The following is a 110,681-nucleotide window of genomic DNA, read 5'->3' as shown; positions in this document are numbered from 1 at the left end:
CGCTGTTCGGCGGGTTTGCACCGTTCATCGTCACGTGGTTGATCCATACGACGGGCGATACGCTGGCGCCGAGCTACTACGTGCTGACAGCGGCCGTGGTGAGCGGCATCTCGCTGACGATCATCGCGCTGCGCGGTAAGCAAGCCGCTCGACCCATCTGAAGAGGAGTCTGAGCATCCGTCACCACACAAAGCATTACCAATATTTAATAAACGAAGCTCGTCTCCACCATTAGCATCGCTGGCACCCGGAACGCAGGCATGGCGTTCCCTGTGTCTCGAATACAAGGAGAACTCGTGAAACCGCAACTTCAGGCCCCCTCATTCGCATTCGTCGCCGTTTCGTGGGCAGCGCTTCTTATCGGCGTTGTTTCGTTCCTGATCGGCCTATACAACGCCAACATGCAGTTGAACGAGCGCGGGTACTACTTCACGGTACTGGCTTACGGGCTGTTCTCCGCGGTGTCCGTGCAGAAGAGCGTGCGCGACCGCGCCGAAGGTATTCCGGTGACGGGGCTGTACTACGGTTTGAGCTGGTTCTCCACGCTGCTCGCTGTACTGCTGCTGTGCGTTGGTTTGTTCAACGCCACGCTGGCACTGAGCGAGAAAGGTTTCTACGGCATGGCGTTCGCGCTGGCGCTATTCGGTGCCATTGCCGTACAAAAGAACACGCGGGACACCCAGGCGGCCAAGCCGTACACCGTCGATGCAGACTTCGTGCAACTGCGTGAAGGCGACGACGCCGCACGCTAGTTCGTCCGCTTGCACCCACCATCGAATGCCCCGACAAGTTCGGGGCTTTTTTTTTGCCCAAAGCTTGATGGTGCGCTGACTGTTTATTCTTTCTTTACACCCCATGCCCGCCCTTTTTCACGGTTTTTACGGGCGAACCGATACGGTGTCACCATGTTCAACGACTTGGCGATGCCAGCCACCGCCTTCGCATCATGGGCCGATCCATGCTTCTGTCTTCGCTCGTTCCGCAGCTGCTCCCGCCCTCGCCGGCAGCCGTCTCTCGTGTGGATTCTCGCTTGGTTGCCACGCCGGCACGCCAGTACGTGTGCCTGCGCGTGACGGTGCCAAGCGATGAACCCCATGCGGTTCGCCGTCAGTTGCATGCACTGCTGGGCGACGCGCTCGGCCTGTACATCGTCCAGCACGACGCGCGCCGTCACATCATCAGCGTTGACCTGGAGCTCGTGCATGCCGATGTGGATGCCGTCATCGGCGCCCTGCTGCGCGGCCTGCCGCGCGCCACGCTCGGCCGCATCACCCCGCTCAAGCGCGGGCATGCCCACCTGCTGCACTGAGGCGCGTCATGTTCTCAGGCATCTGGATTCCGCTGGTCACGCCCTTTCACGATGGTCCCGACAGTCGGGTCGATACCGCCGCACTGCGCCGTCTGGTGCGTCACTACCAAGCGGCAGGCGTAGCAGGCTTCGTCGCGCTGGGCACCACGGGCGAAGCCGCGCTGCTCTCACAGATCGAGCGCTACACCGTGCTGGAGACGATCGCCGAGGCGTGCGACGACCGCACCCCCTACCTGATCGGCGTGGGCGCGGCCGACACGCGCGAGGTCTGTGCGCAGATCCGTCACTACGAACGCTGGAACAGCGCGGGCTATCTCGTCCCGCCGCCGTACTACGTCTGCCCGTCGCAGGCGGGCTTGCGCTGGCACTACACGCAGGTGGCGGCCAGCACGTCGCGCACGGTGGTGCTCTACAACGTGCCCAAGCGCACGGGCGTGGCCATCGCACCGCATACCGCACTGGTATTGGCAGAGCAGACCAACATCGTCGCCATCAAGGAATGCGTGGCCGACAACTTTGGCGCGCTGCAAGGCGGCCCACTGGATGTGTTGAGCGGGGATGACAGCGCGCTGCTCGACTGCCTCGCGCATGGTGGTGCCGGCGGCATCCTGGCCGGGGCGCATATCCGCCCAGAGTTATTCGTCGCGCTGGTGGAGCACCATCGCGCAGGCCGCGTCGACGAGGCCACGCGGCTGGCCCACGCACTCGCGCCGCTGGCTGCGCTGCTGTTTGCCGAGCCCAACCCTGCGCCGGTCAAGGCACTGCTGGCAGAAGCCGGACACATCGGCGAGCCGACGCGTGCGCCCATCCTGCCGGTTACGGAATCGTTGCGCCGCCGCCTGGTGGCCGCCGTGCAGGCATTGGAGAGTGTCGACGCCGACCGCGCACTGCGGCTGGCCTGATGCCTGCGCGCGAGCGCCCGCTCAGGCGCCCTTGTACCAGTGCGCATTCCACGCGCTGGTCGGCCGGCGGTATGTCACATGTCGTGCGCCGCGATGATGGCGACGCGGCGTGCTCGCGACCGGGCGGTCGCTGTCTGCGTCGTTGGTCGATTCCGTCGCGGCGACGGTGTGCGTGGTGGCTGGCGGCACCTGCGAGTAGACACGCTGCTCCATGCGATCACGTGCGGCCGCTACCGGATCAGGCTGCGTGCCTGGTTGTGCGGCCTGCGGCGTTGCGGCGCTGGCTGAGGTCGCCGCCATCGCCATGCTCATCGCGTCGCTCGCCTGCACGGCGGTGGGTGTATGCCCTGCCAGACTACGCACCCACGGCGCATGCACCATCCCCACGTAGATCGCCCCCGCCACGGCAATGAAAGCGGCCGCCACATTGGTGAATGCGCCATGGACGATGGCGCTCGAAGCGCGCACCCACCACGGCTTATGCTCGACCAGAGCCTCCGGCACGTCAGATACCTCGGTCGGGTCGACATAGGTGGCAGCCAGTTGCGGCACATCCGTGGATTCGGGTGGCTGGGTGGTAACGGAAGCAGGCAAGCGCATGGAGAGAACTCAAGATCCTGGGTCGGCAACATCGCGCGTTGCCGATCGTTATTCGGGAATGGCCGCATGACACGCACGTGACAGCATGAAACTGCCCAGCAGCCCGTTGCGGCGATCAGCCATGCATAGCAAGTTCCTTGCCGGGTGTTGTGCGCCGCGACAAACACCCGCCAACCCTTGTCGGCGCTCGCCGCTGCCCTGGGAACAGACGATTTGGCCATCCGGCGGAGTGCCCGTGTGCATGCAAGGCAGGTAGACTTTGCAAAGTTTACCGGGTGTGACACCCGAGTCTGCACATCAAGGGAGAAAGACGTGCGTTGGGATGACATGCGCGAAAGCAACAACGTTGAGGATGAACGCGCATCCTCAGGCGGTGGATTTGGTGGTGGCGGCATGCGGCTGGGTATCGGCGGCATCGCCATCGTGGCGGTGGTCGGCCTGCTGATGGGCAAGAACCCGCTGGAAATCCTGGGCATGGTGATGCAGGTGTCGCAGAATGCGCCCACCACGCAGAGTACGCAGCACGCACCGGCCCGCCCCACGGGTGAGACCGACAACGACCGCAGCAAGCAGCTGGTCTCGCACGTGCTGGGCGATACCGAAGACACGTGGTCGCAACTGTTCAAGCAGGCTGGCCGCGCCTACCAGCCGCCCAAGCTCGTGCTGTTCCGCCAGGGCATCCGCTCGGGTTGCGGCGACGCCACCTCGGCTGTCGGCCCGTTCTACTGCCCGGCTGATACCAAGGTCTACCTGGACCTCGGCTTCTTCGATGAGTTGCGCCGCAAATTTGGCGCGCCCGGCGACTTTGCCGCTGCATACGTCGTTGCGCACGAAGTCGGCCACCACGTGCAGAACCTGCTGGGCGTATCCGACAAGGTCAGCCGCGCGCAAGCGGGCAAATCGCAAAGCGTGGCCAATGGGCTGTCGGTCAAGCTGGAGCTGCAGGCCGATTGCCTGGCCGGCGTGTGGGGCCACTACGCACAGAAGCGCGGCCTGCTGGAACGCGGCGATCTGGAACAGGCACTCACCGCCGCCCACGCCATCGGCGACGACACCTTGCAGCGCAACGCCGGCCGCAGCGTCACGCCCGATGCCTTCACGCACGGCACCTCTGAGCAGCGCATGCACTGGTTCCGCCAGGGCTTTGATGGCGGCGATATCCGCCAGTGCGATACGTTCAAGGCCGGGGCGGATGCCTGATCGGCGCGCATGAAAAAAAGGGCGTGCCCGCAACAGGCACGCCCACGATCTGTACAACTGCCGACTTACACGTTGTTGTACAGAGACTGATCGATGCGCCATACCGTTCTGGTGCGGCGCCCGCTTCTTCCCCGGCTTAGTTGTACGTGTAGATCGTGCTCTTGGCGCTGTTGTCCAGCATGCGGTAGCTGAAGTTCAGCGAACGTGAGGTGCTGGTCGTGAGCGCCGGGACTTGCTGTCCACCCGGCAGACTGATGACCGCCGACGTGGCCCCCTTCGGCACTGCGGTCTGCGCGCTGTAAGTGCCGGCAGAATCGATGGTGACCGCAACGCCGCCGATTTGCTGCGCCGAAACGTTCTGCACCCAATCCACCGTCAACGACGTGAGCGGACCGCTCAGACTGCTGTTGGTCGGATCCAGCGCCGCCAGCGACTGGCTCCCGGGCGTGTTCCACAGCAGATTGACGCCCTGCGTTGCCGCGACGAGGTCCGTCAGAAGCGTCTTCTTGATACTCAGGTCCGGGCTCGCCACGTTCGTATTCGAGCCGTAGAACAGCGCGATCGTGTACTTCACTCCTTTGGTCACGGCGGTGGGGTCGATGTTGTCTCCAGACTGCGCCCAGGTAACGCCGCTGGGGTTGGCGCTCACCAGTTGAGAGGCCGCTGAACCGCTGATCCCAGTGGTCTTGGAGATCCAGAAATTCGGGCAGTTGTAGGTTGGCGTTTTGGTGGTGGACGTATTTCCGCACTGGTAGGTGGCGGGAATCGCTCCTGTCTTGTTAGCCAGGTCCATGTAGACCTGACCACTCACCACCGGCGGAATGAAGACCAGCCCCGCCTGCGGCAGCCCCGGGCCCGTCACGATCGCATAGCTCAGATTGCCCTTGCCGCTGATGACGGTGCCAGGGCCTGCCGCATTGATCAGGAACTGGACCCCGTTGCGGAAATGGCTGAAGTTTCCGGAGCTTGGGTTGAACTGCTCGACACGTCGGATCACAGTCTTGGCCGTGATGTCCACCGGCTGCTGGTTGCCCACCAGCCACCAGTTGGACGCATGCGCGCTCGATGCCCCCGCTGCAATGAAGCGCGCCACGGTGATCAGGTTGCCCGGGTTGCCGTTGGCATCGAGGTACTTGATATTCACGACCGCTTCATCCTGCCCGGACGAACTCTGCGCCGCCGGGTAGAACGCCATGATCTCCGGCACGCTGAACTGCGCGCCGGTCATGGTGCTGCTGGTCAGCAAGCTGTAGAGCCACTGCCCACCGTTGTAACCGTTGTGCAGGAACGTAACACCACCCGCGTTGCCGGTATCCGACAGGATGTTCTGGCAGGCGGCGCCCGCCGTGGTGACAGTCGCCCCGCCCTGGGTGGCGGGCACGGTGGTGTCAGTGGCCACCGCGCGCTGCGCGACGGGCTGCGCGAAACAGGTGGTCAATGCGCTCGCCATGGCCTGCACACCCTGCGTCAGGGTCGAAACATTGGCCGCCGGCGCGGGGAGCGTGGAACCACCGCCGCTGGCAGTGGCCAGCGGCACTGGCGGTGCAGTGCTGCCGACCGTCGACAGCTGCAACTGGCCGTTGCTCGGGTCTTTTGACACCTTGACGATGTCGAGCACCTGGTCAGCGGTATTTCCGCCGGAAGATGCCGTCGCCGCCGAGATGCTCGTCGCGAACGGGTCGTAGTTGGCCGGCGCGCCGATCGCACTGAGCACGGACGCCAATTGCGCGACGACGTTGGCCGTCACGGTCTTGAGCGCCGTGGCATCCACGGTCTTGGCGCTGACCACCGACAGCGGATTGCCGTCCGGTGAAAGCTGCGCAACGATGGCCGTGGTCAGCGGCGTGGCGTTGAGCGTGAGCGGCGAGCCCGCAGGCGGCGTGACGGTGGTCACGCTCACCAGCGGTGCGGTATTGCCCGTCGGGTCGGTCACCACCACGAAGAACGGTGCAGCCTCGCCCGCCTTCAACGTGCAGGTGTACGCGCCCAGCGCAGTGGTGGTGATGGCGGTTTCCACGCACGGCGAATTGCCGGCGCTGTCAGTCACGGCCACGTTGGCGTTGGGCAACGCGCTGCCGGTGGCGGCCGTACCGGTCAACGACGCCGAGGCAGGTGTTGTGGTGTCGCCGCCGGAGCTGGCCGAACTGCTGTCCGATCCACCGCAGCCTGCCACCAAAAGTGCCGCTGCCAATGCTGCCGCCGTCAAGGCAACAGTGCCCATATGCCGGCCGCGGCCGGTGCTATTCGTTTGCATGAGACCCCCGTACGTTGGTTCTACCGATTTCCCGTGGATTGAACCGGGTGCGCTCTGACGGCGCATGCCGGATGCCGTGGTGGCCGTCCTTGCCACTGCGACACGTCGGTCATCGTAGAAACGCTAGCCGGACAGCGCATCCCCAAATTTGGGGATGGTGCAAACCGACTGCGGGGGAATTCCGCGCCTGGAGGTCAGCGCCCGCCGGCGCAATCCAGCAGCGCACCGGTCACGTACGACGCCGCATCGGAGAGCAGCCAGACGATGGTCTCAGCCACTTCTTCCGGCTTGCCCGGGCGGCCAATGGGGGTGGCAGAACCCAGCCGCTGTGCGCGGTCAGGCTGTCCGCCCGAGGCGTGGATCTCGGTTTCGATCAGGCCGGGGCGCACCGCGTTCACGCGCACGCCGTCGCGCGCCAGCTCGCGCGCCAGGCCCAGCGTCATGGTGTCGACCGCGCCCTTGGATGCCGCGTAGTCCACGTATTCATGCGGCGAGCCCAACCGCGACGCGGCCGACGATACATTCACCAGCGAGCCGCCCACTCCGCCGCGCGATGTGCTCATCCGCCGCGCGGCCTCGCGCGCCACCAGAAAGGCACCCAGCACATTGGTCTCGAACATCGTGCGCAAGCGATGTGTGGTCATGTCGGCCACGTCCTGCGCCTCGGCCACGATGCCGGCGTTGTTGACCACACCGTGCAGCGGCCCGAAGCGCCCTGCGGCGGCCTCGAACAGGGCGATCACATCTTCATCGCTCGACACATCGCCCTGCACCGCCAGTGCATGGCCGCCGGCCTGCTCGATCAGGCCGACCGTCTCCTCGGCGGCGGCGCGGTTGCCGCGATATTGCAATGCAACAGACCAGCCGCGTTGCGCACACAGCACCGCCGTGGCGCGACCGATACCCCGGGCCCCTCCGGTAATGACGATGGTCTTGGACATGCCTATCTCCCGATGTGTTGTTGTGAGGTCTGTTCGCATCTGAACCGCATGCGCGCGAGAGGAAGTTGGGGTGCAGGGCCAAGCGCGGGCTGCGCGGCTTGGGTCTCCAAGCAAGCAGATCGCAACGACGCCATGTGCCCCAAATTGCCCTTGCCCTCAGGGTTGGCCCGGACAAGGCCCACGTGCATGTGGTTCAGATGTGAACAGACCTCCTGCATTGTGCCGATATGCCAACTTTTCGGCACCGAGGGACTTGTCCGAATCCGGCGAACGCATGCGACCCGACAGGGCTAGACTAGCTCCCGGACTCCCCGACCACCACCATGCACCTCGACCACGACGCCTGCTACCACGCCGTGCAATCGCGCGACCGGCGCTTTGACGGCTGGTTCTTCGTCGGCGTGACTTCCACCGGCGTATATTGCCGGCCGATCTGCGCAGTGCGCACGCCGCAGCAGAAGAACTGCCGCTTCTTCATCACGGCTGCCGCGGCCGAGCGCGCGGGCTTTCGCCCCTGCTTGCGGTGCCGGCCAGAGCTTGCACCGGGGCACAGCCTGGCCGAGATGTCGTCGAACCTCGCGCGCGCAGCCGCCCGCATGATCGACGAGGGCTTCCTGCAGGAGCACGATCTGGCCGCATTGGCCGCTGCCGTGGGCGTGACGGATCGCCACCTGCGCCGCATCTTTCGCGCGGAGTTCGACGTCTCCCCCATTGAATATGCGCAAACGCAGCGCCTGCTGCTCGCCAAGCGACTGCTGACAGATACCGCCCTGCCCGTCGGCGATGTGGCCTTTGCGGCAGGCTTTGGCAGCGTGCGGCGCCTGAACAGTGGGTTCGCCGAGCACTACGGCTTTGCGCCCACACGCCTGCGCACCCGCACCGCCGCGGCAGCCGCAGCCAACCCTGATGACGGCCCCACGCTCATGCTGGGTTATCGCCCACCGTTTGCGTGGCATGCATTGCTCGACTTCTTGCGTGCCCGTGCCATCGATGGCGTGGAAGTGGCGGATGCCGACAGCTACGCGCGCACGATCACCGTCGACTACGCCGGTGCAAGGCATATCGGCTGGCTACATGCGCGCGACGTACCGCAGCGGCATGCCATCGCGCTCACGTTTTCCGCCAGCCTCCTGCACGCCATGCCGCCCGTGCTGGCCCGCGCGCGACGGTTGTTCGATCTGGATTGCCGGCCGGACGTCGTGGACGCGCATCTTGGTGCGCTGGCAGACGACACGCCGGGCCTGCGCGTGCCGGGGGCGGTGGACGGCTTCGAGATTGCGGTGCGCGCCATCGCGGGGCAGGTGATCTCGCTGGTGCAGGCGCGGCGCATCCTGGCACGCATGACAGCCGCGCATGGCACTGCGCTAGCTCAGCCACGCGATGGTCTCTCGATGACATTTCCGTCGGCAGCCGCGCTGGCACAGGTCGATCCGCGCACGCTGTCCGCCGAAACCGGCCTGCAGGCCAGCCGCGCCGCTGCCGTGGTCGAGCTCGCCCGCGCCATCGACAGCGGCCATCTGCGATTGGAGCCACTGGTGCCGCTCGCCCCCACGCTGGCCGCACTGCAGGCGTTGCCCGGCGTCGGCGAATGGACCGCGCAGTACGTTGCCATGCGCGCGCTCGGCTGGCCCAACGCGTTTCCCCTGGGCGACTACGTGCTGCGCAAGCGCCTGGCCAACGGCGATGGCGCCCTGCCCACACGCCGCGCCATGATCGAGCGCGCCGAACCCTGGGCCCCGTGGCGCGCTTACGCCGCCATGCATCTCTGGCACCGCGACGACGCGTTCCACCCCGAGCCAGCCGACGCGCCGGTTGCCCTTGCGAGCTGACCACCATGTACCGCCACACCTTCCCCTGCCCACTCGGCGATCTGCTATTGACCGCCACCGGCACACATCTGACCGGCGCATTCTTCACCGGCCAGAAGACGATTCCCGTGAACGCTGCGCACATGGCACCGGGCGCTGACTTATCGATCATCCGTGAAGCGCAGGTCCAGTTCGAGGCGTACTTTGCCGGCAAGCTGCACGTCTTCGATCTACCGATGGCACCTGCCGGCACCCCGTTCCAGCAGGATGTCTGGCGCCTGCTGTGCAACATCGCCTTCGGCCAGCGCAGCACCTACGGCCAGATCACCGCACAGCTGGGTCTCACGCGCGAACACGCACGCGCCGTGGGCACGGCCGTGGGACGCAACCCGATCTCGATCGCCATCCCCTGCCATCGCGTGGTAGGGGCCGACGGCGCACTCACCGGGTATGCCGGTGGCCTGCCTCGCAAGGCCGCGTTGCTGCGGCTCGAGGGCCATCCCGCACAGGTGGGCGAACGGCTGCCGATGCCTGACGACAACCGCCAAGGCACGCTGGATCTGGCATCAGCATGAAACGTTGGAAGCGCGGACAATGGCGTCCGCAACGTTCCCCCACCCGGTTTCACACCCAACAACGATAACGAGACAACCTAATGCGCCGCTCCGATGTGCTGGAACTCCTGACGCTTGCTGCCCTCTGGGGCGGCTCCTTCCTGTTCATGCGTGTGGCCGCGCCGCAGTTCGGACCGGTTGCGCTGATCGCACTGCGCGTGGCCATCGCCTCGTGCTTCCTGGTGCCGGTGCTGACCTGGCGTGGGGGCCTGGGCGTGCTGCGTGCGCACTGGCCGCATCTGCTGGCGGTGGGGGTACTGAACTCGGCCATTCCATTCTGCCTGTTCGCCTATGCGGAGCTGACGCTCACGGCCGGCTTTACGTCGGTACTGAACGCAGCAGCGCCGCTGTTCGCGGCCATCGTCGCGTTTGCGTGGCTGGGCGAGCGCATCTCGTCGCTGCGCGTGCTGGGGCTGGCCATTGGCTTTGTCGGCGTGATCGTACTGGTGGGTGGGTCGTCCGCCATCGATGCCACGCAGGGCGGCGTGGCGGTGGCCGCAGCGCTATCGGCCACCGTGCTGTATGGCGTGGCCAGCACTTACACCAAGCGCTTCCTGACCGGTGTGCCTCCACTGGCGGTCGCCACCGGCAGCCAATTGGCGGCCACCATCGTGCTGGCACCGCTGGCGGTGTGGCTGTGGCCCGCGCAAACGCCCACCGGCAGCGTGTGGCTGCACGTGATTGCCCTGGGCATTGCCTGCACGGGCATCGCCTACATCCTGTTCTTCCGCCTGGTAGCCCACGTGGGGCCAACGCGCGCGGTGTCGGTCACCTTCCTGATCCCGGTGTTTGGCGTGCTGTGGGGCATCCTGTTCCTCGGTGAGCAACTCACGCTCAACATGGTGCTGGGCTGCACGGTGATCCTGCTCGGCACGTCGCTGTCGACCGGCGTGCTGGCACCGGGCAAAAAAGCGAGTACCGCCAACGAGAAGGATTCGCTTTCGCGTTCGGGCCGCTGATGCTGTTCTTTTTGTGAAATCTCGCCCGCCCAGCCGGGCGAGATCAATCTGTTTGACCGGCGGGTGCGGTAGGGTGACGTTTCCTCACTAGAGAAGACATCATCATGTCCCCCTCCCCGGAGCGCTACGCCCGCCCCTCCGTCGTCCTGCACTGGCTGATGTTCCTGCTGTTCGCGGGTGCGCTGGCCACCATCGAGTACAAGGGCACGCTGCCCAAGGGCTCTGCCGGCCGCGCGCTGTTCACTTCTATCCACATGATGCTGGGACAGGCCATCCTGCTCTTCGCGTGCGTGCGCGTCTGGGCGCGCTGGCGCTACGCCGCGCCGGCGGACATCGGTGCAACCTGGCAGATCGCCGGCGCCAAACTGGTGCATTGGGTGTTGCCATGCCCATCAGCGGCATCCTGTTCGTGCAGGCCGCCGGCAAGGACGTCGCCTTCCTCACGTGGACGCTACCCCGATTTGTGGCAGAAAACCCCGATTTGAAGTCAGCACTTAAATCAGCCCACGAATTTATTGGCAACGCGGTGTATTTCATTGTCGGCCTTCACATTGCGGGGGCGCTTTGGCACCAATTCGCGCAACGCGACAATTTGCTGACACGAATGCGATAAATCCTCGCTTTGCAATAAATACCTTGCCATTCCGACGTCATTGAAACTTATTCCATGGCGTCAGCAAAGGCTCTGCAGCTTGAATTCAAAAATTATAATAACTGAAATAAACGCTGAAAATATCGACTTTCGCGCACTCGATCTTAACGATCCGATAATCCGACTTCAGAAAACTGCATCACCGAAATCGGGTTTTCCGATTGTTGTGTAGATTTTCTTTGCTATGCTCGGGCCTCGGTCGAAGAGGGGCGTGCAAGGGAATTGCGCAATCGCATTTGCGCATCGGCAATTCCCAATGACTGGCGGATCCTCCGCTATATGGCCGACCTCGCACGCTCCAGTCAAACACGTTGGATACGCGCATGCTGGACGTCTACCTGAACAAGCATCTGATCGGTCAACTGTCGTGCGACCGCAGCGGTTGGGCGTTCGAATACGACCCGCGGTGGCGGATCTCGCCGCAAGGCTTTGACCTGAGCCCACATCTGCCGCGCACCGCAGGCAACATTGCCGATACGGCGAAAGCCCAGCCGGTGCGCCACTTCTTCGAATACCTGCTGCCCGAGTCGGCGCGCGTTGCCCCCAAGGCCGCTGCAGCCGCGCTGGAGCATCTCGCACAAGCCGCACCGCATCTGGATGGCCCGCTGGCGCTTGTACCCACCGGCTTCAAGCCGTGCAGCGGCCGCGCGGACGGCCTCTCCGAACGCGATCTCGTCCTGCAGTTCCAGCAAAGCGTTGGGCGCCCGCGCCAACCCACGCCGTTGCGAGTGGCCGAGCCGCGCGCGCACTACGGCGTGACAGCCGCGCCGAAATCCAGCGAGATCAGCCTGCCCTTCCTCGCCTCCAACGGCTTGCCGGTGTCGATGTGGCTGGGCCGCTTTGCCGCGCCGGCCAATGCCGCGCAGTCAAGCCACTTCGTGCGGCTGGACCTGGGCGAAGGCAGCAACCTGCCGTACGCCACCATCAATCACTGCTGGGCCACGCTGCTCGGCCGCAGCATCGGGCTGGAAACGCCTTTCCTCGGCCTGCGCCAGTTTCCGGAAACTGCTGCCGTCGTGCAGCGCCTGGATCGCACCCTGCGCTGCAAGAGCGACGACACCGCGCTCGTGCAGGCGCGTTACGTCGTCTCTGCCGTGCAATTGCTCGGGCTTTCACCCGAGCATCGCTTCCTGCCGATCACCGTCGAGCAGGTTGCACAATGCGCGCGCATGTGCGCTGACCCGACGGCCGCCACGGCTTCGCTGTTCCGCTGGATGGTGTTCTGCCTGCTGATCGGTGGGCGCAACGCCTCGGCCGGAACGCTGCATTTCCACATCGGTCCGGATGGCGTCCGTCTGGCTGCGCACGACCACCTGTTCTGCGCCGCCGTCTACGCCAACGAGTGGGATGCCGATGCGTTGTCGCTCGACGGCGAACGCGCGCCCGACGCACAAGCCCGCTACGACGCCATCGACCAGGATGCCCTGCTGGCACTGGCCGACCACCTCGGCTACGACGCCGCGCAGGCCCGCCGCGAACTGCTGCGCCTGATCAGCATGCTCGCACCGCAGTCGTCGTTCGTGGCGACGCACCTGTCGCAGGCACTGGGGCACTCACCCACGCGCGCGGCGGAGATCGACTTTCTCGCACGCATCCATCGTCACGTGTCGGAAACGGCGCGGCGGCTCGGTGGGAAAGCGGCGGAAATCTGAACCGGCATTGGCCCAATCGGCCAGTCGGCTATAGAACGGCGAGGCTGATCGTGCCGTAACGGGCGTACCCGTGTGCGGCCAGCGTGTCCATCGCCTCGGCCTCTGCGCGAGCGAAGGTCAACGCCAGAGCATCGGGGCTGCCGGCCCCGGCAGCAAATGCCTGATAGGCCTCGTAGGCGTCGCGCGGCGATACACCGCTGCGCTCAAGCACCCGCTGCGCGGCTTCCAATGCCGCGCGAATCGCCGTCTCGCCGGGCGGGGCATCGCGAAACGCAAGCTGTAGACAGGACGTCGGATTCATCCGCGTTTCGATCTCTGGAACGGCACACCCAACCCAGTCTAGGAAAACGCCTATCGAGTGCCAAGCGTGACGGCCGTCACAGGCGTATGGTTGTCAGCCTGTCGAGCTGGGGATACCCCGGGTGTGCACGACGGCATGCCCCTGCATAATCGAATCGATTGACAAAGCAACGACTTTGCCCACAACGACACGAGCCAATAAGGAGAAGCCCATGACCCACCGCCAGAAGCGCCTGAAGCGGACTGCCCTCGCCTGGTTGATGGCCGGCACCGTACTGCCGGCCTTTGCACAGATTCCGTTCAGCCCCGGCGGCAGCTCATCCGCACCGGCACAGGCGGCGGTTGCTGCGGGTGGCGGGATCGACGTGGCGCAGATCAAACCGGCGGTGGATGCCGCGGTCAATGCCGAATACGGCCAGCTCGACTCGCTCTACAAAGACATCCACGCGCACCCGGAACTGGCCTTCCAGGAAACGCGCACGGCCACCAAGCTGGCCGAAGAGATGCGCAAAATCGGCTTTGACGTGACGGAGCACGTCGGCAAGACCGGCGTGGTGGCGGTCTACCGCAACGGTGCGGGCCCGACGATCCTGGTGCGCACCGAACTTGACGCGCTGCCGATGGAAGAGAAAACCGGCCTGCCCTACGCCAGCCACGTGCATACGAAGTGGCGCGGCGAAGACGTGGGCGTGGCGCACAGCTGCGGGCACGACCTGCACATGGCGTCGTGGGTGGGCACGGCCAAGACGCTGGTGTCGCTCAAGGACCGCTGGCACGGCACGCTGGTGTTCGTAGCGCAGCCGGCCGAGGAAACCGTATCCGGCGCGCAGAGCATGATCGACGACGGCTTCTTCAAGCGTTTCCCGAAGCCGGACTACGCGTTTGCGCTGCATACCGGCCCCGGGCCGTACGGTTCGATCGTCTTCAACAGCGGGCCGATCACGTCCAACTCCGATGGGCTGGAGATCACCTTCAAGGGCCGCGGCGGCCACGGCTCCGCACCCGACAAGACCATTGACCCGGTGATGATGGCCGCGCGCTTCGTGGTCGATCTGCAAAGCGTGATCAGCCGTGAGAAAGACCCGCAGGAATTCGGCGTGGTCAGCATCGGCGCGATCCAGGGTGGCAGCGCGGAGAACATCATCCCCGACAGCGTGCTGCTGCGCGGGACGATCCGCTCGTACAAGCCGGCGGTGCGCCAGAAGATGCTCGACGGCATCCGCCGCACGGCCCGCGCCGTCACCGAGATGTCGGGCGCGCCGGACGCCGAGATCAAGATCACCGAGGGCGGCAAGGCCGTCAACAACGACCCGGCCGTGGTCGCGCGCACCGAGGCGATGTTCAAGACCGCCTTCGGTAACGACCGCGTGCTGCGTGTGCCGCCCATCACCGCCAGCGAAGATTTCTCGGCGTTTGTTGACGCGGGCATCCCGTCGATGTTCTTCTTCATCGGCGTGAACGAGCCGCAGACGTTCTTTGCCTCGCTCAAGCCGGGTGCCAAGCCGCTGCCGACCAATCACTCGCCGCTGTTTGCGCCAGTGCCGGAGCCGTCCATCAAGACGGGGGTGACGGCGATGTCGCTGGCGGTGCTCAATGCGCTGCAGTGGAACAAGACGGCAGGACCTTCGGCCGGACAATAATCGGCTGACGGCTGGCCCATGGGGCGCGGCGCTACGGCAGCCGCGCCTTTTTGCTTTTCTTTCCGATAGGGACACTCATGCTTAACCGCTTCATCCGCACCAGCGCATTCGTGCTGTGCGCCGCCTTGGCTGTGCCTGCCCTGGCCCAAACCACGCAAACCACCAACCGCCTGGACGAGATCATCGCCCGCGGCACGCTGCGCGTGGGCACCACGGGTGACTACAAGCCCTTCAGCTACAAGAACCCCGCCGACGGCCACTTCATCGGCCTGGACGTGGAGATGGGCGAGCAACTGGCCAAAGCGCTGGGCGTGAAGCTGGAAGTGGTGCCAACCACGTGGTCGACGCTGATGCAGGACTTTGCGGCCGACCGCTACGACGTCGCCATGAGCGGTGTATCGGTGACCCTCGATCGCCAGAAGAAGGCGTTCTACTCGATCCCATATCAGCGCGACGGCAAGACGCCGATCACGCGCTGCGAGAACCAGGCCAAGTACCAGACGCTGGCGCAGATCGACCAGCCGAACGTGCGTGCCATCGTCAACCCCGGCGGCACCAACGAGAAGTTCGCGCGCGCCAATCTGAAGCAGGCGCAGATCCGCGTGTATCCGGACAACGTGACGATCTTCAACGAGATCGTTGCCGGCCGCGCCGACCTGATGATGACCGACGCGGTGGAAACCAAGCTGCAGCAGAAGCTGCACCCGGAGCTGTGCGCCGTGCACCCGGAAGCGCCGTTCGATTTCTCGGAGAAGGCCTACCTGCTGCCGCGCGACGTGGTGTTCAAGAACTTCGTCGACCAGTGGTTGCGGCAGAGCATGGAAAGCGGTGAGTTTGCCAAGCGCTTTGATGCATGGCTGGCGTATCCGTGGAACGTGCCCGCCAAGTAGGCCCCCATCGGCCCTGGCGCGCTATGCCTCAACGGCGCGCCGGGCCGCACGCTGCATCAGCGCGATCAGGCAGAAGCCATTGAGCACGGCACCCAGCAGCCAGACCGAGCCGGACCAGAATTGTGCGGTGGCCGCATAGACAGCGGTGGCCGCCAGCGGCCCGATCATGGCGGCAACACTCGCCATGCTGGCCAAGGCGCCCTGCAGCTCGCCCTGCTCGTCTTCACTCACCTGGCGCGACAGCATCGCCTGCAGCGCGGGCATGCCGATCTCGGCCATGCACAGCAGCACCATGGTCGGATAGACCATCCAGCCCGCGCTGATCCACGCCATGGCCGCAAAGCCGGCTATGTCCATCATCACACTCAACACCACGGCGCGGCGCTCGCCCACTGCGCGCGCGATCGGCCCGGTCAGGAACGCCTGCGACAGCGCGTGCATCAGCCCGTAGGCCGCCAACGACAAGCCAGCCGCACGCGTGTCCCAGCCGAAGCGCGCTTCACCGTGGATCACCCACAGCGTCTGCGGAATCTGCCCGACGATCTCGATGATGGCCAGCACGATCAGGAACGGCAGCAGTGTGGGCACGCGCGCCACGCGCAGCAGCGACCGCACCGGCAGCAGCGTGCGCCAGGCAAACGGCGCGCGCTCGGCACGGCGCGATTCTGGCAACGCCACACACGCGATCAGGAAATTGACGCCGTTGAGCACCGCCGCCAGCAGAAACGGCGCGCGCAGCCACCAGTCTCCCAGCAGACCGCCCAGCGCGGGGCCGGCAATGAAGCCCAAGCCAAAACACGCATTCATCAGCCCGTAGCGGCGTGCGCGGTCAGCCGGCGCGGTGATGTCGGCGATATAGGCCGTCCCAACGGCGTAGTTGGCCCCGGTGATGCCAGCCACCACGCGGCCCAGGTAGAGCACCCAGGCATGCGGCGACAGCGCCATCACGAGGTAGTCGATCGCCGCGCCTGCCAATGACACCAGCAGCACCGGCCGGCGCCCGAACCGGTCGGCCAGCGCCCCGAGGATCGGCGCGAACAGGAACTGCATGGCCGCATAGGCGGCGATCAGCAGACCAAATTCAAATGCGATGTCGCCGGTGTGATCGAGCTCGCGCAGCAGGCTCGGCAGGATAGGCATGATGAGCCCGACACCCATGGCATCGAGCGCCAACGTGGAAAGAATGACGGCAAAGGCAGGCATGCGAACGCGCCGCAGGCCCAGGCGGGCGGCAGCGCATGAAGACGGAAAGTCGCGATGATGCGCCCAAGCGCGGGCGCTGTGCGGCGGCTGCGCAAGGCAAGCGCAAGCTTGCCGGCAGGGTCAGCGGTGGTTCAGTGCAGGTTGGCGGGGGCGCCGTGCTGCAGGGCGAGCGCGTCGCGCAGCAAGGCATCGGTCATATCGCGGCCCAGCAGTGCAGGATCGAAGCGCGCCGAGAAACGCGTCGAGCACGACTCCACCTGCAGCACGACCTGGCCCGGCGGCAGCAGTTCGATGTCGACATGAATGTCCTCGTCGTCTTCGGTAAAGGAATGCAGCAGGGTGAGCGCACGATAGCCGTCGGCACGCTCCACCGCGGCCTCCGTCCAGGACGGTGCCAACAGCGCGCAATCGACCAGGGTTTCGGGCTCTTCAGGGCGATACAGATGCAGGCCCATCATGGTCGATGCGGCATCGGCCACGCTCGACCATTCAGCGGCGGGAATCAGATCGCCCAGCAGGCGGACGTCGTCGACGGCAGCCTCGGTCTGCACGAAGGCAGCGCCCAGGAAGAACGCCGTCTCGTCACGAAAACCGCCTGCCACGGTGTTGCGCCACAGGCGGTGGCTGCTCTTGCTGCCCAGCGCCACCTGCGACAACACTTTGGCCGCGCGCGCGCCATCGACACCCGACCATTGCTCCACCGCGCCATGCGAGAACAGGCGATCGGCCATCACCAGGCATACGCCTTCGGGCAGCACGCGTGCCTCCAGCCATCGGGCGAGCACGTGCACGCCACCGAACGGCATCTCCGGGCGACCGACCGCATGCGCGCGCACGCGGCCGTTTTCCGGCACGTGGAACGGCATGGCAAACAGCCTCGCCTGATAAGCGACGCCGTCGATCTCGAAACGGGCGATGGAAGCAGTGGTGATGGTCATGATGGTCTTCCTTGCAGCAGGGGCGGAAAGCGTCGCCCGCACCTGCTTCAACGACCGTTCGCGTGGAATGTTTAGTGGCAGACCGCCCTACTGGGGGGAGGGGGAATCCCCAGGTCTGTAATGCAACGCAACAATCTGTCGCACCGTTGACCGGAATTTTTTCTCGGGTAGGACCGTCTGATGTTCGCATTAGGGTTATCCCGCATCGCATATTCATGTGTCATATCAATGACTTATGTGCAGATTGCGGTGCTTGAGGGGTCACAATTGTTCGTGTTTTTTGAACAAAGAGTTTAAGAGAACTGCTTTTTTACCGCTCAAGCAACGACTAAGCTTATGCCATCGCGTTACTGCACTGCAGCGAATCTGCCCTGTAGCAATGCTCACCCCCCTGTTGTGGAGTCCATCATGAAGACCAAGAACCTGCTTCTCGCCTCGCTGATCGCTATTGCCGCTGTACCCGCCTTCGCTGCCGGCGTGCAGGGCAAAGACCCGTACACCAATGGCCAAGCTGTGACCAAGGGCGACCCGTACACCGATGGCGCCCGCGTCGGCAAGGCTGACCCGTACACCGACGGTGGCCTGCGCAAGGCCGATCCGTACACCGATGGCCAACTGCGCAAGGCTGATCCGTACACGGACGGTGCCCTGGTCGGCAAGGCTGACCCGTTCACCGACGGCCAGTAAGCACGTCTGCATCACCCCTGATTCATCTCCCTCCCCGATGCCAGGCGCCCAAGCGGCGCCGGTGCCGGTTTGCTGAGGCGGCCCTTTCCGGCCGCCTTATTTTTTTGCATGCGCGCAGCGTCATCTTTGCTATGGCGCGCATACACACCAAGGCGTGTCTGCCGCACGGCCCCGTTTCACGCGGTCACACCCGGTATTACCGGGCTTTCCCCCCTCAAGCCGCGCCCGCTGCGTCCGATATGATGAATGGCAACCATTGGCACAGCAGCGTCCCCTTGCGCCCGCTGCATAGGACGTGCCCTGCCAAGGCATCCGATTGTCTGGACACCAACATGCGCAAGCGCATCGCCATTGAACACCTGCGGGTGGGAATGTATCTGGAGGAATTTGTCGGCTCGTGGCTGGACCACCCGTTCTGGCGGGCCCGCTTTCGCGTTGAAGATTCCGCCCAGTTGCAGCGCCTGCGCGCCAGCGGCATCCGAGAAGTCTGGATCGATACCGCACGCGGCACCGACGTGGCCGCCGCCAACGCGGCACCACCCGCACCACCCAGCCCGCCGTCCGCACAGCCTGACGCCGGCATCATGCCGCGCCCGATCACGTACGCCGAGGAAATGCGCCGTGCCGGACGCCTGATCAGCAAAGCGGAAGTTGCCGTCAAGTCCATGTTTGCGGACGCCCGCATGGGCCGCACAATCGAAGCACGTGACGCGCTGCCGCTGGTCGAGGCGATTTCCGGCTCGGTCGACCGCCACCCGAGCGCGCTGATCAGCCTCGCACGCCTGAAGACGAAAGACCGCTACACCTTCCTGCATTCCGTGGCGGTATGTGCGTTGATGGTGTCGCTTGGCCGCCAGCTCGGCCTGTCCGATGACGAGGTGCGCGACGCAGGCCTGGCCGGCCTGTTGCACGACATCGGCAAGATCGCCATTCCGCCCGAGGTGCTGAACAAGCCGGGCGCGCTCACCGCCGATGAATTCCGCACCGTGGTCGTCCACCCACAGGCCGGGCACGACATCCTGGTGGGCGACACCAACATGCGCGACATCGCGCTGGACGTCTGCCTGCACCACCACGAACGCATGGACGGCACGGGCTATCCGCACAAGCTGGCCGGCGAAGGCATCTCGCTGTTTGCGCGCATGGGCGCCATCTGCGATGTGTACGACGCAGTCACCTCCGACCGCCCCTACAAGAAAGCGTGGGAAGCCGCTTATGCGATCCAGCGCATGGTCGAATGGCGCGGCAACCATTTCGATCCGATGGTGTTCAATGCCTTCGTCAAGAGCGTGGGCATCTATCCGGTGGGCTCGCTGGTGCGGCTGCGCTCGGGGCGGCTGGCCGTGGTCATGCAACACATGCCGGACGCGTTGCTCACGCCCACGGTCAAGGTATTCTTCTCCATATCGTCGGGCACGCGGATTGCACCCGAACTCATCGACCTGGCGCACACCGGCGACCAGATCGTTTCACGAGAAGAACCCAGCGACTGGGGCCTGACCGACCTCAACGAACTTTGGATACACGGCGACTGATCTGTAGCCCCCTCTTCCGGCGTTGCCTTGTGTGGCTCACGCTGGGCTGGCTGGCGTACAGCGCGTCGGCGGTTGCAGAGCAGCCGCTACGCATCGGCTCAAAGCGCTTCACCGAGTCGTACGTGCTGGGCGAAATCCTCACGCAGACCGCCGCCGCGCACGGCCCAGCCGAACACGTACCGGGCCTGGGCAACACCGCCATCGTCTTCGCGGCGCTCAAGAACGGCAGCATCGACGTCTACCCCGATTACCTTGGCACCATCGCCGCCGAGATCCTTCACTTGCCGCAGGCGCAAGCCGCCAACCCCGACCAGGCTGCGCTGCTGGCCGACGTGAACCGTGCGCTCGCCCCGATGAGCCTGGCCGCGGGCGTGCCACTTGGCTTTGAAGACACCTACGCACTCGCCATGCGCGAGGCTGATGCCGAACGCGAGCACATCCGCACCCTCGCCGATCTGGCGACGCACCCGGCGTTGCGCCTCGGCCTGTCACACGAATTTCTCGGCCGCGCCGACGGCTGGCCGGCCATCGCCGCGCGCCACGCGCTGCCGCAACATCCAACCGGTCTCGACCATGGCGTTGCCTACGACGCGCTGCGTGCCAGGCAGGTCGACGTGATCGACATCTACTCCACCGATGCCAAGATCCGCCGTGAACACCTGCGCGTGCTGGACGACACCGCACACGTCTTCCCGCGCTACGACGCTGTGCTGCTCTATCGCAGCGACGCGGCGCAGAAACACGCTGCGCAATGGCAGGCCATCACCGCGCTCACCGGCCGCATCCAGCGCGACGACATGGTGGCGATGAACGCGGCGGTCGAGCTGGAAGGCCGATCGTTCTCGCAAGTCGCGCGCCAGTTCCTCGCTGGCCAGCACAATGCGCCAGCCGCCACGCCGGCCCGTGCGTTCTTTGCACAACTGACCGACGGCCTGTGGCGATTGACGCAACGGCACCTCACACTGGTCGGCATCTCAACGGGCGTTGCGATCGTGCTCGGCGTGCCGCTGGGTCTGGCAGCCGCGCGACGTCGGATCAAGCAGCCGATCCTCGCCGTGGTGGGCGTGCTGCAGACCATTCCGTCGCTGGCGCTGCTGGCCATGCTGATCCCGATCGTCGGGTCGATCGGCGTGGTGCCGGCGCTGATCGCGCTGGCGCTGTATGCGCTGCTGCCCATCGTGCGCAACACCATCGTCGGTCTGGAGCAGGTGCCCGATGGGCTGCGCGATGCGGCACTGGCGCTTGGCTTCACGCCCGCGCAGCGCACGCGCGTGGTGGACTTGCCGCTGGCGCTGCCGGTCATCCTGGCCGGCATCAAGACGGCGGCCGTCATCAGCGTGGGCACAGCAACCATCGCGGCGTTCATCGGCGCGGGCGGTTATGGCGAGCGCATTGCCACCGGGCTTGCGCTCAACGACAGCGCAACGCTGCTCGCAGGCGCCATCCCCGCCGCTGTCCTGGCGCTGCTTGTGCAGGGTGCGTTCGAGGTTATCGAATGGTGGCTGCGCCGGCACGGTGGGGGCGGCACCCCACTCCGGTAGCCAGCGCAAGCACGGGCGTTCCATTACCATGCGCGGTAATTTCGGCTGCCCACCTCCTCGCTCATGACCACGCTTTCGCTCTCCACCGCCCTGCTCGTTGCAGCGGCCGGCGTCTATGCCGGTGCGCAGAATGCCCTTGCGGGCGGTGGATCGTTCATCACGTTTCCGGCACTGCTGCTGGCAGGGCTCAATCCGCTGGGCGCCAACATGACCTCGACGATTGCGCTGTTCCCCAGCCAGATCACCTCGTCGATTGCCGGGCGCAAGCTGGCCGGCGGCGTGGATGCCGGCGAGCATCATCTCTCGCTCAAGCAACTCATCGTCATCAGCCTGATCGGTGGGGTGCTTGGCGCGTTGCTGCTGCTGGCGACGCCGCCGTCGTTCTTCGCCAAGCTCGTGCCGTATCTCGTGTTGTTTGCCACCAGCGTGTTTGCTTGGGGCAGCTTCCGTCGCAAGCCGCTGCACGCGGCAGCCGGCATGTCGACCACGGCATTGGCGACCGCGCAGTTTGCGATTGCCATCTACGGCGGCTACTTCGGCGGTGGGATCGGGTTTCTGATGCTGGCCGCACTCACCGTGGCGGGCCAGCAGGTGCGCATGGCGGGTGCGACCAAGAACGTGCTCGCCATGACGATGAACGCGTCGGCGGTGGCGGTGTTTGCGTTCTCGCCGCAGGTGAACTGGGCAGCGGTGCTGGCGCTGGGCATTGGCGGCATCGCGGGCGGCTTTGCTGGCGCATGGCTGCTGCATCGGCTGCCGGAAAAGGTGCTGCGCGGTTTCGTCGTTGTCGTGGGCGTCATCCTCACGGTCTGGCTGTTCATGCGCGCCTGAGCGGCGCCGCTTGACGGCGTTTGTCCGACAGCGGGTTCAGCCAAACGCTACTGTTTGCAGGGCGGCCGCTTTCCTATTGTGACGTTCGGGATGCACTGGCTGCGATGGCACGTGGTGTGCGTGTCGTGGAGTCCGCCCCGTTCACGACAAGGAGAACGAGCATGCAAGCACGCAAGATGTCGAGCCTCGCCACCATCGCCCTGGCCGCCTGCGCATGGGTTGGTGTGGCACCTGCACTGGCCCAGCAGAGGGACCACAGCGCCGTCACCGGTGTCGACAGCACGATGGAAGGCCCGCGCACGCAGGAACAGCGCGCCGCCGATGCGGCCGCCAATCCCGGCTATCACAACAACGCCATGTCCGGCGCGCAGCCCAAGGCCACGCCGGGCACGCTCAAGCAAAAGGTGCATCGCGCCCATGTGAAAACCGATAAGTGGGTCGATCAGCACATCACGCACCGCAAGGGCAAGGCAAGTGCGGAATCGTCGTCGGACCACGCCTTCTGGGCACGGCGCGCCAACCAGTGCGATTCGCTGATCGGCCAGGCGCAAGAGGTCTGCCGCCAACGCCGTTCAGAAGCAGCCGGCAGCATGCAATAGCTGTGCGCAGTGCCCATGAAAAAAAGCCGACGCATCCACGTCGGCTTTTTCTTTTCCGCGACGACTAGACAATCAGACGATGCCGGTCGCGTAGAACACCGCAATCACGAAGAACACGGCCAGCGTCTTGATGATCGTCACGCAGAACACATCGCGATACGCCTCGCGGTGCGTGAGGCCCGTGACGGCCAGCAACGTGATCACGGCGCCGTTGTGCGGCAGTGTATCCATGCCACCCGAAGCCATCGATGCCACGCGGTGCAGCACCTCCATCGGAATGCCGGTCGCCTGTGCAGCCTGCACGAACTGATCGGCCATCGCCGCCAGCGCAATGCTCATGCCGCCCGATGCGGAACCGGTGATGCCGGCCAGCGTGCTCACCGTCACGGCTTCATTGACGAGCGGGTTCGGGATCGCACGCAGCCCATCGGCCAGCACCAGAAAGCCCGGCAGCGCTGCGATCACGCCGCCAAAGCCATATTCCGATGCAGTATTCATTGCTGCCAGCAGTGCACCAGACACGGCCGCCTTGCTGCCTTCGGCGAAGCGCCCCTTCACGGCGCGGAAGCCGAACACCAGCACCACGATGATGCCAATCAGCAGCGCCGCTTCCACGGCCCAGATCGCCGTCAGCTTGTCGGCTTCCACCGTCAGCGGCTTGGGCAGGCCCGGCAGCGCAACGGTCACGACCTTGCCGTACCACGTCGGAATCCAGCGCGTGAACAACAGGTTCATCACGCCCACCAGCACCAGCGGCGACAGCGCGATCAGCGGGTGCGCGAGCGTGCCGGTCTCGACCGTTTCCGGCTCGTTCACCAGCTTGGTCAGGCCGTGGTCATAGCCGTGACCATTGCGCAGCGCCACGCGGCGGCGCCACTCCAGATAGGCCATGCCCACCACGATGATGAACAGCGCGCCGATCGTACCCAGCCACGGTGCGGCCCACGAGGTGGTGTGGAAGAACGTGGTCGGGATGATGTTCTGGATCTGCGGCGTGCCCGGCAATGAATCCATCGTGAACGAGAACGCGCCCAGCGCGATCGTGCCCGGGATCAGGCGCTTGGGGATGTTGCCCTGGCGGAACATCTCCGCCGCAAACGGGTACACCGCAAACACCACCACGAACAGCGACACGCCGCCGTACGTCAGCAGCGCGCACACCAGCACGATGGACAGCATCGCGCGCTTGGCACCCACCACGCGAATGACCGATGCGACGATCGAGCGCGAAAAGCCCGACAGCTCGATCACCTTGCCGAACACAGCACCGAGCAGGAACACCGGGAAGTACAGTTTGACGAAGCCGACCATCTTCTCCATGAAGATGCCAGAGAACACCGGCGCCACGGCGGATGGATCGGTCAGAAGCACCGCGCCCAGGGCGGCCAGCGGTGCAAACAGGATGACGCTATAGCCGCGGTAGGCGGCGAACATCAGAAATGCCAGCGCAGCCAGCACGATGATGACGGACATCGACAATCTCCTCGCATTCTTCTTTTAAGAGCGAGGGATTGTATGTCGCGATGCAGCAGATTCCGTTACGCAATCACGCGTATTGAACTGGCGGCAGAACTGGCGTTAAGCCGCACCAGGCTTACGTTTTCGTCACATTGATAGACAGATCAGTGACGATGCCCCCACCCGCCGCGCCCGCCCCAGCCCCGGCCACCCCAACCGCGATGGCAGCCCCAGCATCCGCCGCCACCGATCCATACGCTGCCAAAGACCGGCGCCGGATAGTACGCCGGGCCATAGTAGTAATAGGGGTCATACGGATACGCCGGGTACGAGGCGACCGGTGCCGGTGCAACCGCAGCCGGCGCAATCGGATTGCCATAGGCGTCGTAATACGGCGCGACCACGCAGCCGCTCAGCAAGGCGGCGGCGCATATGACCAGCGCGCCCGGCAGGATGGCGCCCAGGCGGGCGCGGTGCGAAGTCGGGTCCATGATGTGCTCCGTGAGATGCATGTGCATATGCGTTCGACAATGTTTGGCCCGTTCAATTCCAAGGACTTCTGATACTCCCCAGCCAATCGTTGCCGAATCACTTACCATGGCCGCTTCGCTGCCGCGCGGGGGAGAGATCGCGGCGCGATGCCCATAACAATTGGAGGACACATCCATGCAAGCCACCGAAGCCACGACAGCGCCCACTCCGGGCGATCGTGCAACGGCCCCGGCCATCTCCGCATCCACCCGGCGCAAGGCCATCATCGCCGCCACCATCGGCAACGGCCTCGAGTGGTTCGACTTTACGGTCTACAGCTTCTTTGCGGTCATCATCGCCCGGCTGTTCTTTCCCACCGGCAACGACTTCACCTCGTTCATGCTGACGGTTGCGACCTTCGGCGTGGGGTTCTTCATGCGGCCGGTCGGGGCGGTGGTGCTCGGCGTCTATGCCGACCGCGTGGGCCGCAAGGCAGCACTGACGCTCACCATCATGCTGATGGCGATCGGCACGGCCATCATCGGGCTGGCGCCGACGTATTCGCAGATCGGCATCGGCGCGCCGATCCTGATCGTGATCGCGCGGCTCATCCAGGGCTTCTCGGCCGGCGGTGAAGTCGGCGGTGCCACGGCCTTCCTGATCGAGTATTCGCCCGACGAGCGCCGCGGCTACTTCGCCAGCTGGCAGCAGGCGAGCCAGGGCATCTCGTTCATCCTCGGCGCGGCCATGGGCGCGATCGTTACCAACGGTCTGTCGCCCGAGCAGATCGATGCCTGGGGCTGGCGCATTCCGTTCCTGTTCGGCCTGCTGATCGGCCCGGTCGGCATGTACATCCGCTCGCACCTGCATGAGCCGCCGGCATTCGAAGAACAGAAGGCCAAGGCCGAGAAGGAATCGCGCCTCGCGCCGCTGTCGCAGGTGCTGCGCGATCATCCGCGCGAAGTGCTCGGCGGCCTGGGCGTGACCATCCTGTGGACGGTCTGCACGTACACGCTGGTGTTCTACATGCCGACGTATGCCAAGCAGCAGCTCGGCCTGCCGCTGGGCGCGACGTTCCAGTCGACGGCGCTGTGCGGGGCGATCATCTTCGTGCTGTGCCCGATCATGGGCACGGTGTCTGACCGCATCGGCCGCAAGCGCATGCTGGGGACGGTGGCACTCGTCATTGCCGCCGCTGCGTATCCGCTCTTCCACTGGTTGAACGTGAACCCGACCGTGCAGACGCTGCTGCAGGTGCAGGTGATTCTGGGTGTGCTGTTGGCCGCGTTCACGGGCCCCGCGCCGGCGGTGCTGGCCGAGCAGTTCCCGACAGCGGTGCGCTCGACCGGCCTGTCCATCTCGTACAACCTGGCAGTGACGATCTTCGGCGGCTTTGCTCCGCTGATCGTGACGTGGCTGATCGCCAGCACGGGCAGCAAGCTGGCACCGTCGTACTACGTGATGGTCGCCGCCATCATCAGCGTGTTTGCGCTGTCGCTGATGCACGATCGCACAGGCAAGCCGATCGAGAAGTAAGCCACTGAAAGTATCCGACTCGGCAACGGCCGGTGGCTCAAACCACCGGCCGTTCGTCTTTGGCAGCCAGTAGCGCGGCGTTCTCCAGCACGCGCACACCCGGCGCATCCACGCGCGCTGCGGTCACCAGCGCCGCCGCCACCGATTCCGCAGGCACCGGCCTCCACGCTTTGGGCACGGCCCATCCGATTGCGTGCGACAGATTTTGTGCAATGCGTTCGCCAAACCGGAATTCGCTGCGCTTGCCGAGCAGCAGCGACGGCCGCACGATCGTGACCGACGGAAAGCCGATCGACAGAATTTCTGCTTCCACTTCGCCCTTGCAGCGATTGTAAAAAACGCCGGAACGCGCATCGGCGCCCAGCGCGCTCACCAGCAAAAAATGGTGCGCACCCGCGGCAAACGCACGCCGTGCCAGCTCCGCCGGATATTCAACATCAACACGTCGGAATGCCGCCTGTGAACCGGCCTGGCGGATGGTCGTGCCAAGCGCGCAGATGACGATGTCGGCGGCCAGTGCGGATTGCGCTTCTGGCGCGTCGAGCCGGTCAAAATCGACCAAGCGCTCGCGCAGCCTGCCGGGCATCGCCGGCCCTGCTGTCAAGGCCCCCTGGCGCCGGACCAGCGCGGTCACGCTGCCGGCCCACGTCTGCGCAACCAGGCGGTGCACTACCGCGCGGCCCACCAATCCGTTGGCGCCGGCCACCAGCACGGCTGGTCCGCGAGGCTGCTCGGCGGCATCGCCGCTGCCCGCGAAGCCTTGTGCGACAGGCGTTTGCGAACTCGACATGATGTTCTCCCTGAGGTTTGCATGAGCTGCAAACACACAGTGTACGGCGGCTTTCGCGCCGACTTTCGGCACCGGGCCTGCGCGCTTTCGGTGCATTTCGGGTGCGGACAAGGCTGTCGGAATTGCAAACAAACCCTGTCGATATCAGGTGTTTCCCGAATGTCCTGCCCGCAAACGTAGACAGGACAAGTGTCGGTTACGAGCAACGGCCCGCAAAGCCTTGCAGGGAGGGGATGTGCAACCCTTCACAACGGTGATATAAAACGGGTCGCAGTACAACGCTGTCCAACAAACCTGATGTGGGGAACTGACATGACGACCAAATCCGAACTCGTAGCCGCCATTGCAAAAGACGCAGAACTGAGCAACGCCGCCGCCGAGCGCGCGCTGAACTCCGCGCTGGAAAACATCAAGAAGACCGTCGCCAAGGGCGGCACCATCACGCTGGTTGGCTTCGGTTCGTTCTCGTCGGGCAAGCGTGCTGCACGCACTGGCCGCAACCCGCGCACCGGCGAAGCCATCAAGATCCCGGCAACCAAGACCGTGAAGTTCACGGCTGGCAAGGGCTTCAAGGATGCCGTGAACAAGAAGAAGTAAGAGTCTTCTGCCGAGCTCCACGGAGCCGGGAGACTTGCAAGGGACCCTACGGGGTCCCTTTTCTTTTGGTCGCTTTTTTGACCGAACGCAAACTCACGCAACCGGCCAGAGCGCGACCAGATAGCCGACCGAACCCACGCGTGCGACCAGCGTATCGCTGCCGGACGGCGCATCCAGCCACACCGCCGCACCTTGCGGCACGTCAACGCCATCAAGCGACAGCACGCCGTGCACGCAATAGACCAGCCATTGCATGCGTGAATGTGTGAGCGGCAACGACCGACGCTCACCAGCGGCCAGCGCGATCGCCTCGGCGTGATGCGCCCAGGCGCAGCGGCGCGTCATCACGTTGAAGTCCGACAACGGTGCATCGAGCGTGGCGTGAATGTCCACTTCACCGGGAAAGCGCGTGGGGGCCTCGCCCGGCGCAAGCGAAACGACGTTGCCATCCGCACGATGCATCGTCAGTCGCCCACCGGCAATCACCGCTAGCGAGCGATCGATACCAGCAAAATGCGAAAACGGCCCCGCAGCGTCAACCTGCGCAGTGCTGATGCGCCAGTCGAAGGTGTCGAGCGTGGCGCCTTCGGGGGCGATGGCGATTTCGGTGGTGACACCGCCGCCGTTCTTCCACGGCATGCGACGCATCGTGTCTGCAGGAATCAGCTTCATTGGCGACGCAGCAGGTGATACGCCAGGCGTGCGGCCACACGCACGGTGCGGCGGTCCTGGTCGTATTCGGGGTTGGTCTCGGCGATGTCCGCCACACGCACCTTGCCCGTCGCGCACACATGCTGCACGAGCACTTCGAGCACCGGCAGCGTGATGCCATAGGCGGCGGGCGCAGATACGCCGGGCGCGACGGCGGCAGCCAGCACGTCCATGTCGATGGTCAGGTAGACGTGATCGACATCGGCCAGCCACGCATCCAGATCGGCCATGCGCGCATCGAGGTGGCGCTCCTGCACATCGGTGTCTTCCACGTAGTGCGCGTGCAGCGCATCGGCACGATCGAACAGCGCGGGCGTGTTGGACAAGCGGCTCACGCCCAGGCAGCAATACGTCAGATCGATACCGTGCGCGGCACAGTCTTCAGCGATCTGGTCGAAGGGTGTGCCGGAGTTGCCGGGGCGGCTCGTGCGCAGATCGAAATGCGCATCAAAGTTGACGATGGCCAGACGCCCGCGCAGGCCCTGTTTCTGCCAGTGCTTGCGCAGGCCCTGGTAGGTGCCGAACGCAACCTCGTGGCCGCCACCTAGCACCACCGGACGCGCGCCGGCATCGAGCAGATCGAAGACGGCATCACCGAGCGCGGCCTGTGCACCTTCCAGATCGCCATCATCGCAAGTGACATCCCCCGCGTCAGCGAGCACCGCAAGACCGTGCGCAGGCACGTTGGCCAACGCACGACGAATCTCACGCGGAGCCTGCGCGGCACCCGCACGACCGTGGTTGCGCAGCACGCCGGCATCGCACGCAAAGCCGAGCACGGCAGGCGCACCGGAGAGCGCCGTTGCGTAGGCGGGCCGCACGACCTGGAACAGTCGCGTAACGTCGCCGCGCTCACCTGTGTCATCACGGCCCTGCCAGATGGAAGCATCGAATGTCGTCACCTCGGTCATCGTCATGAGCGCGTGAGCACGGCTTGCAGGAACGAACGCGTACGCGCTTCCTTGGGCTCACCAAAGATGACCGACGGTGGCCCAGCTTCGACGATGCCGCCGCCGTCCATCACCACCACCACGTCGGCCACTTCGCGCGCAAAGCCCATCTCGTGCGTGACGACCAGCATCGTCATGCCTTCCTTGGCGAGCAGCTTCATCACCTGCAGCACCTCCCCGACGAGTTCGGGGTCGAGCGCAGACGTCGGCTCGTCGAACAGCATGACCTTCGGCCGCATCGCCAACGCACGGGCAATCGCCACACGCTGCTTCTGGCCGCCGGAGAGGCTCGCAGGCATCGCGTCGGCCTTGTGAGCCAGGCCCACCTTCTGCAGCAGTTCGCGCGCTTCCGCTTCCGCTTCGCTCTTCGACTTGTTGCGCAGCATGCGCGGGCCGATGGTGACGTTGTGCAGCACCGAGAGATGCGGGAACAGGTTGAACGACTGGAACACCATGCCGACCTGCTGGCGCAGGTGGTTCAGGTCGCTCTCGGGCAGCATCGTGCCGTTGTCGATCAACCGTTTGCCGCAGATATCGATGGTGCCGCCTTCCGGCACTTCCAGCCCGTTGCAGCAGCGCAGGAAGGTGCTCTTGCCCGAGCCGCTGGGGCCGATCACGACCACCACCTGCGAGGCATCCACCTCGAAGTCGATGCCCTTGAGCACCGTGTGATCGCCATACGATTTGGTGAGACCGCGGATCTGGATCATGGGTACATCCAGCGCGGATTTCAGAGTTTGCGGAGTCACGTTTGCCATGTTCATTGCACCATGCCTCCCGCACGGATGTTGCGTTCAAGGCGATGCAGCAAATAGCTGGCGGCGCTTGTAAGCACCAGGTACACCAGCGCAATCGCCAGATACACCTCCAGCGAGCGGTACGACACGCTGATGATCTTCTGCCCTTCGTGCATCAGGTCGTGAATCGTAAGCAGCGAGACCAGCGCCGAGTTCTTGATCAGCGCGATGAACTCGTTGCCCAGCGGCGGGATCATCCGCACCACGGCCTGCGGCAGGATGATCGCGCGCATCGACTGTGCCGATGACATGCCGATCGAGCGCGCCGCCTCCATCTGGCCACGATCCACCGATTGGATCGCACCACGCACGATCTCCGACACATAGGCGCCCGAATACACGCCCAGCCCCAGCACACCGCACACGAAAGCCGGCAGCAGGATGTCGAACTGCGGCAGCCCAAAGAACAGCAGGAAGAGCTGCACCAGCAGCGGCGTGCCACGAATGAACGTCACGTACACCGTGCAGATGCCGTAGATGAAGCGCCGGCGCGGGTTCAGCCGCCCGATGCCGACCAGCAAACCCAGCACGCAGCCGAGCACCAGCGCGGCGGCCGTCACCTCCACGGTGACAAGCGCACCGTGGAGGATGTCCGTCCAACCGGCCCAGACAGGAGAGAAATCCAGTTCCATATGTGAATAAACCCAGGCGTGTCCAGTCGTCGTTACTTGGCAGCAGCGCCAAACCACTTCTTGAGGATCTGGTCGTACGTGCCGTCAGCCTTGATCTTCTCGAGCGCGGCGTTCAACGCCTTGGTCAACTCGGGCTGATCGCGACGCACCGCGATGCCGTATTCCTCGGTGGTCAGCGCCGGCTCGACCAGGCGCAGGCCCGGACGCATCTTCGCGTAGTACGCGGCTGCGGGACGGCCGGTGACAGCCGCGTCGGCACGGCCGATCTCAACGAGGTTGAACATCTGCTCGTTCTTCTCGACTTCCACGCGCTCGACCTTCGGGTAGTTCTCGCGCAGGTAGTTGACCGACTTGGTGCCCACCTGCACGCTCACCTTCTTGCCATTCAGGTCAGCCGGGGCCTTGACGGCCGTGTTGCCCTGCTTGACCAGCGCTACCAGGCCGCCGTGGTAGTACGGCACCGTGAAGTCCACCACCTTCTTGCGCTCCTCGGTGATGTAGATGCCCGAGATGGCCACGTCAAAGCGGCGCGAGATCAGGCCCGGCACGAGACCCTTGAAATCGATGTCGGTCCACTCGACCGGGCGGCCCATGGTGCGGGCCAGCGCTTCGATCAGGTCCACATCAAAGCCGGTGCGCTTGCCGTTTTCGACAAATTCCATCGGCGCGAAGGTGGCATCGGTGGCCACGCGCAGCGGCTCGCCAGCGGCGTGCGCAGCGGTGGCGAAGGACGCCGCAGCGGACAACGCCACGGCACAAGCCAGCATAAAACGACGGCGATTCCCCATGAGTGGTCTCCTAATGTGCATGTGGGGTGAGAAAAACAATTCGAGCGATTCGAAGATTCAGATGTCCTGCAGCCTCGCCGAGATGGACGCAGCGGCAGCCACGGTCATGTCGATCAGGCGCTGTTCCTTGCCGCGCACGCGCGTGGCGGGTGCCATCAGCGTGATGGAGCCGAGCGCGTGACCGGGCATCCGGAACACCGGCGCACTTACGCCCCAGACGCCGGGGTCGACTTCACCTTCGGACAGCGCATAACCGGCGGCGCGGATCTCAGCGAGTTCGGATTGCAATTGCGCTTGCTGGTCCGGATCGATGGCCAGCAAGTCAGCGAGGATGGCGCGCGCCGCAGCAGGCGGCATGAACGCGAGCAACGATTTGGCCGAGGCGCCGGCCAGCAGCGGCACACCGCGCCCCTTCTCGAACGAGCAGCGCAGCGATTGCTGGCTCTCGACCATCTCCAGGCACACGGCCTGGTCCTTGACGGCCACCACCAGCCCGACCGACTCGCCCGACTCGGCCACCAATTTGGCCATGCCGATACGCGCCTCCTGCACGAGGTGCGAAGCGTGATCGAAGCCGAGTGCGAGTTGCAGACTGATCGGCCCCGGCGCATAGGTGCCGGACGATTCGAGCACGAAGCCCCAGCGCTTGAGCATCGCCACCTGGCGGTACAGCGTGCTCTGCGGCAGGCCGGTCAACTCGACCAACTCACGCGCCGCGACCGGGCGACCATGGCGCGCGATGGTGGCGAGCACCATCAGCACACGGTCCGAACCGCTGGTCGCGGCGGCGGGTTGTGCTGGCGCATGTGCCAAACGCGGCTCGGTCATCGCAACAGCTCCGTGGCGTGGAATGCGACGGAGAATGCGACTGTTTTCTCAAATCATCAACGCACGATTCCCATTGAACGGGAAAAATACCCGAATTCAGTATTTACACCTAGGACGCATCGGTCACATTCCAACCCTCTTCGTCCAAGCGCGCCTCCAGGAACGCGACAACAGCGTGGGCGGATGCCTCGCTGCGGCAGGTGGTCAACGCGGCGTACAGCGGTGCGGCCAAGCCGTTGAGAAAGTCGAGCGGCGCTTCCGGACCTTCGGCAAGGTAGCGCTGCAAGGCCGAGAACGCGCCTGCCTGGCTCAGGCGCCAGTCGGCAATCGAGGCCTGCCGTACGTGGCGCGCAGCAACCTGCGTGGCCGGTGTCGGCTTTGGCGGAGCCTTGGGCTTTGGCACCGCCTTCACCGGTGCACGGCTTGAGACGTAACCGTCGGCAATCAGGCGCACAAGGTCTTCCATGTCGGGGCCGGCGCTGCTCAGTTGCGCCAGGATTTCCGCCGCCGAGCGCTCGCCGTTGATCAGCAGCAGAATCGCGCGCTGGCGGTGCGTGACATGTCCGCTGCGCGTCTGCAGCTCCTGCGTGCCGCGCTCGGTGCGCGACAGGATGTGGCTCAGGTCCATCGTTCCCCTCCCTGTTTTGTATGTGTCTGTTCGATGAAGGGGCAGTCTAGAAAAACCCGGCGCGGCGCGGACCGTTTGAACGCCGTCAGGCGTCGCATATCGACTATCACGTGCGCTGCATTGCGTTCGTGCGGGCAACCGGCTTGGCAATCGATCATCAAATTTGGATTGAAACCAGATCGATTCATACGCCCTTTATCGTCTCCGATTGGAAATCTACAGTGCAGCGCATCGCCACCCAAACGGAGTTCACCATGCTTACCCGCCCCGCCCTACTTGCTGCTATCGCACTCACGCTGTCGACCGCCGTCACAGCCACCCCCGCTACCCTTGCCGCCCAGGCCGATGCCGATCTGATCCGCGCCGACCACGTGGCGGCACCCGACACACCGCAAGCCGCCGCTGCCGTACTGGCCGCGCGCCGCTACGCCACCTTCTGGCATACCGGCGATGCGCGCTACGCCACGGCCGCACTGTCGCCCGAGTTTGTCGACCGCACGCTGCCCGCCGGTCGGGCGCAGGGCCCGCAAGGCCCGCTCGACGCGTCCGCGGCATTCCGCACGGCCGTGCCCGACATGCGCGTGCAGGTCGAAGACATGGTCGTCGCGGGGGATCGCGTTTCGGTTCACCTGCGCTTTCGCGGGCACTTCACCGGTGAATTCGGCCGCACGCACGGGCAGAATCAGCCGATCGACTTCCAGGCCTTCGACCTGTATCGGATTGCCGACGGCAAGATCGCCGAGAACTGGCACCTGGAAGACAACCAGACGCTGCTGCGGCAGATGGGGCTTCAACCGTAATCCACACGGCTTCATTAACGCGCGTTAACAGCCCTGCTCCCCGCTCCCGCTATGCTTCGCCCCAGCTTGCAAGCCGCTTAGCGGCCGCCAAAGCGATAGAAGAAACGAGCCAACGAATACACGAAAACGTCTTCAGGAGAAGCACATGGGAATGGGGTTTCAGGGCGCACTGCGCGCCTGGGCGAGCGCGCTCGCCTGCGCATCGACGATGGGCTTGATGGGTACCACGGCAGCCCACGCGCAACAGGCCAGCAATCCAGAACAGGAAATGAAGCAGGCCTGGGCCGCCGCCAAGGCCGCTGCGAAGGTCGGCCCCACGTCGATCGAACTGCGTGACCAGGCCACGCTCAAGATCGGCGCGAACGAGGTTTTTATTCCACAGCCCGCTGCCGGCCAGCTCATGCATGCCATGGGCAACAGCAACAACCCCGACATGCTCGGCCTGGTCATGCCCACCAGCGACGACGATGAGTGGATGGTCGTCGCCAAGTACGAGGCCTCCGGCTACATCAAAGACGACGACGCAAAGGACTGGAACGTCGACGACCTGTTCAAGTCGCTCAAGGAAGGCACCGCCGCCGCCAACGAAGAGCGCGAAAAGCGCGGCATCCCCGCGCTGGAAATCCAGGGCTGGGTTGAGCGCCCGCACTATGACGCCGCCACGCACCGCCTGATCTGGTCGATGGCTGCGCGCTCCAAAGGCCAGCCTGCCAACGATCCGGGCTCGGTCAACTACAACACCTACGCGCTGGGCCGCGACGGCTACATCAGCCTGAACCTGATCACCGCGAGCGATCACGTCGACGCCGACAAGCCCGCCGTGCAGAAGCTGCTGGCCGATCTCGATTTCAAGGACGGCAAGCGCTATGCCGATTTCAATTCGAAGACAGACAAGATCGCCGAGTACGGTCTGGCCGCGCTAGTGGGTGGCATTGCCGTCAAAAAGCTGGGCCTGTTTGCCGTGATTGCCGCATTCCTGGCCAAGTTCGCCAAGGTGGCGATCCTGGCCGTGGCGGGCTTTGGCGCGGTGATTGCCAAGTTCTTCAAGCGCAAGCCGAGCGCCTGATCCCGCAGGCAAACACACCATGACCAAGCTGCTGATCCTGCTGTTCTCTGGGCTGAAGTTCGGCAAGCTGCTGACCACCGGCGGCACGATGCTGCTGTCGGTGGTGGTGTATGCCTTTGCGTTTGGCTGGCGCTATGCGGTGGGCTTCGTGGTGCTGCTGTTCATCCACGAGATGGGGCACTTCATGGCTGCGCGTCAGCGTGGGCTGGCAGTGGGCGCGCCCACCTTCATCCCGTTCGTGGGCGCGTGGATCGACCTCAAAGAGCAGCCGATGGATGTCGAGACCGAGGCGTACATCGGCTTGGCAGGCCCCGTTGCGGGCACCGTTGGGGCCATGCTCTGCTATGGTCTCGCGCGCTATACCGACAGCCAATTGCTGCTGGCATTGGCCTACGCCGGTTGCTTCCTGAACCTGTTCAACCTGATCCCGATGTCGCCGTTTGACGGCGGGCGCATCACGGCGGTACTGTCGCCACGCATCTGGTTTCTGGGGGTGCCCGTGCTGGTGGCGCTGTTCATGTGGCGGCCAAGCCCGATCCTGATCCTGATCGCGGTGCTGGCCCTGCCGCAATTGATGAAGGCATGGCGCTACGATCCGGATGCCCCGGAAAACCGCGCGTACTACAGCATCTCCAACGAATCTCGTCTGACCTACACCGTGTATTACATCGGCCTGGTCGTCTTCCTGGCGATGATGAGTCACGAACTGCACGACATGCTGGGCAGCGTGCGCGCATAAAAAAACCTCCGCAAATGCGGAGGTTTTTTCTTGGTACTGCGCTTGCTCGGTTTCGCTTTAGGCGAAGTTCGCTGCGACGAAGTCCCAGTTGACCAGGGTCCAGAACGCTTCGACGTACTTCGGACGAGCGTTGCGGTAGTCGATGTAGTAAGCGTGTTCCCACACGTCGCAGGTCAGCAGCGGCTTGGCATCCGTCGTGAGCGGCGTGGCGGCGTTCGAGGTGGACACCAGGTCCAGCGAGCCGTCGGCCTTCTTCACCAGCCAAGCCCAGCCCGAACCAAACGTGCCAACGGCCGTCTTGGTGAACTCTTCCTTGAACTTGTCGAAGCTGCCCCACTTGGCGTTGATGGCGTCAGCCAGTGCGCCGGTCGGAGCGCCGCCGCCGTTCGGCTTCAGGCCGTTCCAGTAGAACGTGTGGTTCCACACCTGAGCGGCGTTGTTGAACACACCGCCCGAGGACTTCTTGACGATGTCTTCCAGGCTCAGGTTCTCGAACTCGGTACCCGGGATCAGGTTGTTCAGGTTCGTGACGTAGGTCTGGTGATGCTTGCCGTAGTGGAACTCCAGCGTTTCCTTGGAGATGGTCGGCGCCAGGGCGTCGAGTGCGTACGGCAGCGGGGGGAGCGTGTGGGCCATTGTTCTTCCCTTCTGTGGGTTCGTGGGTTGGGAGCGACGATTGTAGGAGAGTTGCAAAACCGGCGCAAACGGCGTGCCAAATAGTCGGAATACCCGCGAAACATGTGCGGAATCGCAGCAATTGCCGCTATGTGGACATGCGCTGGTCACATATCGAGCTTGGGCTGCACCTGGGCGATCTCGATGTCGACCGTGCCCTGCGCCAGCCGCGCCTCGATACGTGCCCGGGCATGCAGCGCGTTTGGATCGCGGATCGCGTGCCCCTTCGCGTCGAGCAGCACCGCGTAGCCGCGTTCCAGCGTGCGCTGAGGTGCGAGCAGCTCCAGGCCGGTGTGCTGGCGCGCCAGGCGCTCCTGCGACCGGGCCAGCGTGTCACGCATGGCGCGTGCCAGCGCGGCCTCCGCCTGTTGCAGCACAATGCGCTGGCGGGTGACATCCGGGCGGGCCGCCGTCAGGCGCATGGAGAGCAGGCGCTGCACGTGCTCGGCACGCTGCACGCGACCGGTCAGGGCAAAACGCAGGCGCCCTTCCAGATGCGACAGTTGCGTGCGGCGCTCGCGCATCTGCGCCTGCGGGCTGCGCAAGCGGCGCGCGAGCCAATCGACAGTCTGGGCGCGGCGGTCAAGCTGGCGGCGAAACTGCGCGGACAGCGCATCCCAGTCACGCCCCACGTCGCGCAGCATGCGGGCGCGGTCCGGGCTGACAAGTTCTGCGGCACCGGTGGGCGTGGGTGCGCGCACATCGGCCACGAAATCGACGATGGTCACGTCGGTTTCATGCCCGACGCCCGCCACGATGGGAATCTCCGAAGCGGCCACGGCACGTGCAACCGGCTCTTCGTTGAAGGCCCACAGGTCTTCAATGCTGCCGCCGCCTCGGCACAGGATGACGACATCGACTTCTGCCCGGGCATTGACCATATCGAGCATGGCAGCAATGCGCTCGGAGGCGCCAACACCCTGCACCGGCACCGGATAGACGATGACCGGCACATGCGGCGCGCGCCGGCGCAACGTGGTCAGCACGTCGCGCAAAGCCGCCGCCTGCAATGACGTCACCACACCAATTGCACGTGGATGCCGCGGCAGTGGTCGCTTGCGTTCCGGCTCAAACAAGCCCTGCGCTTCCAGCGCGGCTTTCAGCCGCAGGAAGGCTTCGTACAGATTGCCCAGGCCGGCACGGCGGATGCCCTCGACGCTCAGTTGCAGCTCGCCGCGCGCCTCGTACATCGTGACCAATGCGCGCACTTCGACGGCCTCGCCTTCGCGCGGGGTGAAATCGGCGTACTGGTTACGGCCCTTGAACATCACGCAGCGGATTTGCGCGCCGGCGTCCTTGAGCGAGAAATACCAGTGGCCGCTGGCCGCACGCGTGAAGTTGGAGATCTCGCCACGCACCCAGCCCAGCGGAAAGTTACGTTCAAGCAACCCGGCAATTCGCCGGTTGACCTCGCTGACGGTCAGCACGTCCTGCCCGCCCCGAGCAGGTGAGGATGGCGTCGGCGCCGCTTGGGTGGCCTGTGGTGCACTCGCGGCTGGGGCGGGAGCATCCATCCAGAAAGGTCGGCGGGAAGACGGCGGCGTGGTCATAAGTGGTCGTGGCGGCGCAATGCGATGGGGCTCCGGGGCGACTTCTACCTTGAATGAGGGAGAGATACTGCGTCAGCCGGGCTACCTGTCCACAGCATAACGCCCTTGTCAAGCTTGACAGACGTTACGTGACGCGCTCTCTGCATTTTCACGCAACCTGTTGATTCTTATGATAAATCCACTCGTGTCAAAAATTCAGCAGCGCAAGTAATTTCGTTCTGCGTCAAGCATTTAGCGCATGGCTCCCGAGGATGTTCACAAAGTTATCCACAGCAGCGCTGGAAAACCAGGATGTGACGCCTAGGCAGTGGATAAATCGGCCACCAATTCTCACGCGTTCGGGGCCCGTACCCCCATTTCTCCGTGGATAACCCCGCTGCCCATTTTTTAAGCGCAACACCGAACACCCTTTTGAATCAGTCACTTAAGGTGCTTGTCCGGGCAATGTCCACAACCCATCCACAAGACTGTCCCGTGTCGGTGTGGATTTCCCGCAGGTTTTGCGAGCGGCATTCGGCTTTTTCCCCAAATCTGCACAGAAACCCCGTCTGCACATTTTTTAAGCACAACATCGCCACCCCTTATATATCAAGCACTTAACGTGCTTGTTCGGGGAATGTCCACAACCCGTCCACAAAACTGTCCCGCAGCAGTGTGGATTACCTACCGGTTTCAGGGGGAGTCAGCCGTTTTGCGCATGGATTGCCCCCAGAAATGTCCATTGCATACTTTTTAAGCAGTGCACCGAACTCCCTTACACATCAAGCACTTAGCTTGCTTGTTCCGGCAATGTCCACAACCCGTCCACAAGACTGTCCCGCGTCGTTGTGGATTGTGCGCGCACTGAATTCTGTGACGACCCTTTGACTGCCGGAGACGCCTGTCGCTACGGTGCGCCATCGTGTTGCCGAGGCAGGTCTGACGCGCTAGAGTGGCGCCTGTTTTTGCCGCAACGGACCGCGTTCGGGGACGCGGACGGCATGAACGGCAATCAGGGGGCGTCGTCAACGCACCTCGAATCACATCCTTCCACAACGACAAAACGGGTTGTCCAGTGTTTTCCATCATTCAAGCCGCCGGCTGGCCGATTTGGCCGCTGTTGATTGCTTCGGTGCTCGCCCTCGCGCTCATCATCGAACGCTTCGTCGCCTTGCAGCGCAAGAAGATCATTCCGTCCAAGGTGTATGACGAGGCGCTGGCCGTCGCGCATCAACGCAAGGCCACACCGGAAGTGGTGAATACGCTGGAGCAGGGTTCGCCGCTGGGCCGCCTGCTGGCTGCTGCACTACGCCATGTGGTGCTGCACCCCAACACCACGCGCGACGCCGCCAAGGAAGTGGTGGAAGAAGCCGGCCAGAACGTCGCCCATCGCCTGGAGCGCTATCTGAACGCGCTCGGCACGATCGCCTCGGTGGCACCGCTGATGGGCCTGTTCGGCACCGTGGTCGGCATGATCGAAATCTTCGGCAGCCAGACCGCTGCGGGCACCAACCCGCAAACCCTGGCGCACGGTATCTCCGTCGCCCTGTACAACACGGCGTTGGGCCTGGTCGTAGCCATCCCGACGCTGATCTTCTGGCGCTACTTCCGTGGCGTGGTCGACAACTACGTGGCCGAGCTGGAACACCTGTCGACCATGTACCTCGACGCGATCCTGCCGCCGCGGCGCGGCTGATCCGGGCAACGCATTCCTGAGAACGCCATGCGCTTCCGCCCGCGCCACGCCCGCGAAGAGCCGGAGATCAACCTGATCCCGCTGATCGACGTGTTGCTCGTGATCCTCATCTTCCTGATGATCACGACCACGTATTCCCGCTACACCGAACTGAAGGTCAACCTGCCGACCGCCGACGCCGAGAAGGCGACCGAGCGCCCGGGCCAGATCGTCGTGTCCGTCACTGCCAACGGCGTTTACTCCGTCGATAAGCAGGTGCTCGACACGCGCGACGTGACCAGCCTGGCCGATGCCCTGCACACAGCGGCGGACAAGGCCGGCGGCCGCGAGCCCATCGTCGTCGTCAATGCCGATGCGCAGGCCGCGCACCAGGCTGTGGTGAACGTGATGGAAGCCGCCCGCGTGGCTGGCCTCTCGCACCTGACCTTCGCGACACAAACCGGCAACGCCGCCCACTAAACCGACACCCCACCTCCACCGCCTGCGCATGCCCGTCGCCCAGCACCGCCTCGCCAGCTTCGTCACCCGCCAATGGCAGCAACGGGGCTGGTTTGCGTGGCTGATGCGACCGTTGTCGTGGCTATTCGGGGCCATCAGCGCGCTGCGCCGGCTGCTGTTCCGCTGGGGTTGGCTGCGCTCGGTGCGCCTGCCAATGCCGGTGGTGGTGATCGGCAACGTCACCGTGGGTGGTGCGGGCAAGACGCCCGCCGTGATTGCGCTGGCATCTGCGCTTGCGGATGCCGGTCTGCGCCCGGGTATCGTCTCGCGCGGCTACGGCGTCGAACTCAAGCACCCGCGTCCGGTGCGCGAGCATTCCCGCGCAGAAGACGTCGGCGACGAGCCATTGCTCATCGCCCGCGCCACCGATCTGCCGGTGTGGGTCTTCCCCGACCGCGTGCTGTGCGCGCAAACCCTGCTGGCCTCGCACCCAGGCTGCAACGTCATCGTTTGCGATGACGGCCTGCAGCACTATCGCCTGCGCCGCGACATCGAGATCATCGTGTTCGACACGCGCATGGGCGGCAACGGCTTCCTGCTGCCCGCCGGCCCCCTGCGCGAACCGATGACGCGCAAGCGTGACGCCACGCTCATCAACGACCCGAACTACCGCGCCACACCTGACCGCCCGAACATCTTCGGCATGCACCTCGCGCTGCAGGACGCCTACAACCTGGCCGACCCGGCGCTGCGCCGCCCGCTCGCCCAGTTCGCGCGCGTGGAGGGCGAGCAACTGCTGGCCGCCGCCGGCATCGGCAACCCCGAGCGCTTCTTCGCCTCGCTGCGCGCCGAGGGCCTCAAGCCCAGCACCCTGCCGCTGCCCGACCACTATGACTTCGCGAGCAACCCGTTCGCCGACAGCCACGCCGAGGTGATCCTGATCACCGAAAAGGATGCCGTAAAATGCGGCCATCTCGACGATCCGCGCATCTGGGTGGTGCCAACCACACCGGTGGTCGACGCGGCGCTGGTCGAACAAGTCTGCCAGCGCGTGCGCGCCCTGGCCGATCGCGCAACCGCCAAAGCCGGCGCAAAATAACGTCATCCGCCTCATCTGCCTGACTGGCGCGCCACCTTGCTCTGTATGGCCGCCCCGGAGCCTCTACCGCCATGGACAATCGCCTGCTGGAAATCCTCGTCTGCCCGCTGTGCAAGGGTACGCTGCAACACGACCGCGCCAACAATGAACTGATCTGCCACGTCGACAAGCTGGCCTACCCGATCCGCGACGGCATCCCCGTCATGCTGGCTGACGAGGCCCGCCAGACCGTGGAAGGCACGCCGGTCGATCCGGCCTGACGCGAAGGCCACCCGCCATGTCGCACGCACCGTTCATCGCCGTCATTCCCGCGCGGCTGGCTTCCACGCGATTGCCCAACAAGCCGCTGGCCGACATCGGCGGCAAGCCGATGGTGGTGCGCGTGGCTGAGCGTGCGCACCAGTCGTCGGCCGCGCGCGTGGTGGTCGCCACCGATGCGGCGTCCGTGGCCGACGCCTGCATGCAGCATCACGTGGAAGCCGTACTCACGCGCGCCGATCACGCCTCCGGCACCGACCGCCTGGCCGAAGTGGCCACTGTGCTGGGCCTGCCTGACGACGCCATCGTCGTCAACGTGCAAGGCGATGAACCGCTGATCGCCCCGACGCTGATCGACAACGTGGCCGCCCACCTGCGCGACCACCCGGACTGCGCCATCGCCACCGCCGCGCACCCGATCCACGACGCGGCTGACGTGTTCAACCCGAACATCGTCAAGGTCGTGCTGGACGCTGCCGAGCGCGCGCTGCTGTTCTCGCGCGCGCCGCTGCCCTGGGCGCGTGACACCTGGACGCCCACCGTGCTCGCGCAACCCGCCGCCGAGCGCCCGCTGCCCGCCATGCCGGTGCTGCGCCATATCGGCATCTACGCCTATCGCGCCGGCTTCCTGCGCCGCTTCCCGCAACTGGCCGCCGCACCGCTCGAACAAACCGAGCAGCTCGAGCAGTTGCGCGCCATGTGGCACGGCGAGCGCATCGCCGTGCTCACCACCGACGACGCCCCTGCCGCCGGTGTCGACACGCCGGAAGACCTCGCCCGCGTGCGCGCCGCCTGGAGCGAATTGCTAGCCCAGGATGGCCCCTGAAGCATAGATTTCGCGGAACTTGCAGCCACCACGCCGAAACCCCGGCGCTGGCGTGGCATAATCGCGAGGACGACAAGTCGCATGCTGGCGCCCACGCAAGGCACCGCAGCGACAACAGGGAGACAAATCGAGCCCTCGGTGCCGCCGTCCGGCGGGTACCGGATCCCCAGTGTCCCGGTAAGGCTGGCGTCAACTTCGCCAGCTAGGCTGCCTGTTTGCGTCGACAAGGCACGCATTAAGGCGTTTTGGGAATCCGCCCTCTCGGACCGATTCCCAACGCGCTTCACGCTGCCAGAGAGCGCGACAAGATTCGAAAACTTGAGGAACTCGTCACCATGCGGTTGATTCTGTTGGGCGCGCCCGGCGCCGGCAAAGGTACGCAAGCAAAATTCATCTGCGAGAAGTTCGGTATTCCGCAGATCTCCACCGGCGACATGCTGCGCGCCGCCGTCAAGGCCGGCACCCCGCTGGGTATCGAAGCCAAGAAGGTCATGGATGCCGGCGGCCTGGTGTCGGACGACATCATCATCGGCCTGGTGAAGGACCGCCTGCAGCAGCCTGACTGCAAGAACGGCTACCTGTTCGACGGCTTCCCGCGCACCATCCCGCAAGCCGAAGCGATGAAGGACGCCGCCGTGGCGATCGACTATGTGCTGGAAATCGACGTGCCGTTCGACGCCATCATCGAGCGCATGAGCGGCCGTCGCGTACACGTGGCCTCGGGCCGCACGTACCACGTCAAATACAACCCGCCCAAGACGGAAGGCGTGGACGACGAAACCGGCGAGCCCCTCATCCAGCGCGACGACGACAAGGAAGAGACCGTGCGCAAGCGCCTGGACGTGTATGAAAATCAGACGCGTCCGCTGGTGGATTACTACTCGCAGTGGGCTACCAACGGCAACGACACCGCCAAGGTAGCGCCGCCGAAGTACCGCAAGATCAGCGGCGTCGGCAATGTGGATGAAATTACCGCGCGCGCGTTCGGTGCACTGCAGGACTGACCGTACCCCACCGACCCGCCCATAAAGACGGCGCCTCATGAACGAGGCGCCGTTTTTTTTGCGCGATCGCCGGCCGCTTCGCGCTACCATATGACGCTTAAGTTGACGCGAACGTAAACGTCAAGTAACGCACAGACCACACACAAGGAGACACGGCATGGAGATTCGCGACCAGGTATTCATCGTCACCGGCGGCGCGTCGGGACTGGGCGCCGGCACGGCACGCACGCTGGCAGAGGCCGGCGGCAAGGTGGTGATTGCGGACCTGAACGAGGCGGCCGGCACGGCGCTGGCACAGGAGTTGGGCGGACGCTTCGTGCGCTGCGATGTCGCATCGGAAGCCGACGGGCAAGCCGTGGTCGACGCCGCCACGTCGCTCGGTACGCTGCGTGGGCTGGTGAACTGCGCAGGCATCGCCACGGCTTCGCGCACGGTGGGCAAGACGGGGCCGCATCCGCTGGACCAGTTCGCGCGCGTGATCAACATCAACCTGATCGGCACATTCAACATGATCCGCCTGGCCGCGACGGCCATGGCCGGCAACACGCCCAACGCGGGCGGCGAGCGCGGTGTGATCATCAACACGGCGTCGGTGGCGGCGTTTGATGGGCAGATCGGCCAGGCGGCCTATGCGGCGTCCAAGGGCGGCGTGGTCGCGATGACGCTGGCGATCGCGCGTGACCTGTCGCGCGACGGCATCCGCGTGATGACGATTGCACCGGGCATCTTTGAGACGCCGATGCTGCTGGGCATGCCACCCGAGGTGCAGGATGCGCTGGGCAAGATGGTGCCGTTCCCGCCGCGCCTCGGTAAGCCGGCGGAGTATGCGCAGCTCGCGCGCGCCATCGTCGAGAACCCGATGCTCAATGGCGAGACCATCCGCCTGGATGGTGCCATCCGCATGCAACCGAAATAAGCAGCGCGCTCAGGCGGCCATTAGGCGGTAGGCAGCGCCATCCGGCGAATCATCTGCCAGGCCGCCTCGGCCGCCGGCGAGAGCGACCTGTCATGCCGGCGCGCCAGCACAATGGCGCGCGTCTCCTTCGGTGCGAGCGGCACCGACACCAGCGGTGACGACGACGGCAAAGGCAACGACAGCGACGGCACCACGCCTGCGCCGATGCCCGCCTCCACCATGCCGAACACGGCACTGCTGTGGCCCATCTCCTGGGCCACGTCAGGGTGAACGCCGTGGCGCAAGAAGATCCGGTCGATCAGCGGGCGGCTGCCCGAAGCATGATCGAGCAAGACCACCGCCGTGCGATGCAGATCTTTCCAGCGCACGCTGCTGCGCTGAGCGAACGGATGATCCTTGCGGCAGACCAGACAGAACGGGTCGATCAGCAATGGTTCCGTCCATAGGCCCTCGGTATCGAGCGGCTCCACCACCACACCAAAATCCGCCCCACCCGTGCGGATCAACTGCAGCGTGTCGACCTGCACCGAGTCCCGCACGATCATGCGGATGTCCGGGTAGCGCGCCGCGCATTCGGCCACGTACACCGGCATCAAACGCGTCGATACCGTCGGGCTGGATGCCACCACCACGCGCCCGCGCCGCTGCTCACTCACCTGGCGCGCCTGATGCAGCGTGTCATCCAGATCAGCAATGAGGCGATCCAGCGCGGTGGCCAGTGAGCGTCCCACCTCCGTCAGCACCACTTCGCGCGTGGTGCGGTCGAGCAGCTTCAGGCCCAACTCGCCTTCCAGCTCCGAGATCGAGCGGCTGACGGCCGGCTGCGTCAGGCCAATGGTGTCGCCCGCGCGACTGAAGCTATGCGCACGCGCCACCGCCAGGAAGACGCGCAACTGACGCAGGGTCACATTCATGCCGACACCGTATGAATTGATTCGATCAATGCATTTGTATTCTAGATGCGGATGTTGTGCAATAGCGCCTATCCCGCTATCCGACCGGCGCCATCACCTAGTAGTGATGGCGTATACATATGAAGATTCCGCTGTTACCTCGCATTGATGGGTTCATCCAGGCCATGTTGGTCATGGTGGCGCTGGCCCTGCTCTTCCCTTCGCTGGGCGCCAGCGACGGCCCCCTGCACCTCGATATCGTCACCGTGCTAGGCGTCTCGTTGATTTTCTTTCTGCACGGCGCGGCGCTCTCGCGCGAGAAGATCGTGGAAGGTGCGCGTAACTGGCGCCTGCATCTGTTCGTGCAGGGCTGCACGTTCATCCTGTTCCCGCTGATTGGTGCGGTCATCCTGGTGGTTTGCAAACCGTTTATTCCGGCGCAGCTGCTGCTGGGCGTGTTCTATTTGTGCGCGCTGCCGTCCACAGTGTCGTCGTCCGTGGCGATGACGGCCATCGCCAAGGGCAACGTGCCCGCCGCGATCTTCAACGCCACGATTTCGGGCTTGATCGGCATGATGGTCACGCCGCTGCTGATGAGCTTCGTGATCCAGGCGTCAGGCGCGGAGTTGTCTGTGGGCAAGGCGATGCTGGGCGTTGCCGAGCAATTGCTGCTGCCGTTCGTGCTGGGTCAGTTGGCGCGCCCGGTCATCGGCGGCCTCATGACCAAGTACAAGAGCGTCATCAACAAGGTCGACCGTGCGGTGATCTTGCTGATTGTCTTCAACTCGTTTGCCGATTCGACGCATGCGGGCGTGTGGTCGAAGTATCCGTGGGAGACCATCGTGGCCGTGGCGGCCATGAGCGGCGCACTGCTGTTCGTCGTGCTGGGTGCAACGACGTGGCTCTCGCGGCGCGCGGGCTTTGGTTTGGCCGACGAAATCACTGCGGTGTTCTGCGGCTCGAAGAAGAGCCTGTCGAGCGGCGTGCCCATGGCGAAGATTCTGTTTGCCGGCAACCCCGCACTGGGCCTGATCGTGCTGCCCATCATGATCTACCACCAGTTGCAGTTGATCGTGTGCTCGGCGCTGGCGCGCAAGTATGCGGATCGCGTGGCGCACGCCGAGGCGGGCGCAGGTACACCGGCCAGCCGTCCGGCATAGTCAACGCAGGGCCGTCAAACCCGCCAGTTCAGATTCCGGCCAGTGGTAGGTGTGCACCCAGGCATGCCCGCCATCGGCCGTCTCCAGCCAATCACGGCTGACCGGCACACCGCCCAGGGCTTCGTAGAAGCCGATTGCGGCGGTGTTCGCCTCGTACACCAGCAGATGCAGTTGCATCACACCTTGGGCCGCGGCCCAGCGTGCGGCCTCTCCCATCAGACGCTTGCCGAGGCCGTGGCCGCGTGCGGCAGGCAGTAGGTGGAGATTGTCGACGAGCACGCCCCACGGCGTGTCGTCATGCAGGAGTGCACAGAGAAAGCCGATGGTCTGACCGTCGAGATCAGCGCACCAGACGTGCTGGCCGGCCGCCGGCGCTGTCATGCGCGCCCGCCATTTCTCCTGCATGTCACCCAGTGCTACACCATCGAGGTAGGTATCCGAGAGGATGCCCAGCCCGCGATACGCACTTTGCCAGCTCCGCGTGTGGAGGCTGGCGATGGTGTCCGCATCGGCCGCACCGCCTTCGCGCAACATGACCGTCGCCATCAGACGCCCGGGTTGTGCGACAGCGGCGGGTTCTTGGCAAAGTACGCGCGGATGCCGCGCAGAATCGCCTCGGCCAGTTGATTCTGATGGCCCAGATCGTTGAGCTTCGCCTCTTCTTCCGGGTTGGAGATGAAGGCCGTCTCGACCAGAATCGACGGAATATCCGGCGCCTTGAGCACCGCAAAGCCGGCCTGCTCGACGGCCCCTTTGTGCAGGCGGTTGATGCCACCGATCTGCTCCAGCACAGCCTTGCCGACCTTCATGCTGTCGCTGATCTGCGCGGTGGTCGACAGGTCCAGCAGCACGCGCGTAACCTGCGCGTCCTTCGAGCCCAGGTTGGCGCCGCCGATCATGTCTGCGGCGTTCTCCTTGTTGGCCAGCCATTTGGCCTGCGCGCTGGAGGCTCCGCGGTCGGACAACGCGAACACCGACGCCCCGCGCGCCTCTGGCGTCACGAAGGCATCGGCGTGGATGGAGACGAACAGATCGGCCTGCACACGGCGCGCCTTCTGCACGCGCACGCCCAGCGGCACGAAGTAATCGGAATCGCGCGTCATCATGGCGCGCATGTTGGGCTGGGCGTCGATCTTGGCCTTGAGCATGCGGGCGATCGACAGCACCACGTCTTTCTCATGCGTGCCCGCGCCACCCGTAGCACCGGGGTCTTCGCCGCCGTGCCCTGGATCAATGGCGACCGTCAGCAGCCGGCGCATGCGCGGGCCGCCGGACGGTGCACGCGGCGGCACAGGTTGGTCGGGCACGATGTCCAGCGGCGGCGACTGCGGTGCATTCGCCAACGTCGAAGGCGGATTCGCGGGTTTGGTGGGCGGCGTCTTGATCGGCGGCGTACGGCTGGCGATGGTCGGTCGCGTGTCATTGGCCGGCGGCACAGCCAGCGTGGTGCTGGAGCCGCTGCTCTCGCGGCGGGCCAATGCGGCGATCGGATCATCGTCATCCGCCGGGGAGGATGGCGCCGGCATTGGCGAGCCCCCCGAGGCGGCAAAGCGCTCCTGCTTCCCCTCGGTCGCCTGCACGAGCTGCATCAGCGGATCGGGCGGATTGGTCGGGTACAGGTCGAACACCAGCCGATTGCGGTAGCCGGCAATCGGCAGCAGCGTAAAGACCTGCGGGTTGACGCTCTCCTTCAGGTCAAACACCAGGCGCACCACGCTGGGCCGGTTCTGGCCCACACGCACCTGGCGGATGTACGGATCGTTCGGCGTGATCTTGGCAACCAGTTCGCGCAGGGTCGGGTTCAGGTCCAACCCCTCGACGTCGACCATCAGGCGGTCCGGATCCTTGATGAGCTGGTGCGTGGCCTTGAGCGCGACATCGGATTCGATGGTCACGCGCGTGTAGTCCTCCGCCGGCCATACGCGCACCGCGACGATGTTGGCGCCGCGTGCGATTTGCGTGCCGGCCAGACTGAGGATGACGGTGCCCGCACCGGCCTTGGCCATGCGCGTAAGCCATTGCCTGCGGGCCTGGCTCGGCAGGGTGGGGTCATCCGGTTGATCGGTCGGCAGATGCTTGATCAGCATGGGCTAGGAAGGCAACGACTGTAGGAGTTGGAGGCCCGTCTGTGTGCGAACACTCAGATGAGCCAGGCGCGGTGCATGTTCAACGCCGTCATCGTAGGTTTCGTGCACAACGTCGACGGCCAAAGCGATATGAAGGTCGGGCGTGCCGAGCAGCGCCTGCGCTTTCTCGGGCCATTCGACCAGGCACAGCGCGGGCTCGGCAAAGCAGTCGCGAAAACCTGCGTCGGTCCATTCTTCCGGATCAGCAAAGCGGTACAGGTCGAAGTGATAGACCTTCTGCGTGCCGGTGGTTCCCGCCACGTCGTATGGCTCGACCAACGTATAGGTGGGGCTGCGCACGCGCCCGGTATGGCCCAGGCCGCGCAGGATGGCCCGCGACAGCGTGGTCTTGCCCGCGCCCAGATCGCCCGAGAGCTGCACCTGCACGGGCCGCGGACCCAGCGCCAGCACGGCCTGGGCGAGCGCCGCCCCAAAGGCCGACGTGGCTGCCTCATCGGCGAGCGGCACGGTGCGCTCGGCAAGCGGTACGTTCAGACCAGTGGGCATGGCAGGCGGATGAAAGCAGGAAGCACAGTAGGCATTGCGTACAATTTAGGCATGTCCGCCACCCCCACGCCAGCGCCCACAGCGGCGCTCGAAACGAACTTCGATGCGCGCCTGCCTGCCAATGCGGCAGATGTTGCTGTGCTTGTCGCGCAGATTCGCGCCTGGGGCGCCGAGCTCGGCTTCGATGCCATCCGCATCGCCAGCGTCGACCTCTCGCACGCTGAAGAAGGGCTCCAGACGTGGCTTGCGCAGGGGTTTCACGGTGACATGGATTATATGGCGAACCATGGATTGCTCCGCGCACGTCCCGCCGAACTTGTTGCCGGAACGGTACGCGCCATCGTCGCGCGCATGCCGTATCTGCCACATGACGCCAATGCGCGTACGGACCAACAAACGGCCGGCAGCGACTGGCGCACCATCGAATGGGACCGCATGCGCCGGCCCGAAGACGCCACCATCTCGCTCTACGCGCGCGGCCGGGACTATCACAAGGTGCTGCGCCAGCGGCTGCAGAAGCTGGCCGAGAAGATTGCCGGCGCGGTCGGGCCTTATGGCTTTCGCGTGTTCACGGATTCGGCGCCGGTGCTGGAAGTGGCGCTGGCCAGCAACGGCGGCCTGGGCTGGCGCGGCAAGCACACGCTGCTGCTCGATCGCGACGCGGGCTCGATGTTCTTCCTCGGCGAGATCCTGATCGACCTGCCGCTGCCCATCGACCCGCCAGTCGAGCCGCATTGCGGCAACTGCACGCGCTGCATCGACGTCTGCCCCACGCAGGCGATTGTCGCTCCGTACACGGTGGACGCACGCCGTTGCATCTCGTACCTGACCATCGAGCACAAAGGCAGCATCCCCGTTGAACTGCGCGAGGCGATGGGCAACCGCGTGTACGGCTGCGACGACTGCCAACTCATCTGCCCGTGGAACAAGTTTGCGGTGCCGGCCAACCTGCCCGATTTCGACGTACGCAATGGATTGGACACCGCCACGCTGGTCGACCTGTTCCAGTGGACAGAGGCGGAATTCAACCAACGCCTCGAAGGCAGCCCGATCCGGCGCATCGGGCATGAGCGCTGGCTGCGCAACATTGCGGTTGCGCTGGGCAATGCGCTGCGCGGGCCGTTGCCGGAGACGTCGCGTGCGCAGTTGCGGGCTACGTTGCACGCGCGAGCCGATCACGCCTCAGAAATCGTGCGTGAGCACGTCGCTTGGGCACTGGCGGCCTGACAGCAATTCAATACCCGGCGCTTTAATTCCCTATTGGAATCAGGGGAAGATATTGTTTTAAAAACCAGACAATACGCGCCTAACACAAATGAAAGACCCCGTGGTTAACGCCAAGTGAAATGAAGCCTTATTCCTGGCGGAACGCAAACGCTTGCGCATCAGGGCAGACACCAATGGTTTTGAAATAGAAATTTGCAAAAATAGAGCCTTACAAAAAACCGCGTGTTTTCGATGTTCTCCGCCTTGCTTTCCCTCCGCCGCGCACTAGGTTTTGCAGTGCGTGCCCGCGCATCCAGCCACTCGCACATCATTCGGCACACATGGCGCCACGGCATCGCAGGTGCTGCGCTGCTGGCCGCATACACGCTACCGGCCTGGGCGACGGTGGACATTGAGGGCGTGCACTTTGACGATGCCGCACGCCTGGCTGGCCGCGAGTTGCCGCTCAACGGTACGGGACTGCGCTCGGTGTTCGTCATCAAGGGTTATGTGGCGGGTCTGTATCTGCCAGAGCGCGCCAAGAACGCGGCGCTGATCCTCGCCATGAAGGGGCCGAAGCGGCTGCAGATCCACCCGCTGCGCGATGTGGGGGCCGACACCTTCATCCGTGCACTGAATGACGGCATCCACCACAACCAGACCGAGATTCAGCTGCAGCGGCTGTCCGATCGCCTGACGCAGCTGGAAGACGCCATGCGTCAGATCGGCTCCACCCGTCGTGGCGACACCATCAACTTCGACTACACACCCGACGCGGGCACCACGGTCAGCATCAACGGCGTAGCACGCGGCAAGCCCATCCCCGGCGAAGATTTCTACCAGGCCGTGCTCAGCATCTTCATCGGCAACAACCCGGTCGACCGGGATCTGAAAAGCGGGCTGCTCGGCAGCTGACGATCCGCTTTCCCAGCCGCAGGCCGCGATGGCATGCATTGCGGCGCGCACCCGGCATTAAGCGACGTGCTAGATTCCCGGGATCGCTTTTCCGCGCTGGACTCCGTCATGCCCTCCCCTTTCGATGCCGTTCTCGAAGCGCCCTTCGGCAAGCTGGGTGTGCGCGTGGCCGACGGCGCTCTGCGTGAACTCTCCTATCTGCCGGAGAGCTCACCCACCGTTGCCTCCAATGACGCGCTGATCACCAAGCTCGCCCGCCAGCTCGACGCGTACTACAGCAACCCCAACGCCGGCTTCGATGTCCCGCTCGCGCCCGCCGGCACGGACTTCCAGCACCGTGTGTGGAATGCCATCCGCGCGATCCCGTGCGGCAGCGTCATCACCTACGGCACCATCGCCAAGCAGATCGGCAGCGTGCCGCGTGCGGTGGGCCAGGCATGCGGCGACAACTGGTTTCCTATCCTCATCCCATGCCACCGCGTGGTGAGCGCGTCGGGCATCGGCGGGTTCTCGCACCACACGGATGGCTACCTGCTGAACATCAAGCACTGGCTGCTGCGCCACGAAGGCGTGATGCTGATATGAGAAAAGCTGCACCGAAAGACACCGAAGCCCCTGCCCTGCCCCCGCAGAGCGCCGACGCCATCCAACGCTTCTGCGACGCGCTGTGGCTGGAAGATGGCCTCGCGCGCAACACGCTGGATGCATACCGGCGCGACCTGACGCTCTATGCGCACTGGCTGGCCGAGCGCGGCAAATCCATCGCCGAAACCGAAGACGGCGACCTGGCCGACTACTTTGCGGCACGTCATGCTGAAAGCCGCGCCTCCACCGCCAACCGGCGTCGCACCGTGTTCAAGCGCTTCTTTGTGTGGGCCATGCGTGAGCACGTGGTCAGCACCGATCCGTCGCGCCTGCTGCCCACGGCCAAGCAGCCGCCGCGCTATCCGAAGACGCTGTCCGAAGCGCAGGTCGAGGCACTCATCAACGCACCCGACGTCGACGTGCCGCTGGGCCTGCGCGACCGCGCGATGATCGAGTTGATGTACGCCAGCGGCCTGCGCGTATCGGAAATCGTCGCGCTGAAGACGGTGGAAGTCGGCCTGAACGAAGGCGTGGTGCGCGTGATCGGCGGCAAGGGTGGCAAGGACCGGCTGGTGCCGTTCGGTGCCGAAGCCGGCGACTGGCTGCGACGCTATCTCCGTGAGGGCCGCACAGCACTGCTGGGCGAGCGCACCACCGATGCGCTGTTCGTCACCACGCGCGGTGAGGGCATGACGCGCCAAGCGTTCTGGCACCTGATCAAGCGTTATGCGTTGCGTGCAGACATTCATGCGCCGCTCTCCCCGCACACGCTGCGCCACGCGTTCGCCACGCACCTGCTCAACCACGGCGCGGATTTGCGCGTGGTGCAGATGCTGCTTGGCCACGCCGATATTTCCACCACGCAGATCTACACCCACGTCGCGCGCGAGCGGCTGCGCACGCTGCATGCGCAGCACCATCCTCGCGGATAGCGTTTCCACTCCCCATGAGCAAGTCCAAACACGTTTCCGAGACGCCTGCCACGCAATTCCTCAAGGCGCACGGCGTCGCCTTTACTGAGCACACCTACGACTACGTCGACAAGGGTGGCACGACCGAATCGTCACGCCAGCTCGGCGTGGATGAACACCACGTCGTCAAAACGCTGGTGATGGAAGACGAGCACGCCAAACCGCTGATTGTGCTGATGCACGGCGATTGCTCGGTCTCCACCAAGAACCTCGCGCGCCAGACTGGCCGCAAGAGCGTGCAGCCGTGCAAGCCCGAAGTGGCGCAGCGACACAGCGGCTACCTGGTCGGCGGCACCTCGCCGTTTGGTGTGCGCAAGGCGATGCCGGTGTACGTGGAAGCCTCCGTGCTGGAACTGGAGCGTATCTACATCAACGGCGGACGGCGCGGCTTTCTGGTGAGCCTGGCACCCGGCGTGCTGACCACGGTGTTGAACGCGCAAGCCGTCAACTGTGCAAACCCCGATTGAAACGAACGGGGCCGCTGGTGCACGCTACGCGCCACGCTACAATCCCGCAGCCCGATTTCACTGAACATCTATGTCTCCAGTCGTCGCAACCGTCTTTTTTGGCGTAGCCGCCTACCTGATCGGCTCGATCTCGTTTGCCGTGGTGGTCAGCCGCGCCATGGGTCTGGCGGACCCGCGCACCTACGGCTCGGGCAACCCGGGCGCCACCAACGTGCTGCGCTCGGGCAACAAGAAGGCCGCGATCCTGACGTTGCTGGGCGACGCCGCCAAGGGCTGGCTGGCGGTGTGGCTGGCCCAATTGCTGGCGCCGCGCTTTGGAGTAGATGAGACCGGCATCGCGCTGGTGGTGATCGCCGTGTTCCTCGGCCACCTGTATCCGGTGTTCCATCGCTTTGCCGGCGGCAAGGGCGTGGCCACCGCAGCGGGCATCCTCCTCGCGCTGAACGTCTGGCTGGGTCTGGCAACGCTGGCCACCTGGATCATCATCGCCGTGTTCTTCCGCTACTCGTCGCTGGCGGCGCTGGTGTCGGCGGTGTTTGCGCCGTTCTTCTACGTGCTGATGTTCGGCTTCGACTGGGTTGCCGGTGCCGTCGCGCTGATGGCGGTGCTGCTGATTGCACGCCACCGCGCCAATATCGCCAAGCTGCTCGCCGGCAAGGAAAGCCGCATCGGCGAGAAGAAGAAAGCCGCCTAGTTCCGCAACTCGGCACGCACGGAATGTGCGCGCCGATGTTCCCCCGGCGGCCGCCCCGTGTGCCGCCGGATCAACCGCCGGAAGGCGGACATGTCCTGATAGCCGCACTGTTCGGCAATCGCCGTCAGGCTCAACGTGCTGACTTCCAGCAAGTGACACGCGCGCTCCACGCGCAGCCGATGTAGCAATTGCAGCGGCGACATCCCCACCGTCTTCGTGAAATGCCGCAGCAGCGTCCGCTCGCTGGTTGAGGCGGCGGCAGCGAGTTTCCCCAGATCGAACGGCTCATGCAGATGCTGCTGCAGGTATCGCCGCGCGCGCAGCACGACACTGTCGCGAATGGCCGGTTTGCTGCGCAGCCAGATGCCGATGGCCTCCCCGCGCGAGGGGTGGTCGAGCACCGTATTGCCCAGCGTGCGGGCGAGCCGCGCATCAGTTAGCCGCCCAACCACGCGGTGCATGAGCGCCACCCCATGCTCCATCGCCCGCGCGGTGATCACGTTGCCGCTGCTGACGATGGCCTGCGCCGGCGCCACCTTCAGGTGCGGAAAATTACCCTGCACCCAACCGGCAATCAGCCACGTCACCGTCAGCCGCTGACCAGGGGCCAATACGTCGGCCAACATCGCCACGCCGGTGAAGGATGACGCCACCAGCCGCCTCGCTTCCAGATAGCGCTGGATGGTGGCGCGCTCCAGCTCCAACAAGGCCAGGCGCTGCTCCATCGTGCCGATGTGGTCAAAGTGCAGCGGCGGGACGATCAGCGCGTCGCCCAATTCAGTTTCGTCTTCCGGCAGTGCATCGCAGCGGCAGGCGAGTGTTTCGGCCGCTGCCTGCCAGCGCCCCGGATCACGCGCAACGAACCGCCAGCCAAACACGGGAGCGATGGCGGCATCAGCCCGCTTACCCGCTTGCATGGAAGCGAGTGCATTGGCGACACCCAGCGTGTCGGCAGCGGTTGCCAGCGTGGAAAAGCCGGCGTCGGGAAAGATCAGCAGGTCGATATTCGGCATGCCGGAGTATAGGCACAAGCTGCGATTTCCGTGGCGGTATTGACCCTAACTCTGGCGGGAATACCTCTTTCAGATCGGACCCGTCCGATTGACGATGCGACGGTGGCTGCGCACAGACGCAGCCGCCCATAACTACCCCAACATCAGGAGTACACGCATGACGCAGGGATTCGCACTGCGCAGCACGCTCGCCGTGGCCACGCTCGCGGCATTGGCTGGCTGCGCAAGCACCGACGGGGGCTGGACTACACCCTCGGACACCGGCCTCTCAGCCGAGATCAGCCGCACCCGCTTCGGCATTCCGCACATCCGCGCCAACGACTACGCCAGCCTTGGCTATGGCATGGCCTACGCCTACGCGCAGGACAACGTCTGCCTGCTGGCCGACCAGGTCGTCACCGTCAACGGCGAGCGCTCGAAGACCTTCGGGCCGGAAGGCACCGTCACCGTATCGTTCAAGCCGATCCCGAACACGCAATCCGATGCGTTCTTCAAGGGCGCCTTCGACGAGGCCGGCCTGCGTGCAGGCTACGCGCAGATGTCGCCGGAAGCGCGTGAACTGCTGCGCGGCTACATCGCCGGCTACAACCGCTATCTGAAGGACACGCCGGCGGCTGACCGCCCCGCTGCGTGCCGCAACGCCGCCTGGGTGCGTCCGCTCACGCTGGCCGACATGATGCTGATGGGCGAAGAAAAAGCCATCCAGGCCAGCGCGGGCGCCATGCTGCAGAGCATCGTTGCCGCGCAGCCGCCGGGCGGTACGCCCGTGTCGACCGTCCCACCGCATGCCGTCGATACCGCCGCGCTCGACCGCGACCTGCAACTGCGCGACATGCCGATCGGCTCGAACGGCTGGGCCTTCGGCAAGGCCGCCACCGACAACGGCCGTGGCGTGCTGCTCGGCAACCCGCACTTTCCGTGGACGACCACCAACCGCTTCTACCAAGTCCACCTGACCGTGCCGGGCAAGCTGGACGTGATGGGCGCATCGATTGCCGCCTTCCCCGTCGTCAGCATCGGCTTCAACAAGGACGTGGCGTGGACGCACACCGTTTCCACTGGCCGCCGCTTCACGGTGTACGAGCTGAAACTGGCCGAAGGCGACCCGACCACCTACCTGATCGACGGCACCCCACACAAGATGACCACGCGCACCGTGGCGTTTGACGTGAAGCTGCCGGACGGCCGCATCGAGCGCCGCACGCACACCTTCTACAACACGGTGTATGGCCCTGTGCTATCGATGCCCGCGGGCGGCATGCCGTGGACCACGCAGAAGGCGTACACGCTGCGCGACGCCAACCGCAACAACACACGCTCGATCGACACGTGGCTGCATATCGCACAGGCCAAGGACGTGGCGGGGATCCGCCAGGCGATCGGCAACCTCGGCATCCCTTGGGTCAACACGATTGCCACCGATCGCAACGGTCGTGCGATGTTTGCCGACGTATCGACCACGCCGGATGTTTCGGCCGAAGCGCTCAAGCGTTGTGCGCCTTCACCGCTGGCCGACAAGCTGTTCCACGGCGTGGGGCTCGTGCTACTCGACGGCTCGCGCAGTGCGTGCGACTGGCAGGTCGACCCGGCATCGCCGGTGCCCGGTCTGGTGGCGCCCGCACGCATGCCGGTGCTGGAACGCGATGACTACGTCGCCAACAGCAACGACAGCTCGTGGTTGAGCAACCCCGCGCAGAAGATGACCGGCTTCTCGCCGGTGATGGGTTCGATCGACGTGCCGCAGCGCCTGCGCACCCGCATCGGCCTGATCGAAATCGAGCGCCGCCTAAACGGCACCGACGGGCTGCCCGGCAACCGCATCAGCCTGCCGAACCTGCAGGCGATGATCTTCCGCGATGCCAACCTCGCCGGCCATCTCGTGCGCGACGATCTGCTGACCGCGTGCAAGGCCACGCCCAACCCCGCCGACCTTGACGCCGAGGTGCGCGACGGCTGCGCCGCCCTTGCGCAATGGAACCTCACCAGCAACGCCGACGCCCGCGCCGCCCACCTGTTCCGCGAGTTCTGGATGCGTGCCAAGGACATCCCGCATGTCTACGCCGTCGACTTCGACCCGGCTGACCCGATCCACACGCCGCGCAGCCTGCGCATGAGCGATGCCACCGTGCGCACCGCCGTGTTCAAGGCGCTCAAGGATGCCGTGGGCGCCGTCCGCACCGCTGGCTTTGCGTTGGATGCACCGCTGGGCACCGTGCAGGTGACACACGCGCCGGGCGGCGACATCGCCCTGCACGGCGGCGAAGAGTACGAAGGCGTGCTCAACAAACTGCAAAGCACACCGATCGGGCCGAAGGGGTTGCAGGTGTATTTCGGCACCAGCTACATCCAGACCGTCACGTTCGACGACCAGGGCCCGGTGGCCGATGCCCTGCTGACCTACGGTGAGTCGAGCGATCCGGCCTCGCCGCATGCGTTTGACCAGATGCGTGAGTTCTCGGCCAAGCGCTGGAACCGGTTGCCGTTCTCGGAAACCGCCATCGCGGCCGATCCGGCGCTGAAGGTGACGAAGCTGTCGCAGTGATGAGGTAAGGGGTCGTCCCCGCGCAACGCGGGGACGCGTCTTTTTGCCGCGCACCGAGAAGATTGCCCCCAGGCTGAACAACTCTTGGCAGTTGTTCACAGAAGGCTCGGCGAATTTCCGGTATCCACCCGATTGGCCCGCGTTGATCGCGGGCCATTTCTTTTGGTGAATTCGGCATACAACAACCCCACTCAGAGACACACCAGCCATGGCCACTCGCATTGAACACGACCTGCTCGGCGACCGCGACATTCCCAACGACACCTACTACGGCGTCCACACGCTGCGCGCGCTGGAGAACTTTCCGATTACCGGCACGCCCATTTCGGTCTATCCGCAACTGATCAATGCGCTGGCCAGCGTGAAGGCCGCCGCCGCGCTCGCCAATCACGAGCTCGGTTTGCTGGACAAAACACGTGCGGACGCCATCGTCGCAGCGTGCAAGCAAGTGCAGGCCGGCGTCGCGCACGAGCACTTTGTCGTCGACGTCATCCAGGGCGGCGCCGGCACCTCCACCAACATGAACGCCAACGAGGTCATCGCCAACCTCGCGCTCGAACAGCTCGGCCATGCACGTGGCGCGTATGAGCACCTGCACCCGAACGAGCACGTGAACATGAGCCAAAGCACCAACGACGTGTACCCGACGGCGCTGCATATCGCCACGCACGATCTCGTGTTGCAGTTGGTGGAAGCCATGAGCGTGTTGCGCGCAGCGTTCGAGCGCAAGGCCAACGAATTCCGCAGCGTGCTGAAGATGGGCCGCACGCAACTGCAAGACGCCGTGCCGATGACGCTGGGCCAGGAGTTCGGCAGCTACGCAGTCGGCCTGGCCGAAGACCAGACGCGGCTGCTGGAAGCGCTGTCGACCATCCGTGAGATCAACCTGGGCGCCACAGCCATCGGCACCGGCATCAACACGCACCCCGATTACGCAGAAGCCGCGCGCAAGCACCTGGCGCAGATCACCGGCATCCCGCTGATCACCGCGCAGGACCTGGTGGCAGCCACCCCGGATGTCGGCGCCTTCATGCACATCTCGGGCGTGCTCAAGCGCATGGCGGCCAAGCTGTCCAAAACGTGCAACGACTTGCGCCTGCTCTCCAGCGGCCCGCGCGCCGGCATGGGCGAGATCAACCTGCCCGCCATGCAGGCCGGCTCCAGCATCATGCCGGGCAAGGTGAATCCGGTGATTCCGGAAGTGGTCAACCAGATCGCCTACGAGGTGATCGGCAACGACGTCACCATCACCTTTGCCGCCGAGGCCGGGCAGCTTCAGCTCAACGCGTTTGAGCCCGTCATCGCGCATAGCCTGTTCAAGAGCCTTGTGCACCTGCGCAATGGCTGCCTGACGCTGGCCGACAAGTGCGTCAACGGCATTACCGCCAACGTCGATCATCTGCGCGACAACGTCGAGCGCTCGATCGGCATCGTTACCGCGCTGAACCCGCACATCGGCTACACCAACGCCACGGCCATCGCGCAGGAAGCGTTGGTGAGCGGCGCCAGCGTGTATCAGCTCGTGCTGGACAAGCGCCTGCTCAGCCAGGAAGCGCTGGACGAGATCCTGCAGCCGGAGATGTTGACGCAGCCGCGCGCGGTCGCGGCGGGCTGATCGTCGCGACCAGACACGGGCGCCTGCCCGCGCACGCGGCATCACCCGCGTGCTCTGCGGCGCTTCCGAGCGCCGCCCCGCCAACCCTCATCACCGCACCTCCGACCTCCGGGCGCACACCTTTGAGGTGCGGGCCCGGACCTCGCCACCTCCGCCGTTGCTGCTTTTTGTTCAACGTCGGACCTCTCCGCCTCCGCGCGCGCACCTTTTGGGTCCGGCGTTGGACCTCCGCACCTCCGGCGTCGGACCTCAAAGGTCCACGCCCGCACCTTTTAGGTGCGACGCCGGACCTCTTCACCTCCACCATCGCGCCTTTGAGGTCCGCCACCGGAGATTGGACGTGCGCGCATCATCAGGCTTCGCTTGCAGCGGTGGCATTTCACCCGACTGCCCTGCCGCAAACAGCAGCATGCGGAAACAAAAAAACGCCCCGAACATTCGGGGCGTTTTGTTGGGAGCGGCTCGGCTCAGTCGCGGAAGTTGTTGAAATCCAGCGGCGTGTCGCTCACGTCCTTGCGCAGCATGGCGATCACGCTTTGCAGGTCGTCACGCTTGGCGCCCGTCACGCGCACCGCGTCGCCCTGGATGCTGGCCTGGACCTTGATCTTGCTGTCCTTGATCGTCTTGACGATCTTCTTGGCCAGGTCGCCCGACACGCCCTTCTTGATCTTGACGACCTGCTTCATCTTGTCGCCGCCGATCTTCTGCTTGTCCTGGTAGTCCAGGAAGCGCACGTCGACGTTGCGCTTGGCGAGCTTGTTCATCAGCACGTCGTTGACTTGGCCGATCTTGAAATCGTCATCGGCAAACAGCGTCAGCTCCTGCTCCTTGTGCTCGACGCGCGAGTCCGACCCCTTGAAGTCGAATCGCGTCGAAATCTCTTTGTTGGCCTGTTCCACGGCGTTCTTCACTTCCACCATGTTGGCTTCGCACACCACGTCAAACGACGGCATCGTGTTCTCCTTGCAGACTTGAATCGGGTTGCTGCGCCCCCTCCAGCGGGGTCGCCGTGCGCCGTGGCTCTTATAATTTCTGCTTATTCAACAGAATTTGCGCCATGGCGTTGCTCGACTCGCATTATCCCCTAGGCCGGCACAATACGTTCCGTTTTGAGGCCACTGCCCGCTATGTCGCACACGTGCGTACGCCGGAGGACATCCCCGCCGCGCTGGCCGACCCGCGCGTACGAGATCAACCCGGCCTGCCCGTGCTGGTGCTGGGCGGCGGCAGCAACGTCGTGCTGACGCGTGATTTTGACGGCCTGGTGTTGCTGATGGAGATTCCAGGCATCACCACTGGCCGGGCAATGATCGATGGCCGCGAAGTCCATACTGTCACCGCCGGCGGCGGCGAATCCTGGCACGGCCTGGTCGCGCATACCGTCGCCCATGGCTTGCCTGGGCTGGAAAACCTCGCGCTGATCCCCGGCACCGTCGGCGCGGCGCCCATCCAGAACATCGGCGCCTACGGCGTCGAGATCAAAGACCGCTTCCACTCCCTGCGCGCCTACGACCGCCACGCCGGCGAGTTCGTCACGCTGGATGCCGCAGACTGCGCCTTCGGTTACCGCGACAGCCTCTTCAAGCGCGCCGGCGCCGAGCGCTACATCATCACCGAGGTGACGTTCGCGCTGCCCGTCGACTGGCAGCCCGACACGCACTACGCAGAACTCGCCCGCGAGCTGGCCGCGCAGAGCATCTCCAATCCGACGGCGCAGAACATCTTCGATGCGGTGGTCACCATCCGCCGCCGCAAGCTGCCTGACCCCGCCGAAATTGGCAACGCAGGCAGCTTCTTCAAGAACCCTATCGTCGATGCCGCCACGCGCGATGCGCTGGTGGAGCGCTTCCCGAATCTGGTCGGCTATGTGCAGCCGGACGGCACGTACAAGCTCGCCGCCGGCTGGCTGATTGACCAGTGCGGTTTCAAGGGCCGTCAGAGTGGCGCGGTAGGCGTATATGAGAAGCAGGCGCTGGTGCTGGTGCACCGGGGCGGCGGCAGCGCCGTCCAATTGATGACGCTGGCCCGCGAGATCCAGGACACCGTCTACGCGCGCTTTGGCGTACGCATCGAGCCGGAACCCGTCGTCCTCTAAATTTCTTCGCCGCGCAGGTATTCCTTCTGGATGTCAACGGTACCTTTCTTGCCGACATCGTCGAAATGCTTGCGCAGCCACGCTTTGCCCTCGTGCCGGCCGCGCTCCTTGAGCATGGTCAGGAAGCTCCAGTCCGTCACCAGCTTGGTCGATGACGACAGGTCGCCCAGCGGTTTGTCGGCGCGGATGGCGTGCAGGTAAATGTATTTCAGGCGATCGCGGAATTCGGGCTTGAGCCAATCCTCCGCAATCAGCTTCTGCACGAAGGCAATAGCACGCATCTCGCGCAGCAGTGACGCATTGAAGGTGATCTCGTTCAACCGCTCCATCACCTCGTGCGGCTGGTCGGGCACCTCCTTGCGCACGATCGGGTTCACGTGCACGAGCAGGATGTCCTGCGTCTTGGTCTCGTAGAAGAACGGGAACAGCACCGGATTGCCCATGTAGCCGCCGTCCCAGTAGTGGTGGCGGTGGATCTCGATGGCCGGGTACAAGTACGGCAGGCAGGCGGAGGCCAGAACGACCTCGGTATCGATCTCCGGCGTGTTGAAGACGCGCACGTTGCCCGTGTTGACGTCGGTCGCCGCCAGGAACAGCTTGGTGTCTGGGCAGGCGCGCAGGCGTTCAAAGTCGACATGGTTGGCGAGCAGGTCGCGCAGCGGGTTGTAGTGGGCGCCCTGGGCGGTGGCACTGATCCAGTTGTCCCAGAGCCGCATCCAGTCGGTCACGGGCCAGCTGTCGGGAAACAGCGGCTTGCCGGAAAACAGCGTCTTGGCGTTTTCGCCCATGGCGGAGAGCGGCGAGCCGGCCGTCGATACCGCCAGCCAGAACGCATGCAGCTTCTCGCGTGCCCGCTCGGGGCCGCCTTCGAGCAAACCATCGAGCACCACCACCGCGTTCATCGAACCGGCACTGGTGCCGCTCAGGCCTTCGAACGACAGTCGCCCGTCTTCAAGCAGCGCATCAAGCACGCCCCAGGTGAACGCCCCGTGCGCGCCGCCGCCCTGCAGCGCGAGGTTGATGTGCTTGCCGTGCGGCTTCTGCATGCTTTTTCCCCCAGATTCAGGCGCCCCTCTGGCGCTGGCCGGATCATGCCCTAAAATGGCGGATTCGACCCTAGACCACCGCTTTTTGCGTTCCGCCTTTACTCCATGACCACCGAAACCTTTGACGGCGTCCGCCTGACCACCAAGGCCAATGTGTACTTTGACGGAAAGTGCGTCAGCCACAGCTTTACCCTGCCCGACGGCACCAAGAAGTCCGTGGGCGTGGTGCTGCCGGCCACGCTGACCTTCGGCACGGCCGCCGCCGAGATCATGGAATGCGTGGGCGGCTCCTGCGAATACAAGCTCGACGGCACCGACGAATGGAAGACCTCCGGCGCTGGCGAAAGCTTCCACGTTCCCGCGAACTCCAAGTTCGACATTCGCGTGACCGAGGCGTACCACTACATCTGCCACTACGCGTAAGCCCTGAAGGGCTAGCATCCAGCGGCACGAGCGATCATTTGAAGAGAAAGACTATGGAAACCATCCTGCAACACGTTCCCGTCGGCCAGAAGGTCGGCATTGCCTTCTCCGGCGGTCTGGACACCAGCGCGGCCCTGCGTTGGATGAAGAACAAGGGCGCGCTGCCCTATGCCTACACCGCCAATCTCGGCCAGCCCGACGAGGAAGACTACGATGCCATCCCGCGCAAGGCGATGGAGTACGGTGCAGAAAAGGCCCGCCTGATCGACTGCCGCCCGCAGCTGGCCAATGAAGGCATCGCCGCCATCCAGGCCGGCGCCTTCCACATCAGCACAGGCGGCATCACCTACTTCAACACCACGCCGCTGGGCCGCGCCGTGACCGGCACCATGCTGGTCGCCGCCATGAAGGAAGACGACGTCAACATCTGGGGCGACGGCTCGACCTTCAAGGGCAACGACATTGAGCGCTTCTACCGCTACGGCCTGCTGACCAACCCGGCGCTGAAGATCTACAAGCCCTGGCTGGACCAGACCTTCATCGACGAACTCGGCGGCCGCGCAGAAATGTCCGCCTTCATGACGAAGGAAGGCTTCGGCTACAAGATGAGCGCCGAAAAGGCCTACTCGACCGACAGCAACATGCTGGGCGCCACACACGAGGCCAAGGACCTGGAGCACCTGAACAGCGGCATCCGCATCGTCAACCCGATCATGGGCGTGGCGTTCTGGAAGCCGGAAGTCGAGGTCAAGGCCGAAGAAGTGTCGATTACGTTCGACGAAGGCCGCCCGGTCGCCGTCAATGGCAAGGAAATTGCCGACCCGGTGGAAATGTTCCTGGAGCTCAACCGCATCGGCGGGCGCCACGGCCTGGGCATGAGCGATCAGATCGAAAACCGCATCATCGAAGCCAAGAGCCGCGGCATCTACGAAGCCCCGGGCATGGCGCTACTGCACATCGCCTACGAGCGCCTGGTCACCGGCATCCACAACGAAGACACCATCGAGCAGTACCGCATCAACGGCCTGCGCCTGGGCCGTCTGCTGTACCAGGGCCGCTGGTTCGACCCGCAAGCCATCATGCTGCGTGAAACCGCCCAGCGCTGGGTGGCCCGCGCCGTCACCGGCACCGTCACGCTGGAACTGCGCCGCGGCAACGACTACTCGATCCTGAACACCGAGTCGCCTAACTTGACCTACGCACCCGAGCGTCTGTCGATGGAAAAGGTGGAAGACGCGCCGTTCAGCCCGGCCGACCGTATCGGTCAACTGACCATGCGCAACCTGGACCTGATGGACACGCGCGACAAGCTGTCGATCTACTCGAAGGCGGGTCTGCTGTCGCTGGGTACCAGCAACGCACTGCCCCAGCTCGACGGCGGCAAGAAGTAACCGCTAGTCGCTGCAATGAAAAAGGCCGCTCCGATTCACGTCGGAGCGGCCTTTTTCTATGGCTTCAGCGTCTGTGTTCAGTACCGGCCGCAGAGCAGGTATTCCATCAGCGCCTTCTGCACGTGCAGGCGGTTTTCCGCTTCGTCCCACACGACGCTCTGCTTGCCGTCGATGACGGCCGCTTCGACTTCCTCACCGCGATGCGCCGGCAGGCAGTGCATGAACAGCGCATCGGGTTGCGCGCGCTGCATCATCGCCTCGGTGACCATCCAGTCGCCGAATGCCTTCTTGCGCGCTTCGTTCTCGGCTTCGTAGCCCATGCTGGTCCACACGTCGGTGGTCACCAGATGGGCGCCGTCGCAGGCCTCAAGCGGGCTTTCGAACACGTGTACGAACGGCAGACTGGAATTCGACACCATCGCCGGATCGAGCTGGTAGCCCTTCGGCGCGGAAAAATGGAAGCGGAAGCAGAGGATCTCAGCTGCCTGAATCCACGTGTAGGCCATGTTGTTGGCATCGCCCACCCAGGTGATGGTCTTGCCCTTGATCGGGCCACGCTGCTCGATGAAGGTGAAGATATCGGCCAGCACCTGGCACGGGTGGTATTCGTTGGTCAGCCCGTTGATGACCGGCACGCGCGAATGCGCGGCAAAACGCTCGATGATCTCCTGCCCGAAGGTGCGGATCATGATGATGTCGGTCATGCGGGAGATGACCTGCGCCGCGTCTTCAATCGGCTCACCGCGCCCCAGCTGGGAATCGCGCGTGTTCAGGAAGACCGCGTGGCCGCCGAGCTGGTGAATGCCGGCTTCGAACGACAGGCGCGTTCGCGTGGAATTCTTCTCGAAGATCATGGCCAGCGTGCGGTCGTGCAGCGGGTGCCACGTCTCGTAGTTCTTGAACTTGGCCTTGAGGATCTTGGAACGGTCCAGCAGGTACTCGTACTCTTCCAGCGAAAAGTCCTTGAACTGCAGGTAGTGCTTGATCGAGCTTGGTGGGTTCATAAAACAACGAAGGCGGCCCGCAGATGACGCACCGGAAGATCCCGTGGCACGTCGCCCTAGCCGCCTTGTCTGTTGAAGATTCAGCCCATCATACGGGATCGCCGTCAGTTTGGCGAGTTCGGGCCGGGCGGCCCGCGCTACCATAAAGGCACCGGTGAAAGGCCGATGAAAGTCTTATATAAGATATAATACTGGCTGCCTCGGATGCCTCGATCGTCCGCAAACCGGCACGACAAGCCGGTTCGTCTGGTTCATGAATCGGCAACCGAGCAAGCGCATCATCCGCACCACAAGTGCACCCCGTTCGAACGTTGCGGCACCCGCGCGATCGAAGCCGTTTGCAAATCTCCACAAGCCCCACGCAGTCCATGGCAGCCTACCCTCGCCAATTCTTTATCCAGGGCGTCACCCGTGACGGAAAAACCTTCCGCCCGAGCGACTGGGCCGATCGGCTGTGCGGCGTGATGGCGCAGTTCCGCCCCGCCGGTGACACTGGGGACCCTCGCCTGACCTACTCCCCTTATGTGCGCCCCGTCATGTCGGGCGGCATCAAGAGCGTCTTTGTCGACGAGCGCCTGCGCGAGATCGAGCCCAAGGCGCTCGACTTTGTGCTGAACTTCGCGCACGACAATAATCTGCAATTGGTCGAAGCCTGCATCCTGCCCGACGAGGGCACGCCGGCATAACGCACAACCGGCACCACCACGTGCCGAGCGCTCCTTCTGCGCGCCAAAGCAAAAAGCCTGTCCGAAGACAGGCTTTTTTATCGCCGGTGCGTGACAACTGCTGTCACACCATGCCGGCTAAGCCGGCATCACCCGAACTTAGGCAGCCATTGCCTTGATGGCAGCGGACAGACGCGACTTGGCACGTGCAGCCTTGTTCTTGTGGACGATCTTCTTGTCAGCGATGCTGTCGATCGTGCTTTGAGCGGTCTTGAATGCAGCTGCAGCTGCAGCCTTGTCGCCACCAGCCACGGCCTTGCGGACGGTCTTGATAGCGGTGCGCAGACGCGAGCGCAGTGCCGAGTTGTGAGCGTTTTGAACGACGGCTTGGCGTGCGCGCTTGCGTGCTTGTGCGGTGTTTGCCATGGAAAATTCCCTGAAGAAACGATAGCAAGCGCCCCGGGAGACACGGAAGGCCGAAGCGCGCAAATTGGTGAAAGACGGCAATTATACGCAGACTTCCCCATCCAATGCAAACCGTGTTGTGAAATCGCCCGAATGACAGCAGATTGCGGCTTTTGCGGCACTTTTGAGCGCATGGCGAGGCGGTCCCTATAATACGGCCGCAATTGCGCCGTTCCGTCACGCTAGGTGCGAACCCCGCATGGCGCAGCCGGTCAGACCGCCATCGCCGTGTTTGCCTCCCGGACGGCGCCCAACCACGCATTCATCTTGAATCTCCTTAAAACCCTCGCCACGATCAGCGGCTTGACGATGCTCTCGCGCATCACCGGGCTCATCCGCGAAACGCTGATCGCCCGCGCCTTTGGTGCCTCGGTCTACACCGACGCCTTCAACGTCGCCTTCCGCATCCCCAACCTGCTGCGCCGGCTCTCTGCCGAAGGCGCGTTCTCGCAGGCGTTCGTGCCGATCCTGGGCGAATTCAAGAATCGCCAAGGCGAAGCCGAGACGCGCGCGCTGGTCGACTCGGTGGCGACAGTGATGACGTGGTTCCTGGTCATCATCTCAGCGCTGGGCGTGATCGGCGCGCCGTTGATCGTCACGGCCGTTGCGACCGGCTTCAAGGAGCACGAGAGCCAAGCCTACATCTCGGCGATCTTCATGACGCGGGTGATGTTTCCGTACATCGGGTTGGTGTCGCTGGTGGCGCTGGCTTCGGGCATTCTGAATACGTGGCGGCAGTTTGCGGTGCCCGCGTTCACGCCGGTACTGCTGAACGTGTCGTTCATCGTGGCAGCGGTGTTTGTGGCGCCGTTTCTTGAGACGCCCATCTATGCGCAGGCCTATGCGGTGATGGTGGGCGGCATCCTGCAGCTCGCCATCCAGATTCCGTCATTGCGCAAGGTGGGCATGCTGCCGCGGGTGTCGTTCAACGTGCGGGCGGCGTGGCATCACCCCGGCGTGCGGCGCGTGCTCAAGCAGATGCTGCCGGCCACGCTGTCGGTGTCGGTCGCGCAAATCAGCCTGATCATCAATACGAATATTGCTTCGCGCCTGCCGACAGGCAGCGTGTCGTGGCTGAACTATGCGGACCGGCTGATGGAATTTCCGACCGCACTGCTGGGCGTGGCGCTCGGGACGATCCTGCTGCCAAGCCTGTCGAAGGCGAGCGCGGACAACAACCGCGAAGAGTATTCATCGCTGCTCGACTGGGGCCTGCGGCTGACGGTGCTGCTGGCGGTGCCATCAGCGGTGGGGCTGTTCGTGTTTGGCGCGCCGCTCACGGCCACGCTGTTCCACTATGGCAAGTTCACCGGCATGGACGTCGAGATGACCCGCCAGGCGCTGGTGTCGTATGGCGTGGGGCTGATCGGGCTGATTGTCATCAAGATTCTGGCGCCGGGTTTCTATGCACGACAGGACATCCGCACGCCGGTGAAGATCGCGCTGGTGGTACTGGTCGCAACGCAGCTCTCCAACTACGTCTTCGTGCCGATCTTCGGGCATGCCGGGCTGGCGCTGTCGATCAGCTTTGGCGCGACGATCAACGCGGCGCTGCTGTTCTTCGGCCTGCGCCGCCGTGGCTATTACCACCCGCTGCCGGGCTGGGGGCTGTTCCTGGCGCAGGTGATGTCGGCCGTGTTGCTGCTGGCTGGCGTACTGCTGTGGCTTGCGCACAATTTCGATTGGGTAGGGCTGGGCGCCAAGCCGCTCGTGCGCATCGCGCTGCTAGGGGCAAGCTTGGTCCTGTGCGCGGTGGTCTATTTCGGTACACTGTGGCTGACTGGGTTGAAGTTCTCCACGTTCCGAAAAAAGGCCATCTGATGACCACTAAAGTCCTCGATTATTTTTCGGCCCTGGTCGCGGACGACGACAGCATTCCCCTCACCGAAACCGCCCTGTCCATCGCACAGGACGCGTATCCGGACCTGGACCTGCAAAGCGAGCTGGCCGCCATCGACGTGCTGGTCGCGCGGATCAAGAACCGCGTGGCCGATGGCACGCCGGCCATCCAGCGGCTGCGCCTGCTCAATCAGTTCTTCTATCGCGAGTTGGGCTTCGGGCCCAATGCAAACGATTACTACGACCCCGAGAACTCCTATCTGAACGCCGTGCTGCAAAGCCGGCGCGGCATCCCGATCTCATTGGCGGTACTGCTCATGGAGATCGGCCAGCAGATCGGCCTGCCGCTCAAGGGCGTGTCCTTTCCGAACCACTTTCTGGTACGCATGAGCATTCCCGCGGGCGAGGTCGTGCTCGATCCCCTGACGGGGCAGACGCTGTCGAAGGAAGAACTGCAGGATATGCTCGACCCGTACTTGGAGAAGGAAGGCATCGAAGACCCGAATACGGTGCCGCTGGGGGTGTTCCTGCAAGTGGCGACGCATCGGGAGATCATCGCGCGCCTGCTACGCAACCTGAAGGCGATCTACTTGCAGGAGTCGCGCTGGCAGCGGCTGCTGGCGGTGCAGCAGCGGCTGGTGATTCTGCTGCCCGATTCCATCGAGGAAGTGCGCGACCGGGGACTGGCCTACGCCAACCTGGAATGCTTCCGGCCCGCACTGGAAGACCTGGAAGCCTACGTGGACGCCCGGCCCGACGCGGCCGATACGGCCAAGCTCAAGGAGCGCATGCCAACGCTGCGCGCCATGAGCAAGAATCTCAATTAGGCGTTACTTCTGCGGGACAGCACCGCGACGGCGCTTGAGCAGCTTCCACAGCCCGCCTAGCGCCAACGGCACAATCGCCGCGCCCAGGCCAATCAGCACGATGGTGTTCAGGTGCTCGCGGATGATGGGCACGTTGCCGAACAGGTCACCCGCCAGCACCAGCAGACCGACCCACAGCACGGCGCCGATCATGTTGAAGAGCTGGAACTTGGCAAACGTCATCTTCGACACGCCGGCCACGAACGGCGCGAACGTGCGCACCACCGGAATGAAGCGCGCCATCACCAGCGTCTTGCCACCGTGGCGCTCGTAGAAGCCGTGCGTTTTCATCAGCGCTTGGTGATCGAGGAAGCGGATGTGACCGTCGAATACCCTGGGGCCGATCCACGAGCCAACGAAGTAGTTGACGGTATTGCCCGTGGTGGCGGCAGTCACCAGCAGCACGATCAGCAGCCAGGTATCCATCTGACCGGTCGCGCACATGGCGCCGGCAATGAAGAGCAGCGTGTCGCCAGGCAGGAACGGCAGCACCACCAGGCCAGTTTCGGCAAACACAATGGCGAACAGTAGTACGTACACCCACGCGCCGTACTGCTGAATCAACAGGCCCAACGATTTGTCGACATGCAGCACGATGTCGACCAATTGCATCACGATATCCAAACCATCCCCCTAAGCGAGCGGGGAATGATACCGGATGCGACTTAGATTTCCCCTAGCCCTTGGTGGGGGCATCCGGGGTGTGCGTCCGTACGCCACACAGGGTGTGACATTTATAATGCTGCGATGACTTCCGCCCCCGATTCCGCCACCTCCGCTCGCCGCCCCATCCGCCCCCTTCCCGACCAGCTGATCAGCCAGATCGCGGCCGGCGAGGTGGTCGAACGGCCGGCGTCCGTGGTCAAGGAACTGCTGGAAAACGCGCTGGACGCCGGCGCCACGCAGCTCCAGATCAAGCTGGAGGAAGGCGGCGTGCGGCGCATCGCCATCACCGACAACGGCGGCGGCATTCCGGCCGATGAGCTGCCCGTCGCGCTGATGCGGCATGCAACCAGCAAGATCGGCTCGCTGGAAGAGCTGGAATCGGTGGCGACGCTGGGGTTTCGCGGTGAGGCGCTGGCTTCGATTGCCTCGGTGGCGGAACTGACGCTCACCTCTCGCACCACCCATGACGCGCACGCCACGCAAATCATTGCGCAAAGCGGGCGCGTGCAGCCGGCCTCGGGTGGCATCGGCACGACGGTGGACGTGCAGCATCTGTATTTCAATACGCCGGCGCGCCGCAAATTCCTCAAGACCGAGCAGACCGAACTGGGCCACTGCATGGAAGTGATCCGCCGCACAGCGCTCGCGCGGCCCGATGTGGCCATCTCCGTGCATCACAACGGCAAGCCGCTGGAGCACTGGAACGCGACGCAAGCCGATTCGCGCACAGCCGCCGTGCTCGGTACCGAATTCGCGCGCGCACGCCTGCCCTTCGAAGAGGAAGCGGGCGAACTGCGCCTCTTTGGCTTTGCTGGCCTGCCCACCGCCTCGCGCGGCCGGGCGGACCACCAGTTCTTCTACGTCAACGGCCGCTTCGTGCGCGACCGCCTGCTCACGCACGCCGTGCGCAGCGCCTACGAAGACGTGCTGCACGGCGACCGCTTCCCCGCCTATGTGCTGTGTCTGGAGCTGCCGCCCGAAGCCGTGGACGTGAACGTGCACCCGTCCAAGATCGAGGTGCGCTTTCGTGACAGCCGAGCGGTGCACCAGTTCGTCTATCACGCGATCCAGCGCGCGCTGTCACGCCACGCGGGCGAACAGGGCGACAGCCTGCGCACCGACATTGCCGATGCGCCGGGTGCTGCTGGTGTCACGGCGGCACCCTCGCCCGCCGACAACACCACGCGCTGGATCAACCAGATGGCCGCGCGGCAGACGTCGCTCGGCATCGCTCAGCCGCGTGCGGAATACCTGTCGATGATGCGGGGTGACAGCACGCCGATGCCGTCGTCGCGCCCGGCGTGGATGGCCGACGTGCCCAGCGCCGCCACGCTGTTCGACGGCAGCACCGCAACCGCCGAGGCGCCCACTACCGCGCCTGCCGCTCCGATCGCAGAAACGGAATCCGATGACGATGCTCACCCGCTCGGCTTCGCGGTCGCCCAACTGCATGGCATCTACGTGCTGGCGCAGAACACACGTGGCATGGTGCTCGTCGACATGCACGCCGCGCACGAGCGCATCCTCTACGAACAATTGAAGACGGCGCTGGAAGCCAAGCGCGTCGAGGTGCAGCCGCTGCTGATTCCGGTCACGTTTGCCGCAAGCCCGGTGGAAATTGGCACTGCCGAGGAATTCCGCGACACGCTCACGCTGCTGGGCTTCGACATCTCCGCCGTATCGCCCACGACGCTGGCGGTGCGGTCGGTACCGACGCTGCTGCAAAAGGCCGACGCACAAGCCCTTGCCCGCGACGTGCTGCGCGACCTGCAGGCCTATGGCGGCTCGCGCGTGCTGGCCGAGCGCCAGAACGAGCTGCTGGCCACGCTGGCCTGCCACTCCGCCGTGCGCGCCAATCGCCGCCTGAACCTGGACGAGATGAACGCGCTGCTGCGCCAAATGGAAGCCACCGAGCGCGCGGACCAATGCAACCACGGTCGCCCGACGTGGATCCAGCTCACCGTGGCTGACCTGGACCGTCTGTTCCTGCGCGGTCAGTGAGTTTGTGATGACCGTGTCTTCTGTCAACGCGCCACGCGCCGTCTGCCTGCTTGGCCCCACCGCATCCGGCAAAACCGCTGCCGCACTGAAGCTCGCCGAGCGCTGGCCGGTCGAGATCATCAGCATGGATTCTGCGCTGGTGTATCGCGGCATGGACATCGGCACGGCCAAACCCAGCCCCGAAGAACAGGCCATCGCTCCGCATCACCTGATCGACATCATCGATCCGCTCGACGCCTATTCCGCCGCGCAGTTCGCCAACGATGCGAATACGCTCATCGACGCCATCCGCGCGCGTGGCAAGCTGCCGCTCATCGTTGGCGGCACGATGCTGTACTACAAGGCGCTCACGCAAGGGCTGTCCGATTTGCCCGGCGCTGACCCGGCCATCCGCGCCGAGATCGACGCCGAAGCCGCACGCGATGGCTGGCCTGCACTGCATGCGAAGCTCGCCCTGGTCGATCCGATCACCGCTGCGCGGCTGCACACGACGGATGCGCAGCGCATCCAGCGTGCATTGGAACTGTATCGGCTGACCGGCCAACCGATGTCCGCGCTGCTCGCGCGCGAGGTCGGTGCAAACGCGTTCCAGCAGCACGAAGCCGCCGCGCCGTATTTGACGATTGCACTGGAGCCGTCGGATCGCCTCGTGCTGCATGCACGCATCGCACAGCGCTTCGATGCCATGCTCGCCGGCGGCCTGCTCGACGAAGTCGAGAGTTTGCGCCGCCGCGGCGACCTCTCGCCAACACTGCCGTCCATTCGCTGCGTGGGCTATCGCCAGGCGTGGGCCTACCTGGATGGCGAGATCGACATGGCCGCCCTGCGTGAACAAGGCGTCGCCGCCACACGCCAGCTCTGCAAGCGCCAGATCACGTGGCTGCGCAGCACACCGGAGCGGCACGTGGTCGACTGCCTCGCCCCCGATTATGTCGACCAGGTCGCACGCCTGGTCCAAATCTCACTGGAATCGCAATCACCGCTATGACGACCACCGATACCGCTACCACCTTTACGCTGCGCCCTGCCACGCCGGATGATTGCGCGGCGCTCGTTCGCCTGATCACCGCACTGGCCGAGTACGAGAAGCTCACGCACCTCGTGCAGACCACGCCCGAGGCGCTCGCCACCATGCTGTTCGGCCCGCGCCCCTATTGCGAGGCGGTGATGGCGGAGGTCGAAGGTCAAGCCGTCGGCTTTGCGCTGTTCTTCCACAATTTCTCGACGTTCCTCTGCAAGCCGGGCCTGTATCTGGAGGACCTGTTTGTCGAGCCGGAACATCGTGGTCTTGGCATTGGCAAGGCACTGCTGATTCACCTCGCACGCCTGGCGCAGGAACGCGACTGCGGCCGCTTTGAATGGAGCGTGCTCGACTGGAACGCACCGTCCATCGCCTTCTATGAAGCCATGGGCGCCGACGTGCTGCCCGAGTGGCGCATCTGCCGCGCCACCGGCGACGCACTCGGCACGATGGCCGCCATCCCCATGCCTGCCGCGCTGGCAGCGTAAGGCCAGACGCTCCAGATTCGGCTCTCGAATTTGACCGCAAGCCCCGGAGTGTCACGTGCGCGCCGGGCGCCTAACCTTCGCTGCATCAATCACCACGTTGATGGAGCGAACCATGAACACCCCTACCACGCTGCACTACGCCATCGGCACCAGCACGCTCAGCCAAGTGCTGGTGGCCGCTGCCAGTGGCCGTGGCATCTGTGCTTTGCTGCTTGGCGATCAGGCGGATGCACTACGCGCGGAACTCGCCGCAGCGTTTCCCAATGCGGTACTGATGCGTGACGATGCCGCACTCAGCGCGCAGTTGGCCCAGGCCATTGCGCTGGCGGATGCACCGTCCGGCAACTTTGACGGCACCCTCGACATTGGCGGCACACCGTTCCAACGCCGGGTCTGGCAAGCGCTGTGCGACATCCCTGCGGGCAGCACCACGACCTACACTGAAATAGCGCAGCGCATCGGCCAGCCCGACGCGGTACGCGCCGTTGCCAGCGCGTGCGCCGCCAACGTGCTGGCCATCGCCATTCCATGCCATCGTGTCGTGCGTACCGACGGCGGCCTGGCTGGCTATCGCTGGGGCGTCGCGCGCAAACGCGCATTGCTCGCCATGGAGCACCACGCATGACTCGCACACACGTCGACACCATCGATTGGACCGCCGCAGAAGACGCGCTCAACGACGTCGGCAGCGCCGTACTGCCCGGTCTGCTCACGCACGACGAATGCGATGCGCTCACCGCCCTCTACCCGCGCGACACGCTCTATCGTTCGCGCGTGGTGATGGCGCGCCACGGCTTCGGCCGCGGTGAGTACAAGTACTTCGCCTACCCGCTGCCCGACCGCATCGCGCAGTTGCGCACCGCGCTGTATCCGCAACTCGCGCCCATCGCCAACCGCTGGAATCAGGCGATGGGTATCGACGTGCGTTACCCCGCTGTGCATGCCGATTTCCTGCGCCGCTGCCACGAGGCTGGCCAGTTGCGCCCGACACCGTTGATCCTGCAATACGGCCCCGGCGACTACAACTGCCTGCATCAAGACCTCTACGGCGAACACGTCTTCCCGCTGCAGGTAGCGATCCTGCTGTCCGAGCCCGGCGTCGACTTCACCGGCGGCGAATTCGTCATGACCGAGCAGCGCCCGCGCATGCAGTCGCGTCCGGAAGTCGTGCCGCTACGCAAAGGCGACGCGGTGATCTTTGCCGTGCACCACCGGCCCGTGCAGGGCACGCGCGGCGTGTATCGCGTCAACATGCGCCACGGCGTGAGCCGCCTGCATTCCGGACAGCGGCATACTGTGGGCATCATCTTCCACGATGCTCTGTGAGGCGGTGCACATGACAACCGGCGATCTCTTTGCCGATCAGGAACACGCTGACGACACACGCATCGTGCTCGGGCCAGCGTCGTTCGTACTGCGCAGCTTTGCACTGGCTGACGCGCCGGCGTTGCTCAGCGCCGTGGAGGCCATCGTGGAGCGGGCAGCGTTTCGCCACATGGTCACGCCGGGCGGTCTCGAAATGTCGGTGGCGCTCACCAACAGTGGCTCACTGGGCTGGACATCAGACCGCCGCGGCTATCGCTACACCACGCACGACCCGTTGACCAACCAGCCATGGCCACCGTTGCCCGACGTGTTCCTGCGTCTCGCACACCGTGCCGCCGCCGAAGCAGGCTTCCCCGGCTTCACGCCTGACGCGTGCCTCATCAACCGCTACGTGCCTGGCACGCGGCTGTCGCTCCATCAGGATCGCGATGAACAGGACTACGGCGCACCCATCGTTTCGGTGTCGCTCGGTATGCCCGCGATCTTCCTGTTCGGCGGGCACAAGCGCGCAGACAAGACGCAGCGCGTACCGCTCTTTCATGGTGATGTCGTCGTCTGGGGCGGGCCGGACCGCCTGCGCTATCACGGCGTTGCACCGCTCAAGGAGCACGCGCATGCGCTGCTGGGCACGCAGCGCATCAACCTCACCTTCCGCAAAGCGGGTTGACCGCATTGGCCACCACATTGACCATCGCTGCCGATCTGTCCGACGACGCTTACACGCGTGCAGCGGATTTCCTTTCGTCGCTGGACGACGACTGGGCTCGCCACGTCGCTGCAATTGGCCCGTGCCGCCACGCCGCCAAACCTGCACGCGAGCCTTACGAGGCACTCGTACGCGCCATCGCGTATCAGCAACTGCATGCCAAAGCGGGCGACGCCATCCTCGGTCGATTCCTGGCGCTCTACCCCGGCGTGGGCTTTCCCTCACCCACGCAATTGCTGGCCACCGACGAGGCGGCACAACGCAGCTGCGGTTTCTCGGCCACCAAACTGGCGACGATTCGTGGCATTGCACAAGCCGCGCTCGACGGTGTGGTGCCCACGCGCGATGCGGCACTCGCCATGTCGGACGACGCGCTGATCGAGCGGCTTGTCACGCTACGCGGCGTCGGCCGCTGGACAGTCGAGATGCTGCTGATCTATACGCTGGAGCGCTCCGACATCCTGCCCGCTGATGACTTCGGCGTGCGCGAAGGCTACCGCCGTCTGAAGTGTCTCGACACTACGCCCACCCGCAAGCAGATGGAGACCATCGGCCGTGCGTGGAGTCCGTACCGGACCATCGCCGCGTGGTACCTCTGGCGGATGCCGAACAAGTGACGCAGCCGACTCCGAGAATTTGACCGCAAGACGCGGAGTGTCCACACTGGGCTCCGCGCCTACAGTACAGGCATCGACTTATCCCCCTGGATGCCATGCAAAGGTCCGCCAAAATCGCACCAGCCATCACCGTCGAACATGACCCGCGCTGGGCCCGTGTGCTCGCGCGCGATGCCTCCGCAGACGGTGCGTTCGTCTATGCCGTGAAGACCACCGGCGTGTACTGCCTGCCGAGCAGCCCATCGCGCCTGCCGCGCCCGGAGAACGTGGAGTTCTTCGACACCGCCGCTGACGCCGAAGCCGCCGGCTACCGCCCGAGCCGCCGCGCCAGCCCCGACCAGACCACCGCGCGCGCGCAACAAGCCGCGGTGGTCGCGGCTGCCTGCCGCCGCATTGAAGCTTCGGATACACCGCCCTCGCTCGACGTGCTCGCGCAGGACGCCGGCCTCAGCACGTATCACTTCCATCGTCTGTTCAAGAGCGTGACCGGCCTGACCCCCAAGGCCTATGCGGATGCCCACCGGGCACGCAAGCTGCGCGCACAGCTGGGGCGCGGCAGCTCCGTCACCGAAGCCATCTACGACGCGGGCTTCAACGCCAGCAGCCGCTTCTACGAGGCCTCCGACCACGTGCTCGGCATGACCGCCAGCCGCTACCGCGCGGGCGGAGCACAGACCACGATCCGCTTTGCCGTGGGCGAGTGCTCGCTCGGTTCGATTCTCGTGGCACAGAGCGATAGGGGCATCTGCGCGATCCTGATGGGCGACGACCCGGACGCCCTCGTGCGCGATCTGCAGGACACCTTCCGCAAGGCCGAGTTGATTGGCGGTGATGCCGGTTTTGAGGATTTGGTCGCCAAGGTGGTGGGCTTGATTGAAGTGCCCTCCCTTGGTCTGGATCTGCCGCTGGATGTGCGCGGCACGGCGTTCCAGGAGCGGGTGTGGCAAGCGTTGCGCGAAGTACCGCCCGGCAGCACGACCAGCTATGCGGAAATTGCCGCGCGTATCGGCGCGCCCAAGGCGGTGCGCGCGGTAGCGCAGGCATGTGCGGCCAACCACATCGCCGTGGCCATTCCGTGCCATCGGGTGATCCGCCGCGACGGCAATACCTCCGGCTATCGCTGGGGTGTGGAGCGCAAGCGCGCGCTGCTAGAGCGCGAAGCGCATGCCGAAGCCCTGCCCGTGGCGTGAACACCTGGACGCTGCTGGGCGCCAATGGTCAGCCCTATGAGAGCGCCGTGCCCGGCATGCTGGGCGGGCATCGGCGGGCACGCATCTATGGCCGGCTCGATTGCCGTGCGGCCCGCCAGGCCATCGCGCGTGGCGGCTATGTCCGGCACCGGGTGTTCTTCCTGAGCGAAGCCGACGCGCGCGCCGCCGGCTATCGCCCCTGCGCGGTCTGCATGCCACAGGCGTACGCAGCGTGGAAAAGATCAATGCATTCCGGGTAAAGTCGCGGTCTTGTCTCCGAACCCACGCCCCGCGCGCCATGATCAAACCCCTGTTTCTTGCCGTGCTCGCCGCCGTTGCGCTGACGGGCTGCGGCCGTTCCGACGACGCACAGAAGTCTGCTGCGCAGGCACCGGCCCCGGCCTCTGCTCCCGTCGCAGCACCCACGAGCGCGCCTGCAGCCAGCACCCACGAGCTCAGCGAAGCCGAGCAAGCCAAGGCCGCAGACATCGCCCGCGCCGCCATCGAGAAATACAAGCTGACCAGCCTGTCGCCCGAATGCCTGACGTTCATGGCCGGACTGGAAGACGACACGCACTACAACGTCGAAGTGCTGGAAAACCACACGCCAGCTTGCGGTGGCGATCCGAACACCGCGCCGCACGTGGTCACCCTGCTGATCGACAAGAACACCGGCGCGCTGCAGAAAGACGACCCGGCAAACGGCGATTACGTGCCGCTCAAGTAAGCTCCCGTAGAACGACGCGCATAAAAAACCGCCGAATCTATCGGCGGTTTTTTGTTGGGCGCGAACTACGCGTCAGCGCATCAGACCACAATGGTCTGCGCTTCGCCAGCTTGGCGGGCGCGGATTTCGCCGATCTGGTACACCGTCTCGCCTGCGTCCTTCAGGTGGGCGATGGCCGCCGGTGCATCCGCTGCCGACACGATCACGACCATGCCGATGCCGCAGTTGAACACGCGGTGCATTTCGTCGTCGGCCACGTTGCCGGCCTTCTGCAGCCACTGGAACAGCGGCGGCAGCGTCCAGGCGCTCTTGTGCAGCACGGCGGTCAGGTTGTCTTGCAGCACGCGCGGCACGTTTTCGGTCAAACCGCCGCCGGTGATGTGCGCCATGCCCTTGACGTTCAGCTTTTCGATCAGCGACAGCAGCGGCTTCACGTAGATGCGCGTCGGCGCCATGATGGCGTCCTGCAGGCGCTGGCCGTGGAAGTCGGCATTCAGGTCCGGACGCGATACCTCGATGATCTTGCGCACCAGCGAGTAGCCGTTCGAATGCGCACCCGACGAGGCCAGGCCCAGCACCACATCGCCCTCGGCAATGGTGGTGCCGTCGATGATCTTGCGCTTTTCGACCGCGCCGACGGCAAAGCCGGCCAGGTCGTATTCGCCGTCCGGGTACATGCTCGGCATTTCAGCGGTTTCGCCGCCGATCAGCGCGCAGCCGGCCAGCTCGCAGCCCTGGGCGATGCCCTTGACCACGGTGGCAGCCGTTTCGACGTCCAGCTTGCCGCAGGCGAAGTAATCCAGGAAGAACAGCGGCTCGGCACCCTGCACCAGGATGTCGTTCACGCTCATGGCAACCAGATCCTGGCCGACCGTGTCGTGACGGTTCAGTGCAAAGGCCAGCTTGAGCTTGGTGCCCACGCCGTCGGTGCCGGACACCAGCACCGGCTCCTGGTACTTCTTGGACAGCTCGAACAGCGCGCCGAAGCCGCCGATGCCGCCCAGCACGCCTTCGCGCATGGTGCGCTTGGCAAACGGCTTGATGCGGTCGACCAGGGCGTCACCCGCCTCGATGTCGACGCCTGCGTCACGGTAGGACAGGCCTGCGGATGGGGTTTCGGAAGCGCTCATACTGACGTCTGAATAGAAAAAAACCGGTAAGGAAGGCAGGACGGCGGCGGGAAGTCACAAAAATCGGACCCGCCGGTCCAGTAAAATCGCGATTTTACCGGATGCGGCCCTCCCAATGGCCGCTTTTCCGACTCCCCACCCGCCATCGGAACCATCGCCGCCCATGAACGCCCCCGTGCTGACGCAGGAAACCAAGCGCACGCTCGTCTGGATCGTCGTGGCGATCGTCTTTTTTGCGCTGCTCAAGCTGCTGGCGCCGACGCTCACCCCCTTCCTGTTCGCGTTCATCCTGGCGTACATCCTGCACCCCGGCGTGGAATGGCTGCAACGCCACCGCGTGCCGCGCGCGCTGGGCGTGTTCCTGATGATCCTGCTGCTGACGGTGGTGGGCGTGGCGCTGACGCTGCTGGTGCTGGCCGTGCTGCAGAAGGAGATTCCGGCCATCCGCGAACAATTGCCCGGCATGCTGGCCAAGCTCAATGCAGCGGCCTCGCCCAAGCTGGCGGAGATGGGCGTGCAAGTCCGTTTCGACTTCCCTGGCCTGCGCAAACTGCTGACCGAGCAGCTCGCCTCCAGCCCGGAAGATGTGATGTCTACGGCGCTGGGCTACCTGCGCGTGTCAGGCTCCGCTGCGCTGCAAGTGCTGGCCACGGCCTTCCTCGTACCCATCGTGATGTTCTACCTGCTGATGGACTGGAACATGCTGATGCGCCGGATCGAGACGGCCGTGCCGCGCCGGTGGCTCGCCAAGACGCGCGAACTGGCCAGCGAGACCGATGGCCTGCTCTCCCAATACCTGCGCGGGCAGATCATCGTGATGCTGGTGCTGGCGGTGTACTACTCCTCGGGCCTGGCGCTGGCGGGCTTTGACGTGGCGCTGCCGGTCGGCATCTTCACGGGGCTGGCGGTGTTCATTCCCTATATTGGCTTCGGCATTGGTCTCACACTGGCCATCCTTTCTGCGCTGTTGCAGTTCGGCAACCTGTATGGGCTGCTGGCGGTGGCAGTGGTCTACGGCATCGGCCAGGTGCTGGAAGGCTTCTATCTGACGCCGCGCCTGGTGGGCGAGCGCATCGGCCTGCACCCGCTGGCCGTGATCCTCGCCTTGCTGGCTTTTGGCCAATTGTTCGGATTTTTCGGTATCCTGCTGGCCCTGCCGATCAGTGCTGTGCTATTGGTCGGTTTGCGGCAGATCCGGCAGCTCTACCTGAACAGCAGGCTCTACCGCGAATAACTTACCGGCTGCCTTACCGCCGCCTGATACCGCCACCCTAGCCTCATGGCCCAACCAGAACAGCTACCGCTCGAACTCGGCGCGCCCCCCGCTCCGACCTTCGACAACTTCGTCGCCGCTGGCAACGAAGAGGCGTTGCTGCGCCTGCGCGCCCTGGTTCCGCAGGTGGTGGACGGCACCGCCACCGACCGCCTCGTCTACCTGTGGGGCGAAGAAGGCAGCGGCCGCAGCCACCTGTTGCAGGCCATCTGCGCCCAAGCCGAGGCCGGCGGCTACGAAGTCCGCACGCTTGAGCCCGACGCGCCGGCCGAAGCCTATGACTTTGACCCGAAGGTCACGGTCTGGACCATCGACGACGCCGAGCACCTGGACGAATGGGCGCAGATTGCGGTGTTCAACCTCGTCAATGAAGTGCGCGCACAACCGCATGCCGCCATCGCCATCGCCGGGGCGGCAGCCCCCATGTCGATGCCGCTGCGTGAAGACTTGCGCACACGCCTGGGCTGGGGCCTGGTCTACTGGCTGCGCCCGCTGTCCGACGCCGACAAGGTCGAAGCCCTGCGCCAGGCTGCCCGCGAGCGCGGCATGCAACTCTCCGCCGACGTTCCTCAGTGGCTTGTGACGCATTCCTACCGCGACATGCCGAGTCTGATGGCCCTGCTGGACGCCCTCGACACCTATTCGCTCGCCCGCAAGCGCGCCGTCACCCTGCCGCTTGTGCGCGACATGCTCGCCTTAATGAAGTAAATGCGTGAAGTGAATCCAGGGGCCTGCGCGGCTGCTTGCCTAACCTTCGGGTAAAATCGCGCCCCATGAATCTGGCCCTCTTCGACCTCGATCACACCCTCATCCCCACCGACAGCGACCACGAGTGGGGACGTTTCCTCATCCGCCGCGGCGTGGTGGATGAAGCCGAATACCAGCGCAAGAACGATCAGTTCTATGCCGACTACAAAGCCGGTACGCTGGATATCCAAGCCTTCCTGCGCTTTGCCCTGGCACCGCTCGCTGCCCACTCGCGCGACACGCTGGCTCAGTGGCATGCGGAATTCATGCACGAGGTGATCCGCCCGAAGATCACACCGCAGGCCCAGGCACTGGTCTACAAGCATCTGGACGCCGGGGACCTCTGCTGCGTGGTCACAGCCACCAACAGCTTCGTCACCCGCCCGATCGCCCAGGCGTTCGGCATCGACCACCTGATCGCCACTGAACCTGCCACCGCCGACGGCTCGCCCGATGCCGCCTTCACCGGCGACGTGGCCGGCACACCGAGCTTTCGCGAGGGCAAGGTCACGCGCGTGCATGACTGGTTGGCCAACATGGGCCGCGGCTGGAGCGACTTCGAGCACAGCACTTTCTACAGCGATTCCGCCAACGACGTACCGCTGCTGGAAGAAGTGACCGACCCCGTGGCCACCAACCCGGACGACACCCTGCGTAACCTCGCAGCTTCGCGCAATTGGCGCATCATGGATCTTTTCTAAGCTGAGCGCGGCGTGATCAAGAAACTCATCAACCGCCTGCTGGGCAAGACCACCGCGGAACCCGAAACGACCACCCAGGCCGTCGAGCCAGGAACGCCTCCCGCCAAGAAGGCCCGCGCACCCAGGGCGCCCAAAGCGGCCAAGGCGCGTGGCAAATCCACCGGTGGTGTGCCGCGCCAGGCGCGCGTGTGGAATGTGGAAGAGCACGGCATCGATCCGAAGCTGCTTTCGCGCAACGCGGTCAAGGTCACCTCCACGCTGCAGGAAGCGGGCTATGACGCCTTCATCGTCGGCGGCGCCGTGCGTGACCTGCTGCTGGGCATCAAGCCGAAAGACTTTGATGTGGCCACCAACGCCACGCCCGAACAGGTGCAGGCGCTGTTCCGCCGTTCACGCATCATCGGCCGGCGCTTCCAGATCGTGCACGTGACGTTCTACGGCGGGCGCGATCAGGAAATCATTGAAGTCTCGACCTTCCGTGCGCTGGTTGACGCCGTGGAAAGCGAGCAGGTGCCAGCCGGCAAGCGCGTCAAGCGCACCGATCTGGACCACCACACCCACGCCGTCGATGCCAGCGGCCGCGTGCTGCGCGACAACGTCTGGGGCACCCAGGCCGAAGACGCCACCCGCCGCGACTTCACCGTCAACGCGATGTACTACAACCCCGCCGACGAAACCGTGCATGACTACCATCACGGCATGGAAGACATGCGCGCCCGCACGCTGCGCATGATCGGCGACCCGCTCACCCGCTACCGCGAAGACCCGGTGCGCATGCTGCGCGTGGTGCGCTTCGCGGCCAAGACCGGCTTCGACATCGACCCCGACACGCGCGCGCCGATTGCCGAGCTGGGCCCGTTGATCCACAACGTGCCGGCCGCGCGCCTGTTCGACGAGATGCTCAAGCTGCTGATGTCAGGCCACGCCTGGGCATCGCTTCAGGAGCTGCGCAAGGCAGGCCTGCACCGTGGCCTGCTGCCGCTGCTGGACGTGGCGCTGGAGCAGCCGATGGGCCAGCGCTTCGTGCAACTCGCGCTCGACAACACAGACGAGCGCGTCAAGGCCGGCAAGCCGGTCTCGCCGGGCTTCCTGTTTGCCTCGCTGCTGTGGCACCACGTGGTCGAGCACTGGAACCGTCGGCGCTCGGCCGGCGAGCCGCTGATCCCCGCGCTGCACACCGCCATGGACGAAGTGCTCGACCGCCAGACCGAGCAGCTCGCCATCCAGCGCCGCTTCACGTCCGACATGAAGGAAATCTGGAGCATGCAGCCGCGCTTTGAGAAGCGCTCGGGCCGCATGCCCTATCGCCTGCTGGAATCGCCGCGTTTCCGCGCGGGGTATGACTTCCTCGTCCTGCGCTGCGCCTCGGGCGAACTGCCGCAGGAACTCGCTGATTGGTGGACCGACTTCCAGAACGGCGACGGCGAAGCCCGCGATGCCCTCATGACCCAGGCCAAGCGCGCGCCGAGCGGCGGAGCAGGCGTCGGTGGTGCAAATAGTGGCAATTCCACGGGGCCAGCCAAGCGCCGTCGCCGCCGACGCGGTCCGGCAAAATCGGATACAGTCGAGCGCGTAAGTCCGGAAGGTTCGGAGGAAACGTGAAGACAGTGGCGTACATCGGCATCGGCGCCAACCTGGGCGACGCTCGCCAGGCTGTGAAAGACGCCGTGGTCTGCCTTGCGCAGCAGGTCGGTATCACCATCACCGGCAAATCGAGCCTGTACCGTAGCGCGCCAGTCGATGCCAGCGGCGACGACTACATCAATGCCGTGGTGCGCCTCGATACGCATTTCACGGCGGGGCAACTGCTCCGCATCTGTCACCACATTGAAGATCAGTTCGGCCGCGAGCGCCCGTTCCGCAACGCGCCACGCACACTGGACCTGGACCTGCTGCTCTACGGCGACCACGTCCTCACCTCGCCCGAACTAACCGTACCGCACCCGCGTGTAGGCCAGCGCGCCTTTACGCTGCTGCCGCTGCATGAACTGGCGCCTGGTCTCGTGATCCCGGGCATCGGTGCGGTGGCTGACCTGCTGCCCGGTGTGGCCGACCAGCGCATCGAGAAGACCACGATGTGCCAATGCATGCGCGCCAAGCAGCCCGCTGCCTAACTCTGAATTCCGCATCACCGCCTGATGGCACTTGATCATCTGCGCCGCATCGTCGTTGAAGGGCCCATTGGCGTGGGCAAGACCGCGCTGGCCCAACGCTTGGCCGACCACCTGCGTGCGGCCACGCTGTTCGAGACGCCTGCCGAAAACCCTTTCCTCGCCCGCTTCTACGCCGAGCCCGCGCGCTATGCGCTGCCGGTGCAGTTGCGCTTCCTGCTGCAGCGTGCGGAGCGGCTCGCCGCGTGGCAGGAGGCCACGCTCACGGGTGAGCGCATCGTGGCCGACAGCTTCCTGCCGCGCGATCGCCTGTTCGCTCAGCTCACGCTGCCGGCTGATGAGCTTGCGCTGTACGATGCCATGGCAAAAGCACTGGCACTGCCCCAGCAACGCATCGACCTCGTGATCTGCCTGCAGGCACGCGCCGAAGATCTGCTGCCGCGCATCGCCAAGCGCGCCGTTCCTTACGAAACGGGCATTGATGCCGACTACCTGGAACGCATCTGCGCCGCGTACGGCGAGCTGTTTCTGTATTACGATGCCGCACCGACGCTGATCGTCGACACCGCTGCCTTCGACCCCGCAGGCAACGACGACGATTTCCGCACCTTGCTTGCCCGCATCGACGCGATGCGCGGTCCCAAGGAATTCATCAAGCTCGCGACCCGGTAGCAGACCCTCACGCGGTCTGTCCTGGATGGTCGCGACGACCAACTGGATCCCAGTCCATGAGCTATCTCCAGGAATCGAATCGCAAGGCCGTCACGGTGACGTCGCTGCAGGCCATGCGTGCCGCCGGCGATCGCATCGCCATGCTGACGGCCTACGACGCCAGCTTCGCCGCCCTGATGGACCGCAACGGCGCTGACGTGCTGCTGGTGGGTGATTCGCTCGGCAACGTGATGCAGGGCCAGAAGACCACGCTGCCGGTCACGCTCGAGCACATCGTCTATCACACCGAATGCGTGTCGCGCGGCATCGATAAGGCGTTGCTGATGTCGGACCTGCCTTTCGGCACCTACGGCACGCCCGAACAAGCCTTCCACAGCGCTGTGCGCGTGATGCAGGCCGGTGCGCAGATGGTCAAGCTCGAAGGCGGTGTGTGGCTGGCGCCGACGATCAAGTTCCTGATCGAGCGCAGCATTCCGGTGTGCGCGCATATCGGCTTGACACCGCAGTCGGTGCACGCCTTCGGCGGCTTCAAGGTGCAGGGGCGTGGAGACGAGGCCGCGGCGCAGCTCAAGGCCGATGCGCTGGCCGTACAGGATGCAGGCGCACAGATGGTCCTCATGGAAGCCGTGCCCGCCGCGCTGGCCGGCGAGGTCACCCGCCTGCTGAAAGTCCCGACCATCGGTATCGGTGCGGGGCTGGAGTGTTCGGGCCAGGTACTCGTCATGCACGACATGCTGGGCGTGTTCCCTGGCCACCGGCCCAAGTTCGTACGCAACTTCATGGATGGGCAGACCACCATCGACGGTGCGGTCGCTGCCTACGTGGCTGCCGTCAAGGACGGCACCTTCCCGGGCCCGGAACACACCTTCGCCTAAGCAGCGCCTGCATGGAAATCTGGTCGGCCACCGTCGACGCGTTCGCCCTGCTCGCCAGCGGCGATGCAGCGTTGTGGACGATCGTCTGGGTATCGTTGAAGGTGGCGATTGCCGGGTTGTTGCTGGCGGCGCCACCGGGGCTGCTCATCGCCTACGCCATCGCCATGCACCGCTTTGCTGGGCGTCGCGCACTGGTGGTGCTGGCGCAGGCCTCACTGTCGTTTCCGACGGTGCTGATCGGGCTGCTGCTGTATCTGCTGCTCTCGCGCCAAGGGCCGCTCGGGGGTTTCGGGCTGCTGTTCACGCAGGGCGGGATGATCCTCGGGCAAGCGGTGCTCGGGCTGCCAGTCATCGTTGCCTTTGCGCTGACAACACTCGAACGGGCTGATCCACGCTTGACCGAAACGGCGCGCGTGCTCGGTGCCGGACGTGTGCGCCTGCTGCTGACGGTGTTTCGTGAACTCCGCTTCGGCCTGATAGCGGCCGTGGTGGCGGGTTTCGGCCGCGTGATTGCGGAGGTCGGCTCTGCGCTGATGGTCGGGGGCAACATCGAGGGCATCACGCGCACCATGACTACGGCGATTGCGTTGGAAACCAGCAAAGGCGAGTTTGCGCAGGGCATTGCGCTGGGCATCGTGCTGATCGCGCTGGCGCTGCTCGTCAACCTCGTGCTGGCGTGGCTGCAGGGCGCCGGTAGTTATCGGCGGGAAGCAACGTGAGCACGCCCTCGCAACCGATGATGGTGTTCGAACACCTGCGTTGCCAGCACGGCACGCGCATGCTGTTCGACATCCCGCGCCTGGCATTGTCAGCAGGCAATGCGATTGTCATCACGGGCGCCAATGGCGTCGGCAAGACAACGCTGCTACGCATGCTGGCGGGGCTCGCACCGGCCAATGGTGCGACGGTCGACCTGGGCCGTGGACCGCAACCGCTGTCGCCCTACCCGGCCGATCTGCGTACGCGGCTCACGTATGTGCACCAGCATCCGTATCTGTTCCGTACATCTGTGCGAGCCAATCTCGGCTATGGGCTGACCACCGGTGCGCATCGTGTACCGCGTGCCGATCTGGCGGATCGTATCGACGAGGCCATCTGCTGGGCTGGACTGCAACACGTGGTGGATGTGCCGCCCGAACGCCTGTCCGGCGGCGAGACGCAGCGCCTGGCGCTAGCCCGCGCGCGCGCGCTGCGCACAGATGTGCTGCTGCTTGATGAACCAACGTCGAACCTGGATGGCACCGCGCGCGAACAGGTCATTGCGCTGGTGGGCGAGTTGGCCGCAGAAGGCCGCGCGCTGCTGATGGTGTGCCACGACCGCGAGCTCATCAACCTACCCGGCGTGGCGCGCTGGAAACTAGAGAGCGTCGACGGCCAGGGGCGGCTCGAAATACGCGGGCACCACACCACGTAGGGCGTTGCACACGGCGACGGCCTCGGCGCGGGCAACGTCGGCGCGCGTCAGCACACGCTCCCGCAGCGGAGCGCCCAGCCAAGGCGTTGCGTCTTCCAGCAGGGCGGCTCGCATCACACCCGGCAGCACACCCGCTGACAGCGGCGGCGTCCACCACGCGCCATCCAGCTTGACCAGCACCGTGGTGCGACCGCCTTCGGCCAATGTGCCGTCCGCGTTGAAGAACACCGTATCGAATGCGCCCTCGCGCTCGGCGGCCTGCCAGGCGGCGTCGTAGTCGGCGCGCAGACTGGTCTTATGGGAAGGCAGACTGTGTGCGGCCTCGCGTGTTTGCGATGCGACCAGCAAGCGCGCCGGCGCATCCCAAGTCGCAGGCAGCGGTGACAGCGTTGCCGCCGTCACGTTCGCCGTGCCATTGGGTGCAAGCGACAAACGCATGCGGTACGCGCCCTCAGGCGCCAGCGACGCGCACACACGCGCCACCTCACCTGCCAGCGCGGCACGATCCAACGGAAACCCAAACGCCTGCGCCGAACGCCCGAGCCGCGCCAGATGCCGATCCAGCAGCGGCACGCCATCGTGCGTCGCGCGCATCGTCTCGAACAGCGACAAACCCGCATCGAGGGCAGTCACAAAACGCGCCTTCAACTGGCACTCGGCGTATTCCTCATCGGCGATGCTGTCGTGCACGATGCCCGAGCCGATACCGAGTTCGCCTTTTCGCAGGCCATCGCTGCCGGGCGCACTCAGTACCAGCGTGCGGATCGCCACCGAGAAGCATGCATCGCCCATCGCGCGGTCATCGGCAGGCGCATCGATCCAGCCGATGGCGCCGGTATAGAGCCCACGCGGCTCGGGCTCCAGTGCATCGATGATTTCCATCGTCCGCCGTTTGGGGGCGCCGGTAATCGAGCCACACGGGAACAGCGCGCGCAGGCAATCGGCGAGGCCGGTTGCAGGCGGAATCTCCGCCTCCACGGTGGAAGTCATCTGCAGCACGCTGCCGAACGGCGTCACCTCGAACAACGCCGGCACACGCACCGAGCCGGGGCGCGCGAGGCGGCCCAGATCATTGCGCAGCAGGTCGACGATCATCAGGTTTTCGGCGCGGTTCTTCTCGTCGGCGGCCAACGCGATGGCACGGGTCGCGTCAACTTCGGCGTCGCCCGTGGCAGGTGCCGTGCCCTTCATCGGCCGCGCAACGAGTTGGCCCGCATGGTGCGAGAAAAACAACTCCGGCGAGCACGATAGGATCGCCCCGCCCTCCGGCAGCCCGATGAACGCGCCGTACGGCACTGGTTGGCGCGCACGCAGGCGGCGATACAACGCAGCCGGCGCACCAAACGCCGTCATGCGCAGGCGATAGGTGTAATTGACTTCGTAGGTGTCGCCCGCCGCGATCCAGTCGTGGATGCGGTCAATGGCGTGGGTGTAGGTGGTGTGATCAACGCTGGCAGCGCAGTCGAACATGCCGGCTGCGCCCGTCGCCTCAGGCCACGCGCCGAACAGCGCGTCAACCTCGGCCGGCGACAGCACCTGCAGCGAGCGGAACAGCAGCACGCGCAGACGGCCGTCATGGCCAGGCAATGCGGAAGAAACTTCGATGAAAGTGGGCGAGCCGACCAGCGGCCCACCAAACTCGTACGGCGCGATGACCAGCGCATGCAACCCCTCGCGCCATGCAGCACGAAGATCGCCATCCAGACCATCCAGTACGCCAGCCGGCCGGAAAAACTCGCCGGCATAACCGGTGTACCAGCGCGAGCACGGTGCGCCGCCCGAGGTGGCATCGTCCAGCAGCGCGAACGGCGCGCCGGCTTGCGGCAACTGCATGACGATGTCCCCCGAATCTACTGCGGTAACGCTGTGCTTAAGACGAGAAGAAGTTCTTCACCTTATCCATCCACGTTTGCTCTTGCGGGCTGTGCCGCGAGCCGCCTTCGTGCACGGACTTGTCGAACTGCTTAAGCAGGTCCTTCTGGTGTTCGGTCAGCTTGACCGGCGTCTCGATGTTGATGTGCACATAGAGATCGCCCGCATAGCCCGAGCGCACGCCCTTGATGCCCTTACCCCGCAGGCGGAACGTCTTACCAGCCTGCGTGCCTTCCGGCACCGGAAACGCGACGCGACCGCCCAGCGTCGGCACTTCGATGTCGCCACCGATGGCTGCCGTCGCAAACGAGATCGGCATCTGGCAGTGCAGATCATCACCATCGCGTTCGAACACCGGGTGCTGCTTGATGTGGATTTCCACATACAGGTCGCCCGGGGGGCCGCCGTTGATGCCCGGCTCGCCATTGCCCGACGAGCGGATGCGCATGCCTTCGTCGATGCCGGCCGGAATCTTCACTTCCAGCGTCTTCTGGCTCTTCAGCTTGCCCTGGCCGTGGCACTTGGTACACGGCTTGGGGATGTACTTGCCGCTACCGTGGCACTTCGGGCAAGTCTGCTGCATCGTGAAGAAGCCCTGCGACACGCGCACTTGGCCGGCGCCATGGCAGGTCGGGCAGGTTTCCACGCTCGAGCCCGGCTCGGCGCCCTTGCCGTGACAGTGGTCGCACTCGTCCCAGTGCGGCACGCGGATCTGCGTGTCATAGCCGTGCGCGGCCTGCTCCAGCGTGATCTCCATGCTGTAGCGCAGATCAGCGCCGCGATACATCTGCGGGCCGCCGCCACGACGGCCACCCTGGCCCTGTGCCTGGCCGAAGATGTCGCCAAAGATGTCGCCAAAGGCTTCGGCAAAGCCGCCGCCAAAGCCAGCACCGCCCGCACCAAAGCCAGCGTTGGGATCAACACCGGCATGGCCGTACTGGTCATACGCGGCTTTCTTCTCGGGTTCGGAGAGCATCTCGTAGGCCTCTTTGGCCTCCTTGAACTTCTCTTCCGCTTCCTTGCTGTCCGGATTGCGGTCCGGGTGGTACTTCATCGCGAGCTTGCGATAGGCCTTCTTGATCTCGTCGTCGCTCGCGTTTTTGCCCACCCCGAGCACTTCGTAGTAATCACGTTTTGCCATGGTGGCTCGTCAATTCGCTTGTTCTTACTGCTTGGTCGAATAGCAAAAAAGCCGAGCGTGGTATCGGTGGCGAAATCCGCACTCCGATAACCACCGCCCGGCGAGACCTCAAGTCCGCCGCAGCGGACTCGGGGCTTACTTCTTGTCGTTCACTTCCTTGAACTCGGCGTCGACGACGTTATCGTCGTGCGGAGCACCTTGCCCAGCATGCGCGCCACCTGCCTGGGCACCAGCGGCTTGTTCAGCACCGCCCGCTTCGCCCTTGGCCTGCATGTCGGCGTAGACCTTCTCGCCCAGCTTCTGCGAGGCGGTTGCCAGCGCTTCGGTCTTGGCGTCGATCGCGGCCTTGTCAGTGCCCTTGAGGGCTTCTTCCAGTTCCTTGATCGCAGCTTCGATCTTGTCCTTCTCGCCGGCTTCCAGCTTGTCGCCGTACTCGCCCAGTGCCTTCTTGGTCGAGTGCACCAGCGCTTCACCCTGGTTACGGGAGTCGACCAGTTCGCGCAGCTTCTTGTCTTCCTCGGCGTTGGCCTCGGCGTCCTTCACCATGCGCTCGATCTCGGCTTCCGACAGGCCGGAGCTTGCCTTGATCGTGATCTTGTTTTCCTTGCCGGTCGCCTTATCCTTGGCGCCCACATGCAGGATGCCGTTGGCGTCGATGTCGAACGACACTTCAATCTGCGGCGTGCCGCGCGGTGCCGGCGGAATGCCTTCCAGGTTGAATTCGCCCAGCATCTTGTTGCCGGAAGCCATCTCGCGCTCGCCCTGGTAGACCTTGATCGTCACGGCCGGTTGGTTGTCGTCCGCGGTCGAGAAGGTCTGCGAGAACTTGGTGGGGATGGTCGTGTTCTTGCCAATCATCTTGGTCATCACGCCACCCAGCGTTTCGATGCCCAGCGACAGCGGCGTCACGTCCAGCAGCAGCACGTCGGTACGGTCACCGCCCAGCACCTGACCCTGGATGGCAGCGCCCACGGCAACGGCCTCGTCCGGGTTCACGTCCTTGCGCGCTTCCTTGCCGAAGAACTCCTTCACCTTCTCCTGCACCTTCGGCATACGGGTCATACCGCCGACCAGGATCACGTCATGGATGTCCGACACCTTCACGCCGGCATCCTTGATGGCGGTGCGGCACGGATCGATCGTACGGGCGATCAGGTCTTCGACCAGCGCTTCGAGCTTGGCGCGCGTGATCTTCAGGTTCAAGTGCTTCGGGCCCGAGGCATCCGCCGTGATGTACGGCAGGTTGATCTCGGTCTGCTGCGTGCTCGACAGCTCGATCTTGGCCTTTTCCGCAGCTTCCTTCAGGCGTTGCAGCGCGAGCACATCCTTCGACAGATCAACGCCCTGCTCTTTCTTGAACTCGCCGATGATGTAATCGATGATGCGCTGGTCGAAGTCTTCGCCGCCCAGGAACGTATCGCCGTTGGTCGACAGCACTTCGAACTGCTTCTCGCCGTCCACGTCGGCAATCTCGATGATCGAGATGTCGAACGTACCGCCGCCGAGGTCATACACGGCGATCTTGCGATCGCCCTTTTCGTTCTTGTCCAGGCCGAAGGCCAGCGCAGCCGCAGTCGGCTCGTTGATGATGCGCTTGACGTCCAGACCGGCGATGCGGCCAGCGTCCTTCGTGGCTTGGCGCTGCGAATCGTTGAAGTAGGCCGGCACCGTGATCACGGCTTCGGTCACTTCCTCGCCCAGGTAGTCCTCGGCGGTCTTCTTCATCTTGCGCAGGGTTTCCGCCGAAATTTGCGGCGGGGCCAGCTTCTGGCCGCGCACTTCCACCCAGGCGTCGCCGTTGTCGGCCTTGGTGATGGTGTACGGCATCAGGCCGATGTCCTTCTGGACTTCCTTCTCTTCAAACTTGCGGCCGATCAGGCGCTTGACTGCGTACAGCGTGTTCTTCGGGTTGGTGACGGCCTGGCGCTTGGCCGGGGCGCCGACCAGGATCTCGCCGTCTTCCATGTAGGCGATGATCGACGGGGTGGTGCGTGCGCCTTCGGCGTTTTCGATCACCTTGGGGGTGTTGCCCTCCATGATGGAGACGCAGCTGTTGGTGGTACCCAGGTCGATACCGATGATTTTGCCCATGGTCTTACTCCTCGAATTTGGTGTCAGGACTGCACTGAATACAAACTTGCATCGGATGTGGGAGTGCCGTCCGGCTTTTCAAGGCCGAATTTTGAAAAGTTGAGCATTTTGGCCGGTTTTTCTCGGGAAAGCACCCGAAAACATGCCGTCCGGGACATAAACCAAGCGTTTGCGACGCCTAAAGCGCGGCAAACGGGAGCGAAAAGGTCGCGATGGTACCCTTGGGCGCATTGCTACTCGCCGGGCGCTTCACCCCGGCCAATCGCCCCCCCCGATGCGTTTGTCTCTGCTCCGATCCGTTCTGGGCGCAGCCGTACTTGCTGCCTGCGCCGCGCCTTCCGCCAATGCTGCCGTCGCCCTGCTCCAGCCCGCGCGCCGCGTCGACGCCACCCAATCGTTCACGCTCACGCTCGTCATCTCGGGCGACGCCACCCAGCGCAGCTATACCGTGCCTGCCAGGCTCCGTGTGACGGCCACTGCCGATCTGCAGGGACCGGTTGAAGTGACGCTGGATCGACATAACGCGGGCTCGGAAACGCTCCACCTGCGCCCGGGCCAGGTCAGAACCATCACTTACAGCGGCACGCTGCCCGAGGTGCTGCGCGGCGCGGTCCGCATCGACGTGCCGGAACTGGATGCTGCCCCCGTGCTGGTGACACTCGTACGCGGCGCAGACGCTCCGCAGATTGCCGCGGAAGGCGCACCGGCCGGCGCGGCCCGCAATGCCGCCGCAGACGCTACGCGCCCAGGCGGCGCACTGGGCACCAACCCGAGCGCAATCACAAGCGGCGCCAACGCCTCCTCACCCACTACCGTGACGGTCGCCGGTGCTGGCGAAGCGCCCCGCCCGCCGGAAGAAACTGCCCGCCTGACCTTCCACGAACCGATGTTCGCGGCCCTGGGCGCGCACGAAGGCCTGAACATGAAGTTCCAGTTGAGCTTCAAGTTCCGCATCTTCCAGCCGGAGAACCCGGCGTCGACCGCGTTGCTCGACAACCTGTACTTCGGCTACACGCAGTTTTCGTTGTGGGATCTGGGCAAGGAATCGGCGCCGTTCCGCGATACGAACTACCGGCCGAGCGTGTTCTATTACCGGCCGGACACGGGCATCCAGGGCGGCGTACTTGCGCGCCTGTCGTTCGCCGGCGGTATCGAGCACGAATCGAATGGCCGTGACGGCGACGCCTCGCGCGCCATCAACACCGTGTTCGTGCGGCCGACCTTCCATTTCGGTGCTCTGACCGACTACCACTGGAAATTCGAACCCAAGCTGTACGCCTACCTCACACGCACCGGCAACACCGACATCGCGAACTACCGCGGCTTTGGAGATTTCCGCGTGTCGTACGGCGCGCCCAACGGCTGGGAGCTGGCCGCCACGCTGCGCAAGGGCACACGCAAGGGCTATGGCAGCGTGGATGCACAGCTCACCTACCCGATGAGCCGGATCTTCACCGGCACGGCCGGTTACCTGTTCATCCAGTACTTCACCGGCTACGGCGAGAGCCTGCTCGACTACAACCACAAGCTGGGCTCGCAGTTGCGCGTCGGATACAGCCTCTCGCGTTAAGCACCCGCTCGCGACGGAGCATGAGCGGGTTTTAGAGCACCTCTGCCGCGTTACAGCGTGTGCTGGCCGCTCGCCTCAGGCTGAAAGGCGACGCGCTCGATGCGCAGCGCATGCTTGGCACCATTGGGCGCGGTGTACTTGACCGACTTGCCTTCGCGCTGACCCAGCAGCGCCGCCCCCATCGGCGAGAGTACCGACAGCTTGGCCGACGCCACGTTGGCCTCTTCCGGGTACACCAGCGTCCACTCCTGCTCTGCGCCGGCGTCATCCACCACGCGCACCACCGAATTCATCGTCACCACGTTGGCAGGAATCTTGTTGCCCGGCACCACATTGGCACGGGCGATGAGGTCATCGACGAGTTCGGCCAGTGGCGAGTTGCTGCCAGCGCGGGCGGCGGCGTTTTCCAGGCGGGTGAGGTCGAGCTCGGTCAGGTAGATGACGGCTGCGGACATGGCGATCTCCTACGGAATTGTCTTGAACACTAGGTGAAGCCGCCGCCGATGGCATGACAGCCTTGGGCATTGGCAAGAAAAGCGGCGGGCGCAAACGCCGGCCAGCGGTGATACCGAACTGTAGGTGTGGGGGTGGGCCCGGCGGCGACGTGCCGCTAGGGCACTAGGACAACCGCCGGGCGGCGGCAAGGGCCGCGGTCATCGCCTGAGCGGCGCGCGGCAGGGTACGTGCCACGCGCTTCGGGCGCAGGGCACGGGAAGACGAAGCGATCAGGAAGGCCGCAGCCATCGGCATCGACGTCATGGTGGACGGTGCCTCAGACGAGCGGCTTGCCAGCCAGCTTGTTGCGCGCATTGGCAACGGCGGCAGCAAACTGCGCGTGGCCATGCCAGCCGGTCGCCCGGCCAAGCTTCTTGCCACGATGGAAGAACATGAACGCGGGAACGCCGTGCAGGCCAAAGCGCAGGCCCAGCTCCGGATGCTCGTAGACGTTGGCATGCAGCCAGTGCAGCCCGAGTTCGCGCACGGACCCCGGCTGCGCGAGCATAGCCCGCTTGGCCATCTCGCAATGAAAGCAGTCCTCGCCCCAGAAGAACACGCAGACGAGCGCATCGCCCGCAGCCGCAATGGCCGCGTCGATGGTCTCGCCATTCACCTCGCGCATGCCGAGCGCCGCAAACGCAGTCGTGTCGACCGGGATTGCGGCGCGCGCTGCGTGCGAAGTGGTGGTGTTCTGGATCATGGAAAGCGTTGGCTTACTTGGGCGCGGCCACCGTCACCAGGGCCGGGCGCAGCACGCGGTCGGCCAGGGTGTAGCCACGCTGGAGCACCGTCACCACGGTGTTGGGCTCCTGATCGGCCGGCACCATCGAAATCGCCTGGTGGCGATGCGGATCGAACTTTTCGCCCACCGGGTTCAGCTCGGTCACGCGGCCCTTTTCGAAAGCGGCATAGAGCTGCTTGAGCGTAAGTTCAATGCCCTCACGCTGCTTGGCGACGTCGCCCGACGTGTCAGCCAGTGCGGCCTGCAGGCTATCCATCACGGGCAGCAGGTACTCGGCAAAGCCTTCGATGGCGAACTTGTGTGCCTTGGCCACATCATCCTGACCGCGGCGGCGGATGTTTTCGCCTTCAGCGGTGGCGCGTGCCCAGTTTTCGTAGTTCTGGCGCGCCTTTTCCTCGGCGGCTTCCAGTTGGCGGCGCAGTTCGGTGATGTCCGCGTCGGCCACGGCTTCCGCCACGGCGGCTTCGTCACCGGCAACGGCTTGGGCGTCGGCGCTGGCACGCTGGGCCTGGCTCGAATAAGCGTTGGCAGCCTGGCCGGCAGCGGCGGATTGCGTCGGCTGGGCGGCTTGCGTGTCCGGGGTCGAGGGAGTTTCCGAAGTGTGTTTCATAGCGCTGGATAAAGGGATCGACGCACAACACGTGCCGCACGCCAATCCACTGGATTTTCACAAACAATTTCTCCCCGATATGGGGCATTTGGCGCGCCTTTCAAGGGCGCAGGGTGCACGGCAACTGTGCGCCGTGCATCACGAAATATCGCGTTACAAGTTTCATCTGACTGCAACGGCACGGCAATTGCGATGCCTCAGTTGGCCGCCTATGATGCAAGAAAAATCTGGGGGGCGCGAGCTTCTTTGAGGGTTCGTACCATGCACAACAAGCTGCCAGTATTCACCTTGCTCCTGCTGTTGACCCTGACCGCAGCGACAACGTTCATTTGCCTGTCTGGCGCCGTCACACCGCGTTATACGGAGTACGGCAGCGGCAAGGCCATCTTCAAGCACTACATCAGCAAACCGGCGCAGATGCAGCAGTTGTCGCGCGGCCTGAGTTTTTCAAGTTAGCACACACTCTCGTGTTGTGCCTCTTCAATCGCCCAGTTTATCGATGCGACGCCGATCACGCTTGGTAGGACGGCCGGCGATCTGCACAGCGGGTTCCTGATACAGCCGGCGTCTATCGGCGTTTTCCTCGCGTTTTAAGCGACTCGCATCCGTCTCGGCGTAGAGTGTTTGCGCAACCGAGGCGGGGCCGCGCAGTTCGGCCAACGCCATCACCTGCACTTCCCACTGCTGCTCATGCGCGTGCACCCGCACGCGGTCACCAATCTTCACGTCTTTGGCAGGGCGGACCGGCTGGTCGTTGATCTGCACGCGGCCGCGCTCCACGGCGTCGGTCGCTTGTGAGCGCGTCTTGAAGAAGCGCGCCGCCCACAGCCATTTGTCGATGCGGACGCGGTCTGCCGGGTCGGTGCTCACTTTCATGCGGCGGCACCCTTGCTCTGTGCACGCGTGCGGCTGGCTTCGAGCACGTGCGGATGCGTGAGCGTGAGCGGCCAGCCCTGCAGATGGGCCAGCGCAATGTCGGCAATACCGGCAATCCACGCCTCGTTGTCGTTCAGGCAGGGAATGTAGTGGAAGTCCTTGCCGCCGGCGACGCGGAAGGTGGACAGCCCTTCCATGGCGATCTCTTCCAGCGTCTCAAGGCAATCCGCCGGGAAGCCGGGGCAAAACACGTCGACGCGGTTGGTGCCAACGCGGCCGAGTTCTTCCAGCGTGGGCGCGGTGTACGGCTGCAGCCATTCAGCACGGCCAAAGCGGGACTGGAACGTGACAAGATACTGCCCCGGCTGCAGACCCAGCGCCTCGCCCAGCAGGCGGCCAGTCTTCAGGCACTCGCAGTGGTACGGATCACCCAGCTCCAGCGTCCGGCGCGGCACGCCATGGAACGACAGCAGCAGCTTGTCGCCGCGCGCAAAATCCGGTGCGCCGTGCTGCGCCCAGAACGCACCCACCTGCTGGTGCAGCGCGTTGATATAGGCCGGGTCATCATGGAAATGCTTGACCAGCCGCAGTTCCGGCTGATTGCGCATCTCGCCCAGCACACGGAAGACTTCGTCGAAGGCTGTGGCGGTAGTGGTGCCGGAATACTGCGGATACATCGGCAGCACGAGGATGCGCTCCACACCTTGCTTGCGCAGCGCCTGCATGACGGAGGGGATCGACGGATTGCCGTAGCGCATGGCGCAAGCGACCACCACATCGTGGCCTTGTGCGTTCAGCAACTGCTGCAGCGCATGCGCTTGGCGCTCGCTGTAGACGAGCAGCGGCGAGCCCGTCATGTTCGCCTCGCGCAACCAGATGCTTTCGTACTTGTGCGCCGACGCCCGCGAGCGCAGCGGCAGGATCAGCACGTTGAGGATGAACCACCACGCGGCGCGCGGAATCTCCACCACGCGCGGGTCGGACAGGAACTGGCGCAGGTAGCGGCCGACCTCGCGCGGCGAGGTGCCGTCCGGCGTGCCAAGGTTGACCAGCAGGATCGCCGTGCGATCGGGCTGGCCGTGCTGGAACAGGGGTTCGGGCAAGAAGGGCATGGGACGCGGGTTCGCGATAGACCCGGCTGATTATACGAGCGGGAGTATTGCGTGCCGCTTGCTGGGCAACGCACAACACCCGATTGGCCAAATACGCGCAACTGCGTCGGCTACACTCGCCACTCGATGACGGCAGCCTAGCGTTCAACAAACAAGAATAAGGTGAGTGATGGGAGTGACAAGAACAGTTCGACTGCTTCCACAGTCGACATACCGTACCTGTGCAGCGCTGCTGATTGCATCGCTGGTGCTGCTCGGATGTGCAAGCAATACGGCCCCGGTGTCGATGCAGTTTGCTGCGAAAACCGATGCAGCAAAATATCGCCGCGTTGCGGTACTGCCGTTTGACGGCGATGGCGGCCCGAAGGCCACCATCGACTTCGAAAGCATGCTGGCTTCGGTACGGTACGAGCAAAAACCTTACTTCACGATCGTTGATCGGTCACAACTGCTGAACGTGATCGGAGAACTCGCGCTGCAGCACAGCGGGCTGGCGGACCCTCGTACGGCCTCGAAGATCGGACGCCTCACCGGCGCTGAAGCGCTGTATAGCGGCTCGGCCATCATTTCTCCGATCGCGTATCAGTACTCCACCGAGCCCCGATCCGTCTGTCCAAAGGACAGAAAGTGCTACACAACGCAGGTTCGCTGCACGACGAAAACCGCGAGATTCGAACTGACCCCGCGACTCGTTGAAGTGGCTCGCGGCACCGTTGTCTACAGCGAAACCAAGGTAGGTTTGGCGAGTTCCTATCGGTGTGAAGATCAGGCTACCGACGACCCTGAACAGGTTCTGGTGACCAAAGCCGCAGCGAATGCCTTTCAGCAGGCCCGAGAAGATGTGGCGCCATACGAAAGGAATATCCTGGTGAAGTTCCAGAGCAGCACGGACAGCATCAACCCGCAGTCTGTCGAGATCTTCAAGGGAAGCTTGGAATTTGCGAATGCGGGAAGGTTTGATCGTGCATGCACGCAGTGGGCAGACCTTGCCCGCGCCAACCCATCCAGCTTTGCGCTTCAATACAACCTTGCCGTGTGCGATGAGGTCAGTGGCCGCCTCGATGCAGCGCTGGTGAAATACCAGCAAGTTGACGCTGCGTTGACAAAGCCGGATGCAGACGTCAATGCGGCACTCGTCCGGGTCCGCAGCGGAATCGCGGAACAGGAGAAGTTGAAGAAGAAACCCAGCGACCTGCGTGGCTCCGCTCCGCAGGCGACCCGTCGTTGAACGGTAGCGGTAGCTGAGCAATTCAATGCTGTGCCGATTTGCACAGCATTGAGCCGACCTGCCGCTATACCACCACCCCATCCTTGACCAGGCCCACGCATGGGTTGAGACCCATCGCATAGGCCAAGTCTGCGGGCCGGTCGATGCGCCACAGCGCAAAATCAGCCGTGCAGCCCGGGGCAAGCACACCGCAGGTACCAGCCAAGCCGAGTGCGGCGGCGGCGTGTCGCGTGGCGCCCGTCAGCGCCTCCAACGGCGTCAGGCGGAACAGCGTACAGGCCATGTTCATCGCCAGCAGCAACGACGACAGCGGCGAAGTGCCGGGGTTGCAGTCGGTCGAAACCGCCATCGGCACACCGGCTTCGCGCAGCGCGGCCATCGGCGGCAGGCGGGTTTCGCGCAGGCAATAGAACGCGCCCGGCAGCAGCACAGCCACGGTACCCGCCTGGGCCATGGCAGCAATGCCGGCGCCGGTCAGACATTCGAGATGGTCCGCAGACAGTCCGCCGTAGCGCGCTACCAGCGCCGCCCCGCCCTGATCGGAGAGCTGTTCCGCATGCAGCTTGACCGGCAAGCCAAGGCGCTGCGCAGCGTCGAACATGCGCGCCGTCTGCGCGGGTGAGAAGCCGATGGTTTCGCAGAACGCGTCGACGGCGTCGACGAGCCCCTCGGCGGCCAGTGCGGGCAGCACGTCGACGCAGAGGTGATCGATGTAGTCATCGGCGCGGCCAGCGAATTCGGGCGGCACGGCGTGTGCGCCAAGGAATGTCGTGCGCACACGCACCGGCAACGTCTGGCCGAAGCGGCGCGCGACGCGCAGCATGCGGCGCTCGGTTTCCAGGTTCAGGCCGTAGCCGGATTTGATCTCGACGGTGGTGACACCTTCGGCGCGCAGCGCGTTCAGGCGCGGCAAGCTAGCTTCGGCGAGCGCGTCAACGCTTGCCGCACGCGTGGCGCGCACGGTGGAGAGGATGCCGCCGCCCGCCCGCGCGATCTCTTCGTACGGCACACCGTTCAGGCGCGCCTCGAATTCATTGCTGCGGTTACCGGCGTAGACGAGATGCGTGTGGCAGTCGATCAGGCCGGGCGTGAGCCATGCGCCGCCGCCATCGTGTTCGTGCGTGGCGCGGGCGTTGGCGGGCAGGTCGGCACGTGCGCCTAGCCACGCGATGCGGCCGTCCTTAACGGCGATAGCGCCATCTCGGATTTCACCGTAGCCGTCGGCATCGGCCGCCAGCGTGGCTAGGTGGACGTTGGTCCAGAGCGCGTCCCAGTGCAGATTGGCTTGATCAGCCATGAGCGGTTCCTTGCAGGCCAATGCCATCGGCCACGCGCGCAACGAGGCGGGCCGCGACACGTGCCGTGTGGTTATCAATGTCGAGCGACGGATTGAGCTCCGCCACATCCGCCAGTCGCAGCTTGCCCGAGCTGACCACGCGATCGACGATGGGCTCGATCACGTCCATCGACACGCCGCGTGCAGACGGTGCGCTCACGCCAGGGGCGATGCCAGCCGGCAGCACGTCGAGGCACATCGTCAAGTAGACGTGATCGACTTGACTCAAGAACACCTCCACCACCTGCAGCACGTGGGCGAGCTGCATGATGTCCATCTCGTCGTCGTGCATCCAGCGCACGCCGAGCTGGCGGGCACGCGCGAACAGTGCTTCGGTGTTGGCGTAGGTGCTCACGCCCAGGCAGGCATAGTGGAACGGCCAGCCTCGCCGTGCGCAATCTTCGGCGATCTGGCGGAACGGCGTGCCGGAGCTGCCGCGCTCGCCGGCTCGCAAGTCGAAATGCGCGTCGAGGTTGAGGATGCCGATGCGCGGCGCCTGCTCCGACTTGCCCGCCAGATGCCGCGCCAAGCCACCGAACGACGCCCACGCAATCTCATGCCCACCACCGAGTGCGATGGGGAATGCGCCGCGATCAAGCAGATCGTGCAGCACGCCGGACAGTTCGCTCTGTGCAGCCTCAAGTGCATCGCCCTGACACGTCACATCGCCCGCATCGACGACCACGCGGCCGGCCCGCGCGGGCAGGTTCGCGAGCATCTTGCGGATGGCGTTCGGGCCGGCTTGCGCGCCGGTACGCCCGTGGTTGCGCGCGACACCGGCGTCGCACGCGAAACCGGTCAGCGCAACGGTATTGGCCAGCGGCGCAGCGTCATCTGCGGCATCGATGCGATGGACCGTCTGGTGCCAACGCAGGCCCAGGGGGCCCTCCTCCGCATCGACGCGGCCTTGCCAGACGTTGGGGTCGGCTTGGGCGAGCATGATCAGACGAGTGAGAGTGCACCAACGTGCGCGCGGCACGAATCGCCCAGGTCGCCGTCGAGCACGAGGCGGCGGGCCGCTTCGATGTCCGGTGCGAAGAGGCGGTCTTCACCGTAGTACGCCACGCGCGAGCGGATGCAGCCATGTGCGTTCTGCAGCGTGTCGGACGTCGCCAGCGGCTTGTGGAAATCCACGCCTTGCGCTGCCGCCAGCGCCTCGATGCCGACGATGGTGGCGGTGTTGTCCGCCATGTCCTGCAAGCGGCGGCCGGCGAAGGTTGCCATGCTGACGTGGTCTTCCTGGTTGGCGGAGGTCGGCAGGCTGTCGACGCTGGCCGGGTGGGCGAAGGTCTTGTTTTCCGACGCCAGGGCAGCGGCCGTCACGTGCGCAATCATGAAGCCCGAGTTCAGGCCCGGTTGCTCGACCAGGAACGGCGGCAGGCCCGACAACGTGGAGTCGATCAGCAGCGCAATGCGGCGTTCCGACAGTGCACCGATTTCGGCGATGGCCAGCGCCAGCATGTCGGCAGCGAACGCTACCGGTTCGGCGTGGAAGTTGCCGCCCGAGATCACTTCGCCGGCTTCGGCGTAGACCAGCGGGTTGTCGGTCACGGCGTTGGCTTCGGTGAGCAGCGTGGCGCCAGCCTGACGGATCAGATCGAAGCACGCACCCATGACTTGCGGCTGGCAACGCAGGCTGTACGGGTCTTGCACGCGCTTGTCGCCCACGAGGTGCGACTTGCGGATGGCGCTGCCGGTCAGCAGGTTGCGGTACACGGCGGCGGTGGCGATCTGCCCGGCCTGGCCGCGCACGGCGTGCACGCGCGGATCAAACGGGGCATCGCTGCCCTTGGCGGCATCCACCGACAGCGCGCCGACCACGGTGGCGGCCTGCAGCAGGCGCTCGGCCAGGAACAGGCCGTTCAATGCCAGCGCGGTCGACACTTGCGTGCCGTTGATGAGTGCCAGTCCTTCCTTGGCGGCCAGTGCGATCGGCTCGATACCGGCGGCGGCCAGCGCTGCGCGCGCCGGAGTGCGCACACCGTTGACGCGCACGTCACCCTCGCCCAGCAGGGCCAGCGTCATGTGCGCCAGCGGTGCCAGGTCGCCCGAAGCGCCCACCGAACCCTTGGACGGAATGCACGGTGTGATGCCCGCGTTCAGCAGCGCGAGCAGCGTGTCGATCACGACACGGCGCACGCCCGAGTAACCGCGTGCGAGGCTCGCGGCCTTCATCAGCAGCACGAGGCGCGCAACGCGGTCGCTCACGTCTTCACCCGTGCCGACGGCGTGCGACAGGATCAGGTTGCGTTGCAGGCGCTCCAGCTCGTGCGTGGGGATCTGCGTCTTGGCCAGCAGACCGAACCCGGTGTTGATGCCGTAAGCAGGATCACCCTTGGCGACGATGGCCTGCACGGTGGCAGCCGATGCCTCGATGGCGGCAGCGCAATCACCCGACAGCGCAACGAGCGTGGGCGCGAGCCACACGCGGCGCAGGTCAGCGAAGGTCATGGCGCCGGGTTGCAGCGTCAGGATGGAGGGCGTGGTCATGGTGTTCATGGTCAAAGCGATTGGATGTTTCATTGTCGCCCCTGCATGAAAAGGAGTACATCGCAGGGGCACATCGTCTAGTCGTATCAAAGTCCCCGCCCGCGCGGGGATGCCTGAATCAGGTCAGGGCTTAGCCGATCATCGGCAGGTTCAAACCGTTGCGCTTGGCGCACTCGACAGCGCTCTCGTAGCCGGCATCGGCATGGCGCATGACGCCCGAGCCGCAGTCGTTGACGAGCACACGGCCGAGGCGCTTGGCCGCAGCATCGGTGCCGTCCGCCACGATCACCACGCCCGAGTGCTGCGAGTAGCCCATGCCGACACCACCACCGTGGTGCAGCGACACCCAGGTCGCGCCGCCTGCGGTGTTGAGCAGCGCATTGAGCAGCGGCCAGTCCGACACGGCGTCGGTGCCGTCGCGCATCGATTCGGTTTCACGGTTCGGGCTGGCGACGGAGCCGGTGTCGAGGTGATCACGACCGATCACGATCGGAGCCTTCAGCTCGCCGTTCTTGACCATCTCGTTGAAGGCCAGGCCAGCCAGGTGACGCTCGCCCAGGCCAAGCCAACAGATACGTGCCGGCAGGCCCTGGAAGGCGATGCGGTCACGCGCCATGTCGAGCCAGCGGTGCACGTGCGTGTTGTGCGGGAAGAGCTCCTTGATCTTGGCGTCGGTCTTGTAGATGTCTTCCGGATCGCCCGACAGCGCCACCCAGCGGAACGGGCCCTTGCCCTCGCAGAACAGCGGACGGATGTAGGCCGGAACGAAGCCCGGGAAGTCGAAGGCGTTCTTCACGCCCTGGTCGAACGCGACCTGGCGGATGTTGTTGCCGTAGTCGACGGTCGGGATGCCCATGGCCTGGAAGTCGAGCATGGCCTGCACGTGCACGGCGCACGACTTGGCGGCCTCGTCGGTCAGGCGAGCGTGCTGCGACGGATCGCGTTGCGCAGCACGCCATTGCTCGACCGTCCAGCCAGCCGGCAGGTAGCCGTTGACCAGATCATGGGCCGAGGTCTGGTCGGTCACCAGATCCGGCTTCAGGCCGCCGGCGCGGGCACGCTTGACCAGCTCCGGCAAGATTTCCGCTGCATTGCCCAGCAGGCCGATGGAAACGGCCTCGCCGCGCTCGCAATGGTGGCGAATCAGGTTGAATGCATCGTCGATGTCCTTGGCCTGCTTGTCGAGGTAGCGCGTACGCAGGCGGAAGTCGATGCTCGACTGCTGGCACTCGATGTTCAGCGACACGGCACCGGCCAGCGTGGCGGCCAGCGGCTGCGCGCCGCCCATGCCACCCAGGCCAGCGGTCAGGATCCACTTGCCAGCCAGCTTGCCGTCGTAATGTTGGCGGCCGGCTTCGGCAAACGTCTCATACGTGCCTTGCACGATGCCCTGGCTGCCGATGTAGATCCAGCTGCCAGCCGTCATCTGGCCGTACATGAACAGGCCCTTGCGGTCCAGTTCGTTGAAGTGCTCCCAGTTCGCCCACTTCGGCACGAGGTTGGAGTTGGCGATCAGCACGCGCGGCGCATCCGGGTGCGTCTTGAACACGCCGACCGGCTTGCCGGATTGCACCAGCAGCGACTCATCGTCGTTCAGCTCGCGCAGCGTTTCCAGGATCTTGTCGTAGCAGGCCCAATCGCGCGCTGCACGGCCGATGCCGCCGTAGACAACCAGGTGCTTGGGGTTCTCGGCCACGTCCGGGTCGAGGTTGTTCTGCAGCATGCGGTAGGCGGCTTCGGTCAGCCAGCTCTTGCAGTGCAGCTCGGTGCCGCGCGGTGCACGGATCTCGCGCGATGCGTCGTAACGCGGGTCGTTGGTCAGGTGGGCGGCGTTGGTCGGGGCATTCATGTGAGGTCTCCTGCGAACTCCTTGGGTGTGCTGAGCATCTTATGTTGTATATACAACTTAGGCAAGAAAACTTTACAAGCTAAGAGCAAACCCTGATGATGGCTGGCATCCGCACATCACATCGGCCGCCAGACCGCACAAAAAGTCGACTCCATGTCACAAGATCAGTCCGCCAGCACCCCCGCCTTCCAGCGCATCAAGGAAGACATCCTCACGCGCATCCGCAGCGGCGAATGGCAGGAGGGCGAAATGATTCCGGGGGAAACGACGCTGGCGCAGACCTTCAGCGTCTCGCGCATGACGGTCAACCGCGCGCTGCGCGAACTGACCGCCGAGCAGATCCTCACGCGTGTGCAGGGGCTGGGGACGTTCGTCGCACAGCAGAAGTACCAGGCGACGCTGGTGGCGATCCGCAACATCGCCGAGGAAATTGCCGCACGCGGCCACCAGCACCGCGCCGAGCTGCACAAGCTCGAACGCGCACGCGCCAATGAGGCACTGGCAGCGGCATTCGGGGTGTCAACGGGGTACCTGCTATTCCACTCGTTGATCGTGCATTTCGAGAATGACCTGCCGATCCAGGCGGAAGACCGCTGGGTGAATGCCGCGCTCGCACCCGAGTACATGGAACAGGATTTCACGCAAACCACGCCGAATGCCTACCTGATGCGTGCCGCCCCGCTGCAGGGTGTGGACTACGGCATCGAGGCCCGCCTTCCCCCGCGCGAGATCGCCGAGATGCTGCACATGGATGTGCGCGAGCCGTGCCTGATGCTGCGTCGGAAGACGCTCTCCCAGGGCCAGGTCGCCTCGGTGGCGACCATGTGGCACCCGGGCGGGCGCTATCAGTTCACGGGGAGTTTCTAGGCGGCAGTTTGCGCTGCGCTGGGACTCAGCGCGGGTTCACCGGGCCAAGGCAACCCTGCCCATGCGCCGTCGAGACCAAGCAATTGGCGCACGTGCGATGCATCAAAGCCACTGCCCAGCGGATCGGCGCGAAACGCGGCCACCCACTGCCGCCGCCCGGCAATGAAGGCGTGGCCGAAGTCTTCCCAACTCGCAAAACAATCCTGTGCACGCTGCGCATTGAGCAGCAGCACCCGCCACGCCACCATCGGATCGACCCACCCCATCAGCATGGCGTTGCGCGCCAGGAACGCCATGCGCACGCAGGCAAACGCCAGCGCTGCGCGTGGGTCATCCGTGGGCTGCAGTGCATGCAGATCAGCGCGAAACCATTGGGCTTCCAGCACCCGTGAAAGATGTGCCCTCACCTCGTCATCAGATGTGGTGGGGCGCAGTTCCATCTGGTGCAACAACGGTGCGCGAAACAGCTTGCGCGTCTCTTCATTGAGCTCAGTCGTGACGGGGCTCATGAAGCCCGTCAGGCCCGTGGTTTCCAACATGGGTTGTGCCAAAGCCAGCGCCCAGTGCTTGCGCGGCGTGAAGGCGGCGCGCTTGGCTGGCCGGAAGTGCTTGACCACCCGCCACAACACATACGCCGCCAACAGAATCTTGAGCCAGGTGGGCATGGATGTACTCGCTTATCCGTGGCGTGCGCCAGCTTGCGTGGCCAGCGCTTCCGCTTCCCGTGCGGACATGTCGGGCCACGGCACGTCTTCCGTCACGAAACCCGCGTCGGGACTGTCGGGACTGGGCGATCGCATGCCCGCCCCCCGCTTGGCGCGCGCCTGGCGCGTGGCGTAGGCAACAGACGCCGCACGCGGCGGGTGCTCGGCAAGCAACGCCGGTTGGCGTGCCGCAATCAGCCACTCCACCATGGGCGTCGGCGCGCGCAGGCGCGGGAACAACTGCGGATGGTGCGCCACCAGTTGCGTCTGCGTGGCAGCATCGGTCACATCCTCAATCCGCTGCCAGCCGACAGGCGTGCGCACCAGGCCGATGGCAATGCAGTCTGCCGGCGTGTCACCACCGGGTGCCAACGCGTTGAGGCAGGCCAGCACATCGCCGACATAGCGGTCGATTGGCGGGCGGTTCTGCTTGCCCTTGACCTGCTCGACCGTCAGCGCGCCATCCGCCCCGACGATCAGGCTGATGGTGATGTGCGGTTGCCCGCCGGCATCACGAAAGCTCAGCAGGCGCAGGCGTTGATGTTCGATGGCTTCGGCATAGCGCTCGCCGTAGCCACCGGACAGTGCGCGGCGATCGGCGAACTGGCCGAGGCAATGGCGCATGACATAGCTCTCGAAGGCCATCTCGGCACGCAGCAAGGTGCTGTCATGCCGGAACTCGACAAAGCTGCCGTTGGGGGTGGTCAGCAGCGCGAGCAATGCATCGGGCTGGCTCTCGCGCCAGCCGCGTTCGATGCGCGCGGCCATCTCGGCGTGCTCGCGCTCCCATTGCGCCAGGGCCTGCGGGCAGTTGACGCGGTCGAGCTTGCCCTCCAGCGCCGTGCCCCGGCGCGAGGTCAGGAACTCCAGCAGCTTCTGCTCCAGCGCCAGCAATTGAGGTTCGACGGGGTCGATCCACACCACCGGTGCAAGCGCGGCGGCGTCGGCACCGGGGGCGGCTTTGGTAGCGGTAAAGCGTGCCGCCACCCATTCGGGCAGCGTGGCGGCGCCCAGCGCCTTGCGCGCTTCGTCCAGCGAGGCAATCGGGCGCGCCGGCTCGAAGTTGGCCACCAGGTGGCGATAGAAATGATTCAGCAGCCAGGCACGTACCGGCGCGGCATCACCGCGCGCTTCGCTGCGCGCGGCAATGCCCGCCTTCAGCCGATCGGCGTTGAGTGCGTTGCGCGGGGCGTAGCCGGTCGTCCGGGCGGTGCGACTCATTTCCAGATTTGCCACCACGACTTGCCGGTCGCGGCGCCATTGCCGCCGCGCTTGTACGAGGCCTGGCGCGTCTTCATGGCCTCGTAGTCCTGGCGGGAGGAGGCATCGTCGCGCGGGTTGCAGTCCATCGAGCGCTGGCACAGGGCAGCGGCTTCATCAAAGCGCTCCAGCACACCCATGACTTCGGCGGCCTTGGCCAATGCCCAGTAGTCGTCGCAGGCACGCACCTGCGGCTCCAGCCGGTTCCAGTAGGTCGTTGCCTCTTCCTCCAGGGCCTGCCCCATGTAGAGCAGCACGCGCAGGCGCCCGCCCAGCGCACCGGATGTCAGGGCGTCTTCCTTCTCGCCGTTCTCCTGCTGCCAGTGCACCAGTCGCTCCAGCCAGATCGAGATTTCGTGCGGTCGTTCCAGCGTCAGCAGGGCACGTGCCACGTCGCCCACGTAGTCATTCGGTTCGTGCCGGCTGTAGCCGTAGTCGGCTGAGAAATTCCAGAGCGCCTCGGCGGCATCCAACACGCCGGCATGGTCTTCCTGCTCGATACGGGAGCGCAGGATGCCGTCGTAGTGCTCAGCAAACGGGCTGGCAGCGATACCGCGTCGATGCAGTTCGACGGCGTCGTCGTACCGGCTTTCGTAGTAGCGATACTGAATCGCGAGGTTGTTGCAGAGCATCGAGTACAGGTGCGCGCACGCATCGTACGGATGCCCGGTCCCGGTCGCGAAGTAGTGCTCCATGCGAGCCTGCGCCTGCTCGTAGACCGAGCACAGCAGCTTGCGGTACAGCGTCCGCGCCTCGTCCTGCTGATTGGCCGGCAGGTCGTCAAGTTGCTCTTCGTATTCGTTGTCGATGGTCACGGCAAAGGCGTAGCCCCACAGGCCGCTGGGCACCGCCGGCGCCGGCAGCCGGAGCGTTTCCAGCAACCCCAGCGAGCGGGCGCGCGCATGGAAGAGGGAGTACGCCGTGCGGTTGTCCTCCATCTCGGTCTCATGCGTAGCGGCCAGCAGCTGGGCCGCTTCGGTGGTCGGGTCGATGCGCCCAGCCATGCCGTTGCGCACCGCCATCAGGCGCGTGGTCCACGGGTGCTTGGGGGCGCGGGCTTCGGCCAGCGCGTGGGCCGCAACCACGACCTCGGGCAACGCGTCTTCCGCATCTTTGCCAGCCAGCGCGGCAAACAGCGCGCGGTGCACGTCGGAGCGTTCGTGCAGCGCCGGGCCGCGCCCTTGCGCCAGTTGCACGAAGCGCTCGAAGGTCTCGTCCAGATGACAGGCACGCAAGATGCACAGCGCCCACCAGACCGAGGTGTCTGCCGGATCAGCCAGGCGCGCGCTCACGATGGGCGGCAGGCCTTCCCACATGCCGGTTTCCACCTGGTAGATGTGGAAGAAAGCACGCTGTCCGGCCTCGTCAAAGCGGCCGGCCTCGATCAGCCATTCGAGTTCGTATTCGATAAAGTCGTCGCTGCCGTCGGACGACAGGCTGTAGCGCGCGGCGGCACAGGCCTGCAGCGCGCCGGCCAGATCGCCTTGCTTGCACTTGGCACGCGCACCCAGGCGGGCCAGGCGAACCTCCGCCTCACGGCGGCGCGGCAGTGACCAGTCGGCGGTGAGCGCGGTCACCGGTTGCACGAAGGCGGCCAGGTGGTCCGGCACGATCTCGATCAGCGCATCGCCCAGCCGCAGCCAATCGTTTTCGTCGACGTCCTGATCCGGGGCGGCGGTCTGCAGCGCGGCGATGCTGGCTTCGGCCGCGGCGCGTGCCTCGGCAGGCTGCTCGCTCCGGGAATACGCCCAGGCCCGGCGGCGGTGATGGTCGGCCGTATCCCACGCGCGGAACGCTGCCCGGTCTGGAATGGCCTGATCGATGGCCTCACGCAGTTCGATGGTCGACAGCGCGACCGCAAACGCGGCGTATTCGAGTTGATCGAACACGCGCAATTGGCGATACGCATCGGCGTCCAGATCGGGCCGCTCGCGGACGATGGTGTGCATCTCGGCCAGCGCCTGCAGGGCGGCCGCTTCGTCGCGCAGGTAGCTGGCCATTTGCAGGCGGTACAACGCGAGCTGCATCTGCACGCCGGTCTGGGCGTCTGCGGGCGCGGCGGCCAGTACGGCGGCACCATCGCCGTCGACCACCGCGCGCGCCGCAGGCGTATCGCCCGCACGCATCCACAGCGTGTGCAGGCGGTCGATCGCGTCGAGCGTGTCAGCCCGCAAGGGCTTGGCGCGCAGGCGCGCCAGCAGGTCGGCCGCTTCGCTGGAATCGCTTTCTTCCAGGTCGGCTTCCAGGCGGTCGAGCAGTTGTTCAAGTTGCGCGCCACTCAGGGCATCGCGATCGGGCGTCATCTCGTCTTCTCCGGAGGGAACGCCGCGCAGCTTAGCGCCCACCCGGGTGAGACTCAATTAAGGTTTGGTAACACCGCCCGTGCCGAAACGACGCGCAAGCAAGACGTCAGGCACGCCCCTTCCAGGGCACCGCGCGCGCTTCGATGGCGCGCATGGCCAGATCGAACGCCCAGGCAATCGCGCCGATCAGCACGATGCCCATCACCACCAGATCGGTACGCAGAAAGCTCGACGCATTGAGCACCATCTGCCCGAGGCCGACCGTGGCTGCCACCATCTCTGCAGCCACCAGCGTGGTCCAGCCGAAGCCGATGGCGATACGCAAGCCGGTGAGGATTTCCGGCAGTGCCGCCGGCAGGATCACGTGCCGCACGACCTGCGTGAAACTCGCACCCAGCGCATAGGCGGCGTTGATCTGCTCGCGCGTGGCGCTGCGCACGCCGGCGCGCGCGGCCATCGCAATCGGTGCAAAGCACGCGAGGTAGATGACGACGATCTTGGCGCGCTCATCAATACCCAGCCAGATGACCACGAGCGGCAGATACGCCAGCGGCGGCAGCGGGCGGTAGAACTCAATGGGTGGATCGAGCAGCCCGCGAGCAGTGCGCGATACGCCCATCGCCAGGCCGATCGGCACGGCGGTGACAGCCGCCAACGCAAATGCGCCGAACACGCGCAATGCGCTCCAGCCCAGATGGGCGGCCAGCGGCTGACCGCCCTGAATATCACCACGCCAGGCATCGAGGAAGGCGTGGCCGACAGCCTGCGGCGACGGCAAAAACAACGGTGGCACCCAATGGAAGGTCGTGGCCGCCCACCACAGCAGCAGCAACACACCCACCGAAAGCAGGCTCAACCCCAGCGCGCTACCCTCGCCTGGCAATCGGTAGCCGCGCAGCTTGCGTGGCGGCTGAACGGAAGGCGCCGCCGTTTCAACGGGAACGCCTTTGAAGACTGCCGTTTCGATCGCGCTCATGCGGCCAACTCCTCGGGTGCGCGGTGGATCAGCGCCAGCACACGCTCACGCCACGCAATGAATTCCGGCGACGACTTCACGGCCCGTGCATCTGCGCCCGCCAGCGCCTGTCGCGAGAACGGCAAATCGAATGTCTGCACGATCCGCCCCGGCGATGGCGACATCACCACCAGCCGTGTCGCCAGGAACAGTGCCTCTTCCACGTCGTGTGTGATGAAGAACACGGTGGTGCCCGTGCGTTGCCACACATCCAGCACCAGCGTCTGCATAGTCTCGCGCGTGAAGGCGTCGAGCGCACCCATCGGCTCGTCCATCAACAGCACGCGCGGCTCGGTCGCCAGCGCACGGGCAATGCCGACGCGCTGCTGCATGCCGCCTGACAGGGCGTACACGGGCGAGGTGGCATGTGCCTCCAGACCGACCAATCGCAGCAGTTCAAGCGCCCGTGCGTGGCGCGTCTTGCGGTCCAGGCCGCGCAGCTTCAAGCCGAGTGCCACGTTGTCGCGCACGTTCAGCCACGGCATCAAGCCATAGCGCTGAAACACCACGCCACGCTCGGCACTGGGACCTTCCACCTCGCGCCCATCGAGCAGGATGCGCCCCGCCGTTGGCGCGACAAAACCCGCCAGGCAGTTCAGCAGCGTGGTCTTGCCGCAACCCGAGGCGCCGAGCGCAACCACAAACTCGCCCGGCTCGATTGCCAAATCGACACCGCC

114 protein-coding genes (2 of these 114 only partly in view) are annotated in these 110,681 nt (G+C 64.9%); 68 read left to right on the top strand and 46 right to left on the bottom strand.

Annotation, left to right across the window (positions count from 1 at the left end; translation table 11 throughout):
• The 4 genes from ACS13N_RS01825 to dapA form a co-directional block, all read left to right on the top strand.
• Positions 1–161, top strand: the end of a protein-coding gene (locus tag ACS13N_RS01825; protein WP_438930086.1) for an MFS transporter. It extends 1,156 nt beyond the left edge of the window; only the last 161 of its 1,317 coding nucleotides appear in the window; the start codon falls outside the window, past its left edge; its stop codon occupies positions 159–161.
• A gap of 99 nt (positions 162–260) precedes the next feature.
• A complete protein-coding gene (yiaA, locus tag ACS13N_RS01820) occupies positions 261–752 on the top strand; it encodes an inner membrane protein YiaA (protein ID WP_438930085.1) in 492 nt (163 codons plus the stop codon).
• Between the two features lie 278 nt (positions 753–1,030).
• The gene (locus tag ACS13N_RS01815) at positions 1,031–1,309 is read left to right on the top strand and encodes a hypothetical protein (RefSeq protein ID WP_438930084.1); all 279 of its coding nucleotides are present in this window, start codon (positions 1,031–1,033) and stop codon (positions 1,307–1,309) included.
• An 8-nt stretch (positions 1,310–1,317) separates the two neighbouring features.
• Complete coding sequence (dapA, locus tag ACS13N_RS01810; RefSeq protein WP_438930083.1) at positions 1,318–2,211, top strand: 4-hydroxy-tetrahydrodipicolinate synthase; 894 nt, start codon at positions 1,318–1,320, stop codon at positions 2,209–2,211.
• Between the two features lie 21 nt (positions 2,212–2,232).
• On the opposite strand, the gene ACS13N_RS01805 is transcribed toward dapA, so the two are convergent.
• Positions 2,233–2,811 carry a hypothetical protein gene (locus ACS13N_RS01805; protein WP_438930082.1) on the bottom strand — a complete coding sequence of 193 codons (579 nt, stop codon included), beginning with the start codon at positions 2,809–2,811 and terminating at the stop codon, positions 2,233–2,235.
• Between the two features lie 312 nt (positions 2,812–3,123).
• Between ACS13N_RS01805 and ypfJ the strand changes: the two genes are divergently transcribed.
• The gene (ypfJ, locus tag ACS13N_RS01800) at positions 3,124–4,011 is read left to right on the top strand and encodes a KPN_02809 family neutral zinc metallopeptidase (RefSeq protein WP_438930081.1); all 888 of its coding nucleotides are present in this window, start codon (positions 3,124–3,126) and stop codon (positions 4,009–4,011) included.
• Positions 4,012–4,147: 136 nt separating this feature from the next.
• On the opposite strand, the gene ACS13N_RS01795 is transcribed toward ypfJ, so the two are convergent.
• Both ACS13N_RS01795 and ACS13N_RS01790 read right to left on the bottom strand, forming a co-directional pair.
• Positions 4,148–6,265, bottom strand: a complete 2,118-nt coding sequence (locus tag ACS13N_RS01795; RefSeq protein WP_438930080.1) for a hypothetical protein — start codon at positions 6,263–6,265, stop codon at positions 4,148–4,150.
• A 194-nt stretch (positions 6,266–6,459) separates the two neighbouring features.
• Positions 6,460–7,206 carry an SDR family oxidoreductase gene (locus ACS13N_RS01790; protein ID WP_438930079.1) on the bottom strand — a complete coding sequence of 249 codons (747 nt, stop codon included), beginning with the start codon at positions 7,204–7,206 and terminating at the stop codon, positions 6,460–6,462.
• Positions 7,207–7,529: 323 nt separating this feature from the next.
• On the opposite strand from ACS13N_RS01790, the gene ACS13N_RS01785 reads away from it, so the two are divergent.
• From ACS13N_RS01785 to ACS13N_RS01760, 6 genes are all read left to right on the top strand, one after another.
• The gene (locus ACS13N_RS01785; RefSeq protein ID WP_438930078.1) at positions 7,530–9,035 is read left to right on the top strand and encodes a DNA-3-methyladenine glycosylase 2 family protein; all 1,506 of its coding nucleotides are present in this window, start codon (positions 7,530–7,532) and stop codon (positions 9,033–9,035) included.
• A gap of 5 nt (positions 9,036–9,040) precedes the next feature.
• Positions 9,041–9,589, top strand: coding sequence for a methylated-DNA--[protein]-cysteine S-methyltransferase (locus ACS13N_RS01780; RefSeq protein WP_438930077.1), 549 nt, complete (start codon positions 9,041–9,043; stop codon positions 9,587–9,589).
• A gap of 80 nt (positions 9,590–9,669) precedes the next feature.
• Entirely contained in the window at positions 9,670–10,587 is a 918-nt protein-coding gene (locus ACS13N_RS01775; RefSeq protein ID WP_438930076.1) for a DMT family transporter, read from the top strand.
• A gap of 104 nt (positions 10,588–10,691) precedes the next feature.
• Positions 10,692–11,072: a cytochrome b gene (locus ACS13N_RS01770; RefSeq protein ID WP_438930619.1), complete on the top strand. Its 381-nt coding sequence runs from the start codon at positions 10,692–10,694 to the stop codon at positions 11,070–11,072.
• A complete protein-coding gene (locus ACS13N_RS01765) occupies positions 10,973–11,200 on the top strand; it encodes a cytochrome b (RefSeq protein ID WP_438930590.1) in 228 nt (75 codons plus the stop codon). The genes ACS13N_RS01770 and ACS13N_RS01765 overlap by 100 nt, the downstream gene beginning before the upstream one ends.
• 362 nt (positions 11,201–11,562) lie before the next feature.
• Positions 11,563–12,891, top strand: a complete 1,329-nt coding sequence (locus ACS13N_RS01760) for a HipA N-terminal domain-containing protein (RefSeq protein ID WP_438930075.1) — start codon at positions 11,563–11,565, stop codon at positions 12,889–12,891.
• 28 nt (positions 12,892–12,919) lie between these two features.
• Here ACS13N_RS01760 and ACS13N_RS01755 read toward each other — a convergent pair whose 3' ends face one another.
• Positions 12,920–13,192, bottom strand: a complete 273-nt coding sequence (locus ACS13N_RS01755) for a hypothetical protein (protein WP_438930074.1) — start codon at positions 13,190–13,192, stop codon at positions 12,920–12,922.
• Between the two features lie 211 nt (positions 13,193–13,403).
• On the opposite strand from ACS13N_RS01755, the gene ACS13N_RS01750 reads away from it, so the two are divergent.
• Both ACS13N_RS01750 and ACS13N_RS01745 read left to right on the top strand, forming a co-directional pair.
• The gene (locus ACS13N_RS01750; RefSeq protein ID WP_438930073.1) at positions 13,404–14,831 is read left to right on the top strand and encodes a M20 family metallopeptidase; all 1,428 of its coding nucleotides are present in this window, start codon (positions 13,404–13,406) and stop codon (positions 14,829–14,831) included.
• A gap of 77 nt (positions 14,832–14,908) precedes the next feature.
• Positions 14,909–15,721: a transporter substrate-binding domain-containing protein gene (locus ACS13N_RS01745; RefSeq protein WP_438930072.1), complete on the top strand. Its 813-nt coding sequence runs from the start codon at positions 14,909–14,911 to the stop codon at positions 15,719–15,721.
• Between the two features lie 21 nt (positions 15,722–15,742).
• Here ACS13N_RS01745 and tet read toward each other — a convergent pair whose 3' ends face one another.
• Both tet and ACS13N_RS01735 read right to left on the bottom strand, forming a co-directional pair.
• Positions 15,743–16,924, bottom strand: a complete 1,182-nt coding sequence (tet, locus tag ACS13N_RS01740; protein WP_438930071.1) for a Tet(A)/Tet(B)/Tet(C) family tetracycline efflux MFS transporter — start codon at positions 16,922–16,924, stop codon at positions 15,743–15,745.
• Between the two features lie 131 nt (positions 16,925–17,055).
• Entirely contained in the window at positions 17,056–17,862 is an 807-nt protein-coding gene (locus ACS13N_RS01735) for a hypothetical protein (protein ID WP_438930070.1), read from the bottom strand.
• Between the two features lie 408 nt (positions 17,863–18,270).
• Between ACS13N_RS01735 and ACS13N_RS01730 the strand changes: the two genes are divergently transcribed.
• From ACS13N_RS01730 to ACS13N_RS01710, 5 genes are all read left to right on the top strand, one after another.
• Positions 18,271–18,549, top strand: coding sequence for a hypothetical protein (locus ACS13N_RS01730; RefSeq protein ID WP_438930069.1), 279 nt, complete (start codon positions 18,271–18,273; stop codon positions 18,547–18,549).
• Positions 18,550–18,881: 332 nt separating this feature from the next.
• The gene (locus ACS13N_RS01725) at positions 18,882–20,084 is read left to right on the top strand and encodes an HD-GYP domain-containing protein (protein WP_438930068.1); all 1,203 of its coding nucleotides are present in this window, start codon (positions 18,882–18,884) and stop codon (positions 20,082–20,084) included.
• Complete coding sequence (locus ACS13N_RS01720) at positions 20,066–21,625, top strand: ABC transporter permease/substrate-binding protein (protein WP_438930067.1); 1,560 nt, start codon at positions 20,066–20,068, stop codon at positions 21,623–21,625. Before ACS13N_RS01725 ends, ACS13N_RS01720 begins: the two co-directional genes overlap by 19 nt.
• A 63-nt stretch (positions 21,626–21,688) precedes the next feature.
• The gene (locus ACS13N_RS01715; RefSeq protein ID WP_438930066.1) at positions 21,689–22,456 is read left to right on the top strand and encodes a sulfite exporter TauE/SafE family protein; all 768 of its coding nucleotides are present in this window, start codon (positions 21,689–21,691) and stop codon (positions 22,454–22,456) included.
• 161 nt (positions 22,457–22,617) lie between these two features.
• A complete protein-coding gene (locus ACS13N_RS01710; protein WP_438930065.1) occupies positions 22,618–23,055 on the top strand; it encodes a hypothetical protein in 438 nt (145 codons plus the stop codon).
• A 72-nt stretch (positions 23,056–23,127) separates the two neighbouring features.
• Here the strand turns inward: ACS13N_RS01710 and ACS13N_RS01705 are convergent, their stop codons facing one another.
• On the bottom strand, positions 23,128–24,528 hold the full coding sequence (locus tag ACS13N_RS01705) for a GntP family permease (protein WP_438930064.1): 1,401 nt from the start codon (positions 24,526–24,528) through the stop codon (positions 23,128–23,130).
• 149 nt (positions 24,529–24,677) lie between these two features.
• Positions 24,678–25,004 (bottom strand): hypothetical protein, encoded by a 327-nt coding sequence (locus ACS13N_RS01700; protein WP_438930063.1) that lies wholly within the window; start codon positions 25,002–25,004, stop codon positions 24,678–24,680.
• 175 nt (positions 25,005–25,179) lie between these two features.
• On the opposite strand from ACS13N_RS01700, the gene ACS13N_RS01695 reads away from it, so the two are divergent.
• A complete protein-coding gene (locus tag ACS13N_RS01695; protein ID WP_438930062.1) occupies positions 25,180–26,520 on the top strand; it encodes an MFS transporter in 1,341 nt (446 codons plus the stop codon).
• Between the two features lie 37 nt (positions 26,521–26,557).
• On the opposite strand, the gene ACS13N_RS01690 is transcribed toward ACS13N_RS01695, so the two are convergent.
• A complete protein-coding gene (locus tag ACS13N_RS01690) occupies positions 26,558–27,310 on the bottom strand; it encodes an oxidoreductase (protein WP_438930061.1) in 753 nt (250 codons plus the stop codon).
• A gap of 312 nt (positions 27,311–27,622) precedes the next feature.
• On the opposite strand from ACS13N_RS01690, the gene ACS13N_RS01685 reads away from it, so the two are divergent.
• Positions 27,623–27,907, top strand: coding sequence for an HU family DNA-binding protein (locus ACS13N_RS01685; protein WP_003272088.1), 285 nt, complete (start codon positions 27,623–27,625; stop codon positions 27,905–27,907).
• 93 nt (positions 27,908–28,000) lie between these two features.
• Here ACS13N_RS01685 and ACS13N_RS01680 read toward each other — a convergent pair whose 3' ends face one another.
• The 7 genes from ACS13N_RS01680 to ACS13N_RS01650 all read right to left on the bottom strand — a co-directional run bounded on the left by ACS13N_RS01680 (position 28,001) and on the right by ACS13N_RS01650 (position 33,241).
• A complete protein-coding gene (locus ACS13N_RS01680) occupies positions 28,001–28,579 on the bottom strand; it encodes a HutD/Ves family protein (RefSeq protein WP_438930060.1) in 579 nt (192 codons plus the stop codon).
• Entirely contained in the window at positions 28,576–29,529 is a 954-nt protein-coding gene (gene hutG, locus ACS13N_RS01675) for a formimidoylglutamase (protein WP_438930589.1), read from the bottom strand. Before hutG (ACS13N_RS01675) ends, ACS13N_RS01680 begins: the two co-directional genes overlap by 4 nt.
• A 2-nt stretch (positions 29,530–29,531) precedes the next feature.
• Entirely contained in the window at positions 29,532–30,332 is an 801-nt protein-coding gene (locus tag ACS13N_RS01670; RefSeq protein WP_438930059.1) for an amino acid ABC transporter ATP-binding protein, read from the bottom strand.
• Positions 30,329–30,997 (bottom strand): amino acid ABC transporter permease, encoded by a 669-nt coding sequence (locus ACS13N_RS01665; protein ID WP_438930058.1) that lies wholly within the window; start codon positions 30,995–30,997, stop codon positions 30,329–30,331. Before ACS13N_RS01665 ends, ACS13N_RS01670 begins: the two co-directional genes overlap by 4 nt.
• Before the next feature lie 32 nt (positions 30,998–31,029).
• A complete protein-coding gene (locus ACS13N_RS01660) occupies positions 31,030–31,785 on the bottom strand; it encodes a glutamine ABC transporter substrate-binding protein (RefSeq protein WP_438930057.1) in 756 nt (251 codons plus the stop codon).
• A gap of 57 nt (positions 31,786–31,842) precedes the next feature.
• Complete coding sequence (locus ACS13N_RS01655) at positions 31,843–32,613, bottom strand: IclR family transcriptional regulator (protein WP_438930056.1); 771 nt, start codon at positions 32,611–32,613, stop codon at positions 31,843–31,845.
• Positions 32,614–32,722: 109 nt separating this feature from the next.
• Positions 32,723–33,241, bottom strand: a complete 519-nt coding sequence (locus ACS13N_RS01650; protein WP_438930055.1) for a hypothetical protein — start codon at positions 33,239–33,241, stop codon at positions 32,723–32,725.
• Positions 33,242–33,495: 254 nt separating this feature from the next.
• Between ACS13N_RS01650 and ACS13N_RS01645 the strand changes: the two genes are divergently transcribed.
• The 3 genes from ACS13N_RS01645 (at position 33,496) to ACS13N_RS01635 (ending at position 35,846) form a co-directional block, all read left to right on the top strand.
• Positions 33,496–34,041 carry an ester cyclase gene (locus tag ACS13N_RS01645; RefSeq protein ID WP_438930054.1) on the top strand — a complete coding sequence of 182 codons (546 nt, stop codon included), beginning with the start codon at positions 33,496–33,498 and terminating at the stop codon, positions 34,039–34,041.
• Between the two features lie 145 nt (positions 34,042–34,186).
• A complete protein-coding gene (locus ACS13N_RS01640; protein WP_438930053.1) occupies positions 34,187–35,107 on the top strand; it encodes a DUF2167 domain-containing protein in 921 nt (306 codons plus the stop codon).
• 19 nt (positions 35,108–35,126) lie between these two features.
• Complete coding sequence (locus ACS13N_RS01635; protein ID WP_438930052.1) at positions 35,127–35,846, top strand: site-2 protease family protein; 720 nt, start codon at positions 35,127–35,129, stop codon at positions 35,844–35,846.
• A 57-nt stretch (positions 35,847–35,903) separates the two neighbouring features.
• Here the strand turns inward: ACS13N_RS01635 and sodB are convergent, their stop codons facing one another.
• Positions 35,904–36,482 carry a superoxide dismutase [Fe] gene (gene sodB, locus ACS13N_RS01630; protein ID WP_039600121.1) on the bottom strand — a complete coding sequence of 193 codons (579 nt, stop codon included), beginning with the start codon at positions 36,480–36,482 and terminating at the stop codon, positions 35,904–35,906.
• Between the two features lie 146 nt (positions 36,483–36,628).
• On the bottom strand, positions 36,629–38,035 hold the full coding sequence (xseA, locus tag ACS13N_RS01625) for an exodeoxyribonuclease VII large subunit (protein WP_438930051.1): 1,407 nt from the start codon (positions 38,033–38,035) through the stop codon (positions 36,629–36,631).
• A gap of 1,090 nt (positions 38,036–39,125) precedes the next feature.
• On the opposite strand from xseA, the gene ACS13N_RS01620 reads away from it, so the two are divergent.
• From ACS13N_RS01620 to ACS13N_RS01590, 7 genes are all read left to right on the top strand, one after another.
• Positions 39,126–39,746, top strand: coding sequence for a MotA/TolQ/ExbB proton channel family protein (locus ACS13N_RS01620; protein WP_039600120.1), 621 nt, complete (start codon positions 39,126–39,128; stop codon positions 39,744–39,746).
• A 27-nt stretch (positions 39,747–39,773) separates the two neighbouring features.
• Positions 39,774–40,205: an ExbD/TolR family protein gene (locus ACS13N_RS01615; RefSeq protein ID WP_438930050.1), complete on the top strand. Its 432-nt coding sequence runs from the start codon at positions 39,774–39,776 to the stop codon at positions 40,203–40,205.
• A gap of 28 nt (positions 40,206–40,233) precedes the next feature.
• Positions 40,234–41,283: a tetraacyldisaccharide 4'-kinase gene (gene lpxK, locus ACS13N_RS01610; RefSeq protein WP_438930049.1), complete on the top strand. Its 1,050-nt coding sequence runs from the start codon at positions 40,234–40,236 to the stop codon at positions 41,281–41,283.
• A gap of 71 nt (positions 41,284–41,354) precedes the next feature.
• On the top strand, positions 41,355–41,543 hold the full coding sequence (locus tag ACS13N_RS01605) for a Trm112 family protein (RefSeq protein WP_004631803.1): 189 nt from the start codon (positions 41,355–41,357) through the stop codon (positions 41,541–41,543).
• A 17-nt stretch (positions 41,544–41,560) separates the two neighbouring features.
• Positions 41,561–42,367: a 3-deoxy-manno-octulosonate cytidylyltransferase gene (gene kdsB, locus ACS13N_RS01600; RefSeq protein WP_438930048.1), complete on the top strand. Its 807-nt coding sequence runs from the start codon at positions 41,561–41,563 to the stop codon at positions 42,365–42,367.
• A gap of 335 nt (positions 42,368–42,702) precedes the next feature.
• Complete coding sequence (gene adk, locus ACS13N_RS01595; RefSeq protein WP_438930047.1) at positions 42,703–43,371, top strand: adenylate kinase; 669 nt, start codon at positions 42,703–42,705, stop codon at positions 43,369–43,371.
• Positions 43,372–43,528: 157 nt separating this feature from the next.
• Positions 43,529–44,287 carry a 3-hydroxyacyl-CoA dehydrogenase gene (locus ACS13N_RS01590; RefSeq protein WP_438930046.1) on the top strand — a complete coding sequence of 253 codons (759 nt, stop codon included), beginning with the start codon at positions 43,529–43,531 and terminating at the stop codon, positions 44,285–44,287.
• A 20-nt stretch (positions 44,288–44,307) separates the two neighbouring features.
• Here ACS13N_RS01590 and ACS13N_RS01585 read toward each other — a convergent pair whose 3' ends face one another.
• The gene (locus ACS13N_RS01585; RefSeq protein WP_438930045.1) at positions 44,308–45,201 is read right to left on the bottom strand and encodes a LysR substrate-binding domain-containing protein; all 894 of its coding nucleotides are present in this window, start codon (positions 45,199–45,201) and stop codon (positions 44,308–44,310) included.
• Between the two features lie 119 nt (positions 45,202–45,320).
• Here ACS13N_RS01585 and ACS13N_RS01580 point away from each other — a divergent pair, with 119 nt between their 5' ends.
• Positions 45,321–46,340 (top strand): bile acid:sodium symporter family protein, encoded by a 1,020-nt coding sequence (locus tag ACS13N_RS01580; RefSeq protein WP_438930044.1) that lies wholly within the window; start codon positions 45,321–45,323, stop codon positions 46,338–46,340.
• Here the strand turns inward: ACS13N_RS01580 and ACS13N_RS01575 are convergent, their stop codons facing one another.
• The 3 genes from ACS13N_RS01575 to tsaE are packed head-to-tail and all read right to left on the bottom strand — an operon-like array spanning position 46,341 to position 48,973.
• A complete protein-coding gene (locus ACS13N_RS01575; RefSeq protein ID WP_438930043.1) occupies positions 46,341–46,874 on the bottom strand; it encodes a GNAT family N-acetyltransferase in 534 nt (177 codons plus the stop codon).
• An 11-nt stretch (positions 46,875–46,885) separates the two neighbouring features.
• On the bottom strand, positions 46,886–48,427 hold the full coding sequence (locus ACS13N_RS01570) for an N-acetylmuramoyl-L-alanine amidase (RefSeq protein WP_438930042.1): 1,542 nt from the start codon (positions 48,425–48,427) through the stop codon (positions 46,886–46,888).
• A 3-nt stretch (positions 48,428–48,430) separates the two neighbouring features.
• Positions 48,431–48,973 carry a tRNA (adenosine(37)-N6)-threonylcarbamoyltransferase complex ATPase subunit type 1 TsaE gene (gene tsaE / locus ACS13N_RS01565; protein ID WP_438930041.1) on the bottom strand — a complete coding sequence of 181 codons (543 nt, stop codon included), beginning with the start codon at positions 48,971–48,973 and terminating at the stop codon, positions 48,431–48,433.
• 51 nt (positions 48,974–49,024) lie between these two features.
• Between tsaE and queG the strand changes: the two genes are divergently transcribed.
• The 6 genes from queG to plsY all read left to right on the top strand — a co-directional run bounded on the left by queG (position 49,025) and on the right by plsY (position 53,811).
• A complete protein-coding gene (queG, locus tag ACS13N_RS01560; RefSeq protein WP_438930040.1) occupies positions 49,025–50,200 on the top strand; it encodes a tRNA epoxyqueuosine(34) reductase QueG in 1,176 nt (391 codons plus the stop codon).
• A gap of 231 nt (positions 50,201–50,431) precedes the next feature.
• Entirely contained in the window at positions 50,432–51,094 is a 663-nt protein-coding gene (locus ACS13N_RS01555) for a chalcone isomerase family protein (RefSeq protein ID WP_438930039.1), read from the top strand.
• A 108-nt stretch (positions 51,095–51,202) separates the two neighbouring features.
• Positions 51,203–51,679, top strand: coding sequence for a methylated-DNA--[protein]-cysteine S-methyltransferase (locus ACS13N_RS01550; RefSeq protein ID WP_438930038.1), 477 nt, complete (start codon positions 51,203–51,205; stop codon positions 51,677–51,679).
• Entirely contained in the window at positions 51,676–52,611 is a 936-nt protein-coding gene (gene xerD, locus ACS13N_RS01545) for a site-specific tyrosine recombinase XerD (RefSeq protein WP_438930037.1), read from the top strand. The genes ACS13N_RS01550 and xerD overlap by 4 nt, the downstream gene beginning before the upstream one ends.
• 14 nt (positions 52,612–52,625) lie before the next feature.
• Positions 52,626–53,117 carry a Cys-tRNA(Pro) deacylase gene (ybaK, locus tag ACS13N_RS01540; RefSeq protein WP_438930036.1) on the top strand — a complete coding sequence of 164 codons (492 nt, stop codon included), beginning with the start codon at positions 52,626–52,628 and terminating at the stop codon, positions 53,115–53,117.
• 70 nt (positions 53,118–53,187) lie between these two features.
• Positions 53,188–53,811, top strand: a complete 624-nt coding sequence (plsY, locus tag ACS13N_RS01535) for a glycerol-3-phosphate 1-O-acyltransferase PlsY (protein ID WP_438930035.1) — start codon at positions 53,188–53,190, stop codon at positions 53,809–53,811.
• On the opposite strand, the gene ACS13N_RS01530 is transcribed toward plsY, so the two are convergent.
• On the bottom strand, positions 53,808–54,824 hold the full coding sequence (locus tag ACS13N_RS01530; protein WP_438930034.1) for a GlxA family transcriptional regulator: 1,017 nt from the start codon (positions 54,822–54,824) through the stop codon (positions 53,808–53,810). The two genes, plsY and ACS13N_RS01530, sit on opposite strands and share 4 nt — an antisense overlap.
• Positions 54,825–54,981: 157 nt before the next feature.
• Here ACS13N_RS01530 and ACS13N_RS01525 point away from each other — a divergent pair, with 157 nt between their 5' ends.
• Positions 54,982–57,366, top strand: coding sequence for an acylase (locus ACS13N_RS01525; RefSeq protein ID WP_438930033.1), 2,385 nt, complete (start codon positions 54,982–54,984; stop codon positions 57,364–57,366).
• Between the two features lie 208 nt (positions 57,367–57,574).
• On the top strand, positions 57,575–58,981 hold the full coding sequence (aspA, locus tag ACS13N_RS01520; protein ID WP_438930032.1) for an aspartate ammonia-lyase: 1,407 nt from the start codon (positions 57,575–57,577) through the stop codon (positions 58,979–58,981).
• Positions 58,982–59,448: 467 nt separating this feature from the next.
• On the opposite strand, the gene ACS13N_RS01515 is transcribed toward aspA, so the two are convergent.
• Complete coding sequence (locus tag ACS13N_RS01515; RefSeq protein WP_009241389.1) at positions 59,449–59,934, bottom strand: YajQ family cyclic di-GMP-binding protein; 486 nt, start codon at positions 59,932–59,934, stop codon at positions 59,449–59,451.
• Positions 59,935–60,038: 104 nt separating this feature from the next.
• On the opposite strand from ACS13N_RS01515, the gene murB reads away from it, so the two are divergent.
• Positions 60,039–61,076, top strand: a complete 1,038-nt coding sequence (murB, locus tag ACS13N_RS01510; protein WP_438930031.1) for a UDP-N-acetylmuramate dehydrogenase — start codon at positions 60,039–60,041, stop codon at positions 61,074–61,076.
• On the opposite strand, the gene ACS13N_RS01505 is transcribed toward murB, so the two are convergent.
• Positions 61,073–62,122 (bottom strand): patatin-like phospholipase family protein, encoded by a 1,050-nt coding sequence (locus ACS13N_RS01505; protein ID WP_438930030.1) that lies wholly within the window; start codon positions 62,120–62,122, stop codon positions 61,073–61,075. The two genes, murB and ACS13N_RS01505, sit on opposite strands and share 4 nt — an antisense overlap.
• 105 nt (positions 62,123–62,227) lie before the next feature.
• Between ACS13N_RS01505 and ACS13N_RS01500 the strand changes: the two genes are divergently transcribed.
• Both ACS13N_RS01500 and argG read left to right on the top strand, forming a co-directional pair.
• Entirely contained in the window at positions 62,228–62,545 is a 318-nt protein-coding gene (locus tag ACS13N_RS01500) for a pyrimidine/purine nucleoside phosphorylase (RefSeq protein WP_252682600.1), read from the top strand.
• 53 nt (positions 62,546–62,598) lie between these two features.
• Positions 62,599–63,936, top strand: a complete 1,338-nt coding sequence (argG, locus tag ACS13N_RS01495) for an argininosuccinate synthase (protein WP_438930029.1) — start codon at positions 62,599–62,601, stop codon at positions 63,934–63,936.
• A gap of 77 nt (positions 63,937–64,013) precedes the next feature.
• Here the strand turns inward: argG and argF are convergent, their stop codons facing one another.
• Positions 64,014–64,940: an ornithine carbamoyltransferase gene (gene argF, locus ACS13N_RS01490; RefSeq protein ID WP_438930028.1), complete on the bottom strand. Its 927-nt coding sequence runs from the start codon at positions 64,938–64,940 to the stop codon at positions 64,014–64,016.
• A gap of 368 nt (positions 64,941–65,308) precedes the next feature.
• Between argF and ACS13N_RS01485 the strand changes: the two genes are divergently transcribed.
• On the top strand, positions 65,309–65,626 hold the full coding sequence (locus ACS13N_RS01485; RefSeq protein WP_199031894.1) for a DUF3579 domain-containing protein: 318 nt from the start codon (positions 65,309–65,311) through the stop codon (positions 65,624–65,626).
• A 138-nt stretch (positions 65,627–65,764) separates the two neighbouring features.
• On the opposite strand, the gene rpsT is transcribed toward ACS13N_RS01485, so the two are convergent.
• A complete protein-coding gene (gene rpsT / locus ACS13N_RS01480; RefSeq protein ID WP_199031893.1) occupies positions 65,765–66,031 on the bottom strand; it encodes a 30S ribosomal protein S20 in 267 nt (88 codons plus the stop codon).
• Between the two features lie 306 nt (positions 66,032–66,337).
• Between rpsT and murJ the strand changes: the two genes are divergently transcribed.
• Positions 66,338–67,891: a murein biosynthesis integral membrane protein MurJ gene (gene murJ / locus ACS13N_RS01475; protein ID WP_438930027.1), complete on the top strand. Its 1,554-nt coding sequence runs from the start codon at positions 66,338–66,340 to the stop codon at positions 67,889–67,891.
• Positions 67,891–68,736 carry a SirB1 family protein gene (locus ACS13N_RS01470; RefSeq protein WP_039600093.1) on the top strand — a complete coding sequence of 282 codons (846 nt, stop codon included), beginning with the start codon at positions 67,891–67,893 and terminating at the stop codon, positions 68,734–68,736. Before murJ ends, ACS13N_RS01470 begins: the two co-directional genes overlap by 1 nt.
• Positions 68,737–68,739: 3 nt before the next feature.
• Here the strand turns inward: ACS13N_RS01470 and ACS13N_RS01465 are convergent, their stop codons facing one another.
• Positions 68,740–69,387, bottom strand: a complete 648-nt coding sequence (locus tag ACS13N_RS01465; RefSeq protein ID WP_438930026.1) for a VTT domain-containing protein — start codon at positions 69,385–69,387, stop codon at positions 68,740–68,742.
• A gap of 135 nt (positions 69,388–69,522) precedes the next feature.
• On the opposite strand from ACS13N_RS01465, the gene mutL reads away from it, so the two are divergent.
• From mutL to ACS13N_RS01415, 10 genes are all read left to right on the top strand, one after another.
• Positions 69,523–71,442: a DNA mismatch repair endonuclease MutL gene (gene mutL, locus ACS13N_RS01460; protein ID WP_438930025.1), complete on the top strand. Its 1,920-nt coding sequence runs from the start codon at positions 69,523–69,525 to the stop codon at positions 71,440–71,442.
• Positions 71,443–71,449: 7 nt separating this feature from the next.
• Positions 71,450–72,430: a tRNA (adenosine(37)-N6)-dimethylallyltransferase MiaA gene (gene miaA, locus ACS13N_RS01455; protein WP_438930024.1), complete on the top strand. Its 981-nt coding sequence runs from the start codon at positions 71,450–71,452 to the stop codon at positions 72,428–72,430.
• Positions 72,427–72,951 (top strand): GNAT family N-acetyltransferase, encoded by a 525-nt coding sequence (locus ACS13N_RS01450; RefSeq protein WP_438930023.1) that lies wholly within the window; start codon positions 72,427–72,429, stop codon positions 72,949–72,951. Before miaA ends, ACS13N_RS01450 begins: the two co-directional genes overlap by 4 nt.
• Before the next feature lie 112 nt (positions 72,952–73,063).
• On the top strand, positions 73,064–73,576 hold the full coding sequence (locus ACS13N_RS01445; RefSeq protein ID WP_438930022.1) for a methylated-DNA--[protein]-cysteine S-methyltransferase: 513 nt from the start codon (positions 73,064–73,066) through the stop codon (positions 73,574–73,576).
• Complete coding sequence (locus ACS13N_RS01440) at positions 73,573–74,277, top strand: 2OG-Fe(II) oxygenase (RefSeq protein WP_438930021.1); 705 nt, start codon at positions 73,573–73,575, stop codon at positions 74,275–74,277. Before ACS13N_RS01445 ends, ACS13N_RS01440 begins: the two co-directional genes overlap by 4 nt.
• Positions 74,278–74,287: 10 nt before the next feature.
• Complete coding sequence (gene alkB, locus ACS13N_RS01435; protein ID WP_438930020.1) at positions 74,288–74,944, top strand: DNA oxidative demethylase AlkB; 657 nt, start codon at positions 74,288–74,290, stop codon at positions 74,942–74,944.
• Between the two features lie 17 nt (positions 74,945–74,961).
• Positions 74,962–75,600, top strand: a complete 639-nt coding sequence (locus tag ACS13N_RS01430; protein WP_438930588.1) for a DNA-3-methyladenine glycosylase family protein — start codon at positions 74,962–74,964, stop codon at positions 75,598–75,600.
• A 95-nt stretch (positions 75,601–75,695) separates the two neighbouring features.
• Positions 75,696–76,790, top strand: a complete 1,095-nt coding sequence (gene ada / locus ACS13N_RS01425) for a bifunctional DNA-binding transcriptional regulator/O6-methylguanine-DNA methyltransferase Ada (RefSeq protein WP_438930019.1) — start codon at positions 75,696–75,698, stop codon at positions 76,788–76,790.
• 56 nt (positions 76,791–76,846) lie between these two features.
• The gene (locus tag ACS13N_RS01420; RefSeq protein WP_438930587.1) at positions 76,847–77,050 is read left to right on the top strand and encodes an Ada metal-binding domain-containing protein; all 204 of its coding nucleotides are present in this window, start codon (positions 76,847–76,849) and stop codon (positions 77,048–77,050) included.
• 38 nt (positions 77,051–77,088) lie between these two features.
• Positions 77,089–77,517, top strand: coding sequence for a hypothetical protein (locus ACS13N_RS01415; protein ID WP_438930018.1), 429 nt, complete (start codon positions 77,089–77,091; stop codon positions 77,515–77,517).
• 80 nt (positions 77,518–77,597) lie between these two features.
• Here ACS13N_RS01415 and purM read toward each other — a convergent pair whose 3' ends face one another.
• Positions 77,598–78,647, bottom strand: coding sequence for a phosphoribosylformylglycinamidine cyclo-ligase (gene purM, locus ACS13N_RS01410; protein WP_438930017.1), 1,050 nt, complete (start codon positions 78,645–78,647; stop codon positions 77,598–77,600).
• A gap of 163 nt (positions 78,648–78,810) precedes the next feature.
• Here purM and ACS13N_RS01405 point away from each other — a divergent pair, with 163 nt between their 5' ends.
• From ACS13N_RS01405 to ACS13N_RS01365, 9 genes are all read left to right on the top strand, one after another.
• Positions 78,811–79,881: an AI-2E family transporter gene (locus tag ACS13N_RS01405; protein WP_438930016.1), complete on the top strand. Its 1,071-nt coding sequence runs from the start codon at positions 78,811–78,813 to the stop codon at positions 79,879–79,881.
• 45 nt (positions 79,882–79,926) lie between these two features.
• On the top strand, positions 79,927–80,628 hold the full coding sequence (gene hda / locus ACS13N_RS01400) for a DnaA regulatory inactivator Hda (RefSeq protein WP_438930015.1): 702 nt from the start codon (positions 79,927–79,929) through the stop codon (positions 80,626–80,628).
• 65 nt (positions 80,629–80,693) lie between these two features.
• Positions 80,694–81,368, top strand: a complete 675-nt coding sequence (locus ACS13N_RS01395; RefSeq protein WP_438930014.1) for an HAD family hydrolase — start codon at positions 80,694–80,696, stop codon at positions 81,366–81,368.
• A 12-nt stretch (positions 81,369–81,380) separates the two neighbouring features.
• Positions 81,381–82,970 carry a polynucleotide adenylyltransferase PcnB gene (gene pcnB, locus ACS13N_RS01390; RefSeq protein WP_438930013.1) on the top strand — a complete coding sequence of 530 codons (1,590 nt, stop codon included), beginning with the start codon at positions 81,381–81,383 and terminating at the stop codon, positions 82,968–82,970.
• Complete coding sequence (gene folK / locus ACS13N_RS01385; protein ID WP_438930012.1) at positions 82,967–83,482, top strand: 2-amino-4-hydroxy-6-hydroxymethyldihydropteridine diphosphokinase; 516 nt, start codon at positions 82,967–82,969, stop codon at positions 83,480–83,482. Before pcnB ends, folK begins: the two co-directional genes overlap by 4 nt.
• Positions 83,483–83,506: 24 nt before the next feature.
• Positions 83,507–84,151 carry a deoxynucleoside kinase gene (locus tag ACS13N_RS01380; RefSeq protein ID WP_438930011.1) on the top strand — a complete coding sequence of 215 codons (645 nt, stop codon included), beginning with the start codon at positions 83,507–83,509 and terminating at the stop codon, positions 84,149–84,151.
• Between the two features lie 56 nt (positions 84,152–84,207).
• Complete coding sequence (gene panB, locus ACS13N_RS01375; protein WP_438930010.1) at positions 84,208–85,026, top strand: 3-methyl-2-oxobutanoate hydroxymethyltransferase; 819 nt, start codon at positions 84,208–84,210, stop codon at positions 85,024–85,026.
• Between the two features lie 11 nt (positions 85,027–85,037).
• Positions 85,038–85,745: an ABC transporter permease gene (locus ACS13N_RS01370; RefSeq protein ID WP_438930009.1), complete on the top strand. Its 708-nt coding sequence runs from the start codon at positions 85,038–85,040 to the stop codon at positions 85,743–85,745.
• 20 nt (positions 85,746–85,765) lie between these two features.
• The gene (locus ACS13N_RS01365; RefSeq protein WP_438930586.1) at positions 85,766–86,440 is read left to right on the top strand and encodes an ATP-binding cassette domain-containing protein; all 675 of its coding nucleotides are present in this window, start codon (positions 85,766–85,768) and stop codon (positions 86,438–86,440) included.
• On the opposite strand, the gene ACS13N_RS01360 is transcribed toward ACS13N_RS01365, so the two are convergent.
• The 3 genes from ACS13N_RS01360 to dnaK form a co-directional block, all read right to left on the bottom strand.
• Positions 86,384–88,273 (bottom strand): chorismate-binding protein, encoded by a 1,890-nt coding sequence (locus tag ACS13N_RS01360; protein WP_438930008.1) that lies wholly within the window; start codon positions 88,271–88,273, stop codon positions 86,384–86,386. The two genes, ACS13N_RS01365 and ACS13N_RS01360, sit on opposite strands and share 57 nt — an antisense overlap.
• Positions 88,274–88,310: 37 nt before the next feature.
• Positions 88,311–89,453, bottom strand: coding sequence for a molecular chaperone DnaJ (gene dnaJ, locus ACS13N_RS01355; protein WP_438930007.1), 1,143 nt, complete (start codon positions 89,451–89,453; stop codon positions 88,311–88,313).
• 135 nt (positions 89,454–89,588) lie between these two features.
• Positions 89,589–91,544, bottom strand: coding sequence for a molecular chaperone DnaK (gene dnaK / locus ACS13N_RS01350; RefSeq protein WP_438930006.1), 1,956 nt, complete (start codon positions 91,542–91,544; stop codon positions 89,589–89,591).
• A gap of 274 nt (positions 91,545–91,818) precedes the next feature.
• Here dnaK and ACS13N_RS01345 point away from each other — a divergent pair, with 274 nt between their 5' ends.
• Positions 91,819–93,114 carry a phospholipase A gene (locus tag ACS13N_RS01345; RefSeq protein ID WP_438930005.1) on the top strand — a complete coding sequence of 432 codons (1,296 nt, stop codon included), beginning with the start codon at positions 91,819–91,821 and terminating at the stop codon, positions 93,112–93,114.
• 50 nt (positions 93,115–93,164) lie between these two features.
• Here ACS13N_RS01345 and rnk read toward each other — a convergent pair whose 3' ends face one another.
• The 3 genes from rnk to grpE form a co-directional block, all read right to left on the bottom strand.
• A complete protein-coding gene (gene rnk / locus ACS13N_RS01340) occupies positions 93,165–93,569 on the bottom strand; it encodes a nucleoside diphosphate kinase regulator (RefSeq protein ID WP_438930004.1) in 405 nt (134 codons plus the stop codon).
• A 317-nt stretch (positions 93,570–93,886) separates the two neighbouring features.
• The gene (locus ACS13N_RS01335; RefSeq protein ID WP_438930003.1) at positions 93,887–94,312 is read right to left on the bottom strand and encodes a thioredoxin family protein; all 426 of its coding nucleotides are present in this window, start codon (positions 94,310–94,312) and stop codon (positions 93,887–93,889) included.
• A gap of 13 nt (positions 94,313–94,325) precedes the next feature.
• Positions 94,326–94,964: a nucleotide exchange factor GrpE gene (gene grpE / locus ACS13N_RS01330; RefSeq protein WP_438930002.1), complete on the bottom strand. Its 639-nt coding sequence runs from the start codon at positions 94,962–94,964 to the stop codon at positions 94,326–94,328.
• 261 nt (positions 94,965–95,225) lie between these two features.
• Between grpE and ACS13N_RS01325 the strand changes: the two genes are divergently transcribed.
• Positions 95,226–95,420 carry a hypothetical protein gene (locus ACS13N_RS01325; protein ID WP_438930001.1) on the top strand — a complete coding sequence of 65 codons (195 nt, stop codon included), beginning with the start codon at positions 95,226–95,228 and terminating at the stop codon, positions 95,418–95,420.
• A gap of 24 nt (positions 95,421–95,444) precedes the next feature.
• Here the strand turns inward: ACS13N_RS01325 and ACS13N_RS01320 are convergent, their stop codons facing one another.
• A complete protein-coding gene (locus ACS13N_RS01320; RefSeq protein WP_438930000.1) occupies positions 95,445–95,840 on the bottom strand; it encodes an RNA-binding S4 domain-containing protein in 396 nt (131 codons plus the stop codon).
• Positions 95,837–96,952 (bottom strand): ferrochelatase, encoded by a 1,116-nt coding sequence (gene hemH / locus ACS13N_RS01315; RefSeq protein ID WP_438929999.1) that lies wholly within the window; start codon positions 96,950–96,952, stop codon positions 95,837–95,839. The genes ACS13N_RS01320 and hemH overlap by 4 nt, the downstream gene beginning before the upstream one ends.
• A gap of 175 nt (positions 96,953–97,127) precedes the next feature.
• On the opposite strand from hemH, the gene ACS13N_RS01310 reads away from it, so the two are divergent.
• Positions 97,128–98,180: a CsgG/HfaB family protein gene (locus tag ACS13N_RS01310; RefSeq protein WP_438929998.1), complete on the top strand. Its 1,053-nt coding sequence runs from the start codon at positions 97,128–97,130 to the stop codon at positions 98,178–98,180.
• Positions 98,181–98,244: 64 nt separating this feature from the next.
• Here the strand turns inward: ACS13N_RS01310 and hutI are convergent, their stop codons facing one another.
• The 4 genes from hutI to hutU all read right to left on the bottom strand — a co-directional run bounded on the left by hutI (position 98,245) and on the right by hutU (position 103,855).
• Positions 98,245–99,477 carry an imidazolonepropionase gene (hutI, locus tag ACS13N_RS01305; protein ID WP_438929997.1) on the bottom strand — a complete coding sequence of 411 codons (1,233 nt, stop codon included), beginning with the start codon at positions 99,475–99,477 and terminating at the stop codon, positions 98,245–98,247.
• Positions 99,470–100,456 carry a formimidoylglutamase gene (hutG, locus tag ACS13N_RS01300; protein WP_438929996.1) on the bottom strand — a complete coding sequence of 329 codons (987 nt, stop codon included), beginning with the start codon at positions 100,454–100,456 and terminating at the stop codon, positions 99,470–99,472. Before hutG (ACS13N_RS01300) ends, hutI begins: the two co-directional genes overlap by 8 nt.
• 2 nt (positions 100,457–100,458) lie before the next feature.
• The gene (gene hutH, locus ACS13N_RS01295) at positions 100,459–102,015 is read right to left on the bottom strand and encodes a histidine ammonia-lyase (protein WP_438929995.1); all 1,557 of its coding nucleotides are present in this window, start codon (positions 102,013–102,015) and stop codon (positions 100,459–100,461) included.
• Between the two features lie 121 nt (positions 102,016–102,136).
• Complete coding sequence (hutU, locus tag ACS13N_RS01290) at positions 102,137–103,855, bottom strand: urocanate hydratase (protein WP_438929994.1); 1,719 nt, start codon at positions 103,853–103,855, stop codon at positions 102,137–102,139.
• A gap of 153 nt (positions 103,856–104,008) precedes the next feature.
• Here hutU and hutC point away from each other — a divergent pair, with 153 nt between their 5' ends.
• Complete coding sequence (hutC, locus tag ACS13N_RS01285; RefSeq protein WP_064804881.1) at positions 104,009–104,722, top strand: histidine utilization repressor; 714 nt, start codon at positions 104,009–104,011, stop codon at positions 104,720–104,722.
• Here hutC and ACS13N_RS01280 read toward each other — a convergent pair.
• From ACS13N_RS01280 to ACS13N_RS01260, 5 genes are all read right to left on the bottom strand, one after another.
• Positions 104,719–105,387 carry a DUF1266 domain-containing protein gene (locus tag ACS13N_RS01280; protein ID WP_438929993.1) on the bottom strand — a complete coding sequence of 223 codons (669 nt, stop codon included), beginning with the start codon at positions 105,385–105,387 and terminating at the stop codon, positions 104,719–104,721. The genes hutC and ACS13N_RS01280 overlap by 4 nt on opposite strands.
• Positions 105,388–105,399: 12 nt before the next feature.
• Entirely contained in the window at positions 105,400–106,647 is a 1,248-nt protein-coding gene (locus tag ACS13N_RS01275) for a hypothetical protein (protein WP_438929992.1), read from the bottom strand.
• Complete coding sequence (locus ACS13N_RS01270; protein WP_438929991.1) at positions 106,644–108,989, bottom strand: hypothetical protein; 2,346 nt, start codon at positions 108,987–108,989, stop codon at positions 106,644–106,646. Before ACS13N_RS01270 ends, ACS13N_RS01275 begins: the two co-directional genes overlap by 4 nt.
• Positions 108,990–109,095: 106 nt before the next feature.
• Complete coding sequence (locus ACS13N_RS01265) at positions 109,096–109,965, bottom strand: ABC transporter permease subunit (RefSeq protein WP_438929990.1); 870 nt, start codon at positions 109,963–109,965, stop codon at positions 109,096–109,098.
• On the bottom strand, positions 109,962–110,681 hold the 3' portion of the coding sequence (locus ACS13N_RS01260; protein WP_438929989.1) for a taurine ABC transporter ATP-binding protein. It continues 72 nt past the right edge of the window; the window shows 720 of its 792 coding nt (coding positions 73–792); its start codon lies off the right edge, out of view; its stop codon occupies positions 109,962–109,964. Before ACS13N_RS01260 ends, ACS13N_RS01265 begins: the two co-directional genes overlap by 4 nt.

Source organism: Ralstonia sp. 24A2 (assembly GCF_051783885.1).
GTDB lineage: Bacteria > Pseudomonadota > Gammaproteobacteria > Burkholderiales > Burkholderiaceae > Ralstonia.
This window is presented reverse-complemented; position numbering and strand designations above follow the sequence as displayed.

Excerpts from the sequence above, each read along its gene's own strand:
- yiaA (WP_438930085.1), top strand. The coding sequence starts at position 261 with ATGGCGTTCCCTGTGTCTCGAATACAAGGAGAACTCGTGAAACCGCAA.
- dapA (WP_438930083.1), top strand. The coding sequence starts at position 1,318 with ATGTTCTCAGGCATCTGGATTCCGCTGGTCACGCCCTTTCACGATGGT.
- ACS13N_RS01805 (WP_438930082.1), bottom strand. The coding sequence starts at position 2,811 with ATGCGCTTGCCTGCTTCCGTTACCACCCAGCCACCCGAATCCACGGAT.
- ACS13N_RS01795 (WP_438930080.1), bottom strand. The coding sequence starts at position 6,265 with ATGCAAACGAATAGCACCGGCCGCGGCCGGCATATGGGCACTGTTGCC.
- ACS13N_RS01790 (WP_438930079.1), bottom strand. The coding sequence starts at position 7,206 with ATGTCCAAGACCATCGTCATTACCGGAGGGGCCCGGGGTATCGGTCGC.
- ACS13N_RS01785 (WP_438930078.1), top strand. The coding sequence starts at position 7,530 with ATGCACCTCGACCACGACGCCTGCTACCACGCCGTGCAATCGCGCGAC.
- ACS13N_RS01780 (WP_438930077.1), top strand. The coding sequence starts at position 9,041 with ATGTACCGCCACACCTTCCCCTGCCCACTCGGCGATCTGCTATTGACC.
- ACS13N_RS01775 (WP_438930076.1), top strand. The coding sequence starts at position 9,670 with ATGCGCCGCTCCGATGTGCTGGAACTCCTGACGCTTGCTGCCCTCTGG.
- ACS13N_RS01770 (WP_438930619.1), top strand. The coding sequence starts at position 10,692 with ATGTCCCCCTCCCCGGAGCGCTACGCCCGCCCCTCCGTCGTCCTGCAC.
- ACS13N_RS01765 (WP_438930590.1), top strand. The coding sequence starts at position 10,973 with ATGCCCATCAGCGGCATCCTGTTCGTGCAGGCCGCCGGCAAGGACGTC.
- ACS13N_RS01760 (WP_438930075.1), top strand. The coding sequence starts at position 11,563 with ATGCTGGACGTCTACCTGAACAAGCATCTGATCGGTCAACTGTCGTGC.
- ACS13N_RS01755 (WP_438930074.1), bottom strand. The coding sequence starts at position 13,192 with ATGAATCCGACGTCCTGTCTACAGCTTGCGTTTCGCGATGCCCCGCCC.
- ACS13N_RS01750 (WP_438930073.1), top strand. The coding sequence starts at position 13,404 with ATGACCCACCGCCAGAAGCGCCTGAAGCGGACTGCCCTCGCCTGGTTG.
- ACS13N_RS01745 (WP_438930072.1), top strand. The coding sequence starts at position 14,909 with ATGCTTAACCGCTTCATCCGCACCAGCGCATTCGTGCTGTGCGCCGCC.
- tet (WP_438930071.1), bottom strand. The coding sequence starts at position 16,924 with ATGCCTGCCTTTGCCGTCATTCTTTCCACGTTGGCGCTCGATGCCATG.
- ACS13N_RS01735 (WP_438930070.1), bottom strand. The coding sequence starts at position 17,862 with ATGACCATCACCACTGCTTCCATCGCCCGTTTCGAGATCGACGGCGTC.
- ACS13N_RS01730 (WP_438930069.1), top strand. The coding sequence starts at position 18,271 with ATGAAGACCAAGAACCTGCTTCTCGCCTCGCTGATCGCTATTGCCGCT.
- ACS13N_RS01725 (WP_438930068.1), top strand. The coding sequence starts at position 18,882 with ATGCGCAAGCGCATCGCCATTGAACACCTGCGGGTGGGAATGTATCTG.
- ACS13N_RS01715 (WP_438930066.1), top strand. The coding sequence starts at position 21,689 with ATGACCACGCTTTCGCTCTCCACCGCCCTGCTCGTTGCAGCGGCCGGC.
- ACS13N_RS01710 (WP_438930065.1), top strand. The coding sequence starts at position 22,618 with ATGCAAGCACGCAAGATGTCGAGCCTCGCCACCATCGCCCTGGCCGCC.
- ACS13N_RS01705 (WP_438930064.1), bottom strand. The coding sequence starts at position 24,528 with ATGTCCGTCATCATCGTGCTGGCTGCGCTGGCATTTCTGATGTTCGCC.
- ACS13N_RS01700 (WP_438930063.1), bottom strand. The coding sequence starts at position 25,004 with ATGGACCCGACTTCGCACCGCGCCCGCCTGGGCGCCATCCTGCCGGGC.
- ACS13N_RS01695 (WP_438930062.1), top strand. The coding sequence starts at position 25,180 with ATGCAAGCCACCGAAGCCACGACAGCGCCCACTCCGGGCGATCGTGCA.
- ACS13N_RS01690 (WP_438930061.1), bottom strand. The coding sequence starts at position 27,310 with ATGTCGAGTTCGCAAACGCCTGTCGCACAAGGCTTCGCGGGCAGCGGC.
- ACS13N_RS01685 (WP_003272088.1), top strand. The coding sequence starts at position 27,623 with ATGACGACCAAATCCGAACTCGTAGCCGCCATTGCAAAAGACGCAGAA.
- ACS13N_RS01680 (WP_438930060.1), bottom strand. The coding sequence starts at position 28,579 with ATGAAGCTGATTCCTGCAGACACGATGCGTCGCATGCCGTGGAAGAAC.
- hutG (WP_438930589.1), bottom strand. The coding sequence starts at position 29,529 with ATGACCGAGGTGACGACATTCGATGCTTCCATCTGGCAGGGCCGTGAT.
- ACS13N_RS01670 (WP_438930059.1), bottom strand. The coding sequence starts at position 30,332 with ATGAACATGGCAAACGTGACTCCGCAAACTCTGAAATCCGCGCTGGAT.
- ACS13N_RS01665 (WP_438930058.1), bottom strand. The coding sequence starts at position 30,997 with ATGGAACTGGATTTCTCTCCTGTCTGGGCCGGTTGGACGGACATCCTC.
- ACS13N_RS01660 (WP_438930057.1), bottom strand. The coding sequence starts at position 31,785 with ATGGGGAATCGCCGTCGTTTTATGCTGGCTTGTGCCGTGGCGTTGTCC.
- ACS13N_RS01655 (WP_438930056.1), bottom strand. The coding sequence starts at position 32,613 with ATGACCGAGCCGCGTTTGGCACATGCGCCAGCACAACCCGCCGCCGCG.
- ACS13N_RS01650 (WP_438930055.1), bottom strand. The coding sequence starts at position 33,241 with ATGGACCTGAGCCACATCCTGTCGCGCACCGAGCGCGGCACGCAGGAG.
- ACS13N_RS01645 (WP_438930054.1), top strand. The coding sequence starts at position 33,496 with ATGCTTACCCGCCCCGCCCTACTTGCTGCTATCGCACTCACGCTGTCG.
- ACS13N_RS01640 (WP_438930053.1), top strand. The coding sequence starts at position 34,187 with ATGGGAATGGGGTTTCAGGGCGCACTGCGCGCCTGGGCGAGCGCGCTC.
- ACS13N_RS01635 (WP_438930052.1), top strand. The coding sequence starts at position 35,127 with ATGACCAAGCTGCTGATCCTGCTGTTCTCTGGGCTGAAGTTCGGCAAG.
- sodB (WP_039600121.1), bottom strand. The coding sequence starts at position 36,482 with ATGGCCCACACGCTCCCCCCGCTGCCGTACGCACTCGACGCCCTGGCG.
- xseA (WP_438930051.1), bottom strand. The coding sequence starts at position 38,035 with ATGGATGCTCCCGCCCCAGCCGCGAGTGCACCACAGGCCACCCAAGCG.
- ACS13N_RS01615 (WP_438930050.1), top strand. The coding sequence starts at position 39,774 with ATGCGCTTCCGCCCGCGCCACGCCCGCGAAGAGCCGGAGATCAACCTG.
- lpxK (WP_438930049.1), top strand. The coding sequence starts at position 40,234 with ATGCCCGTCGCCCAGCACCGCCTCGCCAGCTTCGTCACCCGCCAATGG.
- ACS13N_RS01605 (WP_004631803.1), top strand. The coding sequence starts at position 41,355 with ATGGACAATCGCCTGCTGGAAATCCTCGTCTGCCCGCTGTGCAAGGGT.
- kdsB (WP_438930048.1), top strand. The coding sequence starts at position 41,561 with ATGTCGCACGCACCGTTCATCGCCGTCATTCCCGCGCGGCTGGCTTCC.
- adk (WP_438930047.1), top strand. The coding sequence starts at position 42,703 with ATGCGGTTGATTCTGTTGGGCGCGCCCGGCGCCGGCAAAGGTACGCAA.
- ACS13N_RS01590 (WP_438930046.1), top strand. The coding sequence starts at position 43,529 with ATGGAGATTCGCGACCAGGTATTCATCGTCACCGGCGGCGCGTCGGGA.
- ACS13N_RS01585 (WP_438930045.1), bottom strand. The coding sequence starts at position 45,201 with ATGAATGTGACCCTGCGTCAGTTGCGCGTCTTCCTGGCGGTGGCGCGT.
- ACS13N_RS01580 (WP_438930044.1), top strand. The coding sequence starts at position 45,321 with ATGAAGATTCCGCTGTTACCTCGCATTGATGGGTTCATCCAGGCCATG.
- ACS13N_RS01575 (WP_438930043.1), bottom strand. The coding sequence starts at position 46,874 with ATGTTGCGCGAAGGCGGTGCGGCCGATGCGGACACCATCGCCAGCCTC.
- ACS13N_RS01570 (WP_438930042.1), bottom strand. The coding sequence starts at position 48,427 with ATGCTGATCAAGCATCTGCCGACCGATCAACCGGATGACCCCACCCTG.
- tsaE (WP_438930041.1), bottom strand. The coding sequence starts at position 48,973 with ATGCCCACTGGTCTGAACGTACCGCTTGCCGAGCGCACCGTGCCGCTC.
- queG (WP_438930040.1), top strand. The coding sequence starts at position 49,025 with ATGTCCGCCACCCCCACGCCAGCGCCCACAGCGGCGCTCGAAACGAAC.
- ACS13N_RS01555 (WP_438930039.1), top strand. The coding sequence starts at position 50,432 with ATGTTCTCCGCCTTGCTTTCCCTCCGCCGCGCACTAGGTTTTGCAGTG.
- ACS13N_RS01550 (WP_438930038.1), top strand. The coding sequence starts at position 51,203 with ATGCCCTCCCCTTTCGATGCCGTTCTCGAAGCGCCCTTCGGCAAGCTG.
- xerD (WP_438930037.1), top strand. The coding sequence starts at position 51,676 with ATGAGAAAAGCTGCACCGAAAGACACCGAAGCCCCTGCCCTGCCCCCG.
- ybaK (WP_438930036.1), top strand. The coding sequence starts at position 52,626 with ATGAGCAAGTCCAAACACGTTTCCGAGACGCCTGCCACGCAATTCCTC.
- plsY (WP_438930035.1), top strand. The coding sequence starts at position 53,188 with ATGTCTCCAGTCGTCGCAACCGTCTTTTTTGGCGTAGCCGCCTACCTG.
- ACS13N_RS01530 (WP_438930034.1), bottom strand. The coding sequence starts at position 54,824 with ATGCCGAATATCGACCTGCTGATCTTTCCCGACGCCGGCTTTTCCACG.
- ACS13N_RS01525 (WP_438930033.1), top strand. The coding sequence starts at position 54,982 with ATGACGCAGGGATTCGCACTGCGCAGCACGCTCGCCGTGGCCACGCTC.
- aspA (WP_438930032.1), top strand. The coding sequence starts at position 57,575 with ATGGCCACTCGCATTGAACACGACCTGCTCGGCGACCGCGACATTCCC.
- ACS13N_RS01515 (WP_009241389.1), bottom strand. The coding sequence starts at position 59,934 with ATGCCGTCGTTTGACGTGGTGTGCGAAGCCAACATGGTGGAAGTGAAG.
- murB (WP_438930031.1), top strand. The coding sequence starts at position 60,039 with ATGGCGTTGCTCGACTCGCATTATCCCCTAGGCCGGCACAATACGTTC.
- ACS13N_RS01505 (WP_438930030.1), bottom strand. The coding sequence starts at position 62,122 with ATGCAGAAGCCGCACGGCAAGCACATCAACCTCGCGCTGCAGGGCGGC.
- ACS13N_RS01500 (WP_252682600.1), top strand. The coding sequence starts at position 62,228 with ATGACCACCGAAACCTTTGACGGCGTCCGCCTGACCACCAAGGCCAAT.
- argG (WP_438930029.1), top strand. The coding sequence starts at position 62,599 with ATGGAAACCATCCTGCAACACGTTCCCGTCGGCCAGAAGGTCGGCATT.
- argF (WP_438930028.1), bottom strand. The coding sequence starts at position 64,940 with ATGAACCCACCAAGCTCGATCAAGCACTACCTGCAGTTCAAGGACTTT.
- ACS13N_RS01485 (WP_199031894.1), top strand. The coding sequence starts at position 65,309 with ATGGCAGCCTACCCTCGCCAATTCTTTATCCAGGGCGTCACCCGTGAC.
- rpsT (WP_199031893.1), bottom strand. The coding sequence starts at position 66,031 with ATGGCAAACACCGCACAAGCACGCAAGCGCGCACGCCAAGCCGTCGTT.
- ACS13N_RS01470 (WP_039600093.1), top strand. The coding sequence starts at position 67,891 with ATGACCACTAAAGTCCTCGATTATTTTTCGGCCCTGGTCGCGGACGAC.
- ACS13N_RS01465 (WP_438930026.1), bottom strand. The coding sequence starts at position 69,387 with ATGCAATTGGTCGACATCGTGCTGCATGTCGACAAATCGTTGGGCCTG.
- mutL (WP_438930025.1), top strand. The coding sequence starts at position 69,523 with ATGACTTCCGCCCCCGATTCCGCCACCTCCGCTCGCCGCCCCATCCGC.
- miaA (WP_438930024.1), top strand. The coding sequence starts at position 71,450 with ATGACCGTGTCTTCTGTCAACGCGCCACGCGCCGTCTGCCTGCTTGGC.
- ACS13N_RS01450 (WP_438930023.1), top strand. The coding sequence starts at position 72,427 with ATGACGACCACCGATACCGCTACCACCTTTACGCTGCGCCCTGCCACG.
- ACS13N_RS01445 (WP_438930022.1), top strand. The coding sequence starts at position 73,064 with ATGAACACCCCTACCACGCTGCACTACGCCATCGGCACCAGCACGCTC.
- ACS13N_RS01440 (WP_438930021.1), top strand. The coding sequence starts at position 73,573 with ATGACTCGCACACACGTCGACACCATCGATTGGACCGCCGCAGAAGAC.
- alkB (WP_438930020.1), top strand. The coding sequence starts at position 74,288 with ATGACAACCGGCGATCTCTTTGCCGATCAGGAACACGCTGACGACACA.
- ada (WP_438930019.1), top strand. The coding sequence starts at position 75,696 with ATGCAAAGGTCCGCCAAAATCGCACCAGCCATCACCGTCGAACATGAC.
- ACS13N_RS01420 (WP_438930587.1), top strand. The coding sequence starts at position 76,847 with ATGCTGGGCGGGCATCGGCGGGCACGCATCTATGGCCGGCTCGATTGC.
- ACS13N_RS01415 (WP_438930018.1), top strand. The coding sequence starts at position 77,089 with ATGATCAAACCCCTGTTTCTTGCCGTGCTCGCCGCCGTTGCGCTGACG.
- purM (WP_438930017.1), bottom strand. The coding sequence starts at position 78,647 with ATGAGCGCTTCCGAAACCCCATCCGCAGGCCTGTCCTACCGTGACGCA.
- ACS13N_RS01405 (WP_438930016.1), top strand. The coding sequence starts at position 78,811 with ATGAACGCCCCCGTGCTGACGCAGGAAACCAAGCGCACGCTCGTCTGG.
- hda (WP_438930015.1), top strand. The coding sequence starts at position 79,927 with ATGGCCCAACCAGAACAGCTACCGCTCGAACTCGGCGCGCCCCCCGCT.
- ACS13N_RS01395 (WP_438930014.1), top strand. The coding sequence starts at position 80,694 with ATGAATCTGGCCCTCTTCGACCTCGATCACACCCTCATCCCCACCGAC.
- ACS13N_RS01380 (WP_438930011.1), top strand. The coding sequence starts at position 83,507 with ATGGCACTTGATCATCTGCGCCGCATCGTCGTTGAAGGGCCCATTGGC.
- panB (WP_438930010.1), top strand. The coding sequence starts at position 84,208 with ATGAGCTATCTCCAGGAATCGAATCGCAAGGCCGTCACGGTGACGTCG.
- ACS13N_RS01370 (WP_438930009.1), top strand. The coding sequence starts at position 85,038 with ATGGAAATCTGGTCGGCCACCGTCGACGCGTTCGCCCTGCTCGCCAGC.
- ACS13N_RS01365 (WP_438930586.1), top strand. The coding sequence starts at position 85,766 with ATGGTGTTCGAACACCTGCGTTGCCAGCACGGCACGCGCATGCTGTTC.
- ACS13N_RS01360 (WP_438930008.1), bottom strand. The coding sequence starts at position 88,273 with ATGCAGTTGCCGCAAGCCGGCGCGCCGTTCGCGCTGCTGGACGATGCC.
- dnaJ (WP_438930007.1), bottom strand. The coding sequence starts at position 89,453 with ATGGCAAAACGTGATTACTACGAAGTGCTCGGGGTGGGCAAAAACGCG.
- dnaK (WP_438930006.1), bottom strand. The coding sequence starts at position 91,544 with ATGGGCAAAATCATCGGTATCGACCTGGGTACCACCAACAGCTGCGTC.
- ACS13N_RS01345 (WP_438930005.1), top strand. The coding sequence starts at position 91,819 with ATGCGTTTGTCTCTGCTCCGATCCGTTCTGGGCGCAGCCGTACTTGCT.
- rnk (WP_438930004.1), bottom strand. The coding sequence starts at position 93,569 with ATGTCCGCAGCCGTCATCTACCTGACCGAGCTCGACCTCACCCGCCTG.
- ACS13N_RS01335 (WP_438930003.1), bottom strand. The coding sequence starts at position 94,312 with ATGATCCAGAACACCACCACTTCGCACGCAGCGCGCGCCGCAATCCCG.
- grpE (WP_438930002.1), bottom strand. The coding sequence starts at position 94,964 with ATGAAACACACTTCGGAAACTCCCTCGACCCCGGACACGCAAGCCGCC.
- ACS13N_RS01325 (WP_438930001.1), top strand. The coding sequence starts at position 95,226 with ATGCACAACAAGCTGCCAGTATTCACCTTGCTCCTGCTGTTGACCCTG.
- ACS13N_RS01320 (WP_438930000.1), bottom strand. The coding sequence starts at position 95,840 with ATGAAAGTGAGCACCGACCCGGCAGACCGCGTCCGCATCGACAAATGG.
- hemH (WP_438929999.1), bottom strand. The coding sequence starts at position 96,952 with ATGCCCTTCTTGCCCGAACCCCTGTTCCAGCACGGCCAGCCCGATCGC.
- hutI (WP_438929997.1), bottom strand. The coding sequence starts at position 99,477 with ATGGCTGATCAAGCCAATCTGCACTGGGACGCGCTCTGGACCAACGTC.
- hutG (WP_438929996.1), bottom strand. The coding sequence starts at position 100,456 with ATGCTCGCCCAAGCCGACCCCAACGTCTGGCAAGGCCGCGTCGATGCG.
- hutH (WP_438929995.1), bottom strand. The coding sequence starts at position 102,015 with ATGAACACCATGACCACGCCCTCCATCCTGACGCTGCAACCCGGCGCC.
- hutU (WP_438929994.1), bottom strand. The coding sequence starts at position 103,855 with ATGAATGCCCCGACCAACGCCGCCCACCTGACCAACGACCCGCGTTAC.
- hutC (WP_064804881.1), top strand. The coding sequence starts at position 104,009 with ATGTCACAAGATCAGTCCGCCAGCACCCCCGCCTTCCAGCGCATCAAG.
- ACS13N_RS01280 (WP_438929993.1), bottom strand. The coding sequence starts at position 105,387 with ATGCCCACCTGGCTCAAGATTCTGTTGGCGGCGTATGTGTTGTGGCGG.
- ACS13N_RS01275 (WP_438929992.1), bottom strand. The coding sequence starts at position 106,647 with ATGAGTCGCACCGCCCGGACGACCGGCTACGCCCCGCGCAACGCACTC.
- ACS13N_RS01270 (WP_438929991.1), bottom strand. The coding sequence starts at position 108,989 with ATGACGCCCGATCGCGATGCCCTGAGTGGCGCGCAACTTGAACAACTG.
- ACS13N_RS01265 (WP_438929990.1), bottom strand. The coding sequence starts at position 109,965 with ATGAGCGCGATCGAAACGGCAGTCTTCAAAGGCGTTCCCGTTGAAACG.